This is a genomic window from Citrobacter sp. MGH105, assembly GCF_001037485.2.
In the GTDB taxonomy this organism is placed as follows: domain Bacteria; phylum Pseudomonadota; class Gammaproteobacteria; order Enterobacterales; family Enterobacteriaceae; genus Citrobacter; species Citrobacter portucalensis.
Window position 1 is genome coordinate 3,042,377 of sequence record NZ_CP073048.1, and the last position, 112,254, is coordinate 3,154,630.

Here is a 112,254-nt window from a genome sequence, read left to right on the forward strand (position 1 = left end):
AAGTAATTCTGCGTCAGCAGGTAGTCGTCCGGGTATTCCACCAGATAATGTTTAAGCAGCGTCATCGGGGCCAGGATAGGCAGTATCCCTGCGCGATAATTGAGGATAACCTCGCGCAACTCGCCGCGCTGGCGCATTGTTAATTGATTACGGAAGTACCCCTGAATGTGCATCAGCACGTTAGTGTGGTTTTTACGTGAGGCAGGTTTCTTCAGGATTGTCATTAATTTATCGCGGTAGACCGCAAAGAAAGCCTCCAGATCGTCCCATTCATGCAGTGATGCGACAAATGGGCCAATTTCCCGGTATCCGGCCTGATGGTGAGCCAGCAATTGCAGTTTATAACGGCTATGAAAATTCAGTAGCGCCCGCCGCGTCAGGCCATTTTTGCACAGCGTATGGAGCTCATGTAGCGCGAAAACCCGTTCGACGAAGTTTTCACGCAGAACCGGATCGTGCAGCCGTCCATCCTCTTCAACCGGCAGCCACGGATATTTCTCCATCAGCGCGGCTGTAAAAACTCCCACCCCGTCTTTGCGCCCGCGATTACCTTTTTCATCATATAAACGCACTCGTTCCATGCCACAGCTGGGGGATTTGGCACAGACGATAAAACCCGACAGTGTGTCCAACCCTGACAGATAGCTCAGACAAAAGTCAGCCATTTTGTCGGTAACGTCTTCGTGAGGTGCGTGGCTAAAACGCATGCGAATATCCCCGATAGTTGTTTGTACGAGGCGCAACGCCGGTCGTGGGACAGGCAAGCCTATCGCCATCTCCGGACAAACAGGCTGGAAAGTCACCCAACGGGCCAGTTTCACCATCGCAAACTCTGCCCGCTTATGCCCGCCGTCAAATCGGACGGCAGACCCCGTTAAACAGCCGCTGATCCCAACGATGGGTTGCGTTTTCATGGCGTCTTCCTCGCTAGTGCGTTTTACGGGAGAAGAAGAGCGTCACCGTGCCGACGGTGAGGCCAAATTTCTTCATCTCAGTTTTATTAAACAAATGGTTAGCATCCTGCAGGTACATCCAGTCATCAAAATTCAGCAACCAGGTTCTGCCGCTGGCTTTCACATTCATACTGTAATGCCAGTTGAACGCGTTGCCCGCTGTTTGCCCCTTCGCCACGCCTTCAATATCGCCAGCAGTACCTTCGTAACGATCGGCGCTGATTTTACGGATATGCCACACACGCTGCTGCTTCTCTCCATCGTCGTACACAAAGCGTTCATTGAGGGTCAATGTGTCCCCCACCACATCGCCGTTAATATCGACATGGAAACGACGAAGCTGTTTACCGCTGCGATCCTGAACCATCCCCCATGCTTGCGTTTCTCCCTGAAAATACTGAAAGATATCCAGCGTCGGCTGCTGCTGGCGATACTCGGTAATTTCGGCGCTACAGCCAGAAAGTTGCATCATCAGCGGTAAGCTTAGGGCTAATAAACGTTTCATTTATTACCTCCAGTGAGCTGCTGCCGCAGCTCAGGATATTGCGTACGGGAACCCAGCCAGATAGCGAGAAAGTTTTCGCTGAACGCCGCCGACTGTGGTGGGCCAAGCGGGATGAAATGCCTTTGTGCCACTGACAAGCGATACCAAAATTGCCCCTGCTTATCCTGGAAGACAAAAACCAGTTGCGTACCCGGCGCAACGTCAGGCCATAGCTCACCCAACATGCGAAGCCAGGACTCACTCTGCGCCTCCCGTGCCAAAATACCCTGCGCTCGCCACTGTTCGCGGGTAGCATCCACCAGTTCTTGCCGTTCAATATTGCGCTGATAGGTGATAATCAGTGCCTGATCCTCTTTCAACCCACGATAGCGCCCATCCGGGGTGCGTAATTGTGAGTTATAGATCGTGAATGGCCCCCAGGTGAGCGTAGCATCACCGACTTTCCGCCAGCTTAACCAGTCTGTGGCACCTGCAAACGGCGCAATCGCCATTACTCCCAGCAGTATCAGTAAGGCAAGTTTCATTGGTGTTTCCCCATAAAAATATGAAAAAACAGCATCAACACCAGCCAGCCCGTCGCCATTAAACCGAGCACGATAAATGTCGGCTCCAGAAAAGTAATGGCACCCAAACGCTCTCCTATCAGATAAGCGATCGGTCCTCCACCGGTGGCCATTATTACCAGCAGCCATCCTGGCAAAGAGGTCGAGCAGGTGAGGTGCGTCCACATGACGGCGAACATGAGCCAGAGCGCAAGCATCCATAACGGCAACAATGCTTCGCCGCGAAAATCGATCAACCCGGTCAGCGCCCACAACGCATCCAGACCACTGCCCGCAGCTGTCAGCATTAACGCGCACAGTCGTTGCGCAGCAGGCAACATGAAGCAGGCCAGAATAGCCAGACCAAGCCATAACACCAGACCGCGCTCACGAAATAACACCACCATGAACCAGTACAAATCGAACCCGACAGCCAGGAGAAAGACCTGTAAATGGCGGTTCATGGACGCTCCGCCGTCAGTTGCACCACACTGATTGTACGGGCGTTAAAACCTGCTTCGCAGTAACCGAAGTAGTACAACCACATACGGCGAAAACGCTCATCAAAGCCCAGCTTTTCAATTTCATGCCAACAGTGAACAAATCCTTGTCGCCAGTGCGCAAGGGTCCGGGCGTAGTCGGGCCCCATATCGAACAGGTTGCGAACCACAAAGTCAGTGTGCTTTGTCATCAGCCCACTCATCGCGGTGATGCTGGGTAAAAAACCTCCCGGAAAGATATAGCGCTGAATAAAATCGACGCTTTTGCTGTAATCGCGAAAGCGCTGATCCTGAATGGTAATCGCCTGAAGCGCCATTTTGCCCCCAGGGCGCAGGCGCGCCTGACACGTACGGAAAAACGTCGGCAGATAGCGCTGCCCCACCGCTTCGATCATTTCAACTGATACCAGTTTGTCGAATTCCCCGGTCAGGTCGCGGTAGTCGCAGAGCAATACGGTGACTCTCTCCTGTAAACCAGCGCGGGCAATGCGCGCTTTCGCCCAGGCAAACTGCTCCTGCGACAGGGTCGTGGTGGTCACCCGACATCCGTAATGACGCGCGGCGTATTCCGCCATCGCTCCCCAGCCGGTCCCAATTTCCAACAGATGATCATTCGCGGTCAGCGCCAGCTGTTCGCAAAGTCGCGCCATTTTGGCCTGCTGAGCCTGCGCTAACGACTGCTCGGGGCAGGTGAACAAGGCGCTGGAATAGAGTAAATCCTCATCCAGAAAGTGCGCGTAAAAGGCATTGCCGAGATCGTAATGCGCGGCAATGTTTTCTTTTGCCTGTTGCCGATGGTTGCGGCGCGTCCAATGACGTAAACGCTCAACGGGTCGGCCAAGCAGGCGAAATCCACTTTCCAGCCGCCCCAGCAGGGTGCTGTTGAGCGCAAATATTTGCAATAACGTAGTGAGCTGCTGCGTTTCCCACTCTCCATCCATCCAGGACTCTGCCGCTGCAAGACTTCCCCCCGTCAACACCCGCCAATACACCGTGGGCGAAACAATATGTACGTCGGCGCGTAATTCAGCCGAAACATCACCAAAATGAAAGACCTGGGCCCCTTCCCGCACCGTGACTGAACCCTGACGAAGGCCGCTCAGCATACGAAAAAGGAACCAACGCGCAACACGCAGGTTGCGCGGAATATCGGGTTCAAGCGCAAAGGTGGGATCGATCATGATCGTTCACTCCTGCTCACGGGATGATTGTAGAGAGGGACTCGCTTGAGCCACAGTCGTAGCGCCTGCCAATAAATCGCTGACACCGTTTTCAGCGTCATCATCGGCAGTCGTCGCAGCAACGTGCGTAAACTTGCCGGCGTCAACGGCTCGCGTTTGAGCATCAGGGTGGCATCAGAAATTTTCTCTGCCTGATGGTTTTCGATATGCATATGCAGCGTTTTACCCGGCGAGTTAAATCGCCAGTGATAGACCATATCCATCGGATTAAACGGCGATACATGGAACGCTTTTTCCAGTGGTCGCTTTTCCTGCGCATCTACGGCGTAGTAATGACGCTCATTCCACGGCGTATTGCGGACCTCCGCCAGCACCCAGCGCAGGATCTGCGCGCGGTCATAGCAGTAGTAAAAATTGACCGGATTAAAATGAAAACCGAAATAGCGCAACTGCGTCAGGAGCATCACGCGACCTTCAGGACGCTCGCCTGTCAGGCTGGCAAGCTGATTCAGTACGTTCTCTTTTAACGGGGTTCCCAGCGGGTAATCGGCATCATGAAAAGTAGTTGCAGCGAAGCGATTACGTTTCACGCCCACGCCCGGAAGCTGAGCGAGCTCGTCCAGATCGAGCCAAGCCATAAACACCTGATAAGTAAACTGGTGCGTGGTCGGCTGAAGGCGTCGGTGGCGTAATACGCCGTGGTACAGGCAGCTGTTCATCTTAGCTCCCCTCTCCTGCAGCAATGCCGTGTACCACATCCAGCGCACTGCGTACGCCATCTTCGTGAAAACCGTTGTACCAGTAAGCACCGCAGAACCAGCTCCGATGCTGACCGTTGATCTCAGCGCGACGCGCCTGCGCCCGCCAGCTTTCAGGGTTAAACAACGGATGCTCGTAAACAAAGCGTCGCCAGACGAAGCGGTCGTCGATGGGGATGTCCGGATTGAGGGTCACGCAAAATAGCGGGCTTCCTTCAGGTAATCCCTGGAGAATATTCATGTTATAGGTGACGCAAGCGCGGGCCCTATCTTGCTCACTCAGGCGGTAATTCCAGCTTGCCCAAGCGCGTTCGCATACCGGTAACCAGCGGCGATCGCAGTGCAACACAACCTCGTTACGTTGCCAGTCAATTGCGCCCAGCACGTCGCGTTCTGCAGGGGTCGCATCCTCAAGTACAGCCAGAGCCTGCGAGGAATGGCAGGCGAAGATCACCTGATCAAATGTCTGTATTGATCCTGCCAATTGTATTTTCACGCCGCTGTCGTAGCGAATAACCTGCTGAACAGGTGAATTGAGGTGCAATTTCAGACGATCGCCCAGCTTCGCCAGCATGACACGAATGTATTCGCGCGATCCGCCCGGCACCACATACCATTGCGGTCGATGCCAGATATCCAACAAGCCATGGTGCTCAAAGAACCGTAAGAACAGCGCCAGTGGAAAACGGCGCATCTCCTGAAGTGAAGATGACCATATGGCCGCGCCCATCGGCAAAATATAATGCCGCGCAAAGAACACACTGAAGTGGTGCTGGTCGAGGAAAGTCTGAAGCGTCGCGTTCACATCGGTCTCATTTAATGCCTGTTTCGCCAGACGATTAAAACGGACAATCTCTTTCAGCATTCCCCAATATGCGGGGTTGACCAGGTTTCGACGTTGGGCAAACAATGAAGTCAGCGTATGACCGCTATACTCCATACCGCTTTGCGGATTATGCACCGAGAAGCTCATCTGCGTTTTTTGCCCCTGAATGCCGAGTTCGCTCAGCAAGCCCATAAAACGCGGATAGGTTCGGTCGTTATAGACGATAAAGCCGCTATCAATCGCGAAACTCCCGTGCGGAGTCGCCACATCCACTGTCGCAGTATGGCCGCCAGGGGTCGACGCCGCTTCAAAAAGCGTCACCTGATGGTGTCCGGCCAGACGCCAGGCGCAGGTTAATCCGGCAATCCCACTGCCAATGATAGCTATTTTCATGAACGCACCATCCTGCGCAGTAACGCGCGCTGGAGACGCTCAGGTAGCCCGCCCAACACACGCAGCAACACGCCAAAACCCGACGGAAAGGCAATATGGTTTTTCCCTTTCGCCAGGCCATGACGAATCGCCTTCACCGCCTGCTCTACACTTACCTGACCGGGCATAGGAAAATCGTTTTTACGGGTAAGCGGGGTATCGACAAATCCTGGCGAAACGACAGTCACGGCGACACCTTTCGGCTCCCAGTCCAGACGCAAACTGTTAGCAAACCAGGTTAGCGCCGCTTTAGACGCGCCATAGGCTTCAGCCCGAGGAAACGGCATCCAGTGGGCCATCGAACTGACCAGCACCACGCGGCTACCGGAGGTTAGCTGCGTCTGAAGCGCTTCCAGGCAGTTGATGGGGCCCAGATAATTCGTCGCCATCACCCGTTCAACCTTCTCGGCATCTATCCAGCCGTGGTCGAGATATTCGCAGGTTCCGGCGCAGAGAATAACCAGTTCGGGTTTGCAGTCCGCCAGCTCCTGGCGACAGGCGTCTTTGTCTGTCATATCGAACAGGCGTACTGTGACATTGGCGTGGGATTGGCGCAGCTGTTCCAGCCTTTCTGGATTGCGGCCACAGGCAATCACGTGACAGCCGTCATCGGCCCATGACTTTGCGAGCCCGGCACCAATCCCGGAACTTGCGCCAGTAATGAGGACTGTCATCATGCGCGCACCCTCCTTTTATCGCCGCGGACGGCCCAGCCCAACAGCGGCAGATGCTCATAAAGCATCTCTCCGGCATCGTAATAATCACGCTGGCGAACAATCTTCTCGTTATGCGTCCCGACCATTGAACATCCCGGCAAGGATCGTAATTCTCCGCCAGCAATACGCGGATGCGACCAGTACATGGTCCACGTCACGGCAAACCGTCCGCTCTCACACAGCGGAGGACCAATGGCAAAACGGCAGGTGTTCACATTCCCCAGCAGATGCGAGAAATAGCGCTGGATGGCAAACAGCCCGTTATGTTCCCCGAAGGGATCGACAAGTACCGCGTGCTCGTCGTACAACCCGGCAAGTGCGGCGGCGGGCTGGCGATCCAGACTGGCGTAGTAATCCACAAACCTGTTAATAACGGATGGCTGCGCGCGCATAGCTCTTACCCTTATGTGGACCACAACACGTATGTGGCATAATTAAAACTTACACAAACACTTTGTTTTGTCCAAGTTTTGGCTGGGTAATTTTTATAAACACATTTAATTCAATGAATTAAGTTTTATTTTTTTGAGCGAGATTATCTGGGATCCACTAAGGCAGTGGCTAATCGACTCACAGGAACGGTAATGACTGAAGATTAAAGCGGGATCACTTCGAGGAAGTTGACCTGTTGTTGCCAGAGGTCTATCTGTTTTTTACGTGCTGCGGTGAGTTTGCCGGACGTAACCAACAGCCATTTTCGCTCGGGGAAAATTTCAGGCGCGAGCATCGCGGGCGCTACAGGAAGCACATCAATGCGATGTCCTTGTCCAGTGCGACCAAGCGCTTCAAGCCAGATCTCGCAGGGGTCGGTAAGATGCCAGCCTGTAATCAGGTAGTTATCACCCGGCGCACGCTTATCCCTTTCCAGGCAAAACGAGGTGTAAGAGATGATAATACCATCGAGGATTTCACGCAGCGTCATGATAGCCGGCACGTTGGCCGAGACCTGGCTTCGCAGAGGGCGCAATACCTCACTCACCAGTTCAGGGCGAGGATACTCGCGGCCAGCGTCATAAATAAGCTGGCGCAGAGATTCAATTTTCCCTTCGTTCAGGCGCTGCAGCATACTCTCTTGCAGAGATAGCCAGTTATTCGTTCGCCGCGCATCAGGGCGGGCCAGCAGCGGTTTTACCTGGCTTATCGGTACACCTTTTTTCACCCAGTCGAGAATTTTAAGCGCCAGCTGGATATCGTCATCGCTATACAGCCGGTGCCCACCATCTGTACGCTGTGGTTTGAGAAGTCCATAACGACGTTGCCAGGCACGCAGCGTCGTGGGGGTTATTCCGCAAACCCGCGCAAATTCACCGATGGAATAGGACATACAGAACACCTGATAACAAAGAATACTCTCAATATACTACGAACTACGCCGGAATAAACTCTAACTGAAATGGTCGATAAAAGCTGGCCACTTCACGAGGAGGCTTTTCAAACCACGACAGGTCCGCTTCTGGCACAGACCTGCCTATCAGACTAGGTTCAGGTCTGTGCCATAGCTGTGTCATGTCAGATCTAAGTTAATACAATTTAGACATTTAGAAAGGTGAACCAGCACATTACTTCCTCTCACTCCAGCCAACTGGATATTCAGCAATGGCATTAACATCTGTAAGTAACGCTACCTCCGATTTCATCTGCCTCTGCCGTTCGTGAATACTGAAGCCGTGCACTACCATTGCCTGCATCATCGCTGCCTCCAGTTGTTGCAGGAACGCAAAATTTACGGGAACGTCGTGGTTATCCGCATCGGTCCAGAAAAATCCCTCAGGTAACTTTCCTGTTCTACCAGCCATAACCACGGGTGCAAGACGCTCCTGCGATACTTTGCCTCCATCCCACCGGCGATTGTCCAGTTCAAAAATAATGTTGGCGTTTTCCTGAACATCCCGCCAGTTGCTGATTTCAGCCAGTTTCTGATTTCGTAAATCCTCCACCATCTTGTCAGTCACAATAAAAGGGGCGACAGGTCCATACTTTCCTGATTCAAGCTCGCTGTAGATACGGCGCCCATGCTCCTCAAAATCATTCGGGCATGCAGTGAACGGCAGGAACTCATCAAACTCTGCAAATTTAACACTACAATTAATCGCTGTATGTTCTTTATTCGCCCACTCAGGAGCCTGAATGACCTCAATGTTCATACAATCTCCTTTTATGAGATTCGCTGAAAAATGCCTGCATAGTAACCCAAATTAGTCCCAGCCAGACCTTCAGAAGAACTCGATGCAATTCCACACGAACGCCATGTACCCGGCAAAGTATATTTGCCACTACTACCCGTAATACAAAACGACGCTTTAGCGTCGCTGTTGCTGATAATTCCACACGCTATTAAACTTCCCCCCGAATAACTTGTACCTGGATTAGTACCTCTCCCTCCAGGCGCTGGCATATATGCCAGCGCAAACGTACCTACAGCATGAAGAGCACCTGCTGGTACGCCTGCTGGTCCCTGAGGCCCTACAGGGCCAGTTGGTCCTGTTGCTCCCGTTAACCCGATATCACCCTTGTCACCTTTTGCACCCGCCGGCCCCTGTGGACCTACAGGTCCAGTTGGTCCTGTTGCCCCCGTTAATCCGATATCTCCCTTGTCCCCTTTTTCGCCTTTTGCGCCTGCCAGTCCCTGCGGACCCACAGGGCCAGTTGGTCCTGTGGGTCCCGTTAATCCGGTATCACCCTTGTCACCTTTTGCCCCTGCCGGCCCCTGCGGACCTACAGGGCCAGTTGGTCCTGTTGCCCCCGTTAACCCGGAATCACCCTTGTCCCCTTTTTCGCCTTTTGCGCCTGCCGGTCCCTGCGGACCCACAGGGCCAGTTGGTCCTGTTGCCCCCGTTAATCCGGTATCACCCTTTTCACCTTTTGCACCTTCTGGCCCCTGCGGGCCTGGCGGACCACTGAGGTCTTCACTTTCCTGTATCTCTTTAATGGTCTCAGCGGCGGCTTTTGAGGCTGCACTCCTTGCCTGTTCAGCAAGGAGCTGTGCTTCATCCCTTGCCTGTCCACTTTCTTTCTCACTGGCAGCAGCAGCCTGTGCGCTGTTCCGGGCATTCAGGGCGTCTTCCTGAGCTTCATCGCGCAGCGTCAGGGCCTCATCTCTGGCCTGCTCTGCGCGAGTGGCACTCTCAGTGGCTGCATTTTGTTGATTCTCAGCAGTTTTCGCAGCCTGCAATGCTGATGCTTCACTTAAGGAAGCCGATTGTGCACTGCCTGCTGCCTCAGTCTCTGATTTAGCAGCCTTTTCACAGAACTCCCTGGCATGCTGTTCACTTAGCGCTGCAGCTGCAGCGCTGTTATCCCCCTGTTCTGCAGCCTGTATAGCCGTGAGGACGTTTTCACGCACTGAGGTTTCAGATGCGGCTGCATTACCGGCATGCTCACCCGCTGTTTGTGCTGACGCAGATGCACTTCCGGCACTCCCCGCTGCAGACTGTGCCGAAGCGCCTGCCTCCTGCTGCGCTTTCTGTGCCGCATCAGCGGCGATCTTTGCCTTTCCGGTCTGTTCCGTCGCTGTCTGTGCCGACTTTGCCGCACTGTCAGCATCTACACTGCTGGCCAGAACGTTCTGCGCTGTCTGTCGGGCATTATCTGCAGCAGACCGGGCAGAATCATCAGCAGCATCCGCAGAGAGTGCCGCCTGGCGCTGTGACTCTGTTGCAGCCATTGCAGACAATGCTGCCGCATCATTGCTCTGCGCTGCTGACTGTGCGGCCTGTTCAGCGAGTTTCCGATCCTTCTCTGTTGCACCGCTCAAATCCACAACGCGGTTTACCATTTCCTCAAAACGTTTCATCACCTCCGGACGCAGGTCTGCATCCTTTGGCGCATCGAGAAACGCATTCAGGGTATCCGGCGCATCGGTCGGGGCCACATAAATATCGCCGGCCACTGAGGGAGGAAAACCTTCCCGCAACAGTGACACACTGTAATAACCCGGCTCAGCCTCAATGCTGTAGTGACCGTCCGCTCCTGTAATAGAGTATGAAGTCACCTCAACCACAACGGTCGGGCTGGTTTTCCTGGCACTCAGCTGAATAGTGCAGCTCTGAACCGGTTTGCCGGCCCCGTCTCTGAGCACTCCAGAGATAAGTACTGCCATAATTCCTCCATAAAAAAACCGCCCGAAGGCGGTTTCTGTCATTAACTGATTGTTATCCCGGCTGATGACTTTTTCGTCACAATAACCAGCAGGTCACTGATTCGGGAATATGGCCAGCCGCTGCTGTTACCATGTGTATTGACACTGAAACTCAGCGTCATCCGTCCGCTCCCGGCAGGCATATCCAGTGTCCGCGTAAAAACGGCCGGTACACCTCTGCTTGTCTGGTTGTATATCTCCACCCCGTTTTTCCTGACAGTCAGCGTACAGTCATCCCATACGTCATTACTGGTCTGGCTGTCATACGCTGCACCCTGAAAGGTAATCCCAGGAATGGAAACCTGTCGGTCAAAAGACTGGTCATCTTCAATCACGACTGTCAGTGTCCCGTTGGCGTACCGTTTTTCACCGTTACTGGTTATGAAGTAAGGGAACTCCCTGCCCGCTGCCTTAACAATATCCCCAAGAATACGCTCGGCCCGGAGCGTCCCCTTTATGGTGCAGTTTTCCTCAATCGTCACATTGTTGAGAGCACCAGAATTCGCACTAATATGGCCGCTGATATCCGCATTACGGGCAGTCAGTTTTCCGTCAGGTGTCAGCATAAAGGTCGGCGGGTTCCCGCCACTGGTGATAGTGGGAGCCGTCAGATATTTGAGGAACACCTCGTTCATAAATATCTGATTACCCTGAGCCACAAACATCGGGGTCTCATTGCCGTTTGCCGGGTCGATAAACGCGATACGGTTTGCTGCCACCAGGAACTGGCTTACCTTCCCTTCTTCCGTGTCTTCCATGCTCAGGCCCAGACCAGCCACATAGTGCTTCCCGTCTTTGGTCTGCTCTATCTTCACACCCCACATGGCATTCCATTTGCCGTTCGCGTCCTGCCATTCTTCCGAAAACTGATCCAGCCTGCTGGCGTTGTCTTCCGTCAGCTCCACCTTCTCCAGCAGCTCTTTCCCCAGGTGGCTTTCGGTGATTTTCCCTTTGAAGAAATCCAGGTAGCCCGCCGCATCGTTGCTGGCCTGCCCTTTAGCCTCCACGAACGCCGATTTCCCGACCTGGTTCACGGCCCGGATATAGAAGTAATAATCCTTGCCGGGTTTGATACTGCTGCTGGCCGCAATCCAGTACAGCGCGGTGCCGAGATAACGCGCATCGGTTTCCACCTGGCGGGTATCGGCAATCTGCGTATCTGTAAACCAGAATTCATACTGCACCGTGGGGTCATATACCGCCTGGCGCGGGGTGGCGGTTATCTGAAAATAGCCGGGAGTCAGCTCAACATAAGACGGTACTGCCGGCGCGGCGATGCTGAAATCCGTGCTGGCCGGATCGCCCTGCTGGCCCTGGCTGTTCACCGCCCGCACCGTCAGGGTGTAACGTCCCGGCGTCAGGTTACGGAAAGTATGCTCCGTTTTTGTCAGGATCAGGCTGCTGGCCAGCCGGTCGCTGTTATCTTCCGCTTTCACCGTCAGGCGCAGGGAGAAGTTAACCCCCTTAACCACACGCGGGGTATCCCATCGCGCCCGCGCCTGATACTGCCCCTCCTCTGCCAGAATCTCTGTGGTCAGGTGCTGCACGGCAGGCAGCGTATTCGTGATACCGGTGTCCGGTAACGGATCAAACGTCGCCCCGTTGTCCACGATGCTCGCTTTCTCCGGGACATGCTGTACGGCGGTAATGGCATACGTGCCGTCATCGTTTTCCCGTATGGCCACACAGCGAAACAGGCGCTGGCGCAGGTCCGGCAGTTTCAGCCCCCACACGCTGTACTCCGCCACGCCATCGGGTAACTGGCTGACGGTCACGGAGTCCGGGGCGGGGTGCGCGGTAACTGCGACGGTAACAGGCTGACCATCGCTGCCCACCAGGTTCAGCACCACATTGCCGCCTGGCGGTATCTCCACCTCACGGTCCAGCGTGAGCGTGCGCGTAAGGCTGTCGACCGACAGGATTCGTCCGCCCACGGTCACACCGGCATAATCACTGTCGCAGATCTCAATGATATCTCCGGGAACATGTCGCAGCCCCTCAGCCCCTACGGAAAAATCCACCGTCTGCGTTTCCAGCAATTCAGTGGTGATGGCCCACAGTCCGGCGCGGTGCGCCTGCCCACGGCTGGTACAGGCGAATGCATCCATCTTCAGAACGTTGCGACCGTAGCGCCGGATGGCAGCGTCGTTTTCCACCAGTTCGGTGGACGTTTCCCAGCCGTTGTTCGGGTCGGTGTAACGGACCTCGGCAGCATTGTGTCGCTCTTTCAGTGCGCTGAAGCTGTAGATGAATGGCGCACCGTCAGCGGGCATGACCACATTACTTTGTGTATAGGTCCAGACTTTATCGGCGGGCCGGTCCTGCACAAACGTCAGGGTGCTGCCGTTCCAGACCGGCATGCAGCGCATCAGGGAACAGAAGTCCCCCAGCACATCCCATGCTTTACGCTGGTCCGTCAGATACGCATTGCAGGTGATACGCGGCTCTGTCCCGCCAAAACCGTCAGGAACAGGCTGATCACAGTACTGTGCAATGGCATACAGCGCCCACTTGTCCACATCGGCAACACCAATGCGGCTTCCCATGCCATAGCGCGGGTGAGTCAGCATATCCAGCACACACCAGGCCGGATTATCTGTCCAGGCGGGTTTAAACGTCCCGTCCCATATTCCCGTACAGGTCTGTTTTAACGGATCGTAATTCGATGGTACCGGCACAATACGCCCGCGCAGGTGATAGTTTCGCGTGACCTGCTGGCTGCCAAACTGCTCCGCATCCACTTTTACCCCGATAACGGCGGTGTTCGGGTAGCACTGTTTCACATCGATGATTTCGGTAAAGCCTGACCACACCGTTTTGTTCTGCAGCAGGTCTGTCGTACTGTCATCAGTGAGGCGCAGCATGCGGACTTCAAAAGGCCGGGGCGGTAAATCATCAATCACCACGGATGCCAGAAACTGCGTGGTCGTTTTCCCCGTAATGGTGATATCCCGTTCCGTTCGCCACAGCCCATCCCGCCGAAACTGGATCAGCATCTGTACGCTGGTCGGGTTGCGGTCACCTTTGGTACTGGTGCTGACCAGCGACTGAACACCAAAGGTAAAGCGCAGACGGTCCAGCGTTTTGGTGGTAATGGTGCGGGTCACTGGCTCTGACTTCTTCACCTCCACACCCAGCAGGGTTTCAGCGCCGGAGTCTTCGAACCCCTCCATCGCGGTCTGCTCATCCTCCCCCACGCGATAAACCACAGTGACACCGTGAACCATCGCGTTACCGTCGCTGTCGAGGACCGGCGTTTTGTTAATTCTGACACTTTTCAGCCCGTCCACAGGACCTTCAATCGGCCCCTCGCAGATGGCATCAACAACCGTCAGCATCTGGCTGGATTTCAGGTCGTCAGGAGCCTCATGCGGCGTTTTACTGCTGCCACCCCCCTTACCCATAATCTGTTCCCTCTGAAACGACAAAACCGCCCGGAGGCGGTTCTTTGCAAATACAAATATGCTGCAAGAATGTCAGCGACCGATGATCACCACCTGCCCCCCACCACCTTCATCCCGTGTGCTGATTTCCTGGGAAATTGTGCGGGAGCCGACCAGCATTTCACCGTACAACACCGGCAGGGCATTACCCTGCGCCACCAGATTGTCCAGCGACGAAAAATAAGTGTTCTGTTTGCCGTTGTCGGTCTGCCGGGATGAGGGGATTTTTGCCTGGGGTGTCAGCATCTGCGCTACCCCCCCCAGCATCATGGCCGCTCCCATAGAAAACAGGACTGAAGATGCTGAAATAGCACCGGCAGATAACGCTGCTCCCCAGGCTGCCAGTGAAGCTCCTGCTGTAAAAAAGGACGCGGCTATTGCCACTGCTCCCAGCACCACCTGGAACAGACCACCGGATTTAGCCCCAGCCATGCGTGGGACAATATGAATAATGGCACCGTCTGGCAGCGGCTCGTGCAGACGGGCTGACAGGCTGGTTTCATTCACATCCAGGCCTGCAATGCGTATCTGATACCAGCCATCATTCATTTTCTGCCGGAAGCCCGGTATCTGCATGGCCAGCGCGTAAATGGCCTCGGCCCCCGTTTTTATACTGAGGCTGAAGCGGCGGCCAAATCGTTGTAAATCCCCGTGAAGGCAGACTCGTGCCATGCCCGGTGTCGCCATATGGAGTGTGTGCGGCGTTGCCATTTGTCGGTATACCTCTCGCGTTTACTGAGCTGGTCAGGAATATGGTGCAACAGTTCCCCGTCGCCGCAGTAAATCGCGGCATGGTTGGCAACCGATGAACCAAAACAACAAATCAGAATGTCTCCGGGCTGTGCCTCTGCGGCATTCACCCGGTAAAAGCCTGTCGCCTCCAGGTTATCCAGATACAGATTATCCCCCTGCTTCCACCAGTCCTCCCTCCGCGCAAAATCCGGCATCTCAATCCCCGCCAGATGGTACGCATCACGGAACAGGGTGTAACAGTCCGTCACGCCATGCTCAAATGCCCGCCCGGTGAGGAACGGCATGCAGCGAAATTTGTATATCCGGTCATCGCAGACCAGCCACCACGGCAGGCCACTCTGCACCTGCAGGCGGCGATCAACATCGCTGAGATTCGGCAGGCCATCGGGATGGCTGTGGACCAGGGCCACCACATCGCCCGCCACCTGCGCCTGAAGGTAATCTGCCGGATCCATGCGGAAATACATTGTCGGTTCAGCGGAAAGATTCTGGCAGGGAAAATACCGCTCCCCGGCAGACGTCTTCACCACATAGCCGCACGATTCAGCCGGCGCACACGCAGCGGCATGCGCCAGGATATTTTTGTTCATGGGTGTATCCATCAGGAGAGACGGTTAATCGAGAGGAAGCAGCCGATGCGCGGCAGGTTATCACGCAGCTCGCAGCCAGTACGGCATTTGCTGCAGGCATCTTTTGCCGGGTCTGCCGTGGGTTTGTCAAATTCATCCGCCACAGGCGGCCCGGCATACCCACACTCCTCAGAACGGTAGGTCCAGTTGCAGACATCAGCCAGCATGATCCGCGCCGGAAACACGCTGCCGTCCGTTTCGGTCGGCGTGGCCAGCACAAAGGTCGCCGTGGTGGCTTTCAGCTCTGACAGTTGTTCAATCACCCAGCGGCTGACTACTTCCTGTTCCGGATCGGCCTCCGGGTTGCCGCCTGTAAAGTTCACCGCATCGAGAAAACGGGCGTACACAACATGCCTTACCACCGTGGCCCCGACGAGGCTCTGCATATCTGCCGCAAGTCCCGTAACCATGCCAAACAGGTTCGACACCGCCAGCGTCGGGCGGGCGGTAGTCCCTTTCCCTACCAGGTCGAACCCGGTTCCCTGTATAGGGTAAACGTCATACTTCCGCCCCTGCCAGGTGACCGGCTCGCCCTTCTCATTCGCTTCATTTGAAAAATAGTAACGCTGGCCACCAAAGGCCGTCAGGTCGATTTCCCACAAATCAATGCGGGCCGACTGCTCGGTTTTCGTGGTTTCGTTGAGGGTGTTCTGAGGTATATCCTGCATAAGGATCCTTAAGCAATGACCTGCTCAAATTTACAGCTGAAATCAGAATACGTGACGTTGTCCGTAACAGACCATTCCCGGCAGACAACTTTAATCGTGCGGTTGTATTTTGGCGGTCGCCACAAAAAGGCTTTATATCCTCCATGCTCGACCAGAAACGCTTCAAGTGCGGTGCGGGAATTGTCCGACGTGATACGGAAAACAGGCTGGAAGTTAATTAACTGATGGTTGAGTCCGGTCGGGCGACGTTGCTCATAGCCATCCCCAAATTTTATGGTTGTCACCGAAGGGGAAACAGAAGACGGCATCCCCTCCCTGGGTGCCCAATGAAAGGTTTTCACTTATCCTCCCGCCAGCATGCCACCATCACGTCCCTGAGTTCTCAGGATACTCATGACACGCGTATCGATCATTTTGACCAGCATCTGCGATGCCTGCGGCCCTATCTGCCCGTTTTGCCCGTCATTCTGAATGGCAATGTGATACACAGGTGAATAAGCAATCCCCCCATTCATACCACCACCAGAGGAACCCGGGTCACCCAGCGCCCTGACACCCAGCTTACCGTCAGTCGTTTTCGCCAGAGGCATAATGGCTTCCGGACCAGCCTCACCAAACACGCCAGCCCCCTTTGCAAAAGCAAACAGGGTCGGGCTGTCATAGATGCCGTTGCTGTAGGCACTTAATGAAGGTGAGTCATAAACACCGCCCTTCGCATTAAAACTAAAACTGCTGATGGCCGTGCCGGTGCTCGCGGTGGCTGCGCCGCCAAAAAGACTGCCGCCGATACCCATAATGGATTTCAGGATGGTGTTGGTAATCAGCGCCTGCGCTGCCATATCGACAAGGTTTTTAATCACCGACTGTGTCAGGGAGGAAAATAACCCAATCATCCCGTCCCGGAGTGTCTGTGTACCATTCAGCATGCCGGTCAGCATGTTGGAGGTTCGCTCCTGGGTGGTTTCCATCAGGCCAATGGCGAGGCTGTTCAGGTTTCCCTGCGACTTATAAAGCTCCACCGCCGTCTGGTACTGCGCATCAGCGGAATCTTTATCCGCCTTTTGCTTCAACAGTTCGTACTGCTCTTTGTTGATCGCATCGTTCTGGTAAAACGCCTGCAGCAGTGACTGACGCTCGGCCAGTTGATTGCGCAGTTCTGCCAGCGGATCAACCGTCCCGGCGATATCAATCAGAGGGGCAGACATTGCCGCTGCCTGTGCCTGTAACAGTTCGCGGGCCGTACTTTGTGCCAGCGTGATTCTGGCCGTCTGGTATTCCTTTTCATCCAGAATACGGGCATTCAGGAGCGACTTCAGCTCCTGGCTCGCTTCACGCTCTTTCGTAAGAGTTGCTCTGGCTGGCGCATACTGTTCTGCCAGTTCGAGGCGCTGTTTCTGATAGTTTTCAGCATTCAGCAGCAAAGTCTTCTGAATATCAGCCTCGCTGGCTCCGTCAGCGCGGGCGGCTTCAAGAAGTTTTCTGGCGCTTTCCTGCTCCTGCAGGTTGATACGTCCGAGACTGGAGGCATGCGCCGCTTCGATTTCACGCCGCAGTTGCTCATACTGGTTAACCTTCGACTTTTGCCCCTTACCAGTATCCCCGCCTTCCCCGGTCCAGGGGGTATCAGGTTTATCACTCCCTGTTTCATTCCCTGGTTTATCCGGCTTCGGTGTGGGATCGGTTTTCCCTGATTTAGCGTGTTCTATGGCCTCTTTGACAATTTTTTGCCGTTCTTTGAGGAGTTTTAACCCCTGCTCAACGGCATCCAGATCCCCTTTGTAGCGGGTTTTATCGTTCTGTACGCCTTTAAGTTGTCCGAACGGATCGAAGCCACTCAATCCATCAATACGGCTTTCCGCATCCTGAATTTCTTTAATCAGTTTATTTCGCTGAATAACCTGATTCTCAAACTGTTCATCAATGTCCAGCTGCTTCACGTTGAGCTGGTTAAGCGACAGTTTTTTTAGCTCTTCATTCGTTTCAACAACAGCATTTTTCAGGTCAATCGCTGACTGACGGGCATTCTTCGCCTGATTATGGAAATAGAGCAACGCCGAACCGGCAAGCATCGCCGCCCCCACTGGACCGCCCACCAGTGCCAGCGCCCCTCTGGCCATACCTACTGCTGCAGAGGCCGCGCGGGCTGAAATTGAAAGCTGTTTATTGGCAGCATTCAGCTGGCTCTTTGCCTGGGTGGAAAGCAGTGTCTGCTCGGTTTCCTGGCGGATTAAGCGGTTAAACTCGCTCTGGTAACTCACGTTAAGGCCAAATTGTCTGGCGCTTTTCTCCATTTCCCGATAACGCCCGAATTCTGCGTTATTCTGTGCCAGCGTAGCGGCGGTACTTTCCAGCGTTTTTCGCGCCATATCGGCCTGCGCCATCGCGCTGGCCCTGACTGCCTGCTGCTGCTCAACCCAGGCACCGATGTTCCCCCTGATACCTGCCGTCAGTTTTGTCGCCAGAACAGGAATCAGTGTATACAGCGCAACGTTGGCGACCGTATTAAAATTATCCGTCAGGCCATTAATGGCATCGGTAACGGTCTGAACACCACTGCGCAGCGGGCCGTTTCCGCTCTGTCCTACCTTAATAATCAGACCTTCAAAAGCCGAAGTCAGGCTGAGAAGATCGCCGTTCAGGTTATTTACCCTGATTTCGGCCTGCTCATGCGCGGTCTGCGTACCGGTCAGGGCGGCGGTCAGCGACTCCACCTTCTCGCGGTTCTGCACCAGGATGGATGCTGCGCTGAGGTTTTCCACCCCGAACAGCTTTACGGCCTGTTTTGTTGACAGGTTTTTTCCCGCCAGATTCTCCAGCGCCTGGCTCAGCCCGACAACAGAAGGCTTCAGGGTCTTATCCGTTCCTTTCTCCAGATTCAGGATCACGTTGCGCAGTGCGGTCCCGGCTTCGCCGCCTTTCACTTCGCGCTCCGCCAGTACCTGTATGGCGGCATTGAGGGTTTCAAAACCAACGCCAGCCTGTGCCGCTGCCACCCCGCCATTTTTAATCGCGGCAGCAGTATCGGCTATCTCCGACGAGCCAAATTTCGCGCCAGCAGCCAGCACGTTGATATACCGGTCGGCTTCACTGGCTCCCGCCCCAAACTGGTTTAATGACAGGGCCAGCGTTCGGGTGGCATCCGGAAGCGTGGTCCCAGCGGCCTGGGCCAGCGTTAACGCGCTTTTGGTCGCCGCCGTCAGCCCCGCAGAGGTGCTCAGCAGTTCAGGCTTTGCCGAAGCCATCAGCTTAATCGCCTCAGCGGCCTGTGATGCGCTGTATTCCGTTGTGCGGCCCATTTCCTGCGCCGCCTGATCGTACAGTTTCATCTGCGCACTGGTGGCACCGGTGATAGCCTGCAAATCCGACAACGACTGGCTGTACTGCCGCGTGGTGCTGATAATGGTACCCAGCGATAAACCCGCCCCGGCAAAACCTGCCAGCCTGCCTGCCAGCCCCGATACCGAAGCAGAAACACGCTTATAGGCATCCTCCGTCTTTTTCGCATCAGCCTGGGCATTGCGGTTAAACTGGCGTGACTGACTCTCAGCGCTGCCGTAGGCGCTCATCAGCTGCGATTTAAAGTTCGCTGCATTCAGATGCAGCCCAACGGCAAGAGAGGCAACGTCACCCATTACATTAATACCTTCATGACTGCCGCACACTGCGCATCCAGACTCTGGTTCGCTGCTGCGGGTGATTTAACAGGGGGCGGGTTATTGTCAGAACCTTCTGGCGAAGGCTTTTTGAAAATGCCCTGTTTGAGGAAGAAAGCACGCCAGTGAAAAAGCGTGTCAGCCGGAAGCGCCGCAATTTTTGACGGGTCAGGCTCGCCCCAGCGGTCGGCCAGCCAGAAAATTAGCTCCAGCCAGGGCGAGTCACTCAGTTTTTTTCGGCGGTTTCCAGCTTACCGATGCCGTGCTTTTTCACTTTGTCGATGGCATCCAGAAGCGCAACGTTATCGTGTGCCGCCAGCAGCTCCTTCGCCGTGGGTTTGTCTTTGGCTTTAATCGGGGAGCCGTCAGGCTGAACCAGACTGTCGATAACAATCTGTACGCTCAGCTCTGACGCCATGCGGGCGTTGCCAGAGGTCTGTGCCTCGATGAGCGCATCTTCATGATCAATAAGCTCAGCCGCCGTCAGCCGGCGAAGGTAAACCTTTGTACCGAAGATTTCGGTTTTAATTGGAGAGGGTTTTGCGCTGAGCAGGGCCTTTTTCAGTTCGGAGAGGCTAAATTCAGACATGATGTATCCTGTTTTTCAAACGAAAAAAAAACGCCCGGAGGCGGTGTGTAACGGGAAACGGATTACGCGCCGGCATCTGGCGCCGGGGCGGCAATTCCCCATTTAATGTTGTTTTGCTTACCCTGCACCGTAATCTGGATAACTTCACTGGCAGGCGCTGTGATTTCGTTCATCTGCCAGCCTGAAAGCGCAAGGATCATTGAAGCCGTTCGTTTGTTCGGCAACTCAACATAAAACTGAACGGTCTTACGCTGTTCTGCAGCATTGAGGAACGCGGTGAAATCTTCGTTTTCCGGGTCGTCAATGAATCCCAGCGATTTCTCCGGCCCTTCCGGCAGGTCTGACACCGACTGCTTACTCTTGTCCAGCAGGGTGGTACAGTCGACAAATCCTCCCGTCTGACCTGTCGCGCCCAGCGCCTTACAGTTAATCAGAGGTTTCAGCGCCGCCACTGCGGCCCCTACTTCGCCAAACTTCACCACCGTCCCGGCAGGAAGCATTGCATACTCAGGGGATGATTTTGGCGTGTTATTTTCATCAGCCATAATGATTCTCTCTTAAATAGTGGGCAGCGGTTGCTACCTGTTCTGAATGCCATTGCGGATTTCTACGGTCAGAATGCGCAGAATCTGCTGGACGTTGTAATCCAGTGCCGGACGGATGAACGGATTGGCAACCTGTTTCACCGTACCGAACTCCTGGGCCAGCGCTTTCATGTAATGCTTTTTGCTGGGGCCAACCCGAAGGATGACCACCGTATTTCCGCTACCTTTCCGGGTGGATGAACGAATTTTGATGGAATCACGCATATGCTCTGCAGAGGACGCATCGTCGAAGCCGGCATGTTGTTTCATGTCTTCTTCAACCACTTTCAGCGCCTCACGCCCTGCATCACGTAACACCTTCATGCCGACCTTTTCACCGAGCGCAGTAAGCTGCCGCTCCAGCTCGTCCAGCCCTTTTACGTCCATAGTGATCATGGTGAGGCGTCCCGGTAGTGAAAGGTGAAATCCCGCACGAGCCGGTACTGAATATTGCCGCTGGTCAGTACCGTTTTACTCTGCTGTATTCCACCCCGGACCACATTCTGCACGGGAAAACCCTCCAGATGGCCATGCACGATAGCGGTCCATTCCGCGCTGATTTTCTTATCCAGCTGTAACAGGCGGGTGTAGTCATTAAGCAGATGAATCGCTATCTGGAAGCGCCCCGCAATCAGGCCTGTGCGCAACAGTCCGGCGTACAGTTCCGGATCCGAGATACACTGGTAAGTAATCCCCTCCTGCAACTCATCAGGCAGGAGCAGAGGGTAAACATTCAGCCCGGTCAGGCGTTCAAGTGCTGTCTTTAATGCCAGCTCGATCATGACGTGCGTCTGCCTCCCCTGTGATGATGATGCGGTCCGCAAGACGTTCGACGTTACGAACGGTATAAATCCGGTCAGACGTTGTTATTTTCCAGTCGATATCAATATTCAGGTTCGGATGAGTGGTAAAAAGACACGTTTCAACAACCTGCAGTTGATCCAGTGTGCGGACCTTTCTGCCCGACACCAGTTCGCGCTTCGCCCAGGCTTTCCCGGTCGCGACCAGTTGTTCCGGCAGATGTTCACCCAGCGGCCCCCGGCCGGATTGCATATACCCAATCGAAAGACGGCAGGTCATCTCTTCCGGCTTCAGGCTCATACGGTGTTCTCCTGCAACGGGAAAAGAAGGTGCCGGACCGCAGCCGTCTCCAGCCACTGACCGGTGAAACCATTCAGATACGCATCCCCGACCAGATACTGCATGGCCAGCTGGATATCTTCATCCGCCACAAAACCGCGTACCCCTTCCGGCAGCGCCTGCAGTTCGTCATCGCTTCCCACCAGTTTGCAGTAGTAGTCACGCTCAATACTCTTTTGCGCAGCCGCCACCATTTTAGTGAGCATGTCGTCATGCTCCGTGAAATCCGGCTCCAGACGGAGCTGGGTTTTCACATCATCCAATGTCAGTATCATGGTCATCGGCTCCCTTGCGGGGACTCAGCGCCTTTTCCGCATCTTCTGGCCATACCGCAATATGGCGTTCAACCAGTTTCTCTGCATACTCAGCATCAAAACAGGCCGTATCACCGCGTGAATAACGATGATAGGGTCCCAGGAAAAAAACCGCTTTCCGCGCCACTTCTGCTCCCGTCAGGCCCGTGGCCCCGTTTGTTTCACTTCCGGTCAGATCAACACCTGTATCACCTGAACCCGCTGCAGTATTCTGACCGCCATCCCCGTCCACTGTATTTTCCGGCGTCAGTTCATCCGGCTTTTTCACATCACCGGCTGCAGCCGCCGCTGCCGCTGCTTTTGCCGCTTTCGTCGTCATCGTTTTGCTCCTGAAAAGAAAAAACCCGCTGCTGCGGGCCTGGGGAATTACGTGCTTTTACGCTTTGCGACCGTGGTCGCACAGAGTGCAGGACCGGTTAAAACAGCACTTTTGTCCCGAGAACAAGACCTTCCGGATGACGGAAGCCGATATCGTGCTCCGTCACCACGCGGATCAACGACTGGTTACGGGAGAACGCGGAAACCAGATTGCCATCCCCGTCCTGGTAGGAGGCTTCCTGCGAGAACGACACCTTCATGTTGCCGTCTTCACCGATAACCACATCATTAAAGTCAGCGAAGTAAATTTCCGACTCTTTGCCTGCGTCACCGAGGTTTGCCGGGATAGCGCTGGTACGCTGAATCTGAAATCCCTTCAGGATCCCCTGGGCCATTTCCGGGTAGACCTTGTTACCGTTACCGTCGCGCAGACCGAACAGTTTCATGTAGGTACGGTTCGACATACCCCAGCCGCAGCTGATCATGTTGCTGTTGCCGTCCATAGCCATCAGGATGATGCTGTCGAGATAGGTATCAATCGTCTGCAGATTAACCTCTGCAGCAGCTTCCCACGGCAGCAGGCGGTTCCACTCAGTTGCCCGCGCTTTCATACCGACAGGCGTATCACCGGTACCGTCATCGCGCATAAAGGCTTTATCTTCACGAACAGAAATCGCGGTCAGAATATCCTGCAGGACCAGCTGCTCCACGTTGTAGCCAGCACGACCAATCAACTGGTTGGAGATTGGCACCATCGCAATCATGGTTTTCGCAGTGAGTTTCACATCATCAAAGCGGGCTTCTGATACTTTCGCATCCTTGCCTTCCCCGGTGTAGCTCGCCGTCGCACCACCGGCCAGACGCGGCAGCGCCATATTGCCGTTCGGCAGCGGAATTGAGCGCGCGCCCAGCTTACGAACGATAGTGCGATCGCGCAGCAGCTCGATCACCTCGCTGTGGAGGTTTTGTGGAATAAGAACGCCACCTGACGCGGCGGCAGTATTGATGGCCATCGAGACAGACTGGTCATTCAGTTCTTCAGCTGCAAATTTTGCAGCGCCCTGGACGTTACCCTGTGCTGCCGCAATCGACATCACCAGACGGGTCATGCCTGCGCCGGTATATTGCTTTGGCTCTGCCTTAATGCTGATACCAGGAGCCTGCTGTGTGGCTTTAACCGGTTTGGCGACAAGCGCTGCAGCATGTTCAGCCGCTTCCAGACGCTCAATCTTGGCGCTGATATCCGTGAACTGCTGCTGCAGGCTGGCAAATTCGGTTAACTGCTCCGCTGTCAGCGTACCGCCACCAGTTTCTACTGCCGCCAGTACCTGAACCTTCTGATTAATACCCGCACGTTCACGACGCAATTCTTCAATCTGTGGCATAGTTTTCTCTCTTTTTTGCATAAAAAAAGCAGCCAACAGGCTGCTTTCTGGTAATGACGCGTTAGCGCCGGGTCACATTCTGGTTTGCAGGTCCATCGCGGCGGCCTGCAACTTTATGGAAGTGGTTCGTTGAGGTTGTTTGTACTTTGCTGCAATGGCATTAATCGCAGACTGAGGATCCGAAACTTCATCGGCAAGACCAGCAGAAATGGAATCAGCGCCGAAATAGATTCCGGCCTGCGTGTTAATCACCGTCTGAGGGGCAAGATTCCGGTATTCCGCTACAGAGGTAATAAACGTCTCGTACATATCGTCAATCATCCTCTGGAACATTCCCCGAGCGTCTTCACTCAGTGGCTCATGTTGTGTACCGTTATTTTTGTTATCTCCCCGAAAAATCGTGGTGAATGTTAACCCCATTTGCTCTTCCATCCTGGAAGTATCCAGGTGTTCCATAATCACTCCAATCGAGCCGACTCCACTGGTCTGGCTGACTACAATTTTGCTGCAGGCCGAAGCGATAAAGTAAGCCGCAGAATAGGCGCTGTAGTTCACAATTGCAGTAATAGGCTTAGTTTGACGTGACTGGAAAATATAATCGGCCAGTTCCTTGCATCCAACCGCCGCACCACCACCAGAATTTATATCCAGCACAATTTCACTGATGGAAGGGTCATTTAATGCAGCATGCACCTGGCTACGTATGCGCTCATAGCTGGTAAGTTCAGAACACATTGCAGTAATTTGCCCACGACGCGGAACCAGAATGCCGTGAACAGGAATAACTGCCATTCCACCAGCTGGTTGAACCAAATCTGGCGCCTGATTGTTATCAGGCTCCTGCGTCATGTGAATTCCAGCCTCTTCTGATAATCCCTGAATACGGGGAACCAGCACAGCTTTTACAGAATCCATTGTCTGTCGTGTCACGTAATGTGGTACACCAAAGACCATAGCCGCCAGATGCGGCAGATTAATTAAATTTTTTGTCATGATGTTTACCGGGTCAGCCCGCACTGCGGGTGATATTCAGTTTCTGGACAGAATAGAGTTGATTTCTGCCAGTTGTTTAGTTGTTGGCGTGTTATTGCCAGGTAAGATTTGTTTACTGTCGACCATATTCAGAGGCGTCAGGTATTTGTCCCCTCCGGCGATGGGTGGAAGGTTCTCCATGCGGCGAATATCATTAACCGATAACCACCCCCACTGGCGGCCTAATGCATAAGATTCATAACGCGACTTCTGATCCCCGCGCAACAGGCCAGAGACATTGAATTCTATGTACAGATCACTGCGCTCGCTGGGTAAAAGCAGATCGCGCATTAATGCGCCTTCATGACGCTTCAGCCAGGCCAACAGCGTGTACATCACAAACTGCAGCCCCTGGTGCTCAATGTTGTTATTCGTGGCTTTCGCCAGCATCTGCACCATATGAGGCGGGATTTTATAGAGTCGGCACACTTCCTCCACGCCCCACTGACGGGACTGCAACAGCTGCGCTTTCTCATTGTCCTGAGATAACTGCTTGTAGCTCATCCCTTCCTGAAGCAATGCAACAGAGAAGGCGTTTCTGACACCGGAATATCTGTCCGTCCACTTTGCCAGCAGGCGGTCGATAGCATCCTGGCTTTTGATCGTCGGGGCGTCTTTTGGTCGCTCAATAACGCCGCTCATCGTACAGCCACGGCGAAAAACCTGAGAAGCGTGCTCTTCCACCGCCAGACTTAACCCAAGAACGTCTGCGTTCGTCTGGATTGGAGAGCTACCGATATAACCATCCAACGAGAAAACTTTCACATGATGCATCATGCGCATTGGCAACGTTTCGCCAATTTCGGGGAGTTCATAATAGGGCATCCCGTCAGGCCCTTTCAGGACGATGACTTTTTTGGGATTAACCGGGATTAATTCCCTCGGGAAACCTTTCCCGTCCCTGTCGATGATCGAGTAGCAATTCCCCTCCAGACCAAGCAGGCCCTGCTGCTGTTCAAAGTATTCAAATGAAGTGTCTTTTTTGTTGGGCTGGGAATGAATCAGATCATAAACAGGGTGGTCAGTCGCCCGTTCACGGCCTCCGTTAGCGCCTCGCCTGTAAAGTTCACACGGCAGCTGCGCCACCGATTCTGCCAGAAGCGTTACACATGCCCGGACCGCCGATAACGCCATTGCGGTTTCAGAAGTGATAATGATCCCCGCCTTACTCTGGCTGGAACTCACACCACCCAGCATCGCCTGCCAGAAACTACCACCAGACTGAGATTTACCCCGAAACATCAGGGGAATGAACATTATTCACCCCCTGATTTAATTACGCTGGCAGACATTGATTTCGCGATTAAAAATGACCACAGCAGGCAGATTGAACCGCCAGTAATAAGCCCGGCTGCAGGTGAAATAAGCCAGGCACCGGCAGACAGTAACGCGGCTCCGGCGAGGCCGATAAAAAAACTTAAAAATGTCATTAGCATGCTACATCTTCCTCGTCGTAAACGGATGAATTACTCGCCCGGCTATTCAACATTGCCCGTCCGATTGCCATAATCAGCGAAACCGCGCCATCGATTTTGTTTTCGTTCTGCTCTTTGATGGGTTTAACCACATCGTCATTACCGGGCAAATACTTCCCGACGACGTTGCTGATACACCAGCTCATAATCGGGTTCCCGTCGTGATGAAAGCGGCCTGACTCAATGGCGGCTTCCAGCTCCTTCGTCGGATCAGACATATTGGTGTAGTTCTGAACAATAGTGATCGGATTAAGGCTTTCATCAGCCAGATCATGTGAAAGCCCCGTCGCGCCGAAAGGGTCAATCGGTGACTCACTGACTGGGTTGAGCTTGTTTGCCGCCTTGGCCTCTTCAAGGATGTAGCGGTAATCAACTTCAGCGCCATCAGTAACTGTAAGCAGTCCCATTTCAACCCATTTCTGAAATCGCTCCGCAGTACGACGATCTTCGTTCTTTTCAACGCTGAATACTGCGTCGTAGGGAACCCAGAAGCGGGGAGCAACGCTGTAGTAATGTGTCTTGCCGTCAATTTCCCTGGTGAACAACCGCGCCATACTGTTCATATCCAGCTTGCGCGCCAGGTCGAAAGACAGAACACATGGCTGTCCTTCGAATTGCTCCAGCGTAAGTGTCTTATCCTCACAGTTCTGCCAGGAAACCAGGTTGTAGAAAGCGGCACGGGCTGCAACCCAGATGTTGAGGTGTTTAGTTTTAAATACACCAGCCTGACGGGCGTTATTAATAGCTCTCTGTTGCTGGCTGAGGAGAAAGTCACGATAGACCGACACGCCCATATTCGGGTTAGCTTTTTCCAGCACTTTAGGATCGGTCCAGTCATCCCCCTCGTCGACGGTGTATATCACGCCGAACAATTCCTCATTCGGTACTGTGCCGTTCAGCATCTCAATCACTTCACGCCGTTTGTCGTAGCATGGACCCTCAATGTTGTAACCCGCCGTCGTGATCGCCCACATTAGTGGTTGTCGCCGCGCCCCCATACCCGTCAGCATAGTGGTGTAGAGCGAATCTGTGGGATGTTCGTGATACTCGTCAACAATTGCACAGTGCGGTGAAGCGCCGTCCCCAGGGTTACCAATCAGCGGCTCAAAACGCGCGCCATCTTCTGGCCGGTTCAGGTTGGACGCATTAACTTCAATCCCGAACGCTTCCACCAGCAGCGGGGTGCGCTTACACATCAGACGAGCTGGTCTGAATACTTCCCACGCCTGTTTTTCAGTTGTGGCCCCGGAATATACTTCAGCGCCAAACTCGTTATCACAGGTAAAACAGTACAGCGCCACACCTGCCGAAATAGCTGATTTCCCATTTTTACGCGGTATCTCCGTGTAAACCTCGCGAAATCGTCGAAGCTTCGACCCTTTCTGGACCCAGCCAAAGGCGCAGCACACAATAAACAGTTGCCATGCCTCCAGAGTGATCGGCATCCGCTTGAATGCCCACTCTCCTTTTGTATGTGGCAACAACTGGATAAATTTCGCGGCCTTTTCTGCCATGTCTTTATCGAAGCGGTAACGAAATTTCTTACTCTTTTCAGCCGCCATGTCATCGATATGACGCTGGCAGGCCTGAATGACAAACTGGCACGCCGGAATTTTCCCCCGCACAACGTTGCGGGCGTATTGATTCGCGGCGTTTACGTTGGGGTACGATTTCCGGCTCATGAGTTGATCATCTTCAGGAATGGGTTAGAGGTTTTCTTCTGTCCGGCAAGGCCGATTAGGCGTTGTCGACTGCTGGGATCAAGGCCAAGCATGGAGCCGGTAGAGCTCATCTCCGATTCCTGCTCTTTCTTTGCGGTTAGCTCAGGGTTTTTTATCTTCCCCCCCATAGCACCAGTAATAGTCAGCCCTTCTCTGGCGATATTTTTAACCGCCCTGCGCCAGAACTCATATGCAACACACCAGCGCTCAAGTACGGCAAGATCGGTAACACACAGTAATCCCTGTCCACATAATTCTTTCGTGGTCAGTTCCCACATGACGGCCGCCATTGGCAGACCATCATCCTCAGAAAACCAGTCAGGTGGTGCCACACCTTTAATCGGTGTGAATACAGGTTCCTCTTTATTCAGGGCTCGTTTGCCGGGGTTCCCTGCCAGCTCCTTGCGCGCCGTTGGCTTGGGGCGACGCCCGGAACGCCCCGCCGTTCCAGCCATAAGCGACACTCCTGGTTAAATTTCATTTTTCGCGGGTATAAAAATGCGAGGAAGCGGGCAGTCCTGAAGTGCGAAAGGAGTCAGGGATTTGATCCCCCCTTCCCCAGACATCCGTCTGATTTAATCGAGATGAAAATCGTAATTCAGATTGCGGCGACTACAACTGCTCGCATTGTGCGAACAGGAATTCGAAAAATAGCCACTCAGCCCACAGTATATGTAATGGGCATAACTCATCGAATACGATCTCTTGCTGTCTTTGCTCTGTGGCATTCCCAGCACAACGACTCAAGGTTGGAATCGTCATCAGTACCGCCATGAGCTTTTGGAATGATGTGGTCAACGCTTTCCGCTTTCTTCGCTATCTTCTGCCGGCGATGGTTCTGACACAGGTATTTATCACGCTGAAGGATACGCGCTCGTTTAATTTCCCAGAGCCGCCCATATCCACGTTCTTGTCTGCTCTTTCCTGACTGATAATTCCGCCAGCCGTCACCAGCATGCTGCTTTCGGTGTTGGTCACAATATCCGCTGACATCGTTGGTGATTGCCGCACACCCTTTGTGTCGGCATGGGCGTTTAGCACGTGCTGGCATCGGCATAGTCCTGTTTGTTGGATACAAATTGTGTAATAGGCGGAAAGTAAAAATGAACCAGTAGTTGATTGAAAGTTCTCATAAATAGCGAGAATCAGCGTGGTTCTTGCCCCGTAACATCAAGGATTATCAGAAAGAAATAAAAATGAGAATTATTATCAAAACATTCAAGTGAGATCGCTGGAATAACAAACTCTTAATCTCTCAACAAAAATAAGGATTTGTTAAGCTTCATGATTTATGGTCGATGTAATACACCGTTTGAGGCAAGAATAATGGTCAAATTCTCAAAACTTCAGATTCGCTTACACTGGCTAACCCTGATATTAATAGCGATAACCTATGCAGCTATGGAGCTTCGTGGCTGGTTTCCCAAAGGCAGTAACACCTACCTTCTCATGAAAGAAACACATTACAATGTTGGGGTGTTTGTCTGGTTTTTAATGATAATACGATTAATTATTAAACATAAGTATCATGATCCAGCTATCACTCCCCCCCCACCAGCCTGGCAGATGATGGCTGCTAAAATAATGCATATCCTGCTGTACATTTCTTTTTTGGCTCTACCATTATTAGGTATTGCAATTATGGCTTACGGTGGAAAGGACTGGAGTTTATTAGGTTTTAACGTTGCATCGTTCGTTACTCCTGACGGGGAAACAAAATCACTTATCAAAGATACTCACGAAACACTGGCAAACATCGGATATTTTTTAATCGCAGCGCATGCTGGTGCAGCGTTATTCCATCACTACGTCCAGAAAGATAACACTCTTTTGAGGATGATCCCTGATTGTAACGATAAGAAATAAATACAAATTTTAATGTTTAACATTACAGCAGGCACTCAGTGAATGTCTGCTGTAATGCCTGCTCAGCCAAGTTGAAGCACACCGTGTTCTTTTGAATCAGAGAATGCAACAAACCCAGTGTATTCGGGGATAGTGTTCCGTCATCAGCATCAAATGCTGAAATGGTTGCGTGAAGAATCAAAAATGCTCCAAATCCCGCGCCGCTGCTGCCCCTCGATGGTCAGAATCGTCAAGGAGGACCCGTTAAAAGGTAAGCAGAAAATCTGTGGTTAGAAGTGAAGGCTTTGACAACGTTCTAAATTTTATGACAGAAATAAAAAAGCATTACCTTTCAAGATAATGCTTTTTCACTCGAACTGAATCTTATAACAATTAGATTAATGTGATTTTAATATCATAGCTTTCAAGCCCAGTCATTTTTTCACGAGCATTAAACTGGATATCGGAAACTTCTTTTCCTGTCTTTTTTTTGAGTTCAATAATTTTTTTTGTGATGAATTCAGAAATATCCGCTTCAGTTTTTCTTTTTAAATCTTCGACGTTCATTGTTTACCTCTCTTGATCTCTAACGTATCAACGCCAAGCATGTTACATTCCCCGTAGAGCACTTGTATAAGCGCTGATATGTTTAAAAGATAGAATAGAAAGACTCAATTATCAATAGTTTGCAGTACAATCTTCATACAAAAGAGCTCGCGACCACACAAACCACTGTACTAAAATCCGGGTCGGTCACGAAACAACCAGATCTCATTTCAAAAGCTTCGATGCTGCCTCGAGGATCTCTTCTGAACTGACATCACGATCAGAGGCTACATAAACTATTTTATGGTCTCCTGTCAGAGATGGAAATCCCGCTGACATCACGGGTAGGTGTGCTTTTTCCCCATTGGGAAACTCACGCATTATCGTAGTAATACCTTTCATTACGGTTACAACAACTGCAGGTTCTGCATTAAAAAAAACGATGACTTTTTTCATAATTTTACCGTGATGTCTCTTACAGAGATTGTCGGTTCAGCATACAAAAAAGGCTCCATAAGGAGCCTGAAATTTATTTTCTGAATTCTAACGAAGACTGACCAGAACGAATGTACAGTGCAATATTATCAAATGTAATCATTGTTGATTTGCAAAAAATACATTTTGCTCCGAAAGGATTTTTTTCAGTAACATCAAAGTTTGACGTTCGGTACTGAGATCCGTGGCAACACGGACATCTGAAGTGAATATTATTAGTAATAACAGTTACCTTATACAGCCACGACATTAACTGCCGTGGGGCCTTTAGGTCCCTGTTCAACACTAAATTCAACTTCCTGATTCTCATTCAGCGTCTTGAAATCATTACTCTGGATAGCAGAGAAGTGAACAAACACATCTTTACTACCATCTTTTGGAGTGATAAAACCAAAACCTTTTTCAGGATTAAACCATTTAACTAAACCAGTCATTTTATTAGACATAAACATTACCTTTATTGAGTAAGCCCTTGGGCAGAATGGTCCGAAAAAAATTATCAGAGAGAAAAGCTAACAAGGAAATCTCAACAGGAACAAGGAATAAAATTATTACAGCGACTGCTTCAGATAAATTCGTTACAAACCAGACATTCATTAACGCATGATTAACCAAACATAGCAAGGTTTAGTTTTGTAAGTAAATCTCAGTGGGTTTTGATCATAAAAATTAATTTAAATAGCTTAAATCGAAAATTATGTCATGCTGCGTAAGACCTTTATCTATCACCCTAAGTTGTCAGGGATTTTGACTCAAGGAAGAGTCGTATTTCCTTCATAGTAAAAATTCACAATTTTATCCACGAAAACCGTCAACATCTTAATTTATAGAGCTATTATTTTTCCTCTACGGTTCATTGTTAGTATTTTTACGGACTCATAAATCCGCTCACATGTCATTCCTGCCCGGTAGTTTTCATCAGCGCGTTCAGCATGGTATCGAGCTTCTTCTGTCAGGCTTCCTGGCATGTCTACGAGCATTGTGGTGTCATGGCGGATGGAAAGTTTTGTTGATTCGTTAGTTATCGAGCTGTAGAACGCTATGCTCTAGCGACTTGGAATAGGCAATCAGCCCGGTGTACTCAGGGATTGTTCCGGTAGTGATGGTGTATTGTGGCTGGCCATCTTCTTTTGCGAAGGCAGCCAGGTCTTCAATCTGCTTAGCTGTAAGAACTACTGTAATGCTCATTCCTCAGTTGTTAAAAAGCCCCGCTATTGCGAGGCTTGATTGATTATGGCTAACGACTACATCGTAACGGTTATAAAAGAAGCTATTAGCCAACATGTGGTGTATTGACCTGCCCCCACGATTAGATACAACACTCAGTTAGTAACGTCGGAATCTTCATTCTCAGAATGACCCTTTCTCCAGCCCGCTGCAAATTCAGACGGTGTCTGATAATTCAGCGTGGAGTGCGGGCGGCATTCGTTATAATCCTGCCGCCAGTCATTAATAATTTTCCTGGCATGAACGATATCGCTGAACCAGTGCTCATTCAAACATTCATCGCGAAATCGTCCGTTAAAGCTCTCAATAAATCCGTTCTGCGTTGGCTTGCCCGGCTGGATTAAGCGCAACTCAACACCATGCTCAAAGGCCCATTGATCCAGTGCACGGCAAGTGAACTCCGGCCCCTGGTCAGTTCTTATCGTCGCCGGATAGCCTCGAAACAGTGCAATGCTGTCCAGAATACGCGTGACCTGAACGCCTGAAATCCCAAAGGCAACAGTGACCGTCAGGCATTCCTTTGTGAAATCATCGACGCAGGTAAGACACTTGATCCTGCGACCGGTGGAAAGTGCGTCCATGACGAAATCCATCGACCAGGTCAGATTGGGCGCCGCCGGACGGAGCAGCGGCAGACGTTCTGTTGCCAGCCCTTTACGACGTCTTCTGCGTTTTACGCCCAGGCCACTGAGGTGATAAAGCCGGTACACGCGCTTATGATTAACATGAAGCCCTTCACGGCGCAGCAACTGCCAAATACGACGGTAGCCAAAACGCCTGCGCTCCAGTGCCAGCTCAGTGATGCGCCCTGATAAATGCGCATCAGCAGCCGGACGGTGAGCCTCATAGCGGCAGGTCGACAGGGATAAACCTGTAAGCCTGCAGGCACGACGTTGCGACAGACCGGTCGCATCACACATCAACATCACGGCTTCCCGCTTCTGGTCTGTCGTCAGTACTTTCGCCCAAGAGCCACCTGAAGCGCCTCTTTATCCAGCATGGCTTCGGCAAGCAGCTTCTTGAGTCTGGTGTTCTCTTCCTCAAGCGACTTCAGGCGCTTAACTTCAGGCACCTCCATACCGCCATACTTCTTACGCCAGGTGTAAAACGTGGCATCGGAAATGGCATGCTTGCGGCAGAGTTCACGGGCGGGTACCCCAGCTTCGGCTTCGCGGAGAATACTGATGATCTGTTCGTCGGAAAAACGCTTCTTCATGGGGATGTCCTCATGTGGCTTATGAAGACATTACTAACATCGGGGTGTACTAATCAACGGGGAGCAGGTCAGTATGGTTGTTAACCGCCCACCAGGACAATAAACATGTCGATACTCAAAGATATCAAGATGCGTACTTTACGCCATGTGAAAAGTACTTGTCCTCATTGCTCCCGCCAGTCAAAGCACAGTCTGTCGAGAATAAAAAACAATATAACGTTAATTTGCCCCTTCTGTGGAAACATCTATCTTCCATCGGAAAGCAAACCAATAAAGTAACTGATTGACTACCAAATAAAACTCATACTCTCAGAATGTGGCAAAGCAGACATAACCTTTTATTGTTGTTCTCATTTAAGAGAATGTAACACCCAGAGTGGAGAGGTTTTTTTTCTTCTCCACAATACGGCGATCAAGTTCAGCCACTGCATGCGGGCGTATGGCATCAAGAAAGGCGTTATCCTGATAGGTAGACTGGATTGTCACACCAAGTCCGGCACCACTTTCCAGTATGCTTTTCTGAAGTTGTAGTTCTTTTATATCGTTATTGAGGTAATACGCTTCACTTAGGTTTTCTGCGTTCATCTTCTAACCCTGTTGTTGTTTGACTGCCTCACTGAGTCGTAAATGCGCTCACACGTCATTCCTGCCCGGTAGCTTTCGTCAGATCGCTCAGCATAATATCGAGCTTCTTCTGCAAGGCGTCCGAGCATGTCGGCGAGCACTGCGGCGTCGGCTCCGGCTGTTTTGCTTCTGACGGCAGTGGCAAGATCTGCGGTGTGCTTTGCGGCGTCCAGGCGGGTGGCAAGCTTTGTTGCTTCGGTACGCAGCTGGTTAACAGTGGCAGACAGGCCAGCAGCAGTGGCAGCAGATTTAGCGGCTTGTGCTTGTGCATCTTTTACAGCCTCATCACGGGCAATTATGCGCCCTTGCTCAATCATGCGGGCGGCGGTCTGCGCGTTCGCTGTTCGCGATGATTCCGCGCTGTCACGTTCCGCCCACTTTTTTTCCCAGCCGCGGCCGCTCCATACACTACCCGCGATGAATGCGATGGCCACCAGCAGAGAAATGGCAATAAACTGATAGCGCAGGCTCACTGGTCTATCCCCCAGCACGCCAGTGCACTTTCCTGGTCTCGTCGTTCAACCTGTCCATAGCAACCATTCTTCTGGCCTTTGGTCAGACGACAATCGCGGCCACCGTCTTTAATCCACCAGCGGATCGCCTCACATGCCCCTTTTGTATCTCCGGCGTTGATACGCTGGTAGAACGTTGACGGGAAGCATTTGCCTGGACCAATGTTGTAAGGACAGAAAGAAGCGATACCTGCCTTCTGCTGCTCACTCAACGGAACTTTTATATTTCGTTCAACCCATGCCAGCGCCTTGTCGCGTTCTATGGCGTTTACCTGGGCACATTTCTCAGCAGAAAGCCTCATGTCCTGAACTACTGGCTTACCATCAACCATCGTGGCGCCACGGCAAATCGTCCAGAGCCCTCCGCCGTCGCGATACGCCGTCAGACTATTACCCTCTTTCTCATCCAGAAACTGATCGAGAATAACTGGCGCGGAGGCTCCCGCAAGAATCAGACCAACGACCGCTGCGCTCAGTTTATTCTTCAGCTTTGGTGACATTGCCATTAAGCCGGTCCTCCCTTTCCTTTTTCCTGTAATACCAGTTCACAGCACAGGTGATAACGGTGCATGCAATACCGACAATAATTGCCCAGTCACTCAGGCTTAACCCTGCAATTCTGTCGGCCAACATCCAGGACACCTCTTTTGCTGTTTTAGCTGTTTCGGCATATGCCTTCGCTGATACACCGCAACCGGTCAGCGTGGTTCCTGTTCCATATGAAAGTCTGCTGTAAATGGCGCTCATTCTGGTCATAGCCTCACCTCCGATTCTTCGGATGGCGCTGTGTGTGATTAAAGGGTCAGGCTTCACGGGCTGGATTTATCAACAAAGCACGTAGCGGATGATTCCCGTGAGCCTGAAATGAAAAAGGCCGCCATGCGGCAGCCTCGAAGTAAGTACAGTTGTTTACAATGGTGGAGAGAGAGGACCTTCTAACACCTCTGCTTCACCGTTATGGCAAATGTCATCGCCTCTGGTCAGATGCCAGACACCTGTGATTGTTTTACCCGTCTCCAGATCATCAACAGTGTCATTCGTGTAGTACGCCACCTGTACAATGCCAACATGCTGAATCCAGTAATAGCCCTCTTTCATAAGCTCCTCCGCGATACTCAGCAGATAGTATAGAGCGGCACAAATAATGCTGTGGTGCAGGAAACCACAACTTAACCTTTGCTAATAAAGTAATTTCGAAAGATGACGATAATGGGTAATAAATGTAAGGCCGGAGGAACCACCATGAGCATGACCGTTAGCACTTTGGGTCAGGACATACTGCAAAGCACAGTAAAACAAACATCTTCAAGTACTGGCAACTCTGTTTCACAACAAATTCAAAACCTGAAAAAACAAATTGGAGAGTTGACAAAAGAACTCAGCGCCATGGGTTCAAAAATAAATGAAGTAACCTCCGAAGATGAGGCAAAACTGCTTAAACAGCAGATGGAGATGATTCAAAGGCAAATCGAGTCTATATACGCAAAAATTGCTCAATTACAAAAACAAGAAGCAGAAAAAAACCAAATGGTATCGGAAGCATTACCTACGGTAAGTGACAAATCAAGTTCGAACGTTGCAGGGAATAATACTAAAAATATTGATGTCTACGTTTAGCAGTTGCCCCCTCTCATTTTTCCTCTGAGCTAGAAACGACAAAGCATTGAGCATTGTGAGAACTTGTTTTCAAGTTAACGATTTCAGCTCGGCGATATGACAGGGGTACTGGTGTAATACACCTCGCGAATACCCCTGTCGTATCGCCGGAAAGCAAAAACCCCGCGCTGGCGGGGTTCTCGTTATATTCAAATTGTTCGCTTTTCGTCGCTGCCATCGTGGCGCAGCTCTGCCAAGCATGAATTAATTATTCACTTTGTTGGCCCGTTTTCAAACGTTTTTACGTCATAAAGCACTTATAGCTAATTCCCGCTGCCATTTTGTACAAATATCGTTCAATCAATGAGCTACTTGTTGCAAAACGATCGTTTTGAACGATCGATAAATGAAAATTGATCTGTAATACCAATTTTAATTGTGTGGTTATCGCACGTAGACTCAGGGCAAAACCTAATAAATGGAATTATCATGAGCCTTTATCACTACTTGGCCATATATATCGCGGGTTTCATCGCAATGTTTGCTTTGTTAGTTCGTGGGGATCGAGTACACGGCCTCGAGTTTGACCTGGCTGATACGTTGATAACCTCCTTTCTGTGGCCCTTCTACTCTGTGGCTATTATCTGTATTAAGATTTATGAGCGGTTTAGACAGAATCGTCACTAATAACCTTTTATCCCGGCTACTAACCGGGTTTTTGGTTTCGAATTACAGACTCATCAGCCTCCCGGTCAGTTCCTCTTTTGGTATGACCAACCATCCTCTAATCCGGCTCTCATCTGGTTACGAACCGCAAGGAATGTTTTTGCTCTGAATATTTCCAGGCACCATCGCACGCGTTTTCTCGCCTCCCCGTCGGTTAACCATGGCGCAATCGCCTGCAGTTCGCGGGTTATGTCTGAGATTTTTTTTCGGGTGGTGTAATACTGAAGACCAACGACATAAACCGGATCGTTTATATCCAGTGCCTGCAGTACGCATTGTTCAACAAAATCGACATCATCATTATGCAAAGCTTCATCAATCACACTGGCTGTTGACTGTGGCCAGAGAATGCTATGTGCCCTGTTCATCGCCTGCTGTCCACGGAATCCCTCTTCACGAGCCTGGTTCAACGCTGCGGTGAAGCGTTCTAACGCCTTATCTGACCAGTTCCGTCCCTTAAGCACATTCCAGCACGCGTGTCCTCGCGGCATACGTGGTGCTGTTTTTCCTCCCACCCCTTCCCCCCAGGTAGTGAGCAAGGATTTAATCCATCCGGACTGAATCCCCGTAAGGAGAATACATTTACCCAGCCAGCTTTTACGCGGCGCAGCTGCTGCTTTTTCAAATGCTGACTGTTTTAGTCTGCGTTGGCGTGGCGTCATGCTTTTAGCTCCTCAATAATTATTCTCCCGGTTTCTCCCCATAATTTTGATACCCGTGCATCCCATATGTGAGCGTCATCTTCGTAAATAGCATCCATCAGGGCTTTCATCATGTTGTCGAAATCAGGTTTAGCCTTGTGTGGTTTACCGTTGAGTTCGGCCCGTTTCTTTTTGCTCCAGCTCGCTGGCATCGGAAGAATGAAGGTGACATGCGAACCGCTTTCCGGCAGCTCAACACCCTGCAGACGAACTTCATCACAGAAAGCCCGGTAACGCAGAACCTCGGGGCGCTTTTTCCATTTGTCAGCGCGCGTCATTCTGGGCTTACCGACGGGTGTAATTGGATATTCAGGCATCAAGAGCCTCCTTGATTCTTTTACCGATCCAGCGCATAACCGGTACAGCCATACTGTTGCCGATCGCTTTGTAGCGCGGACCATCTTTCGCCAGTCGGTAGGCTTCTTCTGCAGTTATTTTTGGGTTGTGATGGCGCACGTAAGCATATTCATCAGCAGTGATCTGCTTACGCTTATCACGGGGGATTAAAGTGTGGTTATCGGGGAAGCCTTGCAGACGCTCGCACTCAACTGGTGTCAGGCGACGAACGGCCATGTCTTTCATTACTGAAGGGGATAAATTCGATCCGCTACTGGCGGCGGTCAGAGTTGGGGATTGTTCTTCTGCCCAGCCAATGCCACCCGCTTTTGCGCCTTGACCAGCCTTGAAGGCATAAGCAACTGCATTTTCCTGCCCGTGATTTCGTCCCAGCGTATGAGCAAAATTAATGTTTGTGTCTGGGTCTTGTGTGCCGTGAATGGCATAGGTATCCAAATCTTCAGCCATGCTGTCATTTGATTTGGCAAGCAACGTTCTACTGACGTCTGAATAAGTCACAGTGAGATCGGTTGCATCTTTATGGTCGCGCGCTTTAACAGTGGATGCGGTTTCATCATTAACATAATCACCAAATGCCCGCATGCGAAAGACACCAACGATTCCACCTCCGCGCTGGCTGAATAATTCCTGGTTGCTTTGACCTATGCCTCCGATGTTGTGTGACTGGTTGAGGGTTGGATGTGGATTATATTCCCCATCCCAGTGGCTACCGTTAGCAATGCGACGCCCAGTATTTGCGGTAATGCCCTTCCCCGCTTTTCGGCGCGGCGGAGTATCCCGGCGCATGCCTTCGGACTCAAAAAGTATTTTTGCGGGATCGATATCCCCTCGAGCGCTTGCGATAACAAACACACGGCGGCGTCGTTGGGCCACTCCGAAAAATTGAGCGTCGAGCACTCGCCAGCAGATAGCCCTTTCTGGTCCCAGCACATAACCAGCGTTTGTCCATTTTTTCCCTGGTGATTCCAGTTCACAGCTTTCACCGGCAAGCCCTGCAAGAAAACATCCGAAAGCGTTATCTCTGCTGCTGAATACTCCGGGTACGTTTTCCCAGACGACAATGACGGGAGGTTTTCCCTGTTCTCTTCGTTTTTCATCTATTGCGTTTACCAGTTCAACAAAGGCGAGAGTTAATTGACCGCGGGAATCAGTCAGACCAATACGCAGACCAGCGATGCTGAATGCCTGGCACGGTGTGCCACCTACCAGAACATCTGGTGCCTGGATTTCTCCGCGCCGTATTGCTGCGGCGATTTTTGTCATATCACCGAGGTTTGTTACGTGCGGCCAGCGATACGCCAGAACAGCAGATGGGAAATCTGGACCGTTTTTATAATTGTGTTCAGGATCGAACTGAGAGAACCATGACGGTCGCCAGCCCAAAACCTCCCACGCTATACTTGCTGCCTCAATTCCACTACATACTGAACCATAAGTAATACTCACGCTGATTCCCCCAGTTCGTAGAGAACCTGCACCAGCAACTCTGTTTCAGTACCGAAATTGTTTTCCCAGGATTGGCGGCCAGCATGAATGGCTATGCCGTATCCGCCCTGGCGGTGATGGATTGGGCAAAGAGGAATAACTTCGAAATTGTCAGCGCGCTGGCCAACTCCCTGACCAGTTCGGATGTGATGTATTTCTGCTGGAGTTTCACCCTGCTTCAGGTTTTTGCAGACAATACAGCCCAGCCCGGCTACTCGGGAAAGGTGGAGTTTTTCAGATTTATTTTTTGATCTGCTCATGCTGCGCCACCAGCACGAACAAAGACACCGCTCACGAAGAAACGGTGTGATTGGGATATTTCAGCTTTATACGCCATCGCTATTTTCCGGTTGGCGCAGTGTTACTCAGTGGGCTGTTCAGACCCGTGTTTGAGTATAACCCAACTTATCAGGCATCTGAAACAGGAAGACCAGCTTTCTTTCTTGCTTCATCCAGCGCCCGCAACGACGTAACAAATTCATCTTTGCGCAGCGCGAATCCCCTTTCTGCCCTGCCCTTTACGATATAAATCAGAACCGGGCCAGTATGCTCCGGCAGTCCGGGAATTAAATCATCCGGAATTTGCATGAGATGCCCCTTGCGGTGATATCCACACCGTTAAGCCAACGGAAATTGCTTCTTAGCAGTAGCGCGGCGCACAACGAAAAAGTTAGCAATCAGGTGTAATAAATGGTGGCATAGACCGCCAATAAGGGGCGATCAGTTGAAAAACCAGTCGTCGGCGCTTTCCCATGTTTCCTGCAGGATTTCCTCCACCTTCGTTTTATCGCCCTTATCACCACCGAAAACAGTCAGGCTATCGCCGCTAGCTCTGCGGATAACCAGAGAACAATTTTCATATTGATTCTGAAGCCGTTTAAGCAACTCTTTTTCGAGTGCGGGTATGGCGCCGCTCGGAAGGTCTTTTGATTTGTTGATGGTAAGTTCTATCTTCATAATTCCCTCTACACCAATATACTGTACATTTATACAGTATACCTATTGAACCTCATATTCAAGTGGTTAATAGCACTTTTCGCCAAAGCCATACCGTTGTATACACTAAGTTTTTCCGAATATTCGGAACTTATTAATTAAGAAGGTTGAAGCGGAATGAGCAAGAAAAAACCCGCCGAAGCGGGTTTTCTTAAATATTACGCAGCGCTCTGTTCAGAGCAATCACATACAGGAATCGGGAAAGGATGCCCCTTTCTCGCATAACGCATTACTCCATTGACACAAACGGAGTAGCGAAAAATAATTTCGCACGTCTTCCCGCATTTACTACAGGTTCCCATTGCCATAGCCTGAGTTTCCCTGCATACCTGTAAATCCACACAGGTTGCGCTTTGTTAGGAGAACCACTAAACTTCAGCTGTCTAAGAAGAGTGTCGTGGCTGGATTGCCTCCATACTCTGTGGAATGTGTTAGCGCACACTCCGCCCCCGGAAGCCCTGTTAGCGCAGGGCTTTTTCAATAAAACTCAAAGCAAAGTTGTCTTGTTTGATAACCAAGCTTATCCAGCATTGTTTCTGCAAACAAATCCGCCTGCCATTCAGAGTCTTCATTTATCTCTGGTTGTTTATTAGCAAAGTGTAAAACAGGCTTATGCTGAAGAAGCAAATGACCTAACTCGTGAAAAATAACGAACAAAGCCGACTGTTCTCCTGCACATGCCATTTCATAAATGTGGTTTGGTACCCTGATGGTTAAATTTTCTGGCTCACAGTGTCCGATAGTCAATCCCAGCGTCTCCTGGAACCATTCATCATCATCCATTGGATCGAGAACAATATTCCATTCAGAAAGCTGTTCCAGCGCAATATCAAATCTGCGTGGTCTACGTTTATATTTATATTTGCTTGTAAAACCTAATGCAAAACAGGCATTTACTGCTCTTAATTTAATATCAAGTTCGCCTAAAGGACGAACACGTGTACCACGCATTTGATGCATAAAGATTACCTACATAATTATTTCTTATTAATTTCTGCGAGCAACTCAGCGAATTTTTTTAATTCTTCATGAGTAAACTCCGATTTGGCAAATCCTGCCACTAGCATTTGTTGTTGCTTTGAGAGGCCTTCAATTGGTACAGACTCGTTTGAAATGTTAGCCAATACATCTAAGTCCTCAATATAATAACCTTGCTCAGCGAAAAGCTCATTGATTGCCGATACCCACTTAGCAGGAATTTTTTTTGAGCCAGTCTCTAAACCACTTAAAAATGCAGAGGTTGTTCCCAAAGCCTTAGCCATAGTGAGTAAGGTGTACCCAGTATCTATCCTCGCTTTTCTGACGGCCTTACCGAATTCAGTGAGTGCCATAGTCCAATCCTCAGTTTGCTTATGTGTACAGGTTTGGTAATACCCTAACCTGTTAAATACCAAATGTTATGATGATGAATTTACCACACAACATAATTTTGTAAACCATTTTGGTTAATTTTTTTCTCGATATCGCTACTTCAATTCTAATCTTCGTATTCTACCGAAACTAGCTGCACTTTGATGTGTAGTCGTGGCTCACCGTCTTTAGGTTCAGGCCACTGTCTGGATTTGTTAATCGCCAACTTCTCAATCATGGCCCTCGTAATGAACTCGTCAGAAATCCCCATGCGCCTTTGGGCATCCCACAACAAAAACTGCATGTCAGCCCACTCAAACGGATCAGATGGGTCTGCAGCAGCCTCGAGCGCTTCTTTGGAAAGGTGCTTCAGAGGGCCAACTGGACCGACATCGCCGAAAGTAGCCTGTGACCATGCTGCATGTTCACGGCGTACTTGCTCACGGGCCATCGACTCCAGAACCCCACTAAACACTTTCACTGCATCAGCCATTGCGTAGCCAAGATTGCCACCATCACTTTGAGCTGCCGCTTTGCTGAGTATTTCGCGCATCTGGTGCAGGCGCTCTAGTGATACAGGACCGTGCGCCGGGTGGTTGTTAGTTGTCATGTATTATCGCCCCCAATCAGAAACTTCTTCCTGCACGCGGAACTCAGCCTCTACCGCATCAGCCACATCGTTATCCATCTCAAGACTCGCTGCCGCCAGTTCACGCGCAAATGCCTTCCGGCGCTTCTTGTTTCCCATATTCCACTCACGGCCTTTGAGTTCGTTATTCCACGCCCTGACCATATAACCCATCATTGATTTAGCCATCATTCATCCCCCTCACACCGGAATCCTGCCAGGCGAATCTGCCGCTTGGCGAGCGTCATAGCCTCTTCATATGCTTTTTCTTGCTCATTCCAGTAGCCGTTTGTTTTTGGCAGCAAAACGGGATTAGCTAACTTTGCCTCCAGTTCTGCTATACGCTTCTCTGCTGCTGCCAGCTTGACCTCTGCGCGGTTTGCACGCTCGCCCTCAGATTCTGCTAACTGGTGGTAATGCCACTTTTCACCTTCGTATGCGCTGACGTAGCCTTTCTCTTTCTCCAGTTCACCCAGCAGGCCTTCAAGCTCATCAGTCGAAAGGTGCAAAAGCTTAACCCCGGATTCAAGCGCCGTATCGAGATAGTTGCGCATGCGCAGCGCCTGTTTGTTGAGTGCTGTCATTGGGCTGCCTCGATATCTTGTTTAAGGTCCTTATTGTTCACACGCGCCAGCACGAAGGACTGATGGTCCAGTTTGTCAATTATCGCGTCATGGGCCACACCATAAATGCCACAGAAGCGTAAATAATCAGGTAAGTAGACACCATTTTTACGTAGCGTCATCGTCAGTGTCGTAGCCTCGTATCCATTAAGCACATGCTCCATCAGGTCCGCTTTTTGGGTTTTCAGTTCTGCTATGCGCTTCTCTGCGGCTTCCAGCTTTTCACGCGCATCCCGCATGTCGTCACGCATAGCAATCGCAACTGCTTCAAGGGAATCTTTATCGCGCTGTATCTCCCTGCACTTGCTCTCGGCGTTAGCGAGCCGTGAAGCCAGTTCTTCGTAGGTTGGTTTCATGATTTTTTCCCCTGGTTAATTTTTTCGACAAGTTCAATCCATTGCGGCGCCAGACGTTCTTCGGCACGCTCCCGGCTACCAGCTGGACAATCCTGCTGTACGCGGTGGCAGTTGTAAGGGCATTTCAGTCCGCCGCGGTGCCAGCCGAACTGGTCTTTTTTAAATGCGTATTCCGGCGCGTTTCCACAGGTCGGGCAGCGTGGTAATTCAGACTGTTTCATTGCGCCAGCTCCTGCATCAGCGCGCCATGTTTGCGAATGCTGCGAACGGCTTCACGAAGTTTTTCCAGGTTGGCCAGCTTCGCTTTCGTGCGGCGAATTTCACTTGAGATACCGCGTACCGTTGGGATCAGCAGATCATCAGGACGGCTGACGAAAGCGGGAATTTCCTCGACAATTTCAGTGACAGATTTTTCCGGTACTGGTGGAGTTGATGTCTCCGGTTCCCGTGGTGCAGAGCTTTTGTTTTTCACTGACGCAGTGGCCGACACCGAATAAACAAACTTGCTGCCAACTTTTTCGCGGATGATCCGCCCTTTTGTCATGTGGTGAGTCAGCATTGGCGCCACACGTTTTGACTCAATACCTGCCAGTGTTGCCAGCTCCAGAGATGTCTGTGGCCCATGTTCCGCCAGTAATGCGATGACGTCGCTGACTGATACAGTTGCTGGCGCTTTGCTGACTGAACTGATCGCTTTTGGCTGTGATTTAACTTTCCCAGTAGCAACTTTCCAATACCCGTTAGTCTGTGCAACTTCGTTACGTTCTTCATGCTCACGCAGCATCCCGATCACCGCCGCAGGCTCAATTTTCATGCGCGCCGCAATTTCACGGGCAGTCGCTTTTTCCATCGCTTTCAGTACGTCTAAAATGGTTTCCATAAAATTCTCCAAGTTAATTTTTTAGCCCCTGAAACCTTCAGGGATGGTGTTATCCGGGGCTGAAATGGCGTTAACATCCCGTTGTTGTGTGCTACCACCAAGGCGGATAATTAATTCATCCCACTTTTCCCGTAGCTTTGAAGGGCTCAGGATGTTGCGACACCAGAACGGATCGCGTTGTACGCGTTTGAATAAATCGCAAATCTGGCGATGTGTGCGCCCGTCTATGCAGCGCATCAGGCGTATTTCGTTTGCCCAGACATTCCAGTTAGGGTCTTTTGGGCGTGACAGTTCGCCGTCTGTCTCGGCGGCCTTCTCGTAGAGTTTTTTGATGCGGGAAAAAATCCACTCAGCGCACTGGTGATCTTCTGGTGTGCCCCATTTGCCCCTTTGCAGTTCAGAGGATGATTTTTTTTCTTCGCCTGTGGATAAATCGGCTTCCGGGGACGCAGTTCCCGGACAAGAAGAGATCTGTATGTATTTATCTGTTTTAAGATCTGTATAGAGAATAGATTCGGCTTGAGAGCCGTTTCCAGGATTCGGCTTATGAGCCGTTTCCATTCGGCTTAAGAGCCGTTTGGGTTCGGCTTGAGAGCCGTTTCCATTCGGCTTAAAAGCCGATTCCAGAGCTGGCGGGAATATAAGGGCAATTAATGCCTCTTCGTTGATGCGATAATGCATCTTCGGCGTACCGTTTACCTTGCGTTTCTTCTCTTCAATAACACCGGGCAAATACTGGCTGATTATTTTGCTCATTGCCTTGCGAATCACGTCCTCGCTGGAGGCTCGAACTTCCGCAGCAATTACCGCATGCTCTTTGTAAAACCAGCCATTTTCGAGGTGGGATTTACCTGACCAGAACACCAGTTGATTCAGGATCGCCGCGAGTAAATGCTGCTGGCGGTCACCCGCGAAAAAATCCAGGTAGGGACAAGGGATCGTGATGCTGTTCCCCTGACCGGACATCGACTGGACAATCTCAAAAATTCTACTCACACAAAACTCCGTACCTGCTGTGCGCTCTGTCATGACTGCACCTTCCTGAACTTGAGTTCAAACTCTCTCCGGCCTGTCTCGCAGATGTCCTGATAACCTTCATATCGGTACATAACCCGAAGATGAGAAACTCTCATTACCGTCACCATGCGTCCGCGTTCGTTGCGGTATTTCATCCCCGGAATCAGTTCAGCTCTGCGATCGACTGTTTCCGCCAGTACTTTGTGCTTCATCGCATTTTTCATGCGGTCTACTAATTCCTGGGCAAGCATGGGAGCCTCCTGTTACACCGCGCGGGGACCAATTTGGTTAAACTGGATGCTGACGCCGGGAATGAGATCTGCCAGCGCCTGAATTGCCTCTGCCGTTTCTTTGCGGATTATCTGCATTGGCTTACCAGTCAGCACCGCGCTGGTCGCCTCGATGCACTCGCGGTTCGCAATGGCCACCAGGTTATGTAAGTCATGCTGACCAGCCAGTTCTGCATCCATCGCAGCTCTGATTGCTGGCGCCAGCGCAGCTGCCTGACCACGATAATTCGGCGTGTCATTTCGAAATGCCCGTTGGATGATCTGCGTGTTGTTATGCAGGCATCGCGCATACTCTGACGGGTCAACGATATCCGCTAGGCTGTCCAGCAAATCACCGTAGTGATGCGCTGTAATCAGCGGGACTATCTTTTTCCAGCCCCCTTTCCTGCCATCCTTCATCGCCCACTCTTCCAGCTCGATAGCCAGCAATTTAATCTCGTTGATTTTCATCAATCAGATTCCTTCTTGGTTGTGCAGGTATTCTGTTTTCCAAGGCGTTTGGCCTGGCGGTAACGGTCATAAACGTCTTTGTCGTAGATGAGTACGCCACCCGAGGCTTCCTCCAGGCGGCGGGCCCGACCTTCGGGAACAAGAGTTCCCCATTTGTAAAGAGACTGAAGTTCAACACCGGCGGCTTTCGCGAGTTTTGTTTTGGTGTCAAAAAAAGCAAGTGCTTCACATGTGAGCATGTGACCTCCATTTTGTTAGGTATATCTAACACTAGCTTGCGCGGGATATCTAAGTCAATAAAATTTAGAATTGTCTAACTATGAAAAATTTAAACAGCCTTGGACAAAGAGCTCTTGCCAGACGTAAAGAGCTCAAGCTGACTCAGCGTGAGGCAGCCAAACTTGCTGGTGTTGCGCACGTGACCATTTCGCAATGGGAGCGTGATGAAACGCAACCTGTCGGCACTCGTCTGTTTTCGCTCGCAAAAGCCCTATCATGTACACCGACTTGGCTGTTGTTTGGAGATGAACAGCAAAATCCTGTCCCTGCCAATGAATTACCATCCACCACTCAGTTGACTGACAAGCATCGAGAGTTGATAGATCTCTTTGATTCTTTGCCTGAATCAGAGCAAGAAGCCCAGCTTCAGGAAATGCGAGCGAGAGTGCAGAACTTTAATAAATTGTTCGAAGAGCTTCTCCAAGCCAGACAACGCCAAACCAAAAAATAATTTACTATTTATCAGTAAGTTAATTTAAATTCGCTCATTTTGTTAGTTTTACCTAACAAAATATCTTGCCTATTCCGTTAGACATATCTAATCTAAATCCCATCAAGTAACCACACGCAGTGATTACTCAGAATCAAAATGTTCCGCTTACCCTGGCGATACAGGGCCAGAAACAAAAAAAGCGCCCTACTGGACGCTTAGCTCTTTAACAATCTGGATATCCCTAACATCACCAATTAATTGGTGGCGATCTATCTGTATCAAAAACGTTTTTACAGGAGGGACAATGACTTTTTTGAAAGACATCATACAACCCCACAACCTGAGGCTGAAGCATAGATACTTGCTTTTTAATAAAACAATGTGGGCAAAGATGCACTGTTATTTCCGCTTCACCCACGAGCTGCTGCTTGGAGTAAACAAGCGAACCAGAATCAAGCTTTTTAAGGGCATAACCTTCAGTTTGGCTTTTAAAATCTTCAAACTCTGCAATTTTTGCTTTGAGAAGTACTGCATCTTCATCACGAAGGCGGATCACATCGCCAAGAGCGAAGCACTCCGCCTGAAGCGTAATTAATTTGCTCTGCAGTTCAATAGTTGCAGCTTTTACTTCAGCATCCGTTTTCGCGTCATTGATAACTTTAGCGAGACCTGCAGTCTCCTTTATAGCGGACATAGCCGCCGATAGTTCCGCAATCACTTTGAATACTCTGCTTATTGTTGGGGATATCCAGATTAACTGAATCCTTGTTGTTGGGGAATAGCAGGATCCACCGCGCCTGATGTGGTTAAAAGCAGGCCAAAGCAATAAGAAGTAGAACCCTGTTCTGGCGGCCCGGTGTTTTCCCGTTTGTATCCGGTCACCGCCAGCTTTTTCAGGGAACAACATGCAAGCGCACTCCTTCACTTACCAGTTATGGGTGACAGGTGTGAAACAGGCGGAGTGCGCTTGCAGATGTGATTAATTGCTGTATGTGCCGCGTGGTCTTTGCCCATCTTCCACGATGGGCACCTTTTTTACCGGAGGGTTTATGAAAAATTCACAGCCAGTTATACCGGACGGGGATCCTGATGTGGAAAGCTCAGTTAATAATTTTATTTACCAGTTAAGCGTTCCTGCTTTTCGCGACCGCCTTACAGCTGAACTCGAGGCACTGTACGAACAACAGAAGGAAGCTCTCGATCACACAGAATCTTTACTCAGGATGGTGCGTGCCAATGGTTAAATTTACCAGCGAAGATATTGCCCAACGTACAGCTGAAGCTGAATATAAAAAGGCTGTGGCTGATATAACTGGAGTTCAGAAATACAAAAATGAAGCGGTACTGGATATGTGCTTCATTAAAGTAATGACCAAAATAGTTAACGATCAGAGGGTTAATATTAGCGAGTTTCTACGCTGACCTTTTATTTACCCCCTTCGATAACCTCAAGCAATTAAGAGAGTTTTTATTTATGCCTTAAATGGCAGGTCTTACTACATCCATCAATGATGGCCCTGTCATAGTCAGCCATGCAAGGAGGGTAAGTGACACTTGAGTGCTGTCCGTATTGCAAAAAATGGAGTTCTGTTGACTCCATGTATAAATCAACAAAAAGAATGAATAAGAGAGTAGTCACGGCTTATTTCTGTAGCCTTGAGCATGCTATCTCCTACAAACAAATTCATGAACCACGGCGCTGTAATTTAAGCAGAAGCAATGCACGCCATTCACATAAATATTATTGAGGTTATTATGACAATTGGATTAAAAAACTTTGGCGGGAGATTCGAACCGAAAAAAAGCGCACTTGAAAAAGATAGTACGCTTCCGGTTTATGTTGCTTTTAAACAAGCCAAGAATAAAACAATAGCAAAAACATTACTGCATGCGGATTTTATACAGTTCGCGCCAGATTATGCTGATGATTATTTTGCTCCCAAGGTATGGGAAGTAGAGGAAGGAATGTTCTGCACTGTTGAAGGGCAGTTCTATACCGACCTTTTCACTGGTGAAATTGTCTGGAATGCTGAGAAAGGCGAACCAGAGCGCATCATAGTTGAGCCAGAGCTTGCTGGCGGAAATGAACAACTTAATGCTGACGCGACAGAAGAAAAAATGAAACCGGTGAAAGAGCTGGATGTGCTGGCCCGCGCATACTGCCTTGCGGTGTTTGGTGCCATTGAGGAAATCACACCTTCTCAGTATGGCCAGTTAATCGACATGCTGAATGATGATGAATTTAGCCCTTTACGCGAACAGGCAGAGGGTCTTGCCAAAGAACCCCGCATTCTTGCCATGCTTCCTGAAAAACAGACCGAATGCCTGGCCTGGGTGCGTCAGAAGGCGCGCGACAATGCTAAATGGCCAGACTATAAAAACCTGTTTACCCAATGGGCTGATACCCCGCCCGATAAACGCGAGCCAGTAAAGTGTGTTCAGACTGGCACCACGAGCAGTGACAAGCCGACCATGAACGAACTTGCTACCAGACTGCGCTATCGCACAGCCATGGGAAAATTATCCCGATCCATGGATTTCGACGTGTGCACCCCTCCTGTTGGCATTGAAATGCGGATCAATACCATGCTGTGCAGTAAAGATGTAGAGATTGATGACTGGTGTGCGCCATTTTCACGTACACCGGGTATTCATGATTATCACCCGGCGGCCATCGTGGCCATCATCAAAACCGCTGATGAAAAACTTCATATTTACCCTGGCGAACTTCGCCAATACATCGATAGCTGCATTGCGGGTTTTGACTGCGTTAATCCACCACAACTGGTCATTGATATTGCCTGCGGCCGTACGTCTGCCCCGCTGCCACAAAAAAATGATGGAGCAAAATCTGATAGTAAAACCGAACAGACGTTACAGGACGAAAATTTACCACCAGCAGTCTGCCCGGCTCACGCTGCAGAACTCGACAGGGAGCTGGATGCAGCATTTGCCAATAGCGCCTCAAATGAGAGTGAAAAAACGGAAGTTACCGAACAGGAAGACGATCGCCCACTTCTGGATGATCATGAAATTGAGATAGCCCACGCGCTGAACGACCTGCTTTCGGGACGTACTGACATTATGGGCAAGGAAGAAGCGGAAGGCGTTGTGGCATGTACCGGTCATATTATCGCTGACATTCTTCCTCTGCTGATCATCGATATTGCCACCACTGAATTTTGTCTGTCGCCCAATTTCAGCGACGAAGAAGTTCACGATGTCGCAACGACAATTCTTGATAGCTGGTCTGATGATGCTGCCTCGCGTCAGAAGATCGCCCTCGATGCGATAGTAGAATATCGCCGACCAGAGCCACCAAAACCCATAGTGATGGATCCACCAGCTGTCACCGCCAAACCGAAGAAAGAACCAGAACTGACTGTTTCCGCACCGGGTAGCAATTTCACAAATGGCGAACCGTTTACCACCCTCACCTATCGCCAGCAACTGACGCTCGCAGCGCTGCAAGGGATGTGTGCAAACCCGGCATACCGCGGCGATTTTGACGAATTGCCGCACATGGCCGCAGCGTTGGCCGCAGGGGTTATAAGTGCGGAGGCGGAACAGTGACAGAGAATTTAACCGGCGATAAAGCCCTGATCCGTTCTCTGCACATCTGTGATGATGGATGTGACTGGACGTCCTGGCATTTATGGCGAATGGGAGAACGCAGGCGCATAAGTGAACATGTTTTCACGCGGCTACCAGTTCGTCAGTGCGCTATACAGCCGAGCATGAAACCCAAGAAAAAACAGTGCCAAAAACGAAAGGCAAAACCAACTACTGATTTTTGATTATCAATATTCGCCAGTTGCAGCATGTACTGTTGTGGCTGGCGGCATCGGAGTTATGTATGTCGCAACTCATTTTCAGCGAAGAGTGGATGGTTGAAGCGCGACTAACAGAAAAGACCGGCTTGTCGGAAAGACAAATTAAAAGTTATCGGTTGAATTTGTGGATCGAAGGCGTGCATTTCAAACATCTGACAGCTCTCGGGGAAACTGACAATTCTAAAGGTCTGCTTTGGTACAACTATCCAAAGATTAACCAATTAGTACAGGAAGCATGATGGACTTTCCAACCGGCGTTGAGCTGCATAATGGAAAAATACGGATCACATTTACCTATCGCGGCAAACGTTGCCGCGAAGTCCTTCGGGGCTGGACGGTGAATAGAAGCAACATCAAAAAAGCTGGAAATCTTCGCGCGCTCATAACAAGTGAAATACAGCTCGGTAAGTTCGACTATGCGGAACGTTTCCCGGAATCTAAAGCGCTTAAGAAGTTCATCACAACCAAAAAAATCACCACCTTTAAAGAACTGAGTGATTTTTTTACAGACACCAAAGCCTTAGAGGTATCTGGTGCAACCCTGCTATCGCTTACTTCGGTCGTAAATACGTTACTGCGTGTAATCGGAGAAAATACCCGTCTGGTAGATATTGAGCATGCCGATATTTTGCATTACCGAAAGGAGTTATTGACCGGGACAATTATTAACCCGGCAATGCCGAATCTGGCCAGGCAGGGCCGCGCGCCCTCAACAGTCAATAAACAGATGGCAGTTTTATCAGAAATGCTTAAGCTCGCAAACCGAAGCCAGTTTATATTGCATGCTCCTTATGAAGGAGTGTCGCGACTCAAGTTATCTAAAAATGATCCCGACCCACTTTTACTTCATGAGTACCAGGCTCTGATAGCCGCCCTTCCCCGTAGCCAGGCATTAATCATCATTGTTGCCGTTCATACGGGGATGAGACCGGGCGAGATATGCGCCCTGGCATGGGAAGACATTGATTTGGTAAAAGGTGAAATCCACGTATCCAGAAGTTTGACGAATAAGCGAGTATTTGTACCCCCTAAGACAGATGCCGGAATAAGGACGATAACGTTGCTTAAACCTGCTCTGGATGCACTGAAGGAACAATACGAAGTCACCGGCGCTAATCCGAAGCAAGAAATTCGATTTCACCATCGGGAGATCGGAAAAACTGAGCAGCAATCTCTTCGCTTCGTTTTTTCACCAACAGCATATTCGTCAAAAAAAGGCAGTTACTTCTCCAAGAACTCGATTGCCTATGGCTGGAAGCGAGGCACTAAACTTGCCAATATCCGCGAAAGGAATCCTTATCAGTCACGGCATACCTACGCATGCTGGACGTTGATGGCCGGAGCGAACCCGTCATTCATAGCGAGTCAGATGGGACATGAAGATGCGCGCATGGTGTACGAGGTTTACTCCAAGTGGATTGGCGACATGAACCAGGATCAGGTCAACATGCTGAACAATCAGATGCCAACGGCACTGCCCCCAGGGCGCCCCCACGGGCAGGGGAGCATGAGAAAAGTTATTTAATTTCATAGCGCTGCTTTCAATCCACATAATCAGCGTTAAACTATTCATACCATTATTTTAGGGAGAAACGATGATGCGCGTACTGGTTGTCGAGGATAATGCTTTATTACGCCACCACCTCAAGGTTCAGTTGCAGGATTTAGGGCATCAGGTGGATGATGCAGAAGATGCGAAGGAAGCGGACTATTATCTGAATGAACATCTGCCGGATATCGCGATCGTTGATTTAGGACTCCCCGATGAAGATGGTTTGTCGCTGATCCGCCGCTGGCGCAGTAATGAGGTTTCGCTGCCGATTCTGGTATTAACCGCACGCGAAGGCTGGCAGGATAAAGTGGAAGTCCTCAGCGCCGGTGCTGACGATTACGTCACCAAACCGTTTCACATCGAAGAAGTGGCTGCGCGCATGCAGGCACTGATGCGCCGCAACAGCGGTCTGGCATCGCAAATTATCTCCCTTCCGCCTTTTCAGGTGGACCTCTCTCGACGCGAGTTATCCGTCAATGATGAAGTTATCAAGCTCACTGCGTTTGAATACACCATTATGGAAACGCTCATCCGTAATAATGGCAAAGTGGTCAGTAAAGATTCGCTCATGCTGCAGCTTTACCCGGATGCCGAGCTGCGCGAAAGTCACACCATTGATGTTCTAATGGGACGTCTGCGTAAGAAAATTCAGGCGCAATATCCGGACGACGTCATCACCACCGTGCGTGGTCAGGGATATCTTTTTGAACTGCGCTAATGAATAAACTATTGCGTCATTTTTTCCCGCTATCGCTACGGTTGCGCTTTTTACTGGCAACTGCGGGCGTGGTGTTGGTGCTCTCGCTGGCCTACGGCATGGTTGCTCTGGTGGGCTACAGCGTCAGCTTTGATAAGACAACGTTTCGCCTGCTGCGGGGTGAAAGTAATCTGTTTTATACCCTGGCAAAGTGGGAAAACGGCAAGATAAACGTCGAGTTGCCTGAAAATCTCGATATGCAAAGCCCAACAATGTCGCTGATCTATAACGAAAGCGGTGAGTTGTTGTGGGCGCAGCGCAATGTTCCCTGGCTGACGAAAAGTATCCAACCGGACTGGCTAAAAACGAACGGTTTTCATGAAATTGAAGCCAATGTAGACGCCACCAGCACTTTACTGGGCGAAGATCACTCCGCTCAGCAGCAGTTAAAAGAAGTCAGAGAAGATGATGACGACGCCGAAATGACCCACTCCGTGGCGGTGAACGTCTACCCCGCCACAGCCAGAATGCCGCAACTGACCATTGTGGTTGTCGATACTATTCCTATAGAGCTAAAGCGCTCGTATATGGTCTGGAGCTGGTTTATTTATGTGCTGGTCGCCAATCTGTTGCTGGTCATTCCGTTGTTATGGGTAGCCGCCTGGTGGAGCCTGCGGCCGATTGAATCGCTGGCCCGCGAAGTCCGTGAGCTTGAGGAACATCATCGTGAGATGCTAAACCCCGCTACCACACGCGAATTGACCAGCCTGGTTCGTAATCTCAATCGACTTTTAAAAAGTGAACGTGAGCGCTACGATAAATACCGCACCACGTTAACCGATCTCACTCATAGCCTGAAAACGCCACTGGCGGTACTGCAAAGTACGTTGCGCTCAATGCGTAATGAAAAGATGAACGTCAGCGACGCAGAGCCTATCATGCTGGAACAAATCAGCCGTATTTCCCAACAGATAGGCTATTACCTGCATCGCGCCAGTATGCGTGGCAGCAGTGCCCTACTCAGCCGCGAGCTGCACCCGGTCGCGCCGTTGCTGGATAAGCTCACCTCGGCGCTGAATAAGGTATATCAGCGCAAAGGGGTCAACATTAATCTCGATATCTCACCTGAGATCAGCTTTGTGGGCGAACAGAATGATTTTGTCGAGGTATTGGGCAACGTCTTGGATAACGCCTGTAAATATTGTCTGGAGTTTGTCGAGATTTCGGCGCAACTGTCTGAGGATCAGCTGCATATTCTGGTCGAAGACGATGGTCCTGGTATTCCGCAAAGCAAACGGGAAGTGGTGTTTGACCGCGGACAGCGCGTAGATACACTACGTCCCGGACAAGGCGTCGGTCTGGCGGTGGCGAGAGAAATCACCGAACAGTATGACGGGCAGATTATTGCTGGTGATAGCCTGCTGGGTGGTGCGCGCATGGAAGTTATTTTTGGTCGCCAGCAGCCGGGCCAGAAAGACGAGTAATCGTCGCATGTAATAAATATGTACTGACTTCACGCTTGAGGTTAAGTATCCGTTATAATCGGTTGCAGATACCAGCCTGCGGGATGCTCACTATGGAATACCAACTCACACTTAATTGGCCCGATTTTCTTGAACGCCACTGGCAGAAACGCCCGGTGGTCTTAAAACGCGGGTTTAATAACTTTATTGATCCTCTTTCTCCTGACGAACTGGCTGGACTGGCAATGGAAAGCGAAGTCGACAGCCGACTCGTCAGCCATCAGGATGGTAAATGGCAGGTTAGCCACGGTCCATTCGAAAGCTACGACCATCTTGGCGAGAACAACTGGTCTCTGCTGGTGCAGGCGGTCAACCACTGGCACGAACCTACCGCCGCGCTGATGCGCCCGTTCCGTGAATTACCGGACTGGCGTATCGACGATCTGATGATTTCTTTCTCTGTACCCGGCGGCGGCGTTGGCCCGCACCTGGATCAGTACGATGTATTTATCATTCAGGGAACCGGTCGTCGTCGCTGGCGCGTAGGCGAAAAGCTGCAGTTGAAGCAGCACTGCCCTCACCCGGATCTTCTTCAGGTCGACCCGTTCGAAGCCATCATTGATGAAGAGCTGGAACCCGGCGATATCCTGTACATTCCACCGGGATTCCCGCACGAAGGCTATGCGTTAGAAAACGCGATGAACTATTCGGTTGGTTTCCGCGCGCCAAACACTCGCGAGCTGATCAGCGGGTTCGCCGATTACGTTTTACAACGCGAACTGGGCAGCACCTATTACAGCGATCCGGACCTGCCACCGCGCGATCATCCGGCAGATATTCTGCCGCAGGAGATGGATAAGCTGCGCGAAATGATGCTGGGCCTGATTAATCAGCCAGAACATTTCCAGCAGTGGTTTGGCGAATTTATCTCTCAGTCTCGTCATGAGCTGGATATTGCCCCGCCGGAGCCACCGTATCAGCCAGACGAAATTTATGATGCCCTGAAACAAGGTGATGTGTTAGTGCGTCTGGGCGGGTTGCGCGTATTGCGCATTGGCGATGACGTCTACGCTAACGGTGAGAAAATTGATTCGCCGCATCGTCCTGCGCTGGAAGCGCTGGCCAGTCATATTGTGCTGACGGCTGAGAACTTTGAGGATGCGCTGGAAGATCCTTCTTTCCTTGCCATGCTTGCCGCGCTGGTCAACAGCGGGTACTGGTTCTTCGAAGGGTAATGCGGACTGTGCCTGATGCGACGCAATGCGTCTTATCAGGCCTACTGGAGTGAAATATTGTAGGCCGGATAAGCAAAGCGCCATCCGGCAACTACACATGCTTTATTTTTGTTTCGCGGCCAATTCAGCAATACGCACAATCACCTGCACCGCTTTTTCCATTCCTTCCAGGGTTACAAACTCATGCTTGCCATGATAGTTGTAGCCGCCGGTGAACAGATTCGGACACGGTAATCCCATAAATGACAGCTGTGCGCCGTCAGTGCCGCCACGGATCGGTTTCAGCACAGGCTCAATATCACAATCGCGCATCGCCTGCTGGGCGATATCCAGCACGTGCGGATGCTCAATCACTTTTTCGCGCATATTGTAGTAACTGTCTTCAATCACCAATTCGATATAACAGTCCGGGTGTAACCCTTTGCCGACCTTCTTGGCGATATCCATGATCTTACGTTTACGCGCTTCAAACTGCTTACGGTCAAAATCACGAATAATGTAGTGCATATCCGCCCGATCAACCGTCCCTTTCATGCTCGCCAGATGATAAAAGCCTTCGTAGCCTTCCGTCTTTTCCGGGCTTTCATCTGCCGGGACCTCAGCGTGAATACGCGCCGCCAGCGACAGCGCATTCACCATCACCCCTTTTGCGGTACCGGGATGCACATTGTTGCCAACAATTTTGATATTAACCGACGCGGCGTTGAAGTTCTCAAACTCCAACTCACCTACGCCACCACCGTCAACGGTATAGGCCCACTGCGCATCGAATGCCGCAACATCAAAATGCTTCGCCCCTTTACCCACTTCTTCGTCCGGCGTAAAGGCCACGCGGATATCACCGTGCGGAATATTTTTTTGGATAAGCACTGCCAGTGCGGTCATGATTTCCGCCACGCCTGCTTTATCATCCGCGCCCAGCAACGTTTTACCGTCTGTGGTGATCAGCGTCTGACCCAGAAGTTGATGCAGCACCGGGAACATCACCGGCGATAAAACTTCATCACCAATGCCTAACGCAATATCGCCACCGCGATAGTTTTCAACGATTTGCGGATTGACATTTTTACCGCTGAAATCCGGTGAGGTATCCACATGGGAAATAAAGCCGATCGCAGGAATATTGCCAGCAACGTTCGCGGGTAACGTTGCCATCAGCGTGCCTTTTTCGCTCAGTGAAATATTAACCAGCCCCATCTCTTCGAGCTGTTGTTTGAGCAGTTGTAATAATTTCCACTGTCCTTCGGTGCTGGGTACCTGCCGCACGCCCGATTTTGATTGGGTGTCCAGCGACACGTAGTGTAAAAAACGCTCAAGTAGTTTATCCATGCAGTCACCCTCACTTTTTGTGACAACATTATCAATAAGCAACAAAAGACAAATATTGCGTCAGGTCACTTTTATCCCCGCAAGTGAGAATATTTCGCCCTGACATCCCCTCTGACTATAGGGCTAAGTCAGTAATTCGCAACAAGGATTGGCGATTACAATGGTTTGCCGTAGAATAACGGCCCTCATTAAGAGTCATCAAGGTGGTTAACCACAAACCCCGCATCGGTCAGCCATCCGTTGCGTTTACATGGGACAGAGTAAAAAATTGAATAAACAACCGCGTTCGCTTTCTCCACTGGTGCAATTAGCGGGAATTCGCAAAAGTTTCGATGGCAAAGAGGTGATTTCCAGCCTGGATTTGACCATCAATAATGGCGAGTTTCTTACGCTGCTTGGCCCCTCTGGCTGCGGTAAAACAACCGTTCTTCGCCTGATTGCCGGTCTGGAAACGGTTGATTCCGGTCATATTATGTTGGACAACGAGGACATTACTCACGTTCCAGCGGAAAACCGCTACGTGAATACCGTCTTCCAAAGCTATGCGTTATTCCCCCACATGACCGTATTTGAAAATGTGGCCTTTGGTTTGCGCATGCAAAAAACGCCCGCAGCCGACATTTCTCCCCGCGTTACCGAAGCCCTGCGCATGGTGCAACTGGAAGAGTTCGCCCAGAGAAAACCGCATCAACTTTCCGGCGGACAGCAGCAGCGCGTAGCGATTGCCCGAGCAGTGGTCAACAAACCCCGCTTACTCTTGTTAGATGAATCCCTCTCTGCGCTGGACTACAAACTGCGTAAGCAGATGCAGAATGAACTGAAAGCACTGCAGCGTAAGCTTGGTATCACTTTTGTCTTTGTCACACACGATCAGGAAGAAGCGCTAACCATGTCCGACCGCATCGTGGTGATGCGCGATGGTAAGATTGAGCAGGACGGTACGCCGCGCGAAATCTACGAAGAGCCAAAGAATCTGTTTGTCGCCGGGTTTATCGGCGAGATCAATATGTTTAACGCCACGGTGATTGAACGTCTGGATGAACAGCGTGTTCGTGCTAACGTTGAAGGCCGCGAGTGCAATATTTATGTCAACTTCGCGGTAGTTCCCGGACAAAAGCTGCACGTCCTGTTACGCCCTGAAGATTTGCGCGTTGATGAAATCAATGATGATAATCATATTGAAGGCCTGATCGGCTACGTGCGTGAACGCAACTACAAAGGCATGACGCTGGAATCGGTTGTGGAACTGGAAAATGGCAAAATGGTGATGGTCAGCGAATTCTTCAACGAAGATGATCCTGACTTTGACCACTCGCTCGACCAGAAAATGGCAATTAACTGGGTAGAAAGCTGGGAGGTCGTACTGGCTGATGAAGAGCACAAGTAAATTCCAGAGTGTGGTGATCTTCACCATTGTCGGTTGGCTTGTGTTATTTGTCTTTCTGCCCAACCTGATGATCATCGGCACCAGCTTTTTGACCCGTGACGACGCCAATTTCGTCAAAATGGTCTTTACGCTGGAGAACTATACGCGTCTGCTCGATCCGCTCTATTTTGAGGTGCTGGTTCACTCCCTCAATATGGCGCTGATTGCCACGCTCGCCTGTCTGGTACTCGGCTACCCGTTTGCCTGGTTTTTGGTGAAACTGCCGGAAAAAGTACGCCCGCTGCTGCTGTTCCTGCTGATTGTTCCGTTCTGGACCAATTCTCTGATTCGCATCTACGGACTCAAAATTTTCCTCAGTACCAAAGGCTATCTCAACGAGTTTCTGTTATGGCTCGGCGTTATCGATACACCCATTCGCATTATGTTTACCCCCAGCGCGGTGATTATCGGGCTGGTATACATCCTGCTGCCGTTTATGGTGATGCCGCTCTATTCCAGCATTGAAAAGCTCGATAAACCGCTGCTGGAAGCCGCACGCGATTTAGGCGCCAGTAAGCTTCAGACCTTCACCCGCATCATTATTCCGTTGACGATGCCGGGGATTATCGCCGGATGCCTGCTGGTCATGCTGCCCGCAATGGGGCTGTTTTACGTTTCCGACTTAATGGGCGGCGCGAAAAACCTGCTGATTGGTAACGTAATTAAAGTTCAGTTCCTGAACATTCGCGACTGGCCGTTTGGCGCCGCCACCAGCATAACGCTGACTATCGTGATGGGGCTGATGCTGCTGGTCTACTGGCGCGCCTCCCGCCTGCTGAATAAGAGGGTAGAACTCGAATGATCGGTCGACTGCTTCGCGGCGGTTTTATGACCGCTATCTACGCGTATCTGTACATTCCAATCATTATTTTGATTGTGAACTCCTTTAACAGCTCGCGCTTTGGCATCAACTGGCAAGGTTTTACGACCAAGTGGTACGGTCTGCTGGTGAACAACGACAGCCTGCTGCAGGCGGCGCAGCACTCGCTGACCATGGCGGTGCTCTCCGCCACGTTCGCCACGCTGATCGGTTCACTTACTGCGGTCGCGCTTTATCGTTACCGTTTTCGCGGTAAGCCGTTCGTCAGTGGCATGCTCTTCGTGGTGATGATGTCGCCGGATATTGTGATGGCAATATCTCTGCTGGTGCTGTTTATGCTGATCGGCATTCAACTGGGCTTCTGGTCGCTGCTGTTCTCGCATATCACTTTTTGTCTGCCTTTTGTGGTGGTGACGGTTTACTCTCGCCTGAAAGGTTTTGATGTCCGCATGCTTGAGGCGGCTAAAGATTTGGGTGCCAGCGAAGTAACTATTCTGCGCAAGATAATACTGCCACTGGCTATGCCTGCGGTGGCTGCGGGTTGGTTGCTGAGCTTTACGCTGTCGATGGATGATGTTGTTGTTTCATCTTTCGTCACCGGACCGGGTTATGAAATTTTGCCATTAAAAATCTACTCAATGGTTAAAGTCGGCGTATCACCTGAGGTGAACGCGCTGGCGACCATTTTGTTGGTTCTGTCGCTGGTTATGGTGATTGCCAGCCAGCTTATTGCACGTGATAAAACCAAGGGCCGCTGAGGCCCTTTATTCAGGGGACGTTAAATGATGAAAAAATGGTCACGCCACCTGCTCGCGGCGGGTGCTCTGGCACTGGGCATGAGCGCCGCTCACGCGAATGACAACAACACGCTCTATTTCTATAACTGGACCGAGTATGTCCCGCCAGGGCTGCTGGAACAGTTCACCAAAGAAACCGGCATTAAGGTTATCTATTCGACCTACGAGTCGAATGAAACCATGTACGCCAAGCTCAAAACCTATAAAGACGGCGCATACGATTTGGTGGTTCCGTCCACCTATTACGTCGATAAAATGCGTAAAGAAGGCATGATCCAGAAGATCGACAAGTCGACGTTGACCAACTTCCACAACCTCGATCCGGAAATGCTCAACAAGCCGTTTGACCCGAACAATGACTACTCCATCCCGTATATCTGGGGTGCGACGGCCATTGGCGTCAACAGCGATGCTATCGATCCGAAAACCGTCACCAGTTGGGCCGATCTGTGGAAGCCGGAGTACAAAGGCAGTCTGCTGTTAACGGATGATGCGCGAGAAGTGTTCCAGATGGCGCTGCGCAAGCTGGGATATTCCGGCAATACCACCGATCCCAAAGAGATTGAAGCCGCCTATAACGAGTTGAAGAAGCTGATGCCTAACGTTGCGGCATTTAACTCTGACAACCCGGCCAATCCGTATATGGAAGGCGAAGTCAATCTGGGAATGGTGTGGAACGGCTCCGCGTATGTTGCGCGTCAGGCGGGCACACCGTTGGAAGTGGTATGGCCGAAAGAAGGTGGCATTTTCTGGATGGACAGCCTGTCTATTCCGGCTAACGCGAAAAACAAAGAAGGTGCGCTGAAGCTGATTAACTTCCTGCTGCGCCCGGACGTCGCGAAAGAAGTCGCAGAAACTATCGGTTACCCGACGCCAAACCTGGCAGCACGCAAGCTGTTAAGTCCTGAGGTCGCGAACGACAAAACGCTCTACCCTGACGCGGAAACCATCAACAAAGGGGAATGGCAAAACGATGTCGGTTCCGCCAGCGCTATCTATGAAGAGTATTATCAGAAGCTAAAAGCAGGACGCTAATACTCGTGCAACCCGGCAGGCGTCGCTGCGCCGGGTTGCTACCTGCCAATCCCTACTTTTTACGCCTTTCGACTGATTCCCTCTCCCCAGTTTCTGGCTATGCTTACAGTATTCCAGGCCGGCTTCTGAGGCTTCCAATGACAACGCTCTGGCTGCTGCTTGAGTTGGCTAATCTGATCGTATTTACGCTGGTGATTCTCCCGCGTAAGCAGCCGGTAAACGCTCGTCCTTTGCTACCTGTCATCGCAACCCACCTGCTACGGCTCACCTTTTTAATACCGATCCTGGTTTTTGGTTATAGCCTGTTTTTCAGTCATCAGATTGGCCCGGTGGAGTGGGGATGTCTGATTTTGGCGATCGTAGGTAACGCGCTGGTCATCAAAGGAAAATGGGATTTGGGGGAGAGCCATACATGGACAGGCTACTATTTACCCCGTGCAAAAAGGGTCACGCGCGGCATTTTTGCCTGGATTGCGCACCCCATGTATACCGGAATTATTCTGGTGATTATCTCGTGCAGCCTGGTTTACATTACCCGACTACCCATATGGCTAAGCGCACTGGGGCTGATCTGTTGTTTTTACATCGTAGGGTTTTTGATTGTGGCGGCCCTGCGTGAGGACCGCCAGTTTGTACAGGCTTAAACAGTATTATCCGGATAGCCGTTACAGCCCTTTCAATAACTTCTCAACGAACTCAGGCACCACCTGGCTTGCCGGACCGTAATACTTCTCTTCAAACTCGCTGCCTACCTGGCTCGGTTCGAGATTGAGTTCTACCGTATGTGCCCCATGCAGCCGCGCCTCATGCACAAAACCCGCTGCCGGATAAACATGTCCCGATGTGCCAATCGCAATGAACACATCTGCCATTGCCAGCGCCATATAAATTTCATCCATACCCAGCGGCATTTCACCAAACCACACTACGTGTGGTCGCAGCGGTGCCGGAAACTGGCAGCAATGACATTTATCTTCCGGGGTCACATCGCCCGTCCACTCCAGAATCTGCCCGCTTTGCGAACAGCGAACTTTGAGCAACTCGCCGTGCATATGGATAACGTTCTGGCTGCCCGCACGCTCATGCAGATTATCAATGTTCTGCGTCACCAGTAAAAAACGATCGCCCAGCTCGGCTTCGAGTTTTGCCAGTGCGATATGCGCCGCGTTGGGTTGGATTTCAGGCTGCTGCAACTGATGGCGACGGGCGTTATAAAACGACTGAACCAGTTCCGGATTTCGACTAAATCCTTCCGGAGTCGCAACGTCCTCTACCCGATGTTCTTCCCAGAGACCATCCGCCGCGCGGAATGTTCGAATTCCTGACTCAGCGGAGATTCCCGCTCCAGTCAGTACCAGCACTCTTGGTTTTTCCATCAATTCAGGCACCACTCTATCTCTGAAAAAGATTCGTTGACGCAGGCGATCGCGCAAATGGCGTTTATTTTTACGAAAGCGGCTTAACCGATGACCCCGACGCGACAGCATAACAACCTCTTTGTATTAATCGGTAAGATGTAGGAAAGCGGCCCCGCGCATCCCGCCGGCATCACCGTGCCGTGCCTGCTCAATACGCGGCACCCGAGCAACCGGCAGCAGATGACGTGGCAGTCGATCCGCCAGTTGCGTCGTAATAGCGGTAAAATTCGACAAGCCTCCGCCAATCACTACCAAATCAGGATCGACGATAGTCAGGATATTCCCAAGACACACCGCCAGCAAATCCAGATAGCGTTCAACGTGGGCACGCGCGTGTTCATCACCCTGCTCCCACAGCGCAATAATTTCGCGGGCATCCAGCGGTTGATGGTAGTAATGCTGATACAACCACGCAAATCCACCGCCGGAAAGATAGCTTTCGATGCATCCCAGTTGACCGCATCCGCAGCGGCGCAGCGGGAAATCAAAGCCCATCAGCGTCAGCGCATCGACCGGCAAACGAATATGACCAAACTCACCGGTGATATAGCTGCGTCCGGTGATGGATTTTCCGTTAAGCACCAGGCCGCCGCCGACGCCCGTACCGAGGATCAACCCCATTACCAGCGGATATTGGGTGAACTCGTCATCCCAGGCTTCGGAGAGAGCAAAACAGTTCGCATCGTTATCCAGACGCACATCGCGGTCAAGGCGAGCGCTGAGATCGGCGCGGAGCGGTTTGCCACTGGCGGCAGGAACATTGGCCGCGTACAGCGTGCCGTCTTCGGTTTCCGGCATGCCCGGAATGCCGATGCCTACCGAACCTTTGATGCCGAACCGCTGATCCGCTTCCGTCACCAGATTGCAGACCGCATCAAGGAAAGCGTCGTAGCTGTCGCGAGGCGTAGGAACGCGAGTTTCCCATTGCAGACGACGTTGCTTATCAAACACGCCCAGCGCAATTTTGGTCCCGCCGATGTCAAATCCGTAATACATCACCGCTCCTTGATACACGTCATCCTTCAAGATGCCTCTGCGTTGGCTACGCCTTGATGCAGCATGAATGCTGTCGTGTATTATTGTTGTTATTGGCCGCTAAGTACTCTCGCAGGATCAATATTGCTGGCGCGACGCGCCGGATACCAACTTGCCAAAAGACTCAGCACGAGTGCTGTCACCAGCACGTAAATCACATCCAGCCAGTGTAATTCCGATGGCAGGAAGTCAATGAAATAGATATCGCCGGACAGGAACTGATGGCCGATAAGCGCCTCAATCCCGTTTATGATCGGCGTCAGTTGCAACGACACAACCACCCCGATGACGACGCCTATCAGGCTACCGAACAGACCCGCCAGCAGGCCGTACCAGACAAAAATGGCACGGATCAACCCATCTTTCGCCCCGAGTGTTCTTAATACCGCAATATCGCCGCTTTTGTCTTTTACCGCCATCACTAACGTGGAAACGATATTAAAACAGGCCACGCCAATCACCAGCACCATAGCCAGATACATAATGGCGCGGATCATCTGAATATCGCGGTACATATAGCCGTAGGTGCCGATCCAGCTCTTGATGTAAACATAGTTATTGGTGACTTCACCCGCGTCTCGCACCAGCTTATTGGCGTTAAACACGTCGTTAACCTTCAGCGCGATCCCGGAAACGCTGGTTCCCATATCGAGATATTGCTGCGCATCTTCCATTGGGATCATGGCAAAGCTGTGATCGAGCTGACCGCTCAGTTGCAGGATTCCCGTCACGTGCAAACGCACGCGTTTAGGCTGCTGTAGCTTATGATCCGCGCTGGCGTTAGGGATCATAATCGACACCCAGTCGCCCTGCTTCACCTTCAGCGCATCGGCAATACCCTTACCAATGATGATTTGTTGTTCACCGGCTTTAAAATTATCCCAGGCGTGGTTTTGCACGAAGGATGGCAGAGCGCTTAAACGCTGTTCCTGTTTCGGGTCAACGCCCTTCACCTGCACCGCGCGTAAGTTCGCCCCGCTCTCCACCAGTCCGGTAAAGTTGATATAAGGCGCCGCGGCGACAATACCCGGCACTTTTTGTACCTTGTCGAGCGCTTCCTGCCAGTTATTCCACGGCTGATTTACAGCTTCAATCTCTCCGTGTGGGACTACGGCCAGAATACGGTTGTTCAGCTCACGCTCAAATCCGTTCATGGCACTTAAACCGACGATCAACACCGCCACACCCAACGCGATGCCAACGGTAGATATCACCGAAATCAACGAAACCATACCGCCGCGCCGCCGACCACGGCTAAAGCGCAGACCAATCAATAACGATAAAGGCGAAGCCATTACTCAGCTCCCATCAGGCTCAGTTCAGCCGTCAGGCGACCATCGCGCATTTCAAGCTGGCGACTCATCCGCTTCGCCAGTTGCAGATCGTGCGTCACCACCAGAAATGCCGTGCCCTGAGAGCGGTTCAGCTCGCCCAGAAGCTCGAAAATGCTGTCCGCGTTACGCGCATCCAGGTTACCCGTTGGCTCATCTGCCAGGACCAGGCGCGGGTTATTCACCAGCGCACGCGCGATGGCCACACGCTGACGTTCGCCGCCAGACAGTTCAGACGGGCGATGACTGGCACGATGATCCAGCCCTACCGCTTTCAGCATATCCCGTGCGCGCTCGGTGATTTCAGCCGGTTTTTTCTTGCCGATCAGCAGCGGCATCGCTACGTTTTCCAGTGCGGTAAAATCCGGCAGCAAATGGTGGAACTGGTAAATAAAGCCCAGCTTCTGATTACGCAGTTCCGCTTTCGCCGCCGACGAGAGCTTGCTCATTGGCTGACCGCTAAAAATGACGTCGCCGGAAGTCGGGGTATCCAGCCCGCCTAACAGATGCAGCAGCGTACTCTTGCCGGAGCCGGAGCTGCCGACAATCGCCATCATCTCACCTTCGCCGACGCAAAAACTGACATCGTGCAGTACATCGGTCTGCACAGTGCCTTCCTGATAGCGTTTGCACAGGTTGTCGCATTGCAACAGGATCTTATTCATAACGTAAAGCCTCAGCGGGTTGAGTGGCGGCAGCGCGCCAGGAAGGATAAAGCGTAGACAGCAGCGCGATGGCCATCGCCACCAGCGCAATGACGATAACCTGCAGCGGCTCAATGGCGACCGGCAGCGCAGCGCCATCCAACAGCACACCAATAATTGGCATCAGATTGTTCAGTTGGCTGGCGAGCAATGCCCCCAGCACAGCGCCCAGCAGCGCGCCAATCACCCCGGCACTGGCCCCCTGAACCATAAACACCATCATTATCTGCCGCGGCGTTAGCCCCTGCGTTTGTAAAATCGCCACTTCCCCTTGCTTCTCCATTACCATCAGACCCAGCGAGGTAATAATATTAAAAGCCGCCACCGCCACGATCAGGCTAAGCAGCAGCCCCATCATGTTCTTTTCCATGCGCACGGCCTGGAACAGTTCCCCTTTGCGCTCGCGCCAGTCCTGCCATTTGGTGCCTTGCGGCAGCGTTTGCTGGCTCAGCGTGTCAACTTTTAACGGTTCGTTCAGCCACAGACGCCAGCCAGTGATATTACCCACCGGATAACGCATCAGACGCGAGGCATCCTGAATGTTGGTCAGCATCTGGTAGCCATCGACTTCGCTGTTGGCGGCGAAAGTGCCAATCACCGTAAACAAACGCTGGCTCGGCAAACGCCCCATCGGCGTAAACTGACTGGCCGAGGGCACCATCACACGGATTTGATCGCCACGGTTCACGCCCAACTGCCCGGCAAGCTGCTCGCCGAGGATGACATTATACTTACCCGGTTGCAGATCTGTTTGCTTCACATTGACCAGATACGGCGTTAACGGATCTTTTTGCGCCGGATCGATACCGAGCATCACGCCGACCGCCACGCTACGCGCACTTTGCAGCACCACATCTCCCGTAGTTATAGGCGCAACGCGGTTGACGCCGTTCAACACCACCGCTTTTTCCGGCAGTTGTTGCGGGTTGAGGGAACCCTGTTCAGACGAGAGTACGGCCTGAGGCATCAGGCCAAGAATATTGTTTTGCAGCTCGCGCTCGAAACCGTTCATCACCGACAACACCGTGACCAGCGCCATTACCCCGAGAGTAATGCCTATGGTGGAGAGCCAGGAAACGAAGCGACCGAAGCGATCTGCTGCACGCCCACGCATATAACGCAGGCCGATGAATAGAGCGACAGGTTGGTACATGAAATCCGTCTGGTTGCTGTTAGCAAAGTCACGAGTATATAAGCGAAAGCGGAATGGGTAAATGACTGAACCGTAAGTGTTCGTCAGCACTATTCCTAAAAGTATAAATAAATCAATTCGCTAAAGTTGTCCCTCTTCCCTTCAGCCCGGGCCCCTGATCTTTATCTTAAAAAAACAAAATGCAGACAGTTACGCATTACAGCGCACAGCGGGTTGCGCAGGATGGCAGGCTATAGCCAACAATATGGATACGCCGTCTCGATGAAGAAAAAAGAACTATGGATTAATCAAATCAAAGGGTTATGTATTTGTCTGGTGGTAATTTACCACTCGGTAATCACGTTTTACCCGCACCTCACTACTTTTCAGCATCCGCTTTCAGAGCTGCTGAGCAAATGCTGGATTTACCTAAATTTGTACCTGGCGCCGTTTCGCATGCCGGTCTTTTTCTTTATTTCGGGGTATCTGATCCGTCGCTACATTGATAGCGTCCCGTGGACAACCTGCGTGGATAAGCGGATCTGGAGCATTGCCTGGGTGCTGGTGCTTTGGGGAGTGGTGCAATGGCTGGCGTTAGTCGCGCTCAATAACTGGCTGGCCCCACAGCGCGATCTGAGCCATGCTGCCAACGCCGCTTATGCCGATTCGATCACAGGTTTTACCCACGGAATGCTGACCGCCAGCACCAGCTTGTGGTATCTGTACGCGCTGATTGTCTATTTTGTTCTGTGTAAGATTTTCAGCCGCTGGGCGGTGCCACTGTTAGCGTTATTTGTGGTGCTAAGCGTGGCGATCAATTTTGTCCCGACGCCGTGGTGGGGAATGAACAGCGTGATTCGCAATCTGCCCTGGTACAGCCTCGGTGCATGGTTTGGCGCAACGCTAATGGTATGGATCAAGGAGGTGCCCCTGCGCCGCCATGCGGTCATTGTTCTGGTTAGCGCAATCGCCGCCGTCGTCGCGTGGTTGGCAAATGTCTCACTATTACTTTCTCTGCTTTCCATTGTGCTGATCATGAAGCTGTTTTATCAATTTGAGTTGCGCTTTGGTATGCGTGAGTCCGGCCCGTTAAGCGTGATTGGTGCCAATACCATCGCCATCTACACCACCCACCGTATTCTGGTTGAGCTGTTCAGCTTAACGCTAATCCCTAAAATCAATCATACCGCCTGGCCTGCATATGCGGAGCTGGCCCTGCTGCTGGTGTATCCGTTCGCCTGCCTGCTACTGTGCACCTTGTTTGGCCTGTTGGTACGTAAAATTTCACAAAAAACAGTGGCCGACCTGCTCTTTTCCCCGCCTTCTTTATCGGCTGTCTCGCGCTAACCCCTACGCGCTTTTTGCCCCCATCAGGGGGCGAATCAATTTGCTTATGAGAAACGATCACGGATAATAAAGAACATTGCTTATCAGATGTATATCTAAACGAGATCCTGACAACCGAATGCCTGAACAACATCGTTACACGCTCCCAGCGAAAGCAGGCGATCAGCGCCAGTTGGGTGAGCTTACCGGCGCGGCCTGCGCAACGCTGGTTGCCGAAATCGCCGAACATCATGCCGGTCCAGTGGTCCTGATCGCGCCGGACATGCAAAATGCGCTGCGTTTGCATGATGAAATTCGTCAGTTTACCGACCAGATGGTAATGAACCTGGCCGACTGGGAAACGCTTCCCTACGACAGCTTTTCTCCTCATCAGGAGATTATCTCCTCGCGTCTCTCCACGATGTATCAGCTGCCTGCCATGCAGCGCGGCGTGCTGATCGTTCCGGTAAATACACTGATGCAGCGCGTTTGTCCGCACAGCTATCTGCACGGCCATGCGCTGGTCATGAAAAAAGGTCAGCGACTTTCACGTGACGCTTTGCGTGAACAGCTGGACAGCGCTGGCTATCGCCATGTTGATCAGGTCATGGAACACGGCGAATACGCCACGCGCGGCGCGTTGTTGGATTTGTTCCCGATGGGCAGCGAGTTGCCTTATCGTCTGGATTTCTTTGATGACGAAATCGACAGCCTGCGTCTGTTTGATACCGACACCCAGCGCACGCTGGAAGAAGTCGATGCCATTAATTTGCTACCCGCACACGAATTCCCGACTGACAAAACGGCCATTGAGCTGTTCCGTAGCCAGTGGCGAGATACCTTTGAGGTGAAACGCGACGCCGAACATATTTACCAGCAGGTCAGCAAAGGCACGTTACCTGCGGGTATTGAATACTGGCAACCGCTGTTTTTCAGCGAGCCGCTGCCGCCGCTGTTCAGCTACTTCCCCGCCAATACGTTATTGGTGAATACCGGTGATATCGAGACCAGCGCAGAACGCTTCCAGGCCGATACCCTGTCACGCTTTGAGAATCGCGGTGTTGATCCGATGCGCCCGCTTCTGCCGCCGGAATCGCTGTGGCTGCGGGTTGATGAGCTGTTTTCTGAACTTAAACGCTGGCCGCGCGTTCAACTGAAAACCGAGAGTCTGGCGAACAAAGCAGCGAATACTAACCTCGGGTTCCAGAAGCTGCCGGATATCGCCGTTCAGGCACAGCAAAAAGCGCCGTTAGATGCGTTACGTAAATTCCTTGAAGGCTTCGCCGGTCCGGTGATTTTCTCGGTGGAAAGTGAAGGCCGCCGTGAAGCACTTGGCGAACTGCTCGCCCGTATCAAAGTGGCGCCGAAGCGGATATTGCGACTCGATGAAGCCGTAGATAACGGTCGTTATCTGATGATTGGCGCAGCTGAGCACGGCTTCATCGATAGCAAACGCAATCTGGCGCTGATTTGTGAAAGCGATCTGCTTGGGGAACGCGTGGCGCGCCGCCGCCAGGATTCTCGTCGCACCATCAACCCGGATACCTTAATTCGTAACCTCGCAGAGCTGCATCCCGGTCAACCGGTGGTGCATCTGGAGCACGGCGTGGGTCGTTATGCCGGTATGACCACGCTGGAAGCGGGCGGCATCACTGGTGAATACCTGATGCTCACCTATGCCAATGACGCCAAACTGTACGTGCCGGTGTCGTCACTGCATCTGATCAGCCGCTATGCCGGCGGCGCGGAAGAGAATGCGCCGCTGCATAAACTTGGTGGCGATGCCTGGTCACGTGCCCGACAGAAAGCCGCTGAGAAGGTGCGCGATGTTGCGGCAGAGCTGCTGGATATTTATGCCCAGCGCGCGGCGAAAGAAGGCTTTGCCTTTAAGCATGACCGTGAACAGTACCAGCTGTTTTGCGACAGCTTCCCGTTTGAAACCACGCCTGACCAGGCGCAGGCGATTAACGCGGTACTCAGCGATATGTGTCAACCGCTGGCCATGGACCGCCTGGTGTGCGGCGACGTCGGCTTTGGTAAAACCGAAGTCGCGATGCGCGCGGCCTTTCTCGCCGTAGAGAACCACAAGCAGGTTGCCGTGCTGGTGCCGACCACCCTGCTCGCACAGCAGCACTTCGACAACTTCCGCGACCGCTTTGCCAACTGGCCGGTACGCATTGAGATGTTGTCCCGTTTCCGTAGCGCCAAAGAGCAAGCGCAGATTCTGGAGCAGGTTGCCGAGGGAAAAATTGATATTCTTATCGGCACCCACAAGCTGCTGCAAGCGGATGTGAAGCTAAAAGATCTGGGTCTGTTGATTGTCGATGAAGAGCACCGTTTTGGCGTTCGCCATAAAGAGCGCATCAAAGCGATGCGCGCAGATGTCGATATCCTGACGCTGACGGCAACGCCTATTCCGCGTACGCTCAATATGGCAATGAGCGGCATGCGCGATCTGTCGATTATCGCCACGCCACCCGCTCGTCGTCTGGCGGTCAAAACCTTCGTGCGCGAATACGACAACCTGGTGGTACGCGAGGCGATCCTGCGTGAAGTTCTGCGCGGGGGACAAGTTTATTATCTGTTTAACGACGTCGAAAACATCCAGAAAACCGCTGACAGATTAGCAGAACTGGTGCCGGAAGCGCGTATTGGTATCGGTCACGGACAAATGCGCGAGCGCGAACTGGAACGCGTGATGAACGATTTCCACCATCAGCGTTTTAACGTGCTGGTGTGTACCACCATTATCGAAACCGGGATCGACATCCCCACCGCTAACACCATCATCATCGAACGAGCGGATCACTTCGGTTTAGCGCAATTACACCAGCTGCGCGGTCGTGTGGGACGTTCTCACCACCAGGCTTACGCCTGGCTGCTGACGCCGCATCCGAAAGCAATGACCACCGACGCGCAAAAACGTCTGGAAGCCATCGCCTCGCTGGAAGATTTGGGCGCAGGTTTTGCGCTGGCGACCCACGACCTCGAAATTCGCGGCGCCGGGGAATTACTGGGTGAAGATCAGAGTGGTTCCATGGAAAGCATCGGCTTCTCACTGTATATGGAACTGCTGGAAAACGCGGTCGATGCGCTCAAAGAAGGGCGTGAACCGTCACTGGAAGATCTCACCAGCCAGCAAACCGAAGTTGAACTGCGCATGCCGTCTCTGCTGCCGGATGACTATATCCCGGATGTCAACACGCGACTGTCGTTCTACAAGCGTATTGCCAGTGCGAAAGGCGAAAACGAGCTGGAAGAAATTAAGGTCGAGCTGATAGACCGTTTTGGTCTGCTGCCCGATCCGGCCCGTACGCTGCTGGATATCGCCCGTTTACGCCAGCAGGCGCAGAAACTGGGGATCAGAAAGCTCGAAGGCAATGAAAAAGGCGGTACCATTGAATTTGCCGAGAAAAACCACGTCAACCCGGTCTGGCTGATTGGTTTACTGCAAAAGCAGCCGCAGCACTTCCGTCTGGACGGTCCAACCCGGCTGAAATTCATGCAGGAGTTGAGCGAGCGTAAAACGCGGATCGACTGGGTCCGCCAGTTTATGCGTCAGCTTGAAGAAAACGCCGTAGCATAAGCATAGTGAACAGGCCGGGTGAGCACACCACTCACCCGGCCTGATGAATTTACAAACTCTTTGCACTTCCCTGCACTTCCCGACACAGCAAACAGCCATAATTCTCGTTTACTTTTACATAATAAAAACCACGTAAAAACAATGGATTTATGGTGATGTTAAACAATAAACGACTCTCTCGCTGGCTCGCGTTTTTTACGCTTGCAGCGACATTCGCGTTAGCACTTCCGGCTCAGGCAAACACCTGGCCGCTGCCGCCACCGGGAAGCCGTCTGGTGGGTCAGAATGCCGTTCACGTTGTTGAAGACAATGGCGGTTCTCTGGAAGCGATTGCGAAAAAGTACAATGTCGGCTTTCTCGCGCTGCTGCAGGCCAACCCTGGCGTTGACCCTTACGTACCACGTCCGGGCAGCGTTTTGACGATCCCGTTACAAACTCTGCTACCTGACGCCCCGCGCGAAGGTATTGTTATCAACCTCGCCGAACTGCGTCTTTATTATTACCAGCCGGGGACCAATTCGGTGACCGTGTATCCTATTGGTATTGGCCAGTTAGGTGGTGACACGCTGACGCCCACGATGGTAACCACCATCTCTGATAAACGCGCCAACCCCACCTGGACGCCGACGGCAAATATCCGCGCGCGATACAAAGCAAACGGGATTGACCTGCCTGCCGTTGTGCCTGCCGGTCCGGATAACCCGATGGGCCATCATGCAATTCGCTTAGCGGCATACGGCGGCGTGTACCTGTTGCACGGTACAAATGCTGATTTTGGCATCGGAATGCGCGTCAGTTCCGGCTGTATTCGTCTGCGCGACGGTGATATCGAAACCCTGTTCCGTCAGGTAACGCCCGGAACTAAGGTCAATATTATCAATACGCCGATCAAAGCATCCGTTGAGCCTAACGGCGTGCGCCTGGTGGAAGTACACCAACCGCTGTCCGAAAAAATCAATGACGACCCGCAACTGCTGCCGATCGTGCTGAACGCGTCCATGCAGACATTTAAAAATGCGGCGCAAACAGATACCGCCGTCATGGATCATGCGATGGAGATTCGCTCAGGCATGCCGGTCGATGTGACCCGTCATCATGACGTTGCTCAACAACCGCTGTAAACGTAGCGTATAAAAAAACCCCCGCTGGATTTTATTCCGCGGGGTTTTTTTAATTAACTCGCAGTGGCATTGCGATGGGTTAAATCTTATTTGTAGATAACAGCAGTTCCGTGAAGAGTGTTAGGACCGGTAACGGAAGTAATACGGAAAGACTTCGCACCCATCTCATCGGCTTTCTGCGCCAGTTGATCTTCCAGAGAACCTAAGTTAGTCCCCGCATTCGCAGAAATAGTACCGACTTTCTCTTGACCCGCAGGGGTGGACTGAACTTCAACAGCGGCAAAGCTTGCAAATGACAGTGAGCTAAGAACAGCAGCGACAAACAGTGTTTTTACGTTTTTCATGATAGTGACCTTTAGCAGATGAATGGGTGTCGAGAAGATTAACTTAACGATCGATAGGTAAATCATAGATGTGATCCAGGTCACACGTCAACATTTTTTTATAATGATCGTTATATAAAATATAAAGGTCTTATTTTTCATGCTAATAGCTATAAATTATTTTTATCGTGAATCCGCTGGAGTGTGCAGTCGAATATTTTTATAATGGTTATTCAATAAACCCAACAAAGGTACATCGGCGCCATGACAACTGAAACGACAGGTTGTGCAAAAAAAAGCCGTGGCCGACCAAAAGTGTTCGACAGGGAAGCCGCGCTTGATAAGGCCATGACACTCTTCTGGCAGCACGGATATGAAGCGACCTCACTCGCCGATCTCGTGGAAGCCACCGGCGCAAAAGCGCCTACGCTGTATGCGGAGTTCACCAATAAAGAAGGGTTGTTCCGTGCCGTACTGGACCGCTACATCACCCGCTTTGCGGCGAAACACGAAGCCCAGCTGTTTTGTGAAGAAAAAAGCCTTGAGTCCGCACTGGAAGACTATTTCACTGCTATAGCGACCTGCTTTACCAGCAAGGACACCCCGGCGGGATGTTTCATGATTAATACTTCTGCGACGCTGGCAGCCTCTTCCCGCGATATTGCACACACGGTGAAATCCCGCCATGCAATGCAGGAACAGACGCTTACCCAGTTCCTTCACCAGCGCCAGCAACGAGGCGAAATTCCGGCCCATTGCGACGTGCAAAAACTGGCCGAATACCTGAACTGTATTTTACAAGGTATGTCGATCAGCGCCCGTGAAGGCGCAACGTTTGAAAAACTGATGCAGATCGCACACACAACCCTGCGACTGTGGCCCGAACTCGTCAAAGCTTAACCCTTTCCCACAATTCCCCCGCTGTACTCACACCACCGGGAGCTGATAAAGCCCCCGGTTAGATTCCCGTTCTATTGACCCTACATTTCTCATTGTTTTCATCGTGTTACCCGATCATTTTTTGTAAAAAGTATTGATAACGACAATTATTATCAGCAATATTCGCATTTGTTTTAATGCCTGTTTCACAATGTAACCATCGGTTTCTCTACCGCTATAACAAAAACAGACCGACTTTTTTAAAAGGAATACAAATGCATAAGCGTCTCTGGGTGCTCAATCCTCTTCTGTTATCTTTAACTCTACCCGCCGTTGCGGCTGAGGAAGAGAACCTCATCGTCAGCGCCAACCGTAGCCAGCGCACAGTGGCAGAAATGGCGCAAACGACCTGGGTTATTGAAGGAAGCGAAATTGAACAGCAAGTTCAGGGTGGTAAAGAGTTCAAGGATGTTCTTGCTCAGTTAATCCCCGGAATTGATGTCAGCAGTCAGGGACGAACCAACTACGGCATGAACATGCGTGGTCGCGCCATTGTCGTGCTAATTGACGGCGTCCGTCTGAATTCCTCGCGAACCGACAGCCGTCAGCTTGACTCCATTGACCCATTTAACATTGCGCACATTGAAGTCATTTCAGGCGCAACCTCACTTTATGGCGGTGGCAGTACCGGCGGATTAATCAACATTGTCACCAAAAAAGGCCAGCCGGAGCGTGAAGTAGAACTCGAACTGGGGAGCAAAAGCGGCTTCAACAATAGCAACGATCATGATGAACGCGTTGCCGCGGCGGTGAGTGGCGGAACCGATCGCGCTTCCGGGCGTATGTCCGTCGCGTATCAACGATTTGGCGGCTGGTATGACGGTAATCACGATGCCCTGCTGCTCGATAACACCCAAACCGGGCTACAGCACTCCGATCGCCTGGACGTCATGGGCACAGGGACGATTGAACTTGACGACAACCGTCAGTTGCAACTGGTTACGCAGTACTATAAAAGTCAGGGGGATGACGATTACGGGCTGGATCTCGGCGAGAACATGTCCGCCGTGACCGGAAACGGCAAAGCATACACCAGCAGCGGACTGAATTCCGATCGTATTCCCGGCACCGAACGTCATCTTATTAGCCTGCAATATTCAGATGCGGATTTTTTTGGCCAGAACCTGGTCAGCCAAATCTATTATCGTGACGAATCGCTGAAATTCTACCCCTTCCCTACGCTCAGCAAAGGCAAAGTCACCAGTTTCTCCGCATCACAGCAGGACACCGACCAGTTTGGTGCCAAAATTACCCTCAACAGCCAGTTGATGGATAACTGGGAGCTGACGTGGGGTGTCGATGCCGATCACGAAACCTTCGACTCCAATCAGAAATTCTTCGATCTGGCCTGGTCCCTGCCCTCCGGCGGCATGGACAACCGTACCGCTTATACCACCGGGCGTTACCCCGGTTACAGCATCACCAACTTCGCGCCTTTCCTGCAAAACAGCTATGACATTAACGACATTTTTACCCTCAGCGGCGGCGTGCGCTATCAGTGGACCGAAAACAGGGTTGATGATTTCGTTGGCTATGCTCAACAGCAGGGAATCGCGACCGGGCTTGCGAACTCTGCCGATACTATTCCGGGCGGCAAAACCGATTACGATAATTTCCTGTTCAACGCCGGTATCCTTGCCCACCTGACCGACCGTCAGCAAACGTGGTTTAACTTTTCTCAGGGCGTGGAGCTTCCGGACCCAGGGAAATATTACGGTAACGGTACCTATTCGCTGGTTGGCGATCATTACCAGCTCCAGCGCAGCGTCAACGTGGCGGATTCACGTCTGGAAGGGATTAAAGTTAACTCGTACGAACTGGGGTGGCGCTATACCGGCGATAGTCTGCGCACGCAACTGGCCGCTTACTACTCGACTTCAGATAAATCGATCGTTATCAACCGCAGTGATATGACCATTAACGTTCAGCCCGACGATCGCCGCATTTATGGCCTTGAAGGTGCGGTGGATTATTTCATTGCGGACACGGACTGGAGCCTGGGCGGCAATTTCAACGTCATTAAATCGGAAGTGAAACAGAACGGTAAATGGCAAAAATGGGATGTCACGCTGGCCTCACCGTCCAAAGCAACCGCGTGGGTCGGCTGGGCACCAGAACCGTGGACCTTGCGCGTACAGAGCCAGCAAACATTTGATCTGACCGACGCCAGCGGTAACAAGCTGGATGGCTATAACACGATGGACTTTATCGGCAGCTATCAGCTCCCATTGGGTAAGCTGACCTTCAGCGTGGAAAACCTGCTGAATGAAGAGTACACCACACTGTGGGGACAACGTGCGCCACTGCTGTACAGCCCAACCTACGGCAGCCCGTCACTGTATGAATACAAGGGCCGGGGTCGTACATTTGGTCTGAACTACGCCTTAACCTTCTGATAAAAAAAGCCCCCCAGCCTGAGCGAATGGGGGGCTAATGTTCAGGATAATGCTATTTTACGCTTTGTTATTCAGTACCAACTGTCCGTTGTTATCCAACGGAATTTGCGCGCCGGGATCCTTATCCATACGGATTTTCCCCTGCTGATCGCCAATTTTGTACGTCACGTCGTAGCCCAGCATCTTTTCAGATTTGTCATACACCGTTTTACAACGCTGCTGCGTGGTGGTGTAAGTATCGTTTTCCTGCATCGAACCCTGAATCTGGTTACCTGCATAGCCGCCGCCTAAAGCACCGGCCACGGTGGCAATATCTTTACCACGTCCACCGCCAAACTGATGCCCAATAACACCACCCGCAACCGCGCCCAGTACGGAACCCGCGATACGGTTTTCATCTTGTACCGGCTTGCGGTGGGTGACCGTTACGTTCCGGCACTCCTGACGCGGTGTTTTTACCGACTCTTTAATCGGTGTTGCAGAGACAACTTGCGCATACTGTGGGCCACGCTCGAAAACGTTCAGACTGGCCACCGCTGCAACACCCAGCGCAGCAGCTACGCCAATCCCTATACCCGCCAACATTGATTTATTCACGGGACTACCTCCTTTTTTGCTATTAGCAACAACTTTGCAACAGAAGGTAAGGAATGCCAATCAGATTACGGATGAAAATAGCCGGAGGTGGAGCGAAAGCGGAATGATTCAGACAACTCTGAAGGAAGGCGCCGGATGCGTAAAATCATCCGGCACCACAAGTCGATATTAATGCAGTTTCAGACGCGGGCGAATCACCCGGTTGATACTGCCGACCAGCATCATCAGGCCGGTTTTGAAGTAACCGTGCAGCGCAATCTGGTGCATGCGGTACAGCGAGATATACACAAAGCGCGCAATACGTCCTTCCACCATCATCGAACCACGGGTCAGGTTGCCCATCAGGCTACCCACGGTAGAGAAGTTAGAGAGCGAGACCAGAGAGCCGTGATCTTTGTACTGATACGCTTTCAGCGGCTTGCCATTCATCTGTGCCAGAATATTGTTCATCGCGCAGGTCGCCATCTGGTGTGCTGCCTGAGCGCGCGGAGGCACAAAACCGCCTTCCGGGCGAGCGCAGGAAGCGCAGTCGCCAATCGCGTACACGTCAGGATCGCGCGTGCTCTGCAGAGTTGGCTCAACCACCAGTTGGTTAATACGGTTCGTTTCCAGACCGCCAATGTCTTTCATAAAGTCTGGCGCTTTGATACCCGCCGCCCACACCATCAGATCGGCTTTAATGTATTCGCCATCTTTGGTGTGCAGTCCGCCTTCATCAGCGCTGGTTACCATCGTCTGGGTCAGTACGCGTACGCCCAGTTTGGTTAACTCATTATGCGCAGCACCGGAAATACGCGGCGGCAACGCAGGCAGAATACGCTCACCGGCTTCGACCAGCGTAACGTTCAGCGCGTCATTGGTCAGCCCTTTGTAACCATAGCTGTGCAGTTGTTTTACCGCATTGTGCAGCTCAGCGGAGAGTTCAACACCCGTCGCACCGCCGCCCACAATGGCGATATTCACTTTTCCGTTAGCGCCCAGATTCGCGGAATACTTCAGGAACAGATTCAGCATCTCCTGGTGGAAACGACGCGCCTGATGCGGGTTATCGAGGAAAATGCAGTTTTCTTTCACGCCAGGGGTGTTGAAATCGTTGGACGTACTGCCCAGCGCCATCACCAGCGTGTCATACGGCACTTTACGCTCAGGAACCAGTAGCTCACCCTTCTCATCGCGCAGCTCAGCGAGAGTAATGGTCTTCGCTTCACGATCGATATCCACCACCGAGCCTAACTGGAACTGGAAGCCATGGTTACGGGCATGAGCCAAATAACTCAGCGCATCCACACCTTCGTCCAGTGAACCCGTCGCCACTTCATGCAGTAACGGTTTCCACAAGTGACTGTGGTTTCTGTCTACCAGTGTGATTTTGGCCTTTTTCTTACGCCCGAGTTTTTTACCCAGCTGCGTCGCCATTTCCAGTCCGCCAGCACCGCCGCCGACAATCACGATCCTTTTCAATGGTGTAGTCAACGTGACCCCCTCAAATTTATTAACCAATTGTTAATTAAAAGTTATTAACATAGCCTTTAATTAACAACAAGTTACGGTAATGAAAATGTTCTTCGAGAGTGAGAATAACACGAACGGTGCATTGGTCATACCAAAATTGATGTGTATCAAGTTTTGATGCTGAAAAGATAGACAACCGGAACTTTAAGAACAAAAAAACCAGCCCGGCGGCTGTAATGCCAGTCAGTTAGCGCCTCAGTTTCAGAAAGCTTCAACCTGTGCTGCCCGAGGTAAAGAACATGCTATCTCGGAGAAAGAGTTCCGTTCACCTCAGTGGTGTCATTTCTCTTAAGCACCGATTCCTGTGAACGTGTAAAGGGCGTTCTCCGCCACGCCCTTTACAATCCCGGCTCCCGGCGGGAAAATTGTTGCTGCGCAATACCCTCCGCTTATTCCTCCAGGCTACCGGGCCGGGCGCGAGGTAGCATCCATGCAAAGCGCGCCCTGAGCCAGCATCCATGCTGGCTCTCCCGGCCTTACGGAATCACGTCGGCAATTTTCAGCCGGACCAGCCCACACCTGACCATCTGCGTTTTTTTGTTTAAACAGCAAAAAAGATTTAACTGGAAGTCAGTGCGTTGAAGCGATGACCCCGGTCCGGCTGAAAATCGATGAGGCGTTGACGACTGACCGGGTCTGCCCGCAGGGATGCGGGCAGAGGGGACGGCCTGCACGGACGCAGGCTCGACCCCGACCCGACAGGCAGACGGCATAAGACGAATAACTCGCGTAGCGACGATTTTCCCGCCGGGAGCCTGGGTTGCAAGGGAGGCGGCGGTGAGCCTCCCTTGCACGTTCACAGGTATCTGCGCTTCAGAGAAATGACACCACTGAGGTGAACGGAACCCTGAGCCGGAATCACATGTTCACCATACGTTCGTAACTGACGAGCATTAGCCCGATGGCTGGTTTTTTACACACTCAATAAGAATTAACCTAACGTCTTGAACGCTTTGATGCGCTGCAAATGCGGAGAGATATTCTTAAACTTATGCGTCTGCTCTTCGTCCCAGACTATCTCGTAAAAATGATGCAGCTCTTCCGACGAACGCTGACTGTTAAGCGCTTCATCATGACGTGACAGGATCACCAGGCAGCGATCGCGATTCTTCTCACGGAAATTGGTCACGCATTTTGTTGCGATGTCTGCATACTCCTCAGGTCTGTCGATTTTGCCTTCCATGTTCTCATACGGGAACAGGTTGGGATTAAACACTACCTGACGAATATCACACAGGAAACCAATCCGTTCAGCCCAATATCCCCCGAGCCCCACACCACAAATCAGCGGACGGTCATCCACATTCAGCTGCAGCATTTTGTCCACTTCTTTCAGCAGATGCTGCATATCATGTTTAGGATGCCGCGTACTGTAGCTAATCAGCCTGACATCCGGGTCGATGAATTGTAGCTGCAACACCTTCTCATGGTTGCCCGGGCTGTTAGAGTCAAAACCGTGTAAATAGATAATCATCGCATCCTCGCCAAACTTGCGTTAATGACCTGCTTTCTCTTCCTGCCAGCGCTCATGAAGTTGGTTAAGCTGAGCGCTTACCGTCTTCCAGCGTGACGAGTCCATCAGTTCCTGACGTGAAAATGAACCTTTATGATACAAACGTGTAACACGTTCTGCATTGATCGGCGACAGATTATCTAACACACTGACCGCTCCCTTACGATTATTGCAGACCAGGATCATATCGCAACCTGCATCCAGCGAGGCCTGTCCACGCTCCGCATAGCTTCCCATAATCGCCGCCCCTTCCATCGACAAATCGTCGGAGAAAATGACACCATCGAAGCCAAGCTCCTGGCGTAGCACCGTTTTCAACCAGTGAGGTGAACCACTCGCCGGACGCGGATCGACATCACTGTAGATGACATGCGCAGGCATAATGGCATCCAGTTTGTTTTCCGTAATCAACGTCTGGAACACGGACATATCTTTCGCACGAATCTCGGCTTCTGGGCGTGGATCGGTTGGGGTTTCTTTGTGTGAATCCGCCGTCACCGCCCCATGTCCTGGGAAATGTTTACCGGTCGTTTTCATGCCAGCAGCATGCATCCCGTCAATGAAGCGGGTCGCCATCGCCAGCGCTTTTAGCGGATCGGCATGGTAAGAACGCTCGCCGATTGCCGCGCTGATATGGCCCACATCCAGCACGGGTGCAAAGCTGATATCAATGTCCATCGCGATCATTTCGCTGGCCATCAACCACCCTGCGTCCTGAGCCAGTTTGCCGCCTTCTTCCAGACCGTGCAACGCAGCAAAGGATTGAGCTGCAGGCAGGCGGGTAAAGCCCTCACGAAAACGCTGTACGCGTCCGCCTTCCTGATCTACCGCCACCACCAGATGGTTACGTGACGCAGCCCGGATCTGACGCACTAATTCACGCAGCTGTTCCGGGTCATGATAATTTCGGGTAAAGAGGATCAACCCACCTACCAGCGGATGTGCCAGAATCTCACGCTCTTCAGCGTCCAGCTCATACCCTTCGACATCCAACATTACTGGGCCCACACTGCTCTCCTTATCCTTTAATTGTTAGCTGCCGCCAGGTTTCATCGGCCAGCCTGATAAATTGTCGATCGCCGGTTTGCCGCCAGCGATACTCAAACCACCCCGCCTTCAGCATCATTATCCAGGGTTGCCATTGTCTGACCTGTCGCCACAAAACGTCTGGCTTAATGTGCGCTCGTTGGGCGTAGGTGCTAACCAACTGTTGGTGCTGGGATTCATCGCTAACCCATACTGCCGCCAGCTCCAGGGCAATATCACCGTCTCCAGCGTATTCCCAGTCAATCAGCCGCAGCCCTGATGCCGTACGTACGATGTTGTCACCGTGAACATCCATATGCAGCGGCCCCAGGCGCAAAGGTCGAGGCTCACCTCGTTTCCTTAGCCGCTTCAGCGCGCGCAGCCAGCATGGTGTACGACGCGCCGGATCGCCACACTGCCAGTACTGTTCAATTAGCGGCAGCAGGCTGATTCGCCAGCCCAATCGGGGTTGCTGGTGCAGATGATACAATAAGCCTGCGAGTTCGTCGGCGTCCGGTAATCTGGATTCTACCTTACCGTGAAAAAACTCGACTGCCATCCACCCACGCGTATAAAAATGAGGACGTGGCGCAAGGCTTTCTGGCAGGTGTTTTAACGCATGATATTGGCGTAAGAAATGAGATTCCGGCGCGTCAGGATCGTGATGGCAGCGCAGTACCAGCCGGTGGGAACGGTGTTCAATGATGCAGCTCCCGCCGCTCAGGCCGGTTTGGCTGGTTGCGACGGGATGATACTGCGGGAAATAGCGCGACAACACTTCGCCGCGCGTGAGTCTGCTATTGTTGCTGAACGGCACCTTTACCTGACCAGATTATCTCGCCAGTTTGTACCAGCATTAATTGCATTTGCAGCGCAGGCGAATTGACGTTGCCGGATGCGCTGGAATAAAGCACATACTGCGCGCCAACGTTACGGGCGATACCAATCGCTTTACTGCGCGTTCCCAGACTGTCATTCGGAGACAGACCTAACTGCTGTTTGGCGACAGCCAGCTGTTGGGCAGAAATCAGCGTAAACTTACCGTTATTCGCCAGCGCGTTACGTAAGGTTTCGGTGGCTTCACCCGCGTTCAACGAGCCGTTGGTGCGGTTATTCACGCTATCAACCAGCAGAACGCCGCCCGCTTTGACGCCGTCTGCCTGCAGCATTTTGCCGACCATCGGCTGCATAGCCCCGTTCCAGTCATAGTGACGTTGACGTGGCGTCGGCTGCGCCGTTTGGTCCTCATGCTCAATTGGACCCGGTTGCTGCGGTATGCTTGGCACCGTTGGCACAACCGGCACCGGCTGTTGCGGCTGCGCAGGCTGTTCCGGTACCGGCTTCACTTCCTCTACCGGCGCGGGCTCACGTTGCGCCACACAGCCAGAGAGAAACATCGCCAGCGCGGCAATCAGTGCGTAGCGATTCATTTTGTTCATCAAGATTCACCCCTTACAAATAAAGATAAAGTCTAACCTTGTGCGCCCCCAGAAAATTGGCGCTGCCGTACAGCGTCACCGACGAATGAGCCGGAATAGTCACACTGCGTGGCGCTTCCAGAGGGTGCATTTCCAGCCCTCTGGCGTCATACCAGTAAAACCGATAATGAACGGTAACGGGTTCTTGTCTTTCGTTATAGAGTCGCGAGGATGCCGAAGCCTGAATATCAGACGTTGTTAACGTGGGCTGCTCTGCTGTAATACCCGCCGCCAGAATTGTTGATTCCATCACCAGCGACTGTTCATCACTTACTGGGATTTCAGGGTGTGAACGACAACCCGCCAGCAACAACAAGCCCAGTGAAAGCGCAATGCATCCTCTGGTCATGCTTACAGACCTTTATGCGCAAGCATTGGGCCAAGCGCACGTCCACCCAGCAGGTGCATATGAATGTGATACACCTCCTGCCCCCCGTGGCGGTTGGTGTTCATGATTAAGCGGTACCCATCTGCAGCAATGCCTTCCTGCTCAGCAATTTTCGCCGCAACGGTGATCATGCGGCCCAATGCCTGTTCATGTTCCGCCGTCACATCGTTGACAGTTGGGATCAGAATGTTAGGAATGATCAGGATATGCGTTGGTGCCTGAGGGGAAATATCACGAAACGCAGTGACCAGTTCATCCTGGTATACGATATCCGACGGAATCTCACGACGAATAATTTTGCTGAATATAGTTTCTTCTGCCACGACGTTTTCCTTTTTCATTAACAGCCCAAGCGTTTTGCCATGCTACGCCGGGTAACTCTGCGAGTATAGAGTATGAGCGAGTTCCTCACGCTCTTTCAACTTTAACCCTCGATTTTTTAAGCGAAAACCTCAGTCAGTGCTGCTCTTATAACCATTTTCCTGCGCTATTGCTCAAGCATAGTACTGAAACAATATTTCATTTATGTCGTAGCATCTGTTTACACATTAATTGCTAATGCGTATATTTCGCATTTGTATTTACATGCGCATTTAATAGTTTACAACCAAAGGGTTCATCACAACTACCGGTGATTTGAACTTAATATTAATAATTATCAAGGACTTTTCGATGTCTTTCACAACACTCAACGGGAATGTTCAACGCCAACCGGGGCTTGCCCCTTCTTTGCTGGCAGCATGCATCACGCTAGCCCTTTTACCTTCCACCAGCCTCGCAGCCCCTGCAGAAGAGACAGTGATCGTGGAAGGTTCTGCTCCTTCGGCATCCAGTGAGGAGCAAGATTACAGCGTTAAATCAACGACCGCTGGCACAAAAATGCAAATGACACAGCGCGATATTCCGCAATCGGTCAGCATTGTCAGCCAGCAACGCATGGAAGATCAGCAATTGCAAACGCTGGGCGATGTGATGGACAACACGTTGGGGATAAGCAAAAGCCAGGCGGATTCAGATCGCAGCAGCTATTACTCGCGCGGATTTCAGATTGATAACTATATGGTCGATGGGATCCCGACCTATTTTGAATCCCGCTGGAATCTCGGTGACGCCCTTTCTGACACCGCCCTTTTTGAGCGTGTCGAAGTGGTCCGTGGCGCAAACGGGCTAATGACCGGGACGGGTAACCCTTCAGCCTCCATTAACATGATCCGTAAGCATGCCACCAGCCGCGAGTTCACCGGTAATGTTTCAGCGGAATATGGCAGTTGGAACAAACAACGCTATGTGACCGATCTGCAAAGCCCGCTTACGGCAGACGGCAACGTGCGCGGTCGTATCGTGGCGGGTTACCAGAATAACGACTCCTGGCTTGATCGCTACAATAGCGAAAAAATGTTCTTCTCCGGGATTGTCGATGCCGATTTGGGTGACACCACCAGCCTGTCTGCGGGCTATGAATATCAGCGCATTGATATCAACAGCCCAACCTGGGGTGGATTGCCGCGCTGGAATACCGATGGCAGTAAAAACAGCTACGACCGTTCGCGCAGCACTGCGCCGGACTGGGCTTACAACGATAAAGACTTCAACAAAGTGTTTGTCACCATCAAACAGCGTTTTGCCGATACCTGGCAGACGACCATGAACGCCACCCACTCCGAGGTCAAGTTCGACAGTAAAATGATGTACGTCGATGCCTATGTTAATAAGGCCGACGGCACGCTGATTGGCCCATATGGCAACTATGGTCCGGGATATGACTACGTCGGAGGAACCGGCTGGAACAGCGGCAAACGTAAAGTGGATGCTGTCGATCTATTTGCCGACGGCGGTTACGATCTGTTTGGTCGTCAGCATAATCTGATGCTGGGCGGCAGCTACAGTAAACAGAATAACCGTTATGAAAGCTCGTGGGCGAACGTTTTCCCCAACGAAATCGGCAGCTTCTATACCTATGATGGTAACTTCCCTGAAACCAACTGGAACCCGCAGTCATTGGCTCAGGACGATACCACGCACATGAAATCGCTGTACGCCGCAACGCGTATTTCGCTGGCCGACCCACTGCATTTGATTGTTGGCGCACGTTACACCAACTGGCGTATCGACACCCTGACCTACAGCATGGAGCAAAACCACACCACGCCGTATGCGGGTTTGGTATATGACATTGACGATAACTGGTCTACCTACGCCAGCTATACCTCAATCTTCCAGCCGCAGAACAAGCGCGACAGTTCCGGTAAATATCTCTCTCCGATCACCGGCAACAACTATGAGCTTGGTCTGAAGTCCGACTGGATGAACAGCCGTTTAACCACCACGCTCGCGGTGTTCCGCATCGAACAGGATAACGTAGCGCAATCAACCGGCGTGCCAATCGCCGGTAGCAATGGCGACACGGCCTTTAAAGCGATGGATGGTACGGTCAGTAAAGGGGTCGAATTCGAGATTAACGGTGCGATCACCGATAACTGGCAGATGACGTTTGGTGCGACACGCTATGTTGCAGAAGACAACGAAGGCAATGCAGTAAACCCAAACCTGCCGCGGACCACGGTCAAACTGTTTACCCGTTATCGCCTGCCAGCCATGCCGGAACTGACCGTTGGCGGTGGAGTTAACTGGCAGAATCGTGTTTACAGCGATACGGTCACGCCTTATGGCACATTCCGCGCGGAACAGGGAAGCTACGCCCTGGTAGATTTGTTTACCCGCTACCAGGTAACAAAAAACTTCTCAGTACAGGGTAACCTTAATAACCTATTCGATAAAACCTACGACACGAATATCGACAGTTCTATCGTTTATGGTGAGCCGCGCAACGTCAGCGTTACCGCCAGCTACCAGTTCTGACACCGGGTATTGCGTAGAATCGCTAACTCGCTGACTTAGGTTGCAAATTCTCATCAAACTCCAGCCGCTTTCTGTCGGGTTCTACCGCAGTCAGCGGCTCCACTTCTGCAAGCGTCTGCTGACAGCGCCCCACCAGCACCTGATACTCGCGAGTGCCCTGTTTTTTCCACACCATTTCCTGCTCAGTTAACATGCGAATCGCTTTCGCCGGGCTGCCGACAATCAGATGGTTGGCAGGCATCTCAGCGCACGCTTTCACAAACGCCGAAGCACCAACGATACTGTTTTCACCGATGGTCGCGCCATCGATAATCACCGCGCTCATGCCGACCAGCGCGTTACGCCCAATCACACAGCCATGCAGAATCGCGCCGTGGCCGATATGTCCGTCCTCTTCCACCACCGTATCCTGGCCGGGAAATCCGTGCATTACGCAGTTATCCTGGATATTCGCCCCATCTTTAACCACGATACGCCCAAAATCTCCGCGCAGGCTGGCGTTGGGACCAACATAAACACCTTTGCCGAGAATGACATCGCCAATCAGCACTGCGGTTGGGTGAACATAGCTTTCTGCAGGAACTACCGGGATCATCCCGTCAATCTGGTAAATCGGCATGGCTTCTCCTATTACACCTCGGCTAATCCGCCGAAGCGTTGATAATAGAGCGGCCCCGGCGCGGGCAGTTCCCCCACCGAGCTCTCGCCTTTTTCGCTGACGAAAACCTGGGCGCCGGGCGCAACACGTTGATAAATATTAATGCACAGCTGACGCGCCGTCTGACCCAGCCAGTGAGCAGGCAACAATTCTTCCGGCAGCAGCGGATCTTTGAGCACAACCCGACGATAGAAGTGAATGAGCAACAGGCGGATCTGGAAGCAGCGCTCTGGCGTAAGTTCGTCCGGCCCGGCGTCACGCAGTAGCGGTAACAACGGACGGAACAGCGTGATAAACGCCTCGTACATGGCATTTTGTTCGGTTAAGTGCCAGCACCCTTCTACCCGCTCACGCAGCGCAGCGCGGGAGAGTGCCAACGGCGAATGCGCCTCAAAAACGATGACGTTTTCCGCCACCCCAGCTTCATGGAGCAGCGACTGTACGTCCGCCAGCTTTTGCGATGGCGACGCCAGCAGACTCGGCGCCAGTACGCCAAAACCTTGCCATAACAGCTGCTTTTTAACTTCGGCCAGGGTATTTTTCTCCAGCCCCTCCGACAGCAGCAGCAGCCAGGTACCGTCCCACTCAGGGGCGTTGGCACGGTAGATTTTGCTCTCGGCGCGGCGCGTCAAGCGTAGCCCTTTATCACTCAGGCGGTAGAAACTGCGACGGCCGATACGTACTACGTCCAGCCATTCTTCTTTATTAAGGCGAAACAGCGCGGTACGTACAAAACGTTCACCGAAGCCAAGCCCTTCCAGCAGCGCGGCAACGCTACCGAGCCAGACTTCTCCACCGCGTTGCGATAAACAGTCCCCGTAAAGCGAGGCGATAAGCGAGGTGCCGCTGACCGGCATTGCGGTTACCGCCTGCTGAATAAAACTATCGAGTTTTTCCATATGATTCATACTGTTGTCTTTTTTGTCCTTTTTGAATCATAGCACAGGAAAATTTCCGCGATATGGCAGGAATTTGTAGGCCGGATAAGGCAACGCCGCCATCCGGCAACTTGTGCGCTCTCGCCTGATGGCGCTGCGCTTATCAGGCCTACGAGGCTTAGCCGTTGGCGGCAACTTTGCGCAGGTCGAACACCCGACACGCCTTTCCTTCTGAGCGCGGGATGCTGCCGCAGTTAACAATGCTTACGTCCGTTGAAATACCGACCATCGACTTAATACGATGACGCAAATGATGGCAAATCTGGCAGCGCTGCTCATGGCTTAGCACCAGGCTACTCTCTTTAAGCTCCACGCGTACCGAAAGCGAATCAAGATGTCCTCGGCGATCCACTTCCAACTGGTAATGCGGAGCCAGATGTTCAATCTTGAGGATCTCTTCTTCCACCTGCGATGGGAAGACGTTGACGCCGCGAATAATCAGCATATCGTCGCTGCGACCGCTAATGCGATCCATACGACGCATCGTGCGCGCGGTACCCGGCAGCAGGCGCGTCAGGTCGCGGGTACGATAACGAATGACCGGTAGCGCTTCTTTCGTCAGCGTGGTGAACAGCAGTTCGCCGTGCTCGCCGTCGGCCAGTGGCGTACCGTCATCCGGATTGACCACTTCCGGGAAGAAATGATCCTCCCATATTGTCGGACCATCACCCGTTTCGATGCACTCCATCGCCACGCCCGGCCCCATCACTTCCGAGAGGCCATAAATATCCAGCGCCGTAATACCCAGGCGACGTTCGATCTCCGCGCGCATCCCCGTTGTCCACGGCTCTGCGCCAAAGACACCGGTACGCAGCGAACAACCCCGCGCGTCACCGCCCATCTGGCGCTCCAGCTCTTCAATCAGGTTCAGACAGTAGGATGGCGTGACCATAATCATGTCAGGTTTGAAATCGCGAATCAGCTGCGCCTGTTTCTCGGTTTGACCGCCGGACATCGGGATGACCGTTGCCCCCAGGCGTTCCGCGCCGTAGTGCGCGCCCAGTCCGCCGGTGAAAAGGCCATAGCCATAAGCGACGTGGATTTTATCTTTCGCGGTACCGCCTGCGGCACGCAGCGAGCGGGCGACGATGTTAGCCCAGGTATCGATATCATTTTGCGTATAGCCCACCACCGTCGGTTTACCCGTGGTGCCGGATGATGCATGGATACGCACCACCTGCTCCATCGGTACCGCGAAGGTGTCGAAGGGATAGTTGTCACGGAGGTCCTGCTTGGTGGTGCAGGGAAACTTGCTCAGATCGCTCAGCTCACGGAAATCATCCGGGTGAACCCCCGCCGCGTCGAACTTACGGCGGTACATCGGGACATTTTCATAGGCGTGTTTTAACGTCCATTTCAGGCGCTTGGTTTGCAAAGCCTGTAATTCGTCACGCGATGCGGTTTCAATCGGATCTAATTTTGTTGTTGTCGTTGTCATTTTGTAGGGCACTCGCAGGTCAATTAGCTCACACTCGCTCAAGGATCATGGCAATGCCCTGACCCACGCCAATACACATCGTACACAGCGCATAACGTCCATTGCGTCGTTCCAGCTCCAGCGTTGCGGCCAGCGCTAACCGCACACCGCTCATCCCCAGCGGGTGACCTAAAGCGATAGCCCCCCCATTGGGATTCACGTGTTCTGCGTCATCTGCCAGTCCAAGCTGTCTCATCACACCCAACGCCTGGGCGGCAAAGGCTTCATTCAGCTCAATCACATCCATATCGTTGATATTCAGCCCGGCGCGCTCCAGCACTTTTCGTACCGCAGGAACTGGCCCAAGCCCCATAAACTTCGGCTCCACGCCCGCCGTCGCCATCGCGACAATGCGTGCACGCGGCGTTAGTCCCTGGGCCTTTATGTGTTGCTCGCTGGCTACGATCATTGCTGCCGCGCCGTCGTTCACCCCAGAGGCATTGCCTGCGGTAACCACGCCGTTCTTACGAAACGGTGTTTTCAGTTGTGCGAGTTGCTCCAGCGTGGTTTCTGCACGCGGATGTTCATCTTCACGTACTGCGCTAACTGCCCCTTTCTTGCCAATGATTTGTACCGGCACAATTTCCTGCGCCAGAATGCCGTCACGCTGGGCTTTCGCCGTGCGCTGCTGGCTGCGATACGCAAAGGCGTCCTGGTCCTCTCGGCTTATATTTAACAATTCAGCTACATTCTCCGCCGTTTCCGGCATGCTGTCAGTTCCGAATTGTTGCTGCATGAGCGGGTTCACAAAACGCCAGCCAATGGTGGTATCAAACATCTCGGCCTGACGCTGAAACGGCGCGGTGGCTTTGCCCATTACAAACGGCGCGCGTGACATTGACTCAACACCACCAGCGATCAGCAGGTCGGCATCACCGGCTTTGATCGTGCGAGCAGCGAAGCCGATTGCATCAAGCCCGGAGCCGCACAGACGGTTGATGGTCGTGCCGGCAACGCTGTGCGGATAACCCGCCAGCAGGGTCGCCATATGCGCCACGTTGCGGTTATCCTCGCCCGCCTGGTTGGCGCAACCGAAGATCACATCGTCAATAGCGCTGGGATCCAGGCGTGGGTTGCGGTTGAGTAATTCACGCAACGGGATGGCCGCCAGATCGTCGGCACGCACGCCTGCCAGCGCCCCGCCGTAGCGACCAATCGGGGTACGAATACCGTCACAAATAAATGCGTCACGCATTAGACTTCTCCTGTAATCGTGCCACCGATGCGGTGGGATTTGCCGCGAAACAGAGCCACGGTTTTGTGTTGCTGATTGACAATTTCAATGTCGTAAACGCCAGTGAGTTTGCCTTGCTGCTTGACCCGCGCGGTGGCGGTCAGTTTGTCACCTGCAAAGGCCGGACGCAGAAAGTCGATACTGGCCGCTGAGGCTACTGCCGCCAGTCCCTGACTGTTGCAGGCGTAAGCAAAGGCAGTATCCGCCAGTGAAAACAGTTGCCCGCCGTGACAGGTCTGATGGCCATTCAGCTGCGACGGCGACACGGTCATAGTCATCTGCGAATAACCGTCGTCCATCTCAATAATTTCAATCCCCAGCGCCTGCGCGCAGGTGTCTTTCACATACATGGCGCGGGCGTTGCGCCAGGCTTCGTTACTCATGACGCATCTCCATCAGCGCTTTCTGGCGCAGCAGCGCACTCGGGCGATAGCGTTCTTCGCCGTAGTGCTGTTGTAGATTTTCCAGCAGACGAAGCACACGTCCCCAGCCGAGCGATTCGCCCCAGGCCAGCGGCCCGTGCGGGTAGTTGACCCCCAAGCGCATGGCGGCATCGATATCCTCGGCGCTGGCGACTCCTTTTTGCAGCGTATCCAGCGCTTCGTTCGCCAGCATCGCTACCGTGCGCCATACCAGCAGCCCTGGGTAGTCGGCAATACGCAGCACTTTTTTGCCCTGCTGCTGGAAGTAGTACACCGCTTTGTCGGTGGCTGAAGCCGGGTTGGTTGGTGCGCTTGCCAGCACGACGGTGTCGCCCGCAGCATGGTCATACACCACCACCGGGCGCTGGTGCCGCACGCTTAAGGCCAGCGCGGTTTCACCGGTAGTTTCAAGGAGCAGCACATCATCCAGTTCAGTGACAACGTCACGCTTGATATTTTTTGCTGCATTTTCAGGCGCTACCGCTGCAACAGCCAGTTCAGGCGATACTTCAGCAGGCCAGCGATAGACGCCGTGGCCGCTCTTCTTTCCCAGACGCCCCGCCAGAGCGAGCTCCTGTTGCAGCAAAGACGGTAGAAAACGGCGGTCCTGCCAGAAGGCGTTAAACACCGAACAGGTCACGGCAAAGTTGACGTCCTGACCAATCAAGTCGGTCAGCGCCAGCGGTCCCATCGGGAAGCCGCCGCCATCACGCAGCGCCGCATCAATCACTTCCGCTGACGCAACCTGTTCTTCCAGCGCGCGCCAGGCTTCAGCGTAGTACGGACGCGCCACACGGTTGACGATAAAACCCGGCGTTGAGCGGCAGCGCACCGGCTGCTTGCCCCAGGCGATTACGCACTGGCTAAGCAGCTCAACTACCTCAGTTGAGGTGGCAAGGCCGCTCACCACTTCCACCAGTTTCATCACCGGTGCAGGGTTAAAGAAATGCAGCCCCGCCACACGTTCCGGATGCTTCACTCCCGCCGCAATTGCGGTAATTGAGATCGACGAGGTATTACTGGTCAGCAGCGTTGACGGCAAACAGATCTCCGCCAACTGACTGAACAGCGCTTTTTTAATTTCCAGTTGCTCGGAAGCGGCTTCAATCACCAGTTGTGCATCGGCAAGCTGATTCAGTTCAGTCGCGGGGGCGATCCGTGCCAGTAATTCACTGGCCTGTTCCGCACTGATTTTTCCACGACCAACACGAACGTCGAGTCGCTGGCGAATACCCTCAATGGCGCGAGTAATCGCCTCAGTGGAAATGTCATACAGCAGGACCGAATGTCCGGCGCTGGCAGCCACTTCGGCAATGCCTGCCCCCATTGTTCCGCCGCCGATCACGGCAACGCGATGAAGAGTTTGCGTCATGGCTTATTTCCCGCTGAACTGTGGTGGGCGTTTGCCGAGAAAGGCGCTGACCCCTTCGCGATAGTCGTCGCTGCGACCGGCCATGCGCTGGTAGTCGCGCTCAAGCTCAAGCTGCTGATCCAGCGTGTTGGTTTCGGAAAGCTGCAAGGCTTTCTTAATCAGCCCCAGGCCATAGGTCGGCTGCGTCGCGAAATGGCGCGCCATGGTCAACGCGGTATCTTTCAACTCGGCATCGTCGACCACTTGCCAGATCATGCCCCACTGCGCGGCCTGTTCGGCGCTGAGGTTATCGCCAAGCATCAGCAAACCCACGGCGCGAGCGCGACCGGCTACGCGCGGCAGCACCCAGCTTCCGCCGCAGTCCGGCACCAGGCCGAGTTTGCTGAAGGCCATAACAAACTTCGCCGAGCGCGCGGCGAGGACGATGTCGCAGCCCAAGGCCAGTGTGGCACCGGCACCAGCGGCAACGCCGTTGACGGCACAGATAACCGGCTTCGGCAGCGCGGCTAAGCGGCGCACCAGCGGGTTGTAGAAGCGTTCCACCGACATGCCCAGATCCGGCGCGGGACCGCTCGGGTCAACGTTACGGTCGTTCAGATCCTGTCCGGCGCAAAATCCGCGTCCGGCGCCGGTGATCAGCAGACAACGAATGGTGTCGTCGCGCTCGGCCTGTTTCAGGCAGTCGGCGAGCTGCTGGTGCATCACGTCGTTAAAGCTGTTGAGTCGGTCCGGGCGGTTCAGGGTGATAGTCATCACGCCCTGCTCCACTTCGCTGAGAATAAATACGTCCACGATTAGCGTCCTTTAAATTCCGGTGTGCGTTTTTCTAAAAAGGCGCTGACGCCTTCACGACGATCTTCGGTGCCGCTCAGCAGCGTAAACAGCTGACGTTCCTGCACCAGACCGGCCTGGAGACCCACTTCTTGCGCAGCGCGTAGAGACTGTTTTGCCGCCCGCAGCGCCAGCGGTGAGTGACGGGCGATGGTCGCCGCCAGCTTGAGCGCGTATTCATCGGAGAGGTTCGCCGGGTGAATGTCACTCACCAGCCCGGCCTGTTGCGCTCGTTCGGCATCAATGCTTTCACCGCTCAGCACCATTCGGCTGGCCAGCGCTTTACCAACACTACGGATAAGCCGCTGCGTACCGCCCGCCCCTGGCATGGTGCCGAGAGTAATCTCCGGCAGACCAAAGCGGGCGTTATCCCCGGCAATCACCAGGTCGCACAGCAGAGTCAGCTCGCACCCGGCTCCCAGCGCGTAACCGTTAACCACCGCGATCAACGGCTTGTTGAAGGCATCAATACGTGCCCACAGATGTGGGCGAATATCGTCGAAAGTGGCGGGCAGATCTTTTTCCGCCATTTCGTTGAGATCGGCTCCGGCAGCGAAGTAGCGCGGGTTGCCGCTAATCACGCAAACGCTGATGCTGGCGTCCGCCGCCGCGCTTTCCAGCGCGTCAGCAATCTGCGTTAGCAGCGCATTGTTCAGGGCGTTACGCGCCTGTGGGCGGTTCAGGGTCAGTTGCAGTACACGGTCGTGACGGGAAATCAGCAGTTCGCTCATGCCATCCCCCGCGCATCGAAGTCGACCACTACGTCACCGCTGGTTGGCAGCGCCTGGCAGCTCAGCACATAGCCCGCCGCCAGTTCATCGGCTTCAAGGCTGTAGTTGGCGGCCATAGCCACCTCGCCGCTGACCACCTTGCATTTGCAGGTGGCGCACACGCCGCCTTTACAGGCGAACGGCAGGTCAGCGCCCTGGCGCAACGCGGCGTCGAGAATGCTGTCATCTTCCGCATTCAGTGAAATCAGGCGATCGCGCCCATCCTGACGAAGGGTGACCGTGCGGCCTTCCGCCTGCACGCCGGTGGCGCGTTTCACGCTGGTCCCCGGCGTATTGAAACGCTCAAGGTGAATGGATTTTTCCGCTATGCCCAGTTCGCGCAGTGCCACTTCGGCTTCATCCATCATTGCCGATGGGCCACAGATAAAGGCGTCGTCGAAGCGGCTGAAATCGAGCAGGTTTTTGCCCAGCGCACGCAGTTTGTCGCCGTCAATACGACCCTGTAGCAGATCGCTGTCCATCGCCTCCTGACTGAACAAGTGCACCACCTGTAAACGCTGCGGATAGCGGTCTTTCAGATCGGCCAGCGCCTGACGGAACATCATGCTGTGGCTGCTGCGGTTGCCGTAGATCAGCGTGAGCTGGCTGGCCGGTTCGGTCGTCAGCGTCGCTTCAATAATCGCCATCATCGGCGTAATGCCGGACCCGGCGGCAATCGCCAGATATTCGGCTTCGCGCTCGGCCTGCGGCTGGTAGCCGAAGTGCCCTTGCGGCACCATCACTTCCAGCGCCATACCCTGCTGGATATCCTGCTGGGCATAGCGGGAGAAACGCCCACCGTCGATAGCTTTAACCGCGACGCTAATTTCCGACGGCGAGCGGCTGCGACAAATGGAGTAACACCGACGCAGCTCTTCTCCACCGAGGTGAGCTTTCAGCGTCAAATGCTGGCCCGGTCGGAAGGCGTAGGCATTACGCAGCGCGTCGGGAATGGTGAAAGTGATGGTCACCGCATCGCGCGTTTCCGCTTCGACGTTGGCCACGGTAAGCGAATGAAATGTTGTCATCGCAACCTCAAATACATTTAAAGTAATCAAAGGGTTCACGGCAGCTGTCGCAGCGATATAACGCTTTACAGGCCGTGGATCCGAATTCGCTAATCAGCGAGGTATGGGTGCTGGCGCAGCGCGGGCACTGTACGTCAGTTGGCATTTCGGCATGACAGGCGTGGGCCTGCGGCGGGCTGATACCATACTGGCGCAGGCGTTCACGGGCGTCCGGGCTCATCCAGTCAGTGGTCCACGGTGGGTCAAGCTGCAAGACGATATGTACTGGCGTATAGCCGTGCTCCGCCATCATCATGCGAATTTCACCCAGTAGATGCTCTGTGGCCGGGCAGCCGGAGTATGTCGGCGTAAAGCCGATTACCCAGCCGTCGCCGCAGCGCTCAACGCTGCGTACCATGCCGAGATCGGTGATGGTCAGCACCGGCACTTCCGGATCGGAAATCGCACTTAACAGCCCCCAAACGGTGTGCACCTCTGGCGGTGCGACCGCGGTAAGACGTTGCATAGCCACCCCCTGCTACCACTGCTGACCAGGATACGCACGCTGCAAGTACTGCATCTCGGCCAACATCGGCCCAAGATGTTCGCTGTGTAGCCCCTGCTTACCGCCGTTGCGAAACGCCGCCTCTTGCGGAACGTGTAAACCAGAATCAATCAGCGCAGTGTGTACCGTCGTCTGCCATTCGGTTTGCAGTTCGCGCGGATCGACAGCAATGCCCTGCCTGGCCAGAGCGATCTCCAGTTCGTCGGCAAGGAACAATTCGCCGGTGTAACGCCACAGATTGTCCACCGCCTTCTGCATCAGTTGCGCGGAGTAGTCAGTACCATTCCCCAGTCGCTCCAGCCAGCCGCGGCTGAAGCGCAGGTGATAACGCACTTCTTTCAGTCCTTTGGCAGCGATAGCCGCAATCTGCTTATCGCGGCTGTTAACCAAACGAGTGAACAGCGCCACATGCCAGACGTCGATAAAGAACTGGCGAGCGATCGTGTCGGCAAAGTTGCCGTTAGGCTGTTCCACCAGCAACAGATTGCGGAACTGACGCTCGTCACGACCAAAAGCCAGCGTGTCTTCGTCGCCGTTACCCGCCAGTTCGGCGGCGTAGCTGAGGAAGTTGCGCGCCTGCCCCAGCAGGTCGAGGCCGATATTAGCCAGCGCCAGATCAATCTCCAGCTCCGGCGCATGACCGCACCAGGCACCCAGACGCTGAGCCAGCACCAGGCCGTTATCGCCCAGACGCAGGGCATAGGTTGCAACGGGATTCAGGTTATTCATCGTTGCCTCACATATGTTCCATGCCGTCCGGCACGGTGTAGAACGTGGGATGGCGATAGACTTTGCTCTCCGCCGGGTCAAAAAATTCACCGCGTTCTTCCGGCTGTGACGCAACAATTTCGCTGGCTTTCACCACCCAGATGGAGCAGCCTTCGCTGCGGCGTGTATAGGCATCGCGTGCATTTTCCAGCGCCATCTGGTCATCGGCGGCATGCAGACTGCCAACGTGACGGTGTGATAACCCCTGTTTGCTGCGGACAAAAACTTCGTATAACGGCCAGTATGTTTTGCTCATGACTCTCTCCTTACGCCGCGTCGCGGGCCTGTTGCTTTTCGGCGTGCGCCAGTGCGGCCTCGCGCACCCATGCCCCTTCTTCCCAGGCCTTACGCTTTGCGCCCAGACGTTCGTGGTTGCAGACACCACGACCGTTGATGACCTCATTAAATTCCTGCCAGTCGATCTCACCGAATCGATATTTCCCCGTCGCTTCATCAAGCTTTAGGTCGGCGTCCGGCACGGTCATACCGAGGATTTCTACCTGCGGGACCGTGTTATCAACAAAGCGCTGACGCAGTTCGTCGTTGGAGTGCAGTTTGATTTTCCACGCCATGCTGCGGGCACTGTTCGGTGAGTTGTCGTCGTTCGGGCCAAACATCATCAACGCAGGCCACCAGAAACGGTTGATGGCATCCTGCAGCATCTGACGCTGTTCCTCGCTACCAGTAGCCAGCGCCATACACGCTTCGAAGCCCTGACGCTGATGGAAGCTCTCTTCTTTGCAGATTTTGACCATCGCCCTGGCATACGGGCCGTAGGAGGTACGACACAGCGCCACCTGGTTAACAATCGCCGCGCCATCGACCAGCCAGCCGATCACACCGATATCCGCCCAGCTCAGGGTTGGGTAGTTGAAGATGGAGGAGTATTTCATCTGGCCGTCGAGCATCTTCTGGTACAGATCTTCACGCGCGCAGCCCAGTGTTTCCGCCGCGCTGTAGAGGTACAGACCGTGTCCGGCCTCGTCCTGTACTTTTGCGAGCAGAATGGCCTTACGCCTCAGCGTGGGTGCGCGGGTTATCCAGTTGCCTTCCGGCAACATGCCGACAATTTCCGAGTGCGCATGCTGGCCAATCTGGCGGATCAGCGTCTTACGGTATGCGTCCGGCATCCAGTCCTGCGGCTCGATGGCCGTTTCCTGCGCGATGCGCTGGTCAAAGCGTTGTTCTTCTGTCACGTCATCACCTTATGATTCCGATAATTTCAACAAATCAATATTTGTGAATCACTTTGTTTTATAAAAGTTACATCTCGGTTAAATAAAACCACAAATTTTGTTTGCTGGTTTTGCGATGCTTGTCGCAAATGGTTTTTGTTTATCCATTAATAACAGATAGATAACCAATAAAGGTAAGGTGTTCGCGATCTCATTGTTAATAAATTATTAAAATCTCGCTTGCATTTTGTGATTCATAAAAGAACTATTTAAAGAGATATTACGGAACACATCTGGAGATTAACGATGCAGCAGTTAGCCAGTTATTTATCCGGTGCCTGGCAGACAGGCCGGGGCCGCACCCGCACCATCCACCACGCCCTTACCGGTGAAGCGCTTTGGGAAGTGACAAGCGTTGGACTGGATATGGCGCAAGCGCGCCGCTTTGCTATTGAGCACGGCGGCAAAGCGTTACAGGCAATGAGTTTTATTGAGCGCAGCGCGATGCTAAAAGCGGTGGCGAAGCATTTAATGGAACTGAAAGCCGATTTCTATGCCATATCCGCGCAAACCGGAGCAACGCGCGGTGACAGCTGGGTCGATATCGAAGGCGGCATTGGCACGCTTTTCACTTATGCCAGTCTCGGTGGCCGCGAGCTGCCGGACGATACGCTGTGGCCGGAAGACGAACTGATCCCGCTGTCCAAACAGGGCGGTTTTGCCGCACGCCACGTGCTGACCTCCAAATCCGGTGTTGCGGTGCATATCAACGCCTTTAACTTCCCCTGCTGGGGTATGTTAGAGAAGCTGGCACCAACCTGGCTTGCCGGGATGCCAGCCATTATCAAACCTGCAACCGCCACCGCGCAGCTCACTCAGGCAATGGTGAAAGCGATTATCGACAGTGGCCTGGTACCGAACGGCGCAATTAGCCTTATCTGCGGCGGTGCGGGTGACCTGCTCGATCACCTCGACAGCCAGGATGTGGTGACCTTTACCGGTTCTGCTCATACCGGGCAGCAGTTGCGCGTGCACCCCAATCTGGTGGCTAAATCGGTTCCATTCACCATGGAAGCGGATTCACTCAACTGCTGTGTGCTGGGTGATGACGTCACCCCAGAACAGCCTGAGTTTGCATTGTTTGTACGTGAAGTAGTGCGCGAGATGACGACCAAAGCCGGGCAGAAATGTACCGCTATCCGCCGCATTATCGTGCCACAGGCGCAGGTGAAAGCGGTCAGCGAGGCGCTGATTACCCGTCTGCAAAAAGTGGTAGTGGGCGATCCGGCGCAGGAAGGCGTGAAGATGGGGTCGCTGGTGAATAACGATCAGCGTCAGGACGTGCAGGATAATGTGAATCGTCTGGTTGAAGCCGGGTGTGAGGTGCTGCTGGGTGGAAAAGCAGATCTGAGCACGGCTGGGGCTTTCTTCCCGCCAACGCTGCTGTTTTGTCCGCAGCCGGATGAAATTGCCGCGGTACATGCAATTGAAGCCTTTGGCCCGGTCGCCACGCTGATGCCGTATCAAAATACCGAGCATGCCATGACGCTGGCACGCGCCGGTGAAGGCAGTCTGGCAGGAACGTTGGTGACGGCGAGCGGCGAACTGGCGCGGGAGTTTATCCTCGGTGCGGCCCGCGCCCACGGGCGTATTCAGGTGCTGAACGAAGAGTCCTCGGCGGAATCGACCGGTCACGGCTCTCCGCTGCCACAGCTGGTCCACGGCGGGCCTGGACGTGCAGGCGGCGGTGAAGAGCTGGGTGGTCTGCGCGCGGTGAAACACTACATGCAACGCACCGCCATTCAGGGCAGCCCAACCATGCTCGCGGCGGTAAGCCAACAGTGGGTGCGTGGCGCTCGGGTGGAGGAAGATCGTATTCACCCGTTCCGTAAATACTTCGAAGAGATCCAGCCGGGCAACAGCCTGCTGACGCCACGTCGTACACTGACCGAAGCGGATATCGTTAACTTTGCCTGCCTCAGCGGTGACCACTTCTACGCCCATATGGACAAGATTGCAGCAGCCGATTCCATTTTCGGCGAGCGCGTGGTGCACGGTTACTTCCTGATTTCCGCCGCAGCCGGTCTGTTTGTCGACGCGGGTGTCGGTCCAGTGATTGCCAACTATGGCATGGAAAACCTGCGCTTTATCGAGCCAGTTAAGCCGGGCGACACTATCCAGGTGCGTTTAACCTGCAAACGCAAAACGGTGAAACGTCAGCGAAATGCCGAAGAAAAAGCGACCGGCGTGGTGGAGTGGTCGGTGGAGATCTTTAATCAGCACCAGCAGGCGGTGGCGCTGTATTCCATTCTGACGTTGGTTGCGCGTCAGCATGGGGATTTCCCGGCGTAAGATTCCGGTATAGCTTCGCTCGATCAGGCTTGAAACAAAAAGCAAAAAGCCTGCTTAGTTTCCTAAGCAGGCTTTTTAAATATGGCTCCTCTGACTGGACTCGAACCAGTGACATACGGATTAACAGTCCGCCGTTCTACCGACTGAACTACAGAGGAATCGTTGTGGAGGCTTATCTTAGCGGCGAAAAAAATTTTGTCAAACCCCATTTCCTCGAATGCGAATCAATTGATGCTTCTCTCGACAGTTTGTTGCATTTACAGACATTTTAAATAGAAAAAACTTTGCAGCTTTTTCGATTCTCCCTCATCATTTGAAATGAGGTTTCAACTTTCTTCGTTAAGGTCCACTTTGAACGTCTCCGCTGCCTTACGCCAGGTCGCTTCCCGCACGCCCTGGTATGCCAAACGCAAGAGTTATAAGGTTCTCTTTTGGCGCGAAATCACTCCGCTGGCTGTCCCCATTTTTCTGGAAAACACCTGTGTGCTATTGATGGGTGTTCTGAGTACTTTCCTGGTCAGCTGGTTGGGAAAAGAAGCGATGGCCGGGGTTGGACTCGCCGACAGCTTTAATATGGTCATCATGGCATTTTTCGCCGCCATCGATCTGGGCACCACCGTGGTTGTAGCATTTAGCCTCGGGAAACGAGATCGTCGACGGGCCAGAGCCGCGGCCAGACAATCACTGGTGATCATGACAATTTTTGCTACCGTGCTGGCAGCAGTCATTCACTATTTTGGTCAACAGATTATTGACGTTGTCGCAGGTGAAGCAACGCCAGACGTTAAAGCTTTGGCACTCACCTATCTGGAGCTGACGGTGCTCAGCTACCCGGCGGCAGCCATTGCGCTGATCGGCAGTGGCGCACTACGTGGAGCCGGAAATACAAAAATACCGTTGTTGATTAACGGCGGCATGAACATCCTGAATATCATCATCAGTAGCATCCTGATTTACGGGATCTTTTCCTGGCAAGGTCTGGGATTTGTGGGAGCAGGCCTGGGACTGACCATTTCGCGCTACATCGGGGCGATTGCCATCATCTGGGTACTGATGATTGGTTTTAACCCCGCGCTGCGAATTCCCTTCAAAAGCTATTTTAAGCCACTCAATCTCGCCATTATCTGGGAGGTGATGGGGATCGGCATTCCGGCAAGTATCGAGTCAGTGCTGTTCAATGGCGGTAAACTTTTGACGCAGATGTTTGTTTCAGGCATGGGAACCAGCGTTATCGCCGGGAACTTTATTGCATTTTCTATCGCCGCGCTTATCAACTTACCGGGGAATGCTTTAGGTTCCGCGTCGACAATCATTACCGGCAGGCGTCTGGGAAATGGCCAGATTGCCCAAGCTGAAATCCAGCTACGGCATGTATTCTGGCTGTCGACGATCGGCCTGACGGCAATTGCCTGGTTAACCGCTCCTTTCGCCGGGGTAATGGCCTCATTTTATACCCACGATCAGGATGTAAAAGAGGTCATAGTCATCCTGATTTGGCTCAACGCAGCATTTATGCCGATATGGGCAGCCTCCTGGGTGTTACCAGCAGGCTTTAAAGGTGCGCGAGATGCACGTTTTGCTATGTGGGTATCGATGCTGGGCATGTGGGGCTGCCGCGTAGTCGCGGGTTACACCCTGGGTATCGTATTAGGATGGGGAGTTGTCGGCGTTTGGTTAGGCATGTTCTTCGACTGGGCCGTACGCGCCGCGTTATTTTACTGGCGTATGGTCACCGGCCGCTGGCTGTGGAAATACCCACGCCCCGAACGCGAAAAGTGCATAAAACAACCGGTTGCGTCTGAATAAGCGGCGAAATGGGGAATATTTCAGCAAACGATCGCATTTATCCATTCAGGCTTTGACAACGCTGAGCGGCATCGCTAATATTCGCCTCGTTCAAACGATTCCTCTGTAGTTCAGTCGGTAGAACGGCGGACTGTTAATCCGTATGTCACTGGTTCGAGTCCAGTCAGAGGAGCCATATTTAAGAAGCCTGCTTAGGAAACTAAGCAGGCTTTTTGCTTTTCTGCGATCCCATTAGCCAGGTAGAGCGCTTCACTCCACACCAGGTTTTTCCATACTGCCGATGGGAGAATGTCCGTCTGCTTATGCAAAATGTCTCTATGATCCAATTCGTTAACGTCATGGTTAAGTATCTTATCGTGCAACGACATCAGAATGAGACCCATACTAGCCCATGCCGATACTGCTGAAAGCAGCGCTAACCGCTTTATTAGTAATTCCATTGAGTACAATAGCCGGTGAGAAAGTCACGCTACGTTGCCCGGACAGAGGCTGGGCGGAGGTGACATTTCATCTGTTCCAGCACGTTAGCGTGCTGTGGGAAAACAATAGTTTTTATGTTTCCGATGCCCGGCGTAGTCAGAGTAATAAATTCTATACGTTTACCAATCGAGATGTTCTTTCGGTGAAGAATGGATTTCAGTTTATTTATGCGGATTCGGGACGGGCGGTGTCTTGTTCGATATTGTCGCGGGTGCCGACGCAGGATCTGAGGCTGGAGACCTTGAGGTAACGCAGCTTTCTACCCGCTATTCAGCGACGTCAGGGAAGCCCGTTTACTCACGGGCTTTTGTAGTTAAATCTGATAATCAATCACCGCCTCATCTGGCTCCATCGCCTGACGCTTAATTTCATCGACGGATAACCCTGCATTGCATAGCTCGATGAATCGCCAGACGTAGTTGCGCTGCAGCTGTCCGCGTTTAAGCCCCAGCCAAACGGTATTTGCATCAAACAAATGCCGGGTATCCAGACGGGTTAAGGTCCCCTCTTCCTGCTCGCCGCTGGATTGCTCTGCCACCAGCCCAATCCCCAACCCCAGCGACACGTAAGTTTTAATCACATCCGAGTCCTGGGCGCTGAGAATAATATCCGGTATCAGCCCTTTGCGAGCAAATGCTTCATCGATGCGGGAACGCCCTGTAATCCCCTGACGATAGGTAATTAACGGCCAGTGAGCAATAGACTCCAGCGTGAGCGGAGAGGCTTTCACTAATGGATGGTCGTGAGGAACAAGCAGGCTGTGGTGCCAACGAAACCAGGGAAAAGCCACCAACAATGGATCGCTGCTCAGCCGCTCACTGGCAATTCCGATATCTGCCCCGCCATTTTGTAGCAGGACATCAATCTCCTGTGGCGTACCCTGAATAAGTTCCAGACGCACCTCAGGGAACAGCTCACGAAAAGCTTTTATCACCGCAGGCAAGCTATAGCGTGCCTGGGTATGCGTGGTGGCAATCGTCAGAACGCCGGACGTGTCATTGGTAAACAGATCCGCCAGTCGACGAACATTGCTGGCCTCATTCAGAATACGCTCGGCAATAACCAGCAAGGCTTTACCCGGTTCGGTCATGCCCAACAGGCGTTTACCGCGACGGATAAAAATCTCGATACCAAGTTCATCTTCAAGTTCACGAATGTGTCGGCTGACGCCCGACTGCGAGGTGTACAGTATATTCGCGACCTCTGTCAGGTTGTAATCCTGACGAGCCGCCTCGCGGATTATTTTAAGTTGCTGGAAATTCACGTTTCGCTCCGGGCACATCAGACATTACGCTATTGTTAAAGTCTGATGCCCGGCATAACAAATAATAAAAACCTGCATCTTATTCCTTGCGGGAATAAGGTTTAGCTGACCAGCTGCAGCTCGCGATTTTCCAGCGCCGGACGGCTGACCAGCGACAACAGGATCTCCTTCACGGCCTGCGCCTGGGGCGATAAGCTCCCTCTGGCGGATACGTTCAACGATAATGGCAGATTCATCGACGGTGTTGTAATGCGCGCCATCCAGCCGTTAGCCGCATTGCATAATGAACGGGCGGCCGACTCAGGCAACACTGTGACACCCATACCACTGGCAATGGCGGCCGTTAGGGTGGAGATAGACTCAATTTCGCCAATCACTTTAGCCGTTAAGCGACGTAGCGAAAAAGCTTCATCCACGCGCAGGCGAACCGCGCTGTAATCCCGTGGCAAGAACAAATTCATCTGCGCCACTGCGGCTAAATCGACGCTTTGCCCCGGACACTCACGCGTGCCAACCAGGTACAGATCCTCTTTAAGCAACGGTTGACTGCTGATGCCCGCCACGGGTGAACGCTCATAGAGCACTGCCATATCTAACTGCCCGCTGAGCAGCTTGTCATTCAGCACTGCCCCACTGTTTTCATGCAAATAGACCAGCACATCAGGCAGTTCGGCACGTAGCGTCTGTAATAACGGCATGGTAATGGATGACGCGACTGTCCCCGGCGCAAGGCCGATAGAGACCTGTCCACTCAAAGTCTGGCCCACGTTATTAACCGCAAGTTGCGCCTGTTCGCACTGACGTAAAATCGTCCGGGCGTGGGTATATAGCACTTTTCCTGCTTCCGTCGGCGTGACGCCACGCTTGGTACGAATCAGCAATTGCTGATCCAGCTCACCTTCCAGCGTAGCGACCTGCTGGCTCAGCGCGGGTTGCGCAATGTGCAACACTTCCGCTGCCTGGGTCAGGCTACCAATATCGACGATTTTCACGAAATATTTCAGTCGTCTGAAGTTCATTTTGCCTCCTGTCGGAATACCAGAACCCGTGCTGGCAGTCATTGAATTCAGGATTGCAAGATGCTTGCCACTTTCTTCTAAAACGGTGTTTTACGGTTAAAGCCGCGTAAAGTCAGGAGTAAAAGCGAAGGAAGATCATTCTGCACACCTAAGTATCTCATTCAGTCTGCCCTGGAAGAGGTAGACACGCACCAGAATGGGGCAAAAGCATAAAAAGACGGAAAGATCGCCTCTTTGCTGATTTTGTCAGCAAACGAACACACAAATGTATTTACCCCTTTGACAAGCCTCACCACCCTCGCTAATATGCGCCTCGTTCAAACGATTCCTCTGTAGTTCAGTCGGTAGAACGGCGGACTGTTAATCCGTATGTCACTGGTTCGAGTCCAGTCAGAGGAGCCATATTTAAGAAGCCTGCTTAGGAAACTAAGCAGGCTTTTTGCTTTTATGCCATTGCTCATTGCACATATCAAAACCTCAACTTAGTTTGGCCAACACTTCATTCATAATAGCCGCAGGTATTTGTTCCAGACGCTTGCCGTTCCGGGCTTCCATATCAATAGACAGGACCAACAATGAGTTGAGATGTCCGCTCTTCGCTCACTGCAGACTTTAAACTCACCCAGTACCTCCGTTCTGTGCCAGCAGCGGCGTTTTCTATCGCCGCTGATATATTAATCAATGGAGAGCAGGCCATATTTATAATATAAATTGACGGATACGCTGAATTTTACAGGAACATCTCCAATGAATATTGCCGCCTCAATTGCCCTTTTGGGCGCTTGCCCATTTGTGAGTCTGGCGGCAGTACCGGTGACCTTTTCCGAAACTGTCCTGGATGCCGCAGGGCCAAAAGGCCCTTTGAAAGGCACGTTACTCACCCCGAATTCAAAACCAACAGCCGTTGTTCTTATCGTTCCTGGCTCCGGGCCAACCGATCGGGATGGAAACAACCCGCTTGGTGTGAATGCATCGCCTTACCGACTTCTTGCTGAAGGCCTTGCTGCCAAAGGCTTTGCGACGCTTCGTATCGACAAACGTGGAATGTTCGCTAGCGCAATGGCTGTAGAGGATGCCAATGCGGTGACGATTGCTGACTATGTTGACGACATTCGATCCTGGGTAGACGTGCTTCGACGTCACATGCACACCCCCTGTATTTGGGTTTTAGGGCACAGCGAAGGGGGCGTAGTCGCACTTGCCTCGGCTCAAGAAGAGAATGTGTGCGGTGTGGTTCTTATCGCAACGCCCGGGAGGCCGATGGGCGAGGTATTGAGGGGGCAATTTAACGCTAATCCGGAAAATGAAATTCTATTAAAGCAGGCGCTGCCGATAATTGATGCTCTGGAGCATCAGCAGCGAGTCGATATTATGAATATTCACCCAGCACTGCAAAGTATCTTTAATCCTGCTGTTCAGGGGTTTTTGATCAATGCGTTTTCATATAATCCGGGTCATCTCATTTCGAGTATTTCCAAACCCGTGTTAGTGCTACAAGGGCAACGCGATCTCCAGGTGGAAGAAACGGATGCAAGACTGCTTAAGGCCGCGAATCCTCAAGCGTCCCTGGTTATACTGCCCAATATGAACCATGTTATGAAAGAGGTGACTTCGGACGATCGCAAAGCGAATATCGCGACATACGCTGAACCCGCGCTCCCCTTAGCTCCCGGTTTAATCGACTCGATTGAGCATTTCCTGATCCGCAACTCACCTTTTCCCGAAAAGTAACAGCTGCTCTGCTCTCGGTGTCCTCCCAATACGGTTTACTTTTAAAGAGTTCAGCATGCTTTAAAGCATTCGTCTGCTCCATGCTCACAGCAGACATGGTCAGATGTCATTCCAACCGTCACATGCCAGAAGCAGACTCCCCTTCCCCATCCGATATCCACCTCATAACATTTTTATAAATAACAACGCATTAAGAAGTTCAACGTAATACAATTATATTTCTAATTGTAATGATAACCATTCTCATATTACTATAATCGCGTGATAATTAACTTTTGATACATTCCACATGTCTGACCACGCCACTACCACTGCTTCCTTTACGCTCGAGTCGCTTTATGGCGCACATCACGGCTGGTTGAAAAGCTGGCTGACGCGCAAACTCCAGTCCGCCTTTGATGCAGATGACATTGCCCAGGACACTTTTCTACGGGTAATGGGCAGCGACTCGCTCTCGACGATCCGCGATCCGCGCTCCTTTCTGTGCACTCTCGCCAAACGGGTGATGGTCGACCTGTTTCGCCGAAACGCGCTGGAAAAAGCCTATCTGGAGATGCTGGCGCTTATGCCGGAGGCGCTCGCGCCTTCCCCCGAGGAACGCGAGAGCCAGCTCGAAACCCTGCAACTCATCGACAGCATGCTTGACGGGCTGAACGGGAAAACACGAGAAGCGTTTCTGCTTTCGCAACTGGATGGTCTGACATACAGCGAGATCGCGCTGAAGCTCGGTATCTCCGTCAGCTCGGTGAAAAAGTATATGGCAAAGGCTATCGAACATTGTCTGCTGTTTCGTCTGGAGCACGGCCTGTGAATGCTTCTATCACCGATTCTCGCCGCCAGGCATTGCGCTCGGCATCGCACTGGTATGCTGTATTGAGCGGCGAGCGTGTCAGCCCACGGCAAGAAGCGCGCTGGCAACAATGGTACGATGAGGACAAAGATCATCAGTGGGCCTGGCAACAGGTTGAAAACCTGCGCAGCCAGCTCAGCCGCGTACCGGGCAATGTTGCCAGCCGGGCGCTGCACGATACGCGCCTTACCCGTCGTCATGTCATGAAAGGGCTACTGCTGCTGCTCGGCGTGGGCGGCGGCTGGCAGCTCTGGCAGTCTGAAGCCGGTGAAGGTCTGCGCGCGGATTACCGCACCGCCAAAGGCGCGGTGAGCCATCAGCGGCTGGAAGATGGTTCTCTGCTGACGCTCAACACACAAAGCGCCGCGGATGTTCGTTTTGATACGCGTCAACGCGCTGTCCATCTCTGGTACGGCGAAATTGCTATTACCACCGCAAAAGACGCGCAGCAGAGACCTTTCCGCGTTGTGGCCCGCCAGGGCCAGCTCACCGCATTAGGCACAGAATTTACCGTCTACCAGCAGGACAACGTCACACGCGTTGTCGTTCAACAACATGCTGTAGAAGTCTTACTGGCAAATCGTCCGCAGGAAAAACGCATCGTCAGCGCTGGCGAGAGCCTGCAGTTTAGCGCGTCTGAATTTGGTGCAATAGCCTCAGCGGATGATGAAAGCGCCACCTGGACGCAGGGCATTCTGAGCTTCAGCGATAAACCTTTGGGTGAAGTGATTGCCACGCTGAGCCGTTATCGCAACGGCGTGCTGCGCTGCGATCCGGCTGTGGCCGGATTACGCCTGAGTGGCACTTTCCCGCTGAAAAATACTGATGCAATCCTGGATGTTATTGCCAAGACTCTTCCAGTGAAAATTCAGTCAGTTACGCGATACTGGGTAAATATTTCTGCATTGTAAGAAAAATAATTCTCATTTCGATTGTCCTTTTTCCCCTTCTCATTCGACTCATAGATGAACACAACAAAAATGATGATGGAGAAGGTATGACGCCTTTACGCGTTTTTCGCAAAACAACACCTTTGGTTAACGCCGTTCGCCTGAGCCTGCTGCCGCTGGCCGGGCTGTCGTTATCCGCCTTCGCAGCGCAGGTTGATATTGCACCGGGTTCGCTCGACAAAGCCCTTAATCAGTATGCCGCGCTCAGCGGAATTACCCTGTCGGTTGACGCCAGCCTGACTCGCGGCAAACAGAGTAACGGTCTTCACGGTGACTACGACGTCGAAACCGGCCTGCAACACCTGCTGAACGGTAGTGGCCTGCAGGTGAAATCGCTGGGTAATAATAGCTGGACGCTGGAGCCCGCACCAACACCGCAAGAAGATGCCCTGACCGTGGTGGGCGACTGGCTGGGGGATGCGCGCGAAAACGACGTTTTCGAACATGCTGGCGCACGTGACGTTATCCGCCGTGAGGATTTCGCCAAAACCGGCGCAACATCCATGCGCGAGGTACTGAACCGCATTCCTGGCGTTACCGCCCCAGAAAACAACGGCACCGGTAGCCACGATCTGGCAATGAACTTTGGTATTCGCGGCCTGAATCCGCGCCTGGCCAGCCGTTCAACGGTGCTGATGGACGGTATTCCCGTGCCGTTTGCCCCTTACGGCCAGCCGCAGCTTTCACTGGCGCCTGTCTCACTCGGAAATATGGACGCCATCGACGTGGTTCGCGGCGGTGGCGCAGTGCGTTACGGGCCACAGAGCGTGGGCGGGGTGGTAAACTTTGTTACCCGCGCTATTCCGCAAGACTTCGGCATGGAAGCCGGCGTGGAAGGCCAGCTCAGCCCAACATCTTCACAAAATAACCCAAAAGAAACGCACAACCTGATGGTGGGTGGCACGGCGGATAACGGTTTTGGTACCGCCCTGCTTTACTCCGGTACACGTGGAAGCGACTGGCGCGAACACAGCGCGACCCGCATCGACGATCTGATGCTGAAAAGCAAATATGCGCCAAACGAAGTGCATACCTTCAACAGTCTGTTGCAATACTACGACGGTGATGCTGACATGCCCGGCGGCCTGTCTCGCGCGGATTACGACGCCGACCGCTGGCAATCCACGCGCCCTTACGATCGCTTCTGGGGGCGCCGCAAGCTGGCAAGCCTCGGCTATCAGTTCCAGCCGGACAGCCAGCATAAATTCAATATTCAGGGCTTCTACACTGAAACCCTGCGCAGCGGCTACCTGGAACAGGGAAAACGCCTCACCCTTTCACCGCGTAACTACTGGGTACGCGGCATTGAACCACGCTACAGTCAGAGCTTTATGGTGGGTCCTTCCGCGCACGAAGTGGGCGTGGGATACCGCTATGTGAGCGAGTCGACGCATGAAATGCGTTACTACACGGCCACCAGCAGTGGACAACTGCCGTCCAGCGCCAGCCCTTACGATCGCGACACTCGTTCCGGCACCGAAGCGCACGCCTGGTATCTGGATGACAAAATAGACATTGGCAACTGGACTATCACACCGGGTATGCGCTTTGAACATATCGAGTCATACCAGAACAACGCCATCAAAGGCACACATGAGGAAGTAAGCTACAACGCCCCACTTCCGGCGCTAAACGTACTTTATCACCTGACTGATAGCTGGAATCTTTATGCAAACACTGAAGGCTCATTCGGCACCGTACAGTACAGCCAAATTGGCAAGGCTGTGCAAAGCGGCAATGTGGAACCGGAAAAAGCGCGAACCTGGGAGCTCGGAACCCGATACGACGATGGCGCGCTGACGGCGGAAATGGGGCTGTTCCTGATTAACTTTAATAATCAGTACGATTCCAACCAAACCAACGACACCGTTACCGCACGCGGTAAAACGCGCCATACCGGACTGGAAACTCAGACTCGCTATGATCTCGGCACATTGACGCCAACGCTCGACAACGTTTCAGTCTACGCAAGCTATGCGTATGTGAACGCTGAGATCCGCGAGAAAGGCGATACCTATGGCAATCAGGTGCCCTTCTCACCAAAACACAAAGGCACGTTGGGCGTGGACTATAAGCCGGGCAACTGGACCTTCAATCTGAATAGTGATTTCCAGTCCAGCCAGTTTGCGGATAACGCCAACACCGTTAAAGAGAGCGCTGACGGCAGTACCGGTCGCATCCCTGGCTTTATGCTCTGGGGCGCACGCATGGCCTATGACTTTGGTCCGCAGATGGCAGACCTGAACCTGGCGTTTGGCGTGAAAAATATCTTCGACCAAGAGTATTTCACCCGCTCTTACGACGACAACAACAAAGGCATCTACGCAGGCCAGCCGCGCACGCTGTATATGCAGGGTTCGTTGAAGTTCTAAATCCCGGTTGACCGGCCTGCATGATGCTTTTGTAGGTCGGGCAAACGAAACGCCACCCGACGCAGGCAATTTACATGTTCACACTATTACGTACGCTATTCGCCGCTCTGCTGTTCACCGGCCATGCTTTTGCCGCCACGGTTCATGACGAACATGGCACCTTTACGCTTGATAAAACGCCACAACGGATAGTGGTGCTGGAACTGTCGTTCGCGGACGCACTGGCTGCTGTCGATGTCAGTCCGGTCGGCATTGCCGACGATAACGATGCCATGCGCATTCTTCCAGAGGTTCGTGCCCATCTGAAACCCTGGCAGTCTGTCGGCACGCGTGCGCAGCCGAGTTTAGAAGCCATCAGCGCGCTGAAACCGGATCTGATCATTGCCGACAGCAACCGCCATGCGGGTATTTACAGCGCCTTACAGCAAATCGCACCTGTGCTGCTGCTCAAGTCCCGCAATGAAACTTACGCTGAAAATCTGCAATCTGCGGCCATCATCGGTGAAATTGTGGGTAAAAAGGCACAGATGCAGTCACGCCTGACGCAACACCAACAACAGATGTCAGCGTGGGCCAGCCAACTGCCAAAAGACACGATGGTGGTGTTTGGTACGTCCCGGGAGCAGCAGTTCAACCTGCACACGCAGGAGACCTGGACCGGGGGCGTCCTGACCTCTCTGGGCCTGACAGTGCCTGCGGCTATGGCGGGTGCGTCTATGCCGTCCATCGGTCTGGAACAGCTGCTGGCGCTCAATCCGGCATGGCTGCTGGTCGCGCACTATCGTGAAGAGAGTATCGTGAAACGCTGGCAACAAGACCCGCTGTGGCAGATGTTAACTGCGGCGCAAAAACAGCAGACGGCGTCGGTCGACAGTAACGCCTGGGCGCGGATGCGTGGCATTTTCGCAGCCGAACGCATTGCCAGCGACACGGTAAAAATCTTTCACCACCAGCCTTTATCCGATGTGAAATGACAATTTTCAAACATCCAGCGCTACAGTGGGGGCTTCCCCTTGTCGCGCTTATCGCTATCTTCTGGCTGAGTCTGTTTTGCTACTCGGCCATTCCTGTTTCTGGCGTTGATGCCATTCACGCCCTGCTGCCAGGCCATACGCCGACGCTTCCACAAGCACTGGTGCAAAACCTTCGTTTGCCGAGAAGCCTGGTCGCCATTTTGATCGGCGCAAGCCTGGCTCTGGCGGGAACGCTGCTGCAGACCCTGACGCATAATGCAATGGCCTCCCCTTCACTACTCGGTATTAACAGTGGCGCAGCGCTGGCGATGGCGCTTACCAGCGCTATCAGCCCTGCGCCCGTTACGGGTTACTCCATTGCCTTTATCGCCGCCTGCGGCGGTGGCGTAAGCTGGCTGATGGTGATGACCGCAAGTGGTGGATTTCGCCACACCCAGGACAGAAACAAATTGATCCTCGCGGGCATCGCGTTCTCGGCTTTCTGCATGGCCCTTACCCGCATCACTCTGCTGCTGACGGAAGATCACGCCTACGGCATTTTTTACTGGCTTGCGGGAGGCGTATCCCACGCACGTTGGCAGGAGTTCTGGCAGCTTTTCCCAATGGTAGCGGTTGCTGTACCGGTGATATTGCTGCTGGCTAATCAACTGAACCTGCTTAACGTGAGCGACAGCACTGCGCAAACGCTGGGGGTGAATTTGACCCGGCTGCGCCTGGCGCTCAATCTTCTGGTGCTCATTTTGGTGGGCGCCTGCGTTAGCGTGGCGGGTCCGGTAGCCTTTATCGGCCTGCTGATGCCGCATCTGGCTCGCTTCTGGGTGGGATTCGATCAGCGCAAGGTCCTGCCGATGAGCATGCTTATGGGCGCCACGCTGCTGCTGCTGGCTGATGTTCTGGCCCGAGCGCTGGCCTTCCCTGGCGAATTGCCCGCGGGGGCAGTAGTGGCGCTGATTGGTGCACCCTGTTTTGTCTGGCTGGTCAGGAGGCGTGGATGAAAATTGCGTTCGTCATTTTCATCGCCCTCGCGCTGGCAGGACTTTCGGCTTTGTCACTACAAATGGGGGTGATCGCCGTTCCCTGGCGTGCTCTGCTGAGCGACTGGCAGACCGGGCGCGAATATCATTACGTATTAACGGCGTACCGCCTGCCGCGACTGCTGCTGGCGCTGCTTGTCGGTGCAGCCCTCGCGGTGGCAGGCGCGCTGGTGCAAGGAATCGTGCGTAACCCTCTGGCATCACCGGATATCCTCGGCGTAAACCATGCCGCCAGCCTGGCCTCTGTGGGCGCACTGCTTCTTTTACCGTCACTACCGGTGATTGCTCTGCCGCTGCTAGCCTTTGCCGGTGGCATGGCGGGCCTGATCCTGCTGAGAATACTGGCGAACACCAGCCAGCCGATGAAGCTGGCGCTCACGGGTGTTGCGCTCTCTGCCTGCTGGGCCAGCCTGACGGATTATCTGATGCTTTCGCACCCGCAGGATG

Annotated in this window: 122 protein-coding genes, 3 tRNA genes and 3 pseudogenes (2 of these 128 only partly in view); 34 read left to right on the forward strand and 94 right to left on the reverse strand. The window is 52.5% G+C overall.

What is annotated here, in order from left to right; genetic code table 11:
• From SK35_RS14595 to SK35_RS14750, 32 genes are all read right to left on the reverse strand, one after another.
• Window positions 1–914 carry the 5' portion of a YbgA family protein gene (locus SK35_RS14595; RefSeq protein ID WP_046670535.1) on the reverse strand. 46 nt of this gene lie to the left of the window's left edge, so the window shows 914 of its 960 coding nt (coding positions 1–914); its start codon is at window positions 912–914; its stop codon lies off the left edge, out of view.
• Window positions 915–927: 13 nt separating this feature from the next.
• On the reverse strand, window positions 928–1,458 hold the full coding sequence (locus tag SK35_RS14600; protein ID WP_044700520.1) for a DUF3833 domain-containing protein: 531 nt from the start codon (window positions 1,456–1,458) through the stop codon (window positions 928–930).
• Window positions 1,455–1,982, reverse strand: coding sequence for a hypothetical protein (locus SK35_RS14605; RefSeq protein WP_044700522.1), 528 nt, complete (start codon window positions 1,980–1,982; stop codon window positions 1,455–1,457). The genes SK35_RS14600 and SK35_RS14605 overlap by 4 nt, the downstream gene beginning before the upstream one ends.
• Complete coding sequence (locus tag SK35_RS14610; RefSeq protein WP_044700524.1) at window positions 1,979–2,464, reverse strand: DUF2878 domain-containing protein; 486 nt, start codon at window positions 2,462–2,464, stop codon at window positions 1,979–1,981. The genes SK35_RS14605 and SK35_RS14610 overlap by 4 nt, the downstream gene beginning before the upstream one ends.
• The gene (locus tag SK35_RS14615) at window positions 2,461–3,681 is read right to left on the reverse strand and encodes an SAM-dependent methyltransferase (RefSeq protein ID WP_044700526.1); all 1,221 of its coding nucleotides are present in this window, start codon (window positions 3,679–3,681) and stop codon (window positions 2,461–2,463) included. The genes SK35_RS14610 and SK35_RS14615 overlap by 4 nt, the downstream gene beginning before the upstream one ends.
• Window positions 3,678–4,400 carry a DUF1365 domain-containing protein gene (locus SK35_RS14620; RefSeq protein ID WP_044700528.1) on the reverse strand — a complete coding sequence of 241 codons (723 nt, stop codon included), beginning with the start codon at window positions 4,398–4,400 and terminating at the stop codon, window positions 3,678–3,680. The genes SK35_RS14615 and SK35_RS14620 overlap by 4 nt, the downstream gene beginning before the upstream one ends.
• A gap of 1 nt (window position 4,401) precedes the next feature.
• Window positions 4,402–5,658 (reverse strand): NAD(P)/FAD-dependent oxidoreductase, encoded by a 1,257-nt coding sequence (locus tag SK35_RS14625; protein WP_044700531.1) that lies wholly within the window; start codon window positions 5,656–5,658, stop codon window positions 4,402–4,404.
• Window positions 5,655–6,374, reverse strand: coding sequence for an SDR family NAD(P)-dependent oxidoreductase (locus SK35_RS14630; RefSeq protein WP_044700533.1), 720 nt, complete (start codon window positions 6,372–6,374; stop codon window positions 5,655–5,657). Before SK35_RS14630 ends, SK35_RS14625 begins: the two co-directional genes overlap by 4 nt.
• On the reverse strand, window positions 6,371–6,805 hold the full coding sequence (locus tag SK35_RS14635) for a nuclear transport factor 2 family protein (protein WP_048214396.1): 435 nt from the start codon (window positions 6,803–6,805) through the stop codon (window positions 6,371–6,373). The genes SK35_RS14630 and SK35_RS14635 overlap by 4 nt, the downstream gene beginning before the upstream one ends.
• Window positions 6,806–7,008: 203 nt before the next feature.
• Entirely contained in the window at window positions 7,009–7,737 is a 729-nt protein-coding gene (locus SK35_RS14640) for a MerR family transcriptional regulator (protein WP_044700539.1), read from the reverse strand.
• 235 nt (window positions 7,738–7,972) lie between these two features.
• Window positions 7,973–8,557, reverse strand: a complete 585-nt coding sequence (locus SK35_RS14645) for a DUF4376 domain-containing protein (RefSeq protein WP_044700540.1) — start codon at window positions 8,555–8,557, stop codon at window positions 7,973–7,975.
• 11 nt (window positions 8,558–8,568) lie between these two features.
• Window positions 8,569–10,512 carry a prophage tail fiber N-terminal domain-containing protein gene (locus SK35_RS27070; RefSeq protein ID WP_048214397.1) on the reverse strand — a complete coding sequence of 648 codons (1,944 nt, stop codon included), beginning with the start codon at window positions 10,510–10,512 and terminating at the stop codon, window positions 8,569–8,571.
• 41 nt (window positions 10,513–10,553) lie between these two features.
• Entirely contained in the window at window positions 10,554–13,955 is a 3,402-nt protein-coding gene (gene gpJ / locus SK35_RS14655; protein ID WP_046670531.1) for a phage attachment tail tip protein J, read from the reverse strand.
• Between the two features lie 72 nt (window positions 13,956–14,027).
• Window positions 14,028–14,705 (reverse strand): tail assembly protein, encoded by a 678-nt coding sequence (locus tag SK35_RS14660; protein WP_071681833.1) that lies wholly within the window; start codon window positions 14,703–14,705, stop codon window positions 14,028–14,030.
• Window positions 14,603–15,337: a C40 family peptidase gene (locus SK35_RS14665; protein WP_044700545.1), complete on the reverse strand. Its 735-nt coding sequence runs from the start codon at window positions 15,335–15,337 to the stop codon at window positions 14,603–14,605. Before SK35_RS14665 ends, SK35_RS14660 begins: the two co-directional genes overlap by 103 nt.
• Window positions 15,338–15,348: 11 nt before the next feature.
• Complete coding sequence (locus SK35_RS14670) at window positions 15,349–16,044, reverse strand: phage minor tail protein L (protein WP_046670530.1); 696 nt, start codon at window positions 16,042–16,044, stop codon at window positions 15,349–15,351.
• Window positions 16,045–16,052: 8 nt separating this feature from the next.
• Complete coding sequence (locus SK35_RS14675; RefSeq protein WP_196238998.1) at window positions 16,053–16,352, reverse strand: phage tail protein; 300 nt, start codon at window positions 16,350–16,352, stop codon at window positions 16,053–16,055.
• Window positions 16,353–16,385: 33 nt separating this feature from the next.
• Window positions 16,386–19,676: a phage tail tape measure protein gene (locus tag SK35_RS14680; RefSeq protein ID WP_044700552.1), complete on the reverse strand. Its 3,291-nt coding sequence runs from the start codon at window positions 19,674–19,676 to the stop codon at window positions 16,386–16,388.
• 247 nt (window positions 19,677–19,923) lie between these two features.
• Window positions 19,924–20,286, reverse strand: coding sequence for a phage tail protein (locus SK35_RS14685; protein ID WP_044700554.1), 363 nt, complete (start codon window positions 20,284–20,286; stop codon window positions 19,924–19,926).
• A gap of 62 nt (window positions 20,287–20,348) precedes the next feature.
• The gene (locus SK35_RS14690) at window positions 20,349–20,831 is read right to left on the reverse strand and encodes a major tail shaft subunit (RefSeq protein ID WP_044700555.1); all 483 of its coding nucleotides are present in this window, start codon (window positions 20,829–20,831) and stop codon (window positions 20,349–20,351) included.
• Between the two features lie 33 nt (window positions 20,832–20,864).
• Window positions 20,865–21,266, reverse strand: coding sequence for an HK97-gp10 family putative phage morphogenesis protein (locus SK35_RS14695; protein ID WP_044700558.1), 402 nt, complete (start codon window positions 21,264–21,266; stop codon window positions 20,865–20,867).
• Window positions 21,263–21,652: a hypothetical protein gene (locus SK35_RS14700; protein WP_046670528.1), complete on the reverse strand. Its 390-nt coding sequence runs from the start codon at window positions 21,650–21,652 to the stop codon at window positions 21,263–21,265. The genes SK35_RS14695 and SK35_RS14700 overlap by 4 nt, the downstream gene beginning before the upstream one ends.
• A complete protein-coding gene (locus SK35_RS14705) occupies window positions 21,621–21,971 on the reverse strand; it encodes a phage head closure protein (RefSeq protein WP_044700562.1) in 351 nt (116 codons plus the stop codon). Before SK35_RS14705 ends, SK35_RS14700 begins: the two co-directional genes overlap by 32 nt.
• The gene (locus tag SK35_RS14710) at window positions 21,968–22,285 is read right to left on the reverse strand and encodes a head-tail connector protein (protein ID WP_003832371.1); all 318 of its coding nucleotides are present in this window, start codon (window positions 22,283–22,285) and stop codon (window positions 21,968–21,970) included. Before SK35_RS14710 ends, SK35_RS14705 begins: the two co-directional genes overlap by 4 nt.
• Window positions 22,266–22,643 (reverse strand): hypothetical protein, encoded by a 378-nt coding sequence (locus SK35_RS14715; protein ID WP_044700565.1) that lies wholly within the window; start codon window positions 22,641–22,643, stop codon window positions 22,266–22,268. Before SK35_RS14715 ends, SK35_RS14710 begins: the two co-directional genes overlap by 20 nt.
• A gap of 97 nt (window positions 22,644–22,740) precedes the next feature.
• Window positions 22,741–24,027 (reverse strand): phage major capsid protein, encoded by a 1,287-nt coding sequence (locus SK35_RS14720; protein ID WP_048214398.1) that lies wholly within the window; start codon window positions 24,025–24,027, stop codon window positions 22,741–22,743.
• A 72-nt stretch (window positions 24,028–24,099) separates the two neighbouring features.
• Window positions 24,100–25,020, reverse strand: a complete 921-nt coding sequence (locus SK35_RS14725; protein WP_044700569.1) for a S49 family peptidase — start codon at window positions 25,018–25,020, stop codon at window positions 24,100–24,102.
• A gap of 36 nt (window positions 25,021–25,056) precedes the next feature.
• Window positions 25,057–26,316, reverse strand: coding sequence for a phage portal protein (locus tag SK35_RS14730; protein WP_044700572.1), 1,260 nt, complete (start codon window positions 26,314–26,316; stop codon window positions 25,057–25,059).
• Complete coding sequence (locus SK35_RS14735) at window positions 26,316–26,495, reverse strand: hypothetical protein (protein WP_003832363.1); 180 nt, start codon at window positions 26,493–26,495, stop codon at window positions 26,316–26,318. The genes SK35_RS14730 and SK35_RS14735 overlap by 1 nt, the downstream gene beginning before the upstream one ends.
• Complete coding sequence (locus SK35_RS14740) at window positions 26,489–28,216, reverse strand: terminase large subunit (RefSeq protein WP_016150031.1); 1,728 nt, start codon at window positions 28,214–28,216, stop codon at window positions 26,489–26,491. Before SK35_RS14740 ends, SK35_RS14735 begins: the two co-directional genes overlap by 7 nt.
• Window positions 28,213–28,710: a phage terminase small subunit P27 family gene (locus SK35_RS14745; protein ID WP_003832359.1), complete on the reverse strand. Its 498-nt coding sequence runs from the start codon at window positions 28,708–28,710 to the stop codon at window positions 28,213–28,215. Before SK35_RS14745 ends, SK35_RS14740 begins: the two co-directional genes overlap by 4 nt.
• Before the next feature lie 233 nt (window positions 28,711–28,943).
• Entirely contained in the window at window positions 28,944–29,306 is a 363-nt protein-coding gene (locus SK35_RS14750) for an HNH endonuclease (RefSeq protein WP_047715729.1), read from the reverse strand.
• A 275-nt stretch (window positions 29,307–29,581) separates the two neighbouring features.
• On the opposite strand from SK35_RS14750, the gene SK35_RS14755 reads away from it, so the two are divergent.
• Window positions 29,582–30,121 carry a cytochrome b gene (locus tag SK35_RS14755; protein ID WP_044700576.1) on the forward strand — a complete coding sequence of 180 codons (540 nt, stop codon included), beginning with the start codon at window positions 29,582–29,584 and terminating at the stop codon, window positions 30,119–30,121.
• Window positions 30,122–30,493: 372 nt separating this feature from the next.
• Here the strand turns inward: SK35_RS14755 and SK35_RS14760 are convergent, their stop codons facing one another.
• From SK35_RS14760 to SK35_RS14790, 7 genes and pseudogenes are all read right to left on the reverse strand, one after another.
• The gene (locus tag SK35_RS14760) at window positions 30,494–30,667 is read right to left on the reverse strand and encodes a GnsA/GnsB family addiction module toxin (protein ID WP_001100119.1); all 174 of its coding nucleotides are present in this window, start codon (window positions 30,665–30,667) and stop codon (window positions 30,494–30,496) included.
• A 204-nt stretch (window positions 30,668–30,871) separates the two neighbouring features.
• A complete protein-coding gene (locus tag SK35_RS14765; protein WP_000756041.1) occupies window positions 30,872–31,102 on the reverse strand; it encodes a hypothetical protein in 231 nt (76 codons plus the stop codon).
• Between the two features lie 73 nt (window positions 31,103–31,175).
• Entirely contained in the window at window positions 31,176–31,364 is a 189-nt protein-coding gene (gene ymcF, locus SK35_RS14770) for a cold shock small protein YmcF (RefSeq protein ID WP_057069020.1), read from the reverse strand.
• Between the two features lie 10 nt (window positions 31,365–31,374).
• Window positions 31,375–31,587, reverse strand: coding sequence for a cold shock protein CspG (gene cspG, locus SK35_RS14775; RefSeq protein WP_000066494.1), 213 nt, complete (start codon window positions 31,585–31,587; stop codon window positions 31,375–31,377).
• A 378-nt stretch (window positions 31,588–31,965) separates the two neighbouring features.
• Window positions 31,966–32,130 (reverse strand): annotated as a pseudogene (locus tag SK35_RS14780) (DUF2514 family protein); the annotation flags it as partial.
• Between the two features lie 28 nt (window positions 32,131–32,158).
• Window positions 32,159–32,329, reverse strand: a complete 171-nt coding sequence (locus SK35_RS14785; RefSeq protein WP_156174760.1) for a hypothetical protein — start codon at window positions 32,327–32,329, stop codon at window positions 32,159–32,161.
• A gap of 134 nt (window positions 32,330–32,463) precedes the next feature.
• Window positions 32,464–33,584 (reverse strand): IS3-like element ISSen4 family transposase gene (locus tag SK35_RS14790; protein ID WP_085950818.1). Its coding sequence is split into 2 segments (ribosomal slippage): window positions 32,464–33,326 and window positions 33,326–33,584, totalling 1,122 coding nucleotides; the frame shifts between segments, so codons are not numbered across the junction.
• 129 nt (window positions 33,585–33,713) lie between these two features.
• Here SK35_RS14790 and SK35_RS14795 point away from each other — a divergent pair.
• Window positions 33,714–33,863, forward strand: a complete 150-nt coding sequence (locus SK35_RS14795; protein ID WP_230133456.1) for a YnfU family zinc-binding protein — start codon at window positions 33,714–33,716, stop codon at window positions 33,861–33,863.
• Window positions 33,864–33,938: 75 nt separating this feature from the next.
• Here the strand turns inward: SK35_RS14795 and SK35_RS14800 are convergent, their stop codons facing one another.
• From SK35_RS14800 to SK35_RS14820, 5 genes are all read right to left on the reverse strand, one after another.
• Window positions 33,939–34,169 carry a hypothetical protein gene (locus tag SK35_RS14800; RefSeq protein ID WP_000990801.1) on the reverse strand — a complete coding sequence of 77 codons (231 nt, stop codon included), beginning with the start codon at window positions 34,167–34,169 and terminating at the stop codon, window positions 33,939–33,941.
• Window positions 34,166–34,681, reverse strand: coding sequence for a DUF2514 domain-containing protein (locus SK35_RS14805; protein ID WP_048214399.1), 516 nt, complete (start codon window positions 34,679–34,681; stop codon window positions 34,166–34,168). Before SK35_RS14805 ends, SK35_RS14800 begins: the two co-directional genes overlap by 4 nt.
• Window positions 34,678–35,226, reverse strand: coding sequence for a lysozyme (locus SK35_RS14810; protein ID WP_046670524.1), 549 nt, complete (start codon window positions 35,224–35,226; stop codon window positions 34,678–34,680). The genes SK35_RS14805 and SK35_RS14810 overlap by 4 nt, the downstream gene beginning before the upstream one ends.
• A complete protein-coding gene (locus tag SK35_RS14815) occupies window positions 35,198–35,476 on the reverse strand; it encodes a phage holin (RefSeq protein WP_048214400.1) in 279 nt (92 codons plus the stop codon). The genes SK35_RS14810 and SK35_RS14815 overlap by 29 nt, the downstream gene beginning before the upstream one ends.
• A 153-nt stretch (window positions 35,477–35,629) precedes the next feature.
• Entirely contained in the window at window positions 35,630–35,818 is a 189-nt protein-coding gene (locus SK35_RS14820) for a hypothetical protein (protein WP_044700587.1), read from the reverse strand.
• Between the two features lie 144 nt (window positions 35,819–35,962).
• On the opposite strand from SK35_RS14820, the gene SK35_RS14825 reads away from it, so the two are divergent.
• Window positions 35,963–36,337 carry a FlxA-like family protein gene (locus SK35_RS14825; protein WP_044700589.1) on the forward strand — a complete coding sequence of 125 codons (375 nt, stop codon included), beginning with the start codon at window positions 35,963–35,965 and terminating at the stop codon, window positions 36,335–36,337.
• 731 nt (window positions 36,338–37,068) lie between these two features.
• On the opposite strand, the gene SK35_RS14830 is transcribed toward SK35_RS14825, so the two are convergent.
• From SK35_RS14830 to SK35_RS14915, 18 genes and pseudogenes are all read right to left on the reverse strand, one after another.
• Window positions 37,069–37,704, reverse strand: coding sequence for a hypothetical protein (locus tag SK35_RS14830; protein WP_048214401.1), 636 nt, complete (start codon window positions 37,702–37,704; stop codon window positions 37,069–37,071).
• Window positions 37,701–38,060 (reverse strand): RusA family crossover junction endodeoxyribonuclease, encoded by a 360-nt coding sequence (locus tag SK35_RS14835; protein ID WP_048214402.1) that lies wholly within the window; start codon window positions 38,058–38,060, stop codon window positions 37,701–37,703. Before SK35_RS14835 ends, SK35_RS14830 begins: the two co-directional genes overlap by 4 nt.
• A gap of 1 nt (window position 38,061) precedes the next feature.
• Window positions 38,062–39,540: pseudogene (locus SK35_RS14840) on the reverse strand (DNA cytosine methyltransferase); the annotation flags it as partial.
• A 2-nt stretch (window positions 39,541–39,542) separates the two neighbouring features.
• Window positions 39,543–39,845 (reverse strand): Ref family recombination enhancement nuclease, encoded by a 303-nt coding sequence (locus SK35_RS14845; RefSeq protein ID WP_075551205.1) that lies wholly within the window; start codon window positions 39,843–39,845, stop codon window positions 39,543–39,545.
• 148 nt (window positions 39,846–39,993) lie between these two features.
• Complete coding sequence (locus SK35_RS14850) at window positions 39,994–40,173, reverse strand: hypothetical protein (RefSeq protein WP_048214404.1); 180 nt, start codon at window positions 40,171–40,173, stop codon at window positions 39,994–39,996.
• Between the two features lie 132 nt (window positions 40,174–40,305).
• Window positions 40,306–40,542 (reverse strand): DinI family protein, encoded by a 237-nt coding sequence (locus SK35_RS14855; RefSeq protein ID WP_048214405.1) that lies wholly within the window; start codon window positions 40,540–40,542, stop codon window positions 40,306–40,308.
• Between the two features lie 516 nt (window positions 40,543–41,058).
• Window positions 41,059–41,541: an ImmA/IrrE family metallo-endopeptidase gene (locus tag SK35_RS14860; protein ID WP_048214406.1), complete on the reverse strand. Its 483-nt coding sequence runs from the start codon at window positions 41,539–41,541 to the stop codon at window positions 41,059–41,061.
• A 17-nt stretch (window positions 41,542–41,558) separates the two neighbouring features.
• Window positions 41,559–41,912, reverse strand: coding sequence for a helix-turn-helix domain-containing protein (locus SK35_RS14865; protein WP_048214407.1), 354 nt, complete (start codon window positions 41,910–41,912; stop codon window positions 41,559–41,561).
• A 173-nt stretch (window positions 41,913–42,085) separates the two neighbouring features.
• A pseudogene (locus tag SK35_RS26890) lies at window positions 42,086–42,376 on the reverse strand (DUF550 domain-containing protein); the annotation flags it as partial.
• A gap of 168 nt (window positions 42,377–42,544) precedes the next feature.
• Window positions 42,545–42,751 (reverse strand): hypothetical protein, encoded by a 207-nt coding sequence (locus tag SK35_RS14875; protein ID WP_240703935.1) that lies wholly within the window; start codon window positions 42,749–42,751, stop codon window positions 42,545–42,547.
• Complete coding sequence (locus tag SK35_RS14880) at window positions 42,748–43,143, reverse strand: hypothetical protein (protein ID WP_053071021.1); 396 nt, start codon at window positions 43,141–43,143, stop codon at window positions 42,748–42,750. The genes SK35_RS14875 and SK35_RS14880 overlap by 4 nt, the downstream gene beginning before the upstream one ends.
• Window positions 43,140–43,538, reverse strand: a complete 399-nt coding sequence (locus SK35_RS27075; protein ID WP_048214409.1) for a hypothetical protein — start codon at window positions 43,536–43,538, stop codon at window positions 43,140–43,142. The genes SK35_RS14880 and SK35_RS27075 overlap by 4 nt, the downstream gene beginning before the upstream one ends.
• Entirely contained in the window at window positions 43,535–43,759 is a 225-nt protein-coding gene (locus tag SK35_RS14890; protein WP_048214410.1) for a hypothetical protein, read from the reverse strand. The genes SK35_RS27075 and SK35_RS14890 overlap by 4 nt, the downstream gene beginning before the upstream one ends.
• The gene (locus tag SK35_RS14895) at window positions 43,756–44,418 is read right to left on the reverse strand and encodes a DUF1627 domain-containing protein (protein ID WP_048214411.1); all 663 of its coding nucleotides are present in this window, start codon (window positions 44,416–44,418) and stop codon (window positions 43,756–43,758) included. The genes SK35_RS14890 and SK35_RS14895 overlap by 4 nt, the downstream gene beginning before the upstream one ends.
• A 21-nt stretch (window positions 44,419–44,439) precedes the next feature.
• Window positions 44,440–45,447, reverse strand: coding sequence for a hypothetical protein (locus tag SK35_RS14900; protein ID WP_048214412.1), 1,008 nt, complete (start codon window positions 45,445–45,447; stop codon window positions 44,440–44,442).
• The gene (locus tag SK35_RS14905) at window positions 45,444–45,686 is read right to left on the reverse strand and encodes a DUF4222 domain-containing protein (protein ID WP_048214413.1); all 243 of its coding nucleotides are present in this window, start codon (window positions 45,684–45,686) and stop codon (window positions 45,444–45,446) included. Before SK35_RS14905 ends, SK35_RS14900 begins: the two co-directional genes overlap by 4 nt.
• Before the next feature lie 12 nt (window positions 45,687–45,698).
• A complete protein-coding gene (locus SK35_RS14910; protein ID WP_048214414.1) occupies window positions 45,699–46,175 on the reverse strand; it encodes a toxin YdaT family protein in 477 nt (158 codons plus the stop codon).
• On the reverse strand, window positions 46,175–46,414 hold the full coding sequence (locus SK35_RS14915) for a Cro/CI family transcriptional regulator (protein ID WP_016152706.1): 240 nt from the start codon (window positions 46,412–46,414) through the stop codon (window positions 46,175–46,177). Before SK35_RS14915 ends, SK35_RS14910 begins: the two co-directional genes overlap by 1 nt.
• An 80-nt stretch (window positions 46,415–46,494) precedes the next feature.
• Between SK35_RS14915 and SK35_RS14920 the strand changes: the two genes are divergently transcribed.
• Window positions 46,495–46,905: a helix-turn-helix domain-containing protein gene (locus SK35_RS14920; RefSeq protein ID WP_016150004.1), complete on the forward strand. Its 411-nt coding sequence runs from the start codon at window positions 46,495–46,497 to the stop codon at window positions 46,903–46,905.
• A 229-nt stretch (window positions 46,906–47,134) separates the two neighbouring features.
• Here the strand turns inward: SK35_RS14920 and SK35_RS14925 are convergent, their stop codons facing one another.
• Window positions 47,135–47,794, reverse strand: coding sequence for a hypothetical protein (locus tag SK35_RS14925; protein WP_326929073.1), 660 nt, complete (start codon window positions 47,792–47,794; stop codon window positions 47,135–47,137).
• 142 nt (window positions 47,795–47,936) lie between these two features.
• Between SK35_RS14925 and SK35_RS14930 the strand changes: the two genes are divergently transcribed.
• The 8 genes from SK35_RS14930 to roxA all read left to right on the forward strand — a co-directional run bounded on the left by SK35_RS14930 (window position 47,937) and on the right by roxA (window position 55,667).
• Window positions 47,937–48,131 carry a hypothetical protein gene (locus SK35_RS14930; protein ID WP_016150002.1) on the forward strand — a complete coding sequence of 65 codons (195 nt, stop codon included), beginning with the start codon at window positions 47,937–47,939 and terminating at the stop codon, window positions 48,129–48,131.
• A complete protein-coding gene (locus tag SK35_RS14935) occupies window positions 48,124–48,309 on the forward strand; it encodes a hypothetical protein (RefSeq protein WP_048214415.1) in 186 nt (61 codons plus the stop codon). Before SK35_RS14930 ends, SK35_RS14935 begins: the two co-directional genes overlap by 8 nt.
• 333 nt (window positions 48,310–48,642) lie before the next feature.
• Entirely contained in the window at window positions 48,643–50,460 is a 1,818-nt protein-coding gene (locus SK35_RS14940; protein WP_048216331.1) for a hypothetical protein, read from the forward strand.
• A gap of 283 nt (window positions 50,461–50,743) precedes the next feature.
• Entirely contained in the window at window positions 50,744–50,959 is a 216-nt protein-coding gene (gene xisR, locus SK35_RS14945; protein WP_003832298.1) for an excisionase family protein, read from the forward strand.
• Window positions 50,959–52,245, forward strand: a complete 1,287-nt coding sequence (locus SK35_RS14950; protein ID WP_048214416.1) for a site-specific integrase — start codon at window positions 50,959–50,961, stop codon at window positions 52,243–52,245. The genes xisR and SK35_RS14950 overlap by 1 nt, the downstream gene beginning before the upstream one ends.
• 73 nt (window positions 52,246–52,318) lie before the next feature.
• Window positions 52,319–52,990, forward strand: a complete 672-nt coding sequence (phoP, locus tag SK35_RS14955) for a two-component system response regulator PhoP (RefSeq protein ID WP_003846709.1) — start codon at window positions 52,319–52,321, stop codon at window positions 52,988–52,990.
• On the forward strand, window positions 52,990–54,453 hold the full coding sequence (gene phoQ / locus SK35_RS14960; RefSeq protein ID WP_008784442.1) for a two-component system sensor histidine kinase PhoQ: 1,464 nt from the start codon (window positions 52,990–52,992) through the stop codon (window positions 54,451–54,453). Before phoP ends, phoQ begins: the two co-directional genes overlap by 1 nt.
• 92 nt (window positions 54,454–54,545) lie before the next feature.
• Window positions 54,546–55,667: a [50S ribosomal protein L16]-arginine 3-hydroxylase gene (gene roxA, locus SK35_RS14965; protein WP_048214417.1), complete on the forward strand. Its 1,122-nt coding sequence runs from the start codon at window positions 54,546–54,548 to the stop codon at window positions 55,665–55,667.
• 102 nt (window positions 55,668–55,769) lie between these two features.
• Here the strand turns inward: roxA and pepT are convergent, their stop codons facing one another.
• Entirely contained in the window at window positions 55,770–56,996 is a 1,227-nt protein-coding gene (gene pepT / locus SK35_RS14970; RefSeq protein WP_048214418.1) for a peptidase T, read from the reverse strand.
• A 250-nt stretch (window positions 56,997–57,246) separates the two neighbouring features.
• Between pepT and potA the strand changes: the two genes are divergently transcribed.
• The 5 genes from potA to SK35_RS14995 all read left to right on the forward strand — a co-directional run bounded on the left by potA (window position 57,247) and on the right by SK35_RS14995 (window position 61,718).
• Window positions 57,247–58,383: a spermidine/putrescine ABC transporter ATP-binding protein PotA gene (gene potA / locus SK35_RS14975; RefSeq protein ID WP_003030791.1), complete on the forward strand. Its 1,137-nt coding sequence runs from the start codon at window positions 57,247–57,249 to the stop codon at window positions 58,381–58,383.
• A complete protein-coding gene (gene potB / locus SK35_RS14980; RefSeq protein ID WP_008784439.1) occupies window positions 58,367–59,224 on the forward strand; it encodes a spermidine/putrescine ABC transporter permease PotB in 858 nt (285 codons plus the stop codon). The genes potA and potB overlap by 17 nt, the downstream gene beginning before the upstream one ends.
• A complete protein-coding gene (gene potC / locus SK35_RS14985; RefSeq protein ID WP_006684943.1) occupies window positions 59,221–60,000 on the forward strand; it encodes a spermidine/putrescine ABC transporter permease PotC in 780 nt (259 codons plus the stop codon). The genes potB and potC overlap by 4 nt, the downstream gene beginning before the upstream one ends.
• A gap of 27 nt (window positions 60,001–60,027) precedes the next feature.
• Window positions 60,028–61,074: a spermidine/putrescine ABC transporter substrate-binding protein PotD gene (gene potD, locus SK35_RS14990; RefSeq protein ID WP_003030797.1), complete on the forward strand. Its 1,047-nt coding sequence runs from the start codon at window positions 60,028–60,030 to the stop codon at window positions 61,072–61,074.
• A 137-nt stretch (window positions 61,075–61,211) separates the two neighbouring features.
• Entirely contained in the window at window positions 61,212–61,718 is a 507-nt protein-coding gene (locus SK35_RS14995) for a methyltransferase family protein (protein ID WP_048214419.1), read from the forward strand.
• Between the two features lie 21 nt (window positions 61,719–61,739).
• Here the strand turns inward: SK35_RS14995 and cobB are convergent, their stop codons facing one another.
• The 5 genes from cobB to lolC all read right to left on the reverse strand — a co-directional run bounded on the left by cobB (window position 61,740) and on the right by lolC (window position 66,715).
• Window positions 61,740–62,561: a Sir2 family NAD+-dependent deacetylase gene (cobB, locus tag SK35_RS15000; protein ID WP_003832281.1), complete on the reverse strand. Its 822-nt coding sequence runs from the start codon at window positions 62,559–62,561 to the stop codon at window positions 61,740–61,742.
• Window positions 62,562–62,576: 15 nt separating this feature from the next.
• Window positions 62,577–63,488, reverse strand: coding sequence for an N-acetylglucosamine kinase (gene nagK / locus SK35_RS15005; RefSeq protein ID WP_020996481.1), 912 nt, complete (start codon window positions 63,486–63,488; stop codon window positions 62,577–62,579).
• Window positions 63,489–63,577: 89 nt separating this feature from the next.
• Window positions 63,578–64,822: a lipoprotein-releasing ABC transporter permease subunit LolE gene (gene lolE / locus SK35_RS15010; RefSeq protein WP_003030804.1), complete on the reverse strand. Its 1,245-nt coding sequence runs from the start codon at window positions 64,820–64,822 to the stop codon at window positions 63,578–63,580.
• A complete protein-coding gene (lolD, locus tag SK35_RS15015) occupies window positions 64,822–65,523 on the reverse strand; it encodes a lipoprotein-releasing ABC transporter ATP-binding protein LolD (protein ID WP_003832278.1) in 702 nt (233 codons plus the stop codon). Before lolD ends, lolE begins: the two co-directional genes overlap by 1 nt.
• On the reverse strand, window positions 65,516–66,715 hold the full coding sequence (gene lolC / locus SK35_RS15020; protein WP_032934420.1) for a lipoprotein-releasing ABC transporter permease subunit LolC: 1,200 nt from the start codon (window positions 66,713–66,715) through the stop codon (window positions 65,516–65,518). The genes lolD and lolC overlap by 8 nt, the downstream gene beginning before the upstream one ends.
• 261 nt (window positions 66,716–66,976) lie before the next feature.
• On the opposite strand from lolC, the gene SK35_RS15030 reads away from it, so the two are divergent.
• From SK35_RS15030 to ldtC, 3 genes are all read left to right on the forward strand, one after another.
• The gene (locus SK35_RS15030; RefSeq protein ID WP_048214420.1) at window positions 66,977–68,041 is read left to right on the forward strand and encodes an acyltransferase family protein; all 1,065 of its coding nucleotides are present in this window, start codon (window positions 66,977–66,979) and stop codon (window positions 68,039–68,041) included.
• A gap of 118 nt (window positions 68,042–68,159) precedes the next feature.
• Complete coding sequence (gene mfd / locus SK35_RS15035; protein ID WP_048214421.1) at window positions 68,160–71,606, forward strand: transcription-repair coupling factor; 3,447 nt, start codon at window positions 68,160–68,162, stop codon at window positions 71,604–71,606.
• A 155-nt stretch (window positions 71,607–71,761) separates the two neighbouring features.
• Complete coding sequence (gene ldtC, locus SK35_RS15040) at window positions 71,762–72,727, forward strand: L,D-transpeptidase LdtC (protein WP_032944376.1); 966 nt, start codon at window positions 71,762–71,764, stop codon at window positions 72,725–72,727.
• 86 nt (window positions 72,728–72,813) lie between these two features.
• Here the strand turns inward: ldtC and bhsA are convergent, their stop codons facing one another.
• Complete coding sequence (gene bhsA, locus SK35_RS15045; RefSeq protein WP_003030810.1) at window positions 72,814–73,071, reverse strand: multiple stress resistance protein BhsA; 258 nt, start codon at window positions 73,069–73,071, stop codon at window positions 72,814–72,816.
• Between the two features lie 243 nt (window positions 73,072–73,314).
• On the opposite strand from bhsA, the gene comR reads away from it, so the two are divergent.
• Window positions 73,315–73,950, forward strand: a complete 636-nt coding sequence (gene comR, locus SK35_RS15050) for a TetR family copper-responsive transcriptional repressor ComR (RefSeq protein WP_008784432.1) — start codon at window positions 73,315–73,317, stop codon at window positions 73,948–73,950.
• A 254-nt stretch (window positions 73,951–74,204) separates the two neighbouring features.
• On the forward strand, window positions 74,205–76,385 hold the full coding sequence (locus SK35_RS15055) for a TonB-dependent siderophore receptor (protein WP_048214422.1): 2,181 nt from the start codon (window positions 74,205–74,207) through the stop codon (window positions 76,383–76,385).
• A 57-nt stretch (window positions 76,386–76,442) separates the two neighbouring features.
• Here the strand turns inward: SK35_RS15055 and SK35_RS15060 are convergent, their stop codons facing one another.
• The 8 genes from SK35_RS15060 to hinT form a co-directional block, all read right to left on the reverse strand.
• Window positions 76,443–76,982 carry a glycine zipper 2TM domain-containing protein gene (locus SK35_RS15060; RefSeq protein ID WP_003030814.1) on the reverse strand — a complete coding sequence of 180 codons (540 nt, stop codon included), beginning with the start codon at window positions 76,980–76,982 and terminating at the stop codon, window positions 76,443–76,445.
• 168 nt (window positions 76,983–77,150) lie between these two features.
• Window positions 77,151–78,455: an NADH-quinone dehydrogenase gene (ndh, locus tag SK35_RS15065; RefSeq protein WP_003832263.1), complete on the reverse strand. Its 1,305-nt coding sequence runs from the start codon at window positions 78,453–78,455 to the stop codon at window positions 77,151–77,153.
• A gap of 970 nt (window positions 78,456–79,425) precedes the next feature.
• Window positions 79,426–79,968 carry an alpha/beta hydrolase YcfP gene (gene ycfP, locus SK35_RS15070; protein ID WP_003030817.1) on the reverse strand — a complete coding sequence of 181 codons (543 nt, stop codon included), beginning with the start codon at window positions 79,966–79,968 and terminating at the stop codon, window positions 79,426–79,428.
• 21 nt (window positions 79,969–79,989) lie between these two features.
• Entirely contained in the window at window positions 79,990–81,015 is a 1,026-nt protein-coding gene (gene nagZ / locus SK35_RS15075) for a beta-N-acetylhexosaminidase (RefSeq protein ID WP_048214423.1), read from the reverse strand.
• Between the two features lie 10 nt (window positions 81,016–81,025).
• On the reverse strand, window positions 81,026–81,850 hold the full coding sequence (thiK, locus tag SK35_RS15080) for a thiamine kinase (protein WP_048214424.1): 825 nt from the start codon (window positions 81,848–81,850) through the stop codon (window positions 81,026–81,028).
• Window positions 81,831–82,472, reverse strand: coding sequence for a penicillin-binding protein activator LpoB (lpoB, locus tag SK35_RS15085; RefSeq protein WP_008784426.1), 642 nt, complete (start codon window positions 82,470–82,472; stop codon window positions 81,831–81,833). The genes thiK and lpoB overlap by 20 nt, the downstream gene beginning before the upstream one ends.
• A gap of 13 nt (window positions 82,473–82,485) precedes the next feature.
• Entirely contained in the window at window positions 82,486–82,860 is a 375-nt protein-coding gene (locus SK35_RS15090; RefSeq protein WP_048214425.1) for a YcfL family protein, read from the reverse strand.
• A 2-nt stretch (window positions 82,861–82,862) separates the two neighbouring features.
• Window positions 82,863–83,222 carry a purine nucleoside phosphoramidase gene (gene hinT / locus SK35_RS15095; RefSeq protein WP_003030826.1) on the reverse strand — a complete coding sequence of 120 codons (360 nt, stop codon included), beginning with the start codon at window positions 83,220–83,222 and terminating at the stop codon, window positions 82,863–82,865.
• Window positions 83,223–83,571: 349 nt separating this feature from the next.
• Here hinT and fhuE point away from each other — a divergent pair, with 349 nt between their 5' ends.
• Complete coding sequence (gene fhuE / locus SK35_RS15100) at window positions 83,572–85,758, forward strand: ferric-rhodotorulic acid/ferric-coprogen receptor FhuE (RefSeq protein ID WP_048214426.1); 2,187 nt, start codon at window positions 83,572–83,574, stop codon at window positions 85,756–85,758.
• Window positions 85,759–85,780: 22 nt separating this feature from the next.
• On the opposite strand, the gene paaY is transcribed toward fhuE, so the two are convergent.
• From paaY to paaA, 13 genes are all read right to left on the reverse strand, one after another.
• Entirely contained in the window at window positions 85,781–86,377 is a 597-nt protein-coding gene (gene paaY, locus SK35_RS15105) for a phenylacetic acid degradation protein PaaY (protein ID WP_048214427.1), read from the reverse strand.
• Between the two features lie 11 nt (window positions 86,378–86,388).
• The gene (gene paaX / locus SK35_RS15110) at window positions 86,389–87,315 is read right to left on the reverse strand and encodes a phenylacetic acid degradation operon negative regulatory protein PaaX (protein ID WP_165612492.1); all 927 of its coding nucleotides are present in this window, start codon (window positions 87,313–87,315) and stop codon (window positions 86,389–86,391) included.
• A 157-nt stretch (window positions 87,316–87,472) separates the two neighbouring features.
• Window positions 87,473–88,792: a phenylacetate--CoA ligase PaaK gene (paaK, locus tag SK35_RS15115; protein ID WP_048214429.1), complete on the reverse strand. Its 1,320-nt coding sequence runs from the start codon at window positions 88,790–88,792 to the stop codon at window positions 87,473–87,475.
• Window positions 88,793–88,820: 28 nt separating this feature from the next.
• Window positions 88,821–90,026: a 3-oxoadipyl-CoA thiolase gene (pcaF, locus tag SK35_RS15120; protein WP_048214430.1), complete on the reverse strand. Its 1,206-nt coding sequence runs from the start codon at window positions 90,024–90,026 to the stop codon at window positions 88,821–88,823.
• Complete coding sequence (gene paaI / locus SK35_RS15125; RefSeq protein ID WP_003832239.1) at window positions 90,026–90,448, reverse strand: hydroxyphenylacetyl-CoA thioesterase PaaI; 423 nt, start codon at window positions 90,446–90,448, stop codon at window positions 90,026–90,028. The genes pcaF and paaI overlap by 1 nt, the downstream gene beginning before the upstream one ends.
• Window positions 90,441–91,859, reverse strand: a complete 1,419-nt coding sequence (gene paaH / locus SK35_RS15130) for a 3-hydroxyacyl-CoA dehydrogenase PaaH (protein ID WP_048214431.1) — start codon at window positions 91,857–91,859, stop codon at window positions 90,441–90,443. The genes paaI and paaH overlap by 8 nt, the downstream gene beginning before the upstream one ends.
• A gap of 3 nt (window positions 91,860–91,862) precedes the next feature.
• On the reverse strand, window positions 91,863–92,651 hold the full coding sequence (paaG, locus tag SK35_RS15135) for a 2-(1,2-epoxy-1,2-dihydrophenyl)acetyl-CoA isomerase PaaG (RefSeq protein ID WP_048214432.1): 789 nt from the start codon (window positions 92,649–92,651) through the stop codon (window positions 91,863–91,865).
• Between the two features lie 2 nt (window positions 92,652–92,653).
• The gene (paaF, locus tag SK35_RS15140) at window positions 92,654–93,421 is read right to left on the reverse strand and encodes a 2,3-dehydroadipyl-CoA hydratase PaaF (RefSeq protein ID WP_048214433.1); all 768 of its coding nucleotides are present in this window, start codon (window positions 93,419–93,421) and stop codon (window positions 92,654–92,656) included.
• Window positions 93,418–94,488 (reverse strand): 1,2-phenylacetyl-CoA epoxidase subunit PaaE, encoded by a 1,071-nt coding sequence (gene paaE / locus SK35_RS15145; protein ID WP_048214434.1) that lies wholly within the window; start codon window positions 94,486–94,488, stop codon window positions 93,418–93,420. The genes paaF and paaE overlap by 4 nt, the downstream gene beginning before the upstream one ends.
• 7 nt (window positions 94,489–94,495) lie before the next feature.
• Window positions 94,496–94,993 (reverse strand): 1,2-phenylacetyl-CoA epoxidase subunit PaaD, encoded by a 498-nt coding sequence (gene paaD, locus SK35_RS15150; RefSeq protein WP_048214435.1) that lies wholly within the window; start codon window positions 94,991–94,993, stop codon window positions 94,496–94,498.
• A 12-nt stretch (window positions 94,994–95,005) separates the two neighbouring features.
• Window positions 95,006–95,761 (reverse strand): 1,2-phenylacetyl-CoA epoxidase subunit PaaC, encoded by a 756-nt coding sequence (gene paaC, locus SK35_RS15155; protein WP_048214436.1) that lies wholly within the window; start codon window positions 95,759–95,761, stop codon window positions 95,006–95,008.
• Between the two features lie 7 nt (window positions 95,762–95,768).
• The gene (gene paaB / locus SK35_RS15160; RefSeq protein ID WP_032943000.1) at window positions 95,769–96,056 is read right to left on the reverse strand and encodes a 1,2-phenylacetyl-CoA epoxidase subunit PaaB; all 288 of its coding nucleotides are present in this window, start codon (window positions 96,054–96,056) and stop codon (window positions 95,769–95,771) included.
• Between the two features lie 10 nt (window positions 96,057–96,066).
• A complete protein-coding gene (gene paaA, locus SK35_RS15165) occupies window positions 96,067–96,996 on the reverse strand; it encodes a 1,2-phenylacetyl-CoA epoxidase subunit PaaA (RefSeq protein ID WP_048214437.1) in 930 nt (309 codons plus the stop codon).
• 285 nt (window positions 96,997–97,281) lie between these two features.
• Here paaA and paaZ point away from each other — a divergent pair, with 285 nt between their 5' ends.
• The gene (gene paaZ, locus SK35_RS15170; RefSeq protein WP_048214438.1) at window positions 97,282–99,327 is read left to right on the forward strand and encodes a phenylacetic acid degradation bifunctional protein PaaZ; all 2,046 of its coding nucleotides are present in this window, start codon (window positions 97,282–97,284) and stop codon (window positions 99,325–99,327) included.
• Between the two features lie 82 nt (window positions 99,328–99,409).
• On the opposite strand, the gene SK35_RS15175 is transcribed toward paaZ, so the two are convergent.
• Window positions 99,410–99,485: transfer RNA gene (locus SK35_RS15175), tRNA-Asn, on the reverse strand.
• Between the two features lie 160 nt (window positions 99,486–99,645).
• On the opposite strand from SK35_RS15175, the gene SK35_RS15180 reads away from it, so the two are divergent.
• Window positions 99,646–101,133, forward strand: coding sequence for an EmmdR/YeeO family multidrug/toxin efflux MATE transporter (locus SK35_RS15180; RefSeq protein ID WP_003846749.1), 1,488 nt, complete (start codon window positions 99,646–99,648; stop codon window positions 101,131–101,133).
• 99 nt (window positions 101,134–101,232) lie between these two features.
• A tRNA-Asn gene (locus SK35_RS15185) sits at window positions 101,233–101,308 on the forward strand.
• A 618-nt stretch (window positions 101,309–101,926) separates the two neighbouring features.
• Here SK35_RS15185 and cbl read toward each other — a convergent pair.
• Window positions 101,927–102,877, reverse strand: coding sequence for an HTH-type transcriptional regulator Cbl (cbl, locus tag SK35_RS15190; RefSeq protein WP_048214440.1), 951 nt, complete (start codon window positions 102,875–102,877; stop codon window positions 101,927–101,929).
• Window positions 102,878–102,978: 101 nt separating this feature from the next.
• Window positions 102,979–103,896, reverse strand: coding sequence for a nitrogen assimilation transcriptional regulator NAC (nac, locus tag SK35_RS15195; RefSeq protein WP_008784390.1), 918 nt, complete (start codon window positions 103,894–103,896; stop codon window positions 102,979–102,981).
• 326 nt (window positions 103,897–104,222) lie between these two features.
• On the opposite strand from nac, the gene SK35_RS15200 reads away from it, so the two are divergent.
• From SK35_RS15200 to fecD, 8 genes are all read left to right on the forward strand, one after another.
• Window positions 104,223–104,298 (forward strand) — tRNA-Asn (locus SK35_RS15200).
• 345 nt (window positions 104,299–104,643) lie between these two features.
• A complete protein-coding gene (locus SK35_RS15205; RefSeq protein ID WP_048214441.1) occupies window positions 104,644–105,627 on the forward strand; it encodes an alpha/beta hydrolase in 984 nt (327 codons plus the stop codon).
• Between the two features lie 289 nt (window positions 105,628–105,916).
• A complete protein-coding gene (fecI, locus tag SK35_RS15210; RefSeq protein WP_008784388.1) occupies window positions 105,917–106,438 on the forward strand; it encodes a ferric citrate uptake sigma factor FecI in 522 nt (173 codons plus the stop codon).
• Window positions 106,435–107,388, forward strand: a complete 954-nt coding sequence (gene fecR, locus SK35_RS15215) for a ferric citrate uptake sigma factor regulator FecR (protein ID WP_048214442.1) — start codon at window positions 106,435–106,437, stop codon at window positions 107,386–107,388. Before fecI ends, fecR begins: the two co-directional genes overlap by 4 nt.
• An 86-nt stretch (window positions 107,389–107,474) precedes the next feature.
• Window positions 107,475–109,799 (forward strand): TonB-dependent Fe(3+) dicitrate receptor FecA, encoded by a 2,325-nt coding sequence (gene fecA, locus SK35_RS15220; RefSeq protein WP_048214443.1) that lies wholly within the window; start codon window positions 107,475–107,477, stop codon window positions 109,797–109,799.
• A 74-nt stretch (window positions 109,800–109,873) separates the two neighbouring features.
• Window positions 109,874–110,773 (forward strand): Fe(3+) dicitrate ABC transporter substrate-binding protein FecB, encoded by a 900-nt coding sequence (locus SK35_RS15225; protein ID WP_048214444.1) that lies wholly within the window; start codon window positions 109,874–109,876, stop codon window positions 110,771–110,773.
• Window positions 110,770–111,768 carry an iron-dicitrate ABC transporter permease FecC gene (fecC, locus tag SK35_RS15230; protein WP_048214445.1) on the forward strand — a complete coding sequence of 333 codons (999 nt, stop codon included), beginning with the start codon at window positions 110,770–110,772 and terminating at the stop codon, window positions 111,766–111,768. The genes SK35_RS15225 and fecC overlap by 4 nt, the downstream gene beginning before the upstream one ends.
• Window positions 111,765–112,254: the 5' portion of a Fe(3+) dicitrate ABC transporter permease subunit FecD gene (gene fecD / locus SK35_RS15235; RefSeq protein WP_048214446.1), read on the forward strand. It continues 467 nt past the right edge of the window; only the first 490 of its 957 coding nucleotides appear in the window; it begins with the start codon at window positions 111,765–111,767; the stop codon falls past the right edge of the window. Before fecC ends, fecD begins: the two co-directional genes overlap by 4 nt.

Bases quoted from the DNA above. Each gene is read 5' to 3' on its own strand.
- SK35_RS14600 (WP_044700520.1), bottom strand. From the start codon at position 1,458: ATGAAACGTTTATTAGCCCTAAGCTTACCGCTGATGATGCAACTTTCT.
- SK35_RS14605 (WP_044700522.1), bottom strand. From the start codon at position 1,982: ATGAAACTTGCCTTACTGATACTGCTGGGAGTAATGGCGATTGCGCCG.
- SK35_RS14610 (WP_044700524.1), bottom strand. From the start codon at position 2,464: ATGAACCGCCATTTACAGGTCTTTCTCCTGGCTGTCGGGTTCGATTTG.
- SK35_RS14615 (WP_044700526.1), bottom strand. From the start codon at position 3,681: ATGATCGATCCCACCTTTGCGCTTGAACCCGATATTCCGCGCAACCTG.
- SK35_RS14620 (WP_044700528.1), bottom strand. From the start codon at position 4,400: ATGAACAGCTGCCTGTACCACGGCGTATTACGCCACCGACGCCTTCAG.
- SK35_RS14625 (WP_044700531.1), bottom strand. From the start codon at position 5,658: ATGAAAATAGCTATCATTGGCAGTGGGATTGCCGGATTAACCTGCGCC.
- SK35_RS14630 (WP_044700533.1), bottom strand. From the start codon at position 6,374: ATGATGACAGTCCTCATTACTGGCGCAAGTTCCGGGATTGGTGCCGGG.
- SK35_RS14635 (WP_048214396.1), bottom strand. From the start codon at position 6,805: ATGCGCGCGCAGCCATCCGTTATTAACAGGTTTGTGGATTACTACGCC.
- SK35_RS14640 (WP_044700539.1), bottom strand. From the start codon at position 7,737: ATGTCCTATTCCATCGGTGAATTTGCGCGGGTTTGCGGAATAACCCCC.
- SK35_RS14645 (WP_044700540.1), bottom strand. From the start codon at position 8,557: ATGAACATTGAGGTCATTCAGGCTCCTGAGTGGGCGAATAAAGAACAT.
- SK35_RS27070 (WP_048214397.1), bottom strand. From the start codon at position 10,512: ATGGCAGTACTTATCTCTGGAGTGCTCAGAGACGGGGCCGGCAAACCG.
- gpJ (WP_046670531.1), bottom strand. From the start codon at position 13,955: ATGGGTAAGGGGGGTGGCAGCAGTAAAACGCCGCATGAGGCTCCTGAC.
- SK35_RS14660 (WP_071681833.1), bottom strand. From the start codon at position 14,705: ATGGCAACGCCGCACACACTCCATATGGCGACACCGGGCATGGCACGA.
- SK35_RS14665 (WP_044700545.1), bottom strand. From the start codon at position 15,337: ATGAACAAAAATATCCTGGCGCATGCCGCTGCGTGTGCGCCGGCTGAA.
- SK35_RS14670 (WP_046670530.1), bottom strand. From the start codon at position 16,044: ATGCAGGATATACCTCAGAACACCCTCAACGAAACCACGAAAACCGAG.
- SK35_RS14675 (WP_196238998.1), bottom strand. From the start codon at position 16,352: ATGCCGTCTTCTGTTTCCCCTTCGGTGACAACCATAAAATTTGGGGAT.
- SK35_RS14680 (WP_044700552.1), bottom strand. From the start codon at position 19,676: ATGGGTGACGTTGCCTCTCTTGCCGTTGGGCTGCATCTGAATGCAGCG.
- SK35_RS14685 (WP_044700554.1), bottom strand. From the start codon at position 20,286: ATGTCTGAATTTAGCCTCTCCGAACTGAAAAAGGCCCTGCTCAGCGCA.
- SK35_RS14690 (WP_044700555.1), bottom strand. From the start codon at position 20,831: ATGGCTGATGAAAATAACACGCCAAAATCATCCCCTGAGTATGCAATG.
- SK35_RS14695 (WP_044700558.1), bottom strand. From the start codon at position 21,266: ATGATCACTATGGACGTAAAAGGGCTGGACGAGCTGGAGCGGCAGCTT.
- SK35_RS14700 (WP_046670528.1), bottom strand. From the start codon at position 21,652: ATGATCGAGCTGGCATTAAAGACAGCACTTGAACGCCTGACCGGGCTG.
- SK35_RS14705 (WP_044700562.1), bottom strand. From the start codon at position 21,971: ATGAGCCTGAAGCCGGAAGAGATGACCTGCCGTCTTTCGATTGGGTAT.
- SK35_RS14710 (WP_003832371.1), bottom strand. From the start codon at position 22,285: ATGATACTGACATTGGATGATGTGAAAACCCAGCTCCGTCTGGAGCCG.
- SK35_RS14715 (WP_044700565.1), bottom strand. From the start codon at position 22,643: ATGACGACGAAAGCGGCAAAAGCAGCGGCAGCGGCGGCTGCAGCCGGT.
- SK35_RS14720 (WP_048214398.1), bottom strand. From the start codon at position 24,027: ATGCCACAGATTGAAGAATTGCGTCGTGAACGTGCGGGTATTAATCAG.
- SK35_RS14725 (WP_044700569.1), bottom strand. From the start codon at position 25,020: ATGACAAAAAATTTAATTAATCTGCCGCATCTGGCGGCTATGGTCTTT.
- SK35_RS14730 (WP_044700572.1), bottom strand. From the start codon at position 26,316: ATGTTCATTCCCCTGATGTTTCGGGGTAAATCTCAGTCTGGTGGTAGT.
- SK35_RS14735 (WP_003832363.1), bottom strand. From the start codon at position 26,495: ATGCTAATGACATTTTTAAGTTTTTTTATCGGCCTCGCCGGAGCCGCG.
- SK35_RS14740 (WP_016150031.1), bottom strand. From the start codon at position 28,216: ATGAGCCGGAAATCGTACCCCAACGTAAACGCCGCGAATCAATACGCC.
- SK35_RS14745 (WP_003832359.1), bottom strand. From the start codon at position 28,710: ATGGCTGGAACGGCGGGGCGTTCCGGGCGTCGCCCCAAGCCAACGGCG.
- SK35_RS14750 (WP_047715729.1), bottom strand. From the start codon at position 29,306: ATGCCAGCACGTGCTAAACGCCCATGCCGACACAAAGGGTGTGCGGCA.
- SK35_RS14755 (WP_044700576.1), top strand. From the start codon at position 29,582: ATGGTCAAATTCTCAAAACTTCAGATTCGCTTACACTGGCTAACCCTG.
- SK35_RS14760 (WP_001100119.1), bottom strand. From the start codon at position 30,667: ATGAACGTCGAAGATTTAAAAAGAAAAACTGAAGCGGATATTTCTGAA.
- SK35_RS14765 (WP_000756041.1), bottom strand. From the start codon at position 31,102: ATGAAAAAAGTCATCGTTTTTTTTAATGCAGAACCTGCAGTTGTTGTA.
- cspG (WP_000066494.1), bottom strand. From the start codon at position 31,587: ATGTCTAATAAAATGACTGGTTTAGTTAAATGGTTTAATCCTGAAAAA.
- SK35_RS14785 (WP_156174760.1), bottom strand. From the start codon at position 32,329: ATGAGCATTACAGTAGTTCTTACAGCTAAGCAGATTGAAGACCTGGCT.
- SK35_RS14795 (WP_230133456.1), top strand. From the start codon at position 33,714: ATGCGTACTTTACGCCATGTGAAAAGTACTTGTCCTCATTGCTCCCGC.
- SK35_RS14800 (WP_000990801.1), bottom strand. From the start codon at position 34,169: ATGAACGCAGAAAACCTAAGTGAAGCGTATTACCTCAATAACGATATA.
- SK35_RS14810 (WP_046670524.1), bottom strand. From the start codon at position 35,226: ATGGCAATGTCACCAAAGCTGAAGAATAAACTGAGCGCAGCGGTCGTT.
- SK35_RS14815 (WP_048214400.1), bottom strand. From the start codon at position 35,476: ATGACCAGAATGAGCGCCATTTACAGCAGACTTTCATATGGAACAGGA.
- SK35_RS14820 (WP_044700587.1), bottom strand. From the start codon at position 35,818: ATGAAAGAGGGCTATTACTGGATTCAGCATGTTGGCATTGTACAGGTG.
- SK35_RS14825 (WP_044700589.1), top strand. From the start codon at position 35,963: ATGAGCATGACCGTTAGCACTTTGGGTCAGGACATACTGCAAAGCACA.
- SK35_RS14830 (WP_048214401.1), bottom strand. From the start codon at position 37,704: ATGACGCCACGCCAACGCAGACTAAAACAGTCAGCATTTGAAAAAGCA.
- SK35_RS14835 (WP_048214402.1), bottom strand. From the start codon at position 38,060: ATGCCTGAATATCCAATTACACCCGTCGGTAAGCCCAGAATGACGCGC.
- SK35_RS14845 (WP_075551205.1), bottom strand. From the start codon at position 39,845: ATGAGCAGATCAAAAAATAAATCTGAAAAACTCCACCTTTCCCGAGTA.
- SK35_RS14850 (WP_048214404.1), bottom strand. From the start codon at position 40,173: ATGCAAATTCCGGATGATTTAATTCCCGGACTGCCGGAGCATACTGGC.
- SK35_RS14855 (WP_048214405.1), bottom strand. From the start codon at position 40,542: ATGAAGATAGAACTTACCATCAACAAATCAAAAGACCTTCCGAGCGGC.
- SK35_RS14860 (WP_048214406.1), bottom strand. From the start codon at position 41,541: ATGCATCAAATGCGTGGTACACGTGTTCGTCCTTTAGGCGAACTTGAT.
- SK35_RS14865 (WP_048214407.1), bottom strand. From the start codon at position 41,912: ATGGCACTCACTGAATTCGGTAAGGCCGTCAGAAAAGCGAGGATAGAT.
- SK35_RS14875 (WP_240703935.1), bottom strand. From the start codon at position 42,751: ATGATGGCTAAATCAATGATGGGTTATATGGTCAGGGCGTGGAATAAC.
- SK35_RS14880 (WP_053071021.1), bottom strand. From the start codon at position 43,143: ATGACAGCACTCAACAAACAGGCGCTGCGCATGCGCAACTATCTCGAT.
- SK35_RS27075 (WP_048214409.1), bottom strand. From the start codon at position 43,538: ATGAAACCAACCTACGAAGAACTGGCTTCACGGCTCGCTAACGCCGAG.
- SK35_RS14890 (WP_048214410.1), bottom strand. From the start codon at position 43,759: ATGAAACAGTCTGAATTACCACGCTGCCCGACCTGTGGAAACGCGCCG.
- SK35_RS14895 (WP_048214411.1), bottom strand. From the start codon at position 44,418: ATGGAAACCATTTTAGACGTACTGAAAGCGATGGAAAAAGCGACTGCC.
- SK35_RS14900 (WP_048214412.1), bottom strand. From the start codon at position 45,447: ATGACAGAGCGCACAGCAGGTACGGAGTTTTGTGTGAGTAGAATTTTT.
- SK35_RS14905 (WP_048214413.1), bottom strand. From the start codon at position 45,686: ATGCTTGCCCAGGAATTAGTAGACCGCATGAAAAATGCGATGAAGCAC.
- SK35_RS14910 (WP_048214414.1), bottom strand. From the start codon at position 46,175: ATGAAAATCAACGAGATTAAATTGCTGGCTATCGAGCTGGAAGAGTGG.
- SK35_RS14915 (WP_016152706.1), bottom strand. From the start codon at position 46,414: ATGCTCACATGTGAAGCACTTGCTTTTTTTGACACCAAAACAAAACTC.
- SK35_RS14920 (WP_016150004.1), top strand. From the start codon at position 46,495: ATGAAAAATTTAAACAGCCTTGGACAAAGAGCTCTTGCCAGACGTAAA.
- SK35_RS14925 (WP_326929073.1), bottom strand. From the start codon at position 47,794: ATGTTGTTCCCTGAAAAAGCTGGCGGTGACCGGATACAAACGGGAAAA.
- SK35_RS14930 (WP_016150002.1), top strand. From the start codon at position 47,937: ATGAAAAATTCACAGCCAGTTATACCGGACGGGGATCCTGATGTGGAA.
- SK35_RS14935 (WP_048214415.1), top strand. From the start codon at position 48,124: ATGGTTAAATTTACCAGCGAAGATATTGCCCAACGTACAGCTGAAGCT.
- SK35_RS14940 (WP_048216331.1), top strand. From the start codon at position 48,643: ATGACAATTGGATTAAAAAACTTTGGCGGGAGATTCGAACCGAAAAAA.
- xisR (WP_003832298.1), top strand. From the start codon at position 50,744: ATGTCGCAACTCATTTTCAGCGAAGAGTGGATGGTTGAAGCGCGACTA.
- SK35_RS14950 (WP_048214416.1), top strand. From the start codon at position 50,959: ATGGACTTTCCAACCGGCGTTGAGCTGCATAATGGAAAAATACGGATC.
- phoP (WP_003846709.1), top strand. From the start codon at position 52,319: ATGCGCGTACTGGTTGTCGAGGATAATGCTTTATTACGCCACCACCTC.
- phoQ (WP_008784442.1), top strand. From the start codon at position 52,990: ATGAATAAACTATTGCGTCATTTTTTCCCGCTATCGCTACGGTTGCGC.
- roxA (WP_048214417.1), top strand. From the start codon at position 54,546: ATGGAATACCAACTCACACTTAATTGGCCCGATTTTCTTGAACGCCAC.
- pepT (WP_048214418.1), bottom strand. From the start codon at position 56,996: ATGGATAAACTACTTGAGCGTTTTTTACACTACGTGTCGCTGGACACC.
- potA (WP_003030791.1), top strand. From the start codon at position 57,247: ATGGGACAGAGTAAAAAATTGAATAAACAACCGCGTTCGCTTTCTCCA.
- potB (WP_008784439.1), top strand. From the start codon at position 58,367: ATGAAGAGCACAAGTAAATTCCAGAGTGTGGTGATCTTCACCATTGTC.
- potC (WP_006684943.1), top strand. From the start codon at position 59,221: ATGATCGGTCGACTGCTTCGCGGCGGTTTTATGACCGCTATCTACGCG.
- potD (WP_003030797.1), top strand. From the start codon at position 60,028: ATGAAAAAATGGTCACGCCACCTGCTCGCGGCGGGTGCTCTGGCACTG.
- SK35_RS14995 (WP_048214419.1), top strand. From the start codon at position 61,212: ATGACAACGCTCTGGCTGCTGCTTGAGTTGGCTAATCTGATCGTATTT.
- cobB (WP_003832281.1), bottom strand. From the start codon at position 62,561: ATGCTGTCGCGTCGGGGTCATCGGTTAAGCCGCTTTCGTAAAAATAAA.
- nagK (WP_020996481.1), bottom strand. From the start codon at position 63,488: ATGTATTACGGATTTGACATCGGCGGGACCAAAATTGCGCTGGGCGTG.
- lolE (WP_003030804.1), bottom strand. From the start codon at position 64,822: ATGGCTTCGCCTTTATCGTTATTGATTGGTCTGCGCTTTAGCCGTGGT.
- lolD (WP_003832278.1), bottom strand. From the start codon at position 65,523: ATGAATAAGATCCTGTTGCAATGCGACAACCTGTGCAAACGCTATCAG.
- lolC (WP_032934420.1), bottom strand. From the start codon at position 66,715: ATGTACCAACCTGTCGCTCTATTCATCGGCCTGCGTTATATGCGTGGG.
- SK35_RS15030 (WP_048214420.1), top strand. From the start codon at position 66,977: ATGAAGAAAAAAGAACTATGGATTAATCAAATCAAAGGGTTATGTATT.
- mfd (WP_048214421.1), top strand. From the start codon at position 68,160: ATGCCTGAACAACATCGTTACACGCTCCCAGCGAAAGCAGGCGATCAG.
- ldtC (WP_032944376.1), top strand. From the start codon at position 71,762: ATGTTAAACAATAAACGACTCTCTCGCTGGCTCGCGTTTTTTACGCTT.
- bhsA (WP_003030810.1), bottom strand. From the start codon at position 73,071: ATGAAAAACGTAAAAACACTGTTTGTCGCTGCTGTTCTTAGCTCACTG.
- comR (WP_008784432.1), top strand. From the start codon at position 73,315: ATGACAACTGAAACGACAGGTTGTGCAAAAAAAAGCCGTGGCCGACCA.
- SK35_RS15055 (WP_048214422.1), top strand. From the start codon at position 74,205: ATGCATAAGCGTCTCTGGGTGCTCAATCCTCTTCTGTTATCTTTAACT.
- ycfP (WP_003030817.1), bottom strand. From the start codon at position 79,968: ATGATTATCTATTTACACGGTTTTGACTCTAACAGCCCGGGCAACCAT.
- lpoB (WP_008784426.1), bottom strand. From the start codon at position 82,472: ATGAACAAAATGAATCGCTACGCACTGATTGCCGCGCTGGCGATGTTT.
- SK35_RS15090 (WP_048214425.1), bottom strand. From the start codon at position 82,860: ATGACCAGAGGATGCATTGCGCTTTCACTGGGCTTGTTGTTGCTGGCG.
- fhuE (WP_048214426.1), top strand. From the start codon at position 83,572: ATGTCTTTCACAACACTCAACGGGAATGTTCAACGCCAACCGGGGCTT.
- paaY (WP_048214427.1), bottom strand. From the start codon at position 86,377: ATGCCGATTTACCAGATTGACGGGATGATCCCGGTAGTTCCTGCAGAA.
- paaX (WP_165612492.1), bottom strand. From the start codon at position 87,315: ATGGAAAAACTCGATAGTTTTATTCAGCAGGCGGTAACCGCAATGCCG.
- paaK (WP_048214429.1), bottom strand. From the start codon at position 88,792: ATGACAACGACAACAACAAAATTAGATCCGATTGAAACCGCATCGCGT.
- pcaF (WP_048214430.1), bottom strand. From the start codon at position 90,026: ATGCGTGACGCATTTATTTGTGACGGTATTCGTACCCCGATTGGTCGC.
- paaI (WP_003832239.1), bottom strand. From the start codon at position 90,448: ATGAGTAACGAAGCCTGGCGCAACGCCCGCGCCATGTATGTGAAAGAC.
- paaH (WP_048214431.1), bottom strand. From the start codon at position 91,859: ATGACGCAAACTCTTCATCGCGTTGCCGTGATCGGCGGCGGAACAATG.
- paaF (WP_048214433.1), bottom strand. From the start codon at position 93,421: ATGAGCGAACTGCTGATTTCCCGTCACGACCGTGTACTGCAACTGACC.
- paaE (WP_048214434.1), bottom strand. From the start codon at position 94,488: ATGACAACATTTCATTCGCTTACCGTGGCCAACGTCGAAGCGGAAACG.
- paaD (WP_048214435.1), bottom strand. From the start codon at position 94,993: ATGCAACGTCTTACCGCGGTCGCACCGCCAGAGGTGCACACCGTTTGG.
- paaC (WP_048214436.1), bottom strand. From the start codon at position 95,761: ATGAATAACCTGAATCCCGTTGCAACCTATGCCCTGCGTCTGGGCGAT.
- paaB (WP_032943000.1), bottom strand. From the start codon at position 96,056: ATGAGCAAAACATACTGGCCGTTATACGAAGTTTTTGTCCGCAGCAAA.
- paaZ (WP_048214438.1), top strand. From the start codon at position 97,282: ATGCAGCAGTTAGCCAGTTATTTATCCGGTGCCTGGCAGACAGGCCGG.
- SK35_RS15180 (WP_003846749.1), top strand. From the start codon at position 99,646: ATGAGGTTTCAACTTTCTTCGTTAAGGTCCACTTTGAACGTCTCCGCT.
- nac (WP_008784390.1), bottom strand. From the start codon at position 103,896: ATGAACTTCAGACGACTGAAATATTTCGTGAAAATCGTCGATATTGGT.
- SK35_RS15205 (WP_048214441.1), top strand. From the start codon at position 104,644: ATGAATATTGCCGCCTCAATTGCCCTTTTGGGCGCTTGCCCATTTGTG.
- fecI (WP_008784388.1), top strand. From the start codon at position 105,917: ATGTCTGACCACGCCACTACCACTGCTTCCTTTACGCTCGAGTCGCTT.
- fecA (WP_048214443.1), top strand. From the start codon at position 107,475: ATGACGCCTTTACGCGTTTTTCGCAAAACAACACCTTTGGTTAACGCC.
- SK35_RS15225 (WP_048214444.1), top strand. From the start codon at position 109,874: ATGTTCACACTATTACGTACGCTATTCGCCGCTCTGCTGTTCACCGGC.
- fecC (WP_048214445.1), top strand. From the start codon at position 110,770: ATGACAATTTTCAAACATCCAGCGCTACAGTGGGGGCTTCCCCTTGTC.